This window comes from Rivihabitans pingtungensis (genome assembly GCF_003201855.1).
GTDB classification, from domain to species: domain Bacteria; phylum Pseudomonadota; class Gammaproteobacteria; order Burkholderiales; family Aquaspirillaceae; genus Rivihabitans; species Rivihabitans pingtungensis.
In genome coordinates, this window is sequence record NZ_QJKI01000001.1 from 1 (window position 1) to 112,448 (window position 112,448).

Here is a 112,448-nt window from a genome sequence, read left to right on the forward strand (position 1 = left end):
GCCCATTCTTCGTCGCTGACATCGGATGGGTAAGGTTTGCGGTTTTCCATGGGGCTTGGATTTTACCGCTATGGGATAGTTCAGAACAGGCTCTAGGATACAACTGTTTGAACAAGTGTGCAGCGCCGATGCCGCGCTTGCCATTAGACAAAAGTGCTGAAACCCAAATAGATACAATATGTCATGACCAGGCCAGCGCCAGCATATGGCCAGTCAACTGGCTGCGGTCGTGCCATATGGTCAACGCCGCGCGCTGGCGTGCGCTGTCGGCGCAGTATTCCGCCAACGCCAGCCCCAGGCATTTATTGCCGGCTTCCAGTGCCGCCCAGGCGGCGGCGAAGGCTGCGCCTTGCTCAGGGGCGGGCAGGGCGGCCAGTTGCGCGCAGTGCGCCGGGCTGAAATACGTCGCTGCCACCGCCGGCCAGTCTACTGGCGGCGTCAGTGGGGTGAGATCGACGCCGATCGCACCCGCGCGCAGCGCCAGCACCGCCACGCCCTGGCCATAACTCAAACTCAGCCGCAAGGCCGGGTTGTGCGGCTGCGGCCCGCGTGGGCTGTCGCGCCAGCCGGTGGCCAGACAGGGCAGCGCGTCCAGTTGCGCGCGCAGCCATTGCCGCGCCAAGGCCGGCGCCAGGCCGGCGGTGCGCACCGGCAGCAGCAGCGTTTCGCCAGCGGCCAGCTGCGCCGGGGCGTGCTCAGCGCAGCGCAGCCAGCGCGGCGCGCTCAGGCCGGCGGCGTCCATGGCTTACAGGGCGAGCCGTTCCACTGAGTGCGCGGCGGGATGTGCTCGCCCTTCATCACCAGCGACAACGGCCCCAGCAGCGCGCCATCGCCCACCTGGCTGTCGTACAACACCGTGGTGCGCGCACCCACCAGCACCTGCGCGCCAATGTCCACCCGGCCGATTTTCATCACCCGGTCTTCAAACAAATGCGTCTGCGGGCCAGACCAGGCATTCAGCACGCTGCCATCGCCAATGCGCACGCAGTCGTATTCGGTCACGTCGGTGGTGTCCAGCACCACGCCACGGCCGATCTGACAGCCCAGCAGGCGCAGCACCCACGGCAAAAATGGCGTGCCGCGCAAAAAGTTGACAAAGTTCGGCACGGCGATGGATTCATACAGATTGGTCACCGCCTCACTCAGCCAGACAAACGGCGTCCACATCGGCGCGGCACGCGGGGTGTAGCGGCCGATCAGCAGCCATTTGGCCGCCAGCACCACGGCAAACGAGCCCACGCCGTAGCACAAACCGGCCAGACACAGCCGCCAGGCGGCCAGCGCCCAGTGCTCGGTTTCAGCGGCGGGCAGCACCTTGATCACCGTCAGATACCCGCTGGCGATGATCAAGGCCAACGGCAGCACAATGCGCACCGCTTCTACCGTGCCACGGCCGATGCGTCGGGCCACCGAGGGGCGGAAGGTCAGGTGTTCGGCAAAACCGCTGGTGACTTCCCGCGCTGGCAGGTGCAGCGCAGGCGAGCCCATCCAGGTGTCGCCGGCTCGCATCTGGCCATTGGCCGGCGCGCGCGATTGCACGCCAATCAACACATCGGCCGGCAACTCGGTGCCATCGGGCAGGTAGGCGCCATTGCCGACAAAGCTGCGTGCGCCGATTTCGGTGGGGCGCAGTGTCATCCAGCCGCTGTCGATTTCTTCGTCGCCCAGCATCACCGCATCGGCAATAAAGGTGTCGTCGCCCAGCGTCAGCATGTCCGGCACCACGCCCATAGCGGTGGAAATCTCGGCGCCCTTGCCAATGCGTGCGCCCAGCACCCGGTACCAAAACGGTGCAAACACCGTGGCGTACAGGCCGTGCAGCACATGCAGGCTGGATTCCTGAATCTGGTTGGTCAGCCATTTGCGGTAATACACCCGGCTGAATACCGACCAGCGCCCCGGTTGCAGGCGCGGCAGCACCAGCCAGCGGATGGCCGCCGACAGCAAAATGGTGGCCGCCACCAGCACCGCGCTGGCCGGCAAAGCCAGCAGCGCATACCAGAAAAACGCCTGCCAGGCCGGCAAGCCCAGTTGGCCCAGGTCCAGCTCGTGCACGTCCAGCCAGTCAATCAGGATAAAGCTGGGGAACACCGGCAAGAAGAACAGCGCCGCCACCGCCGCCGCGCCCAGCACATAGCCCAGCAAGGCCAGCGCCTGCATCGGCAGGCCGGGACGTGCTGGCGGGGTGGGCCGTGGGCGGATGAGCTGGGCGCTGCGCCGTGCCGGCGCACCCTCCCAGCGCTCGCCTGCCGGCACCTGCTGGCCCTGCGCCAGGCTGGACAGCCCATCCAGATAGGCGCCAGCGCCAATGCGGCTACCGCCCTCCAGCACACCATACGAGCCGACATAGGCCGCGTCGCCAATCTCAATCTGCCCCACCACCAGCGCATCCGGCTCCAGGCGCACGTTTTCCAGGTTCACCGAGGCGCCGATATTCACGCCCGCACCAATGCTGACCGCATCTGGCGCGCGCAACGAAATCGAGCCAATCAGGGTATCCCGGCCAATCCGTGCACCCATCGCCCGCCAATAAGCAGTCAGCAGCGGCGAGCCGTGCAGCAGATAGGTGGCCGGCACATCAGCCAGCCGGTCGGCCAGCCACCAGCGGAAATACGTTACGCCCCACAGCGGGTAGCGACCGGGCTTGAGCCGGCCCAGCACCAGCCATTTGCCGGCAATCGCCACGGCAAAGCTGGCCACATGTGTCAGCAAAAACACCAAGAGCGACGCCGCCACTGCCAGAGCAATGCTGTCGTCCGGGTCGCCGGTCAGAAAGTGGTAAGTAAAGAACGGCGCCAGCCACTGCAACATGCGCAGGCTGACCAGGGGCGGCAGCATGGCCGCTTGCGCCAGGCCGCACAGCGCGCGCTTGAGCGGGCTGACCGCGGCAAAGCTGGGCGCCACATTGGCCGCCGCCTGGGCGGACAATTGCTCCAGCGCGCTGGCCATCGCACCCACCGTGCGGGCGCGATAAATCTCCTGCACGGTAATGCCGGCATAGCGCGGCGTTTGCCGCAGCGCCGACACCAGCCGCGCCGCCAGCAGCGAATGGCCGCCCAGATCATTAAAAAAATCCGCCTCGCGCGCCAGCGGCTGGCCGGGAAACAAGCGGCGCAAATGGCCAAACAGCTCGCGCTCGGCGTCGGTCGTCGGCTCGGCCTGGTCTTCCACTGCCGGCAATGCATCCAGCTCACGCGCGCGCAGCGCCTTGCGGTCCACCTTGCCCGAGGTCAGCCGTGGCATGGCGTCCAGGGTGATGAACAGCGCCGGCACCATATACGGCGGCAGCCGCTCGCGCAGCCCGGCGCGCAAGGCGGCGACATTGGCCGGCTGGCCGCTGTCGGTCACCAGATAGGCAATCAGCTGGTCCACTTCGTCGATGGCTTTGACAATCACCGCCGCCGCGCCAATATCGGCCTGATCGCACAGCGCCGCTTCGATTTCGCCCAGCTCCACCCGAAACCCGCGAATCTTCACCTGGTCATCCGCCCGGCCCAGGCACTGCACCTGACCGGTTTCGTCGATCTTGGCCAGATCGCCAGTGCGGTACAGCCGGCGGTCGTAGCCGCGCTCGATAAACGGGTTATCCAGAAATTTCTCGGCGGTCAGCTCGGGACGGCCCAGATAGCCGCTGGCTACGCCGGGGCCGACAATGCACAGCTCGCCCACCTCGCCCGCCGGCAGCAAGCGCATATCGGCCGGATCGACCACCAAGAGGCCATAATTGGGCAGCGGCTGACCAATGGTCACCGGCTGGCCAGGCACCAGGCGCGCCAGGCTGGCCGACACGGTAGCCTCGGTCGGGCCGTAGGTATTGAACAAGGGCCGCGCATGGGTGGCCCAGCGCTCAACCAACGCCTGCGGGCACATCTCGCCGCCCAGGTTGATGATGCGCAAATTGGGCACGTCGCGGCCAAACAGCGCCAGCAGGCTGGGCACCGCGTGCAGCACGGTCACGCGCTGGCGAATCAGCGCCTCGGGCAGCGCGTCCGGGTCGCTGACCAGGCATTTGGGCGCAATCCACAAGGCGGCGCCAACCAGATAGCTGATCCAGATTTCCTCGAACGACATATCAAACGCCAGCGAGAAACCCTGATACACCAGGTCGTCCTCGCGCACGCCCAACACGCTGTTTTCGCTGCGCAAAAAGTGGCAGATGCTGCCATGACTGACGGCAATGCCCTTGGGCACGCCAGTCGAGCCGGAGGTGTAGATCACATAGGCCGGATGTTCCGGGCGCAGGCCCTCGCGGCGGCGCAAGGGGCCGTCCACTGCCGCTTGCAGCGCCTCGGGCGTCCAGCGCGGGAGATTCACGTCGCTCAGCCGGACGGCCATGTCCGGGTGGCACACCAGGCCCAGCGCGCCAGCATCACGCAGGCAGATTTCCACCCGCTCGGGCGGGGTGTCGGCGTCAAACGGCAGCCAGGCGGCGCCAGTCAAGGTGATGGCGGCCTGCATCACCAGCGCCTCGGCCCCGCGCGGCATCCACAGGCCAATATGCTGGCCCGGCGCGGCGCCGGCTTGCAGCAGGTGATGCGCCGCCAGGCTGGCGCGCGCCAGCAGCTCACCATAGCTCAGGCAGAGCTCACCCCAATACAGCGCCGGGCGGTCGGGCTGGCGGGCGGCGGTGGCTTCCAGCAAGTCGGGCAAGCCGGTGTCAGTCAAAAAATCCGGGCGGGAAAGTCCGTGCAAAATCATCGGGCAGGCGTATCCAGGGCTCGCGGCAGGCGACGGCCTGCCGGGTATGATCGGCAATTGCTAATATTGGCAATAACACCTTGCGGTGACTGCTTGTTTCTGGAATAACGCCCGGCTTGCCGTTTGGTTGACGCGCTGTGTAAAGCCACGTTAAGCGCCGCTCACAAAACGTGGCGCGGGGCTTATCCGGCGTGACTGCCTTCCCATGGCGCGCGCCAGGCCGGCCGGCCAGGAAACACCTGATCCAGCGCCCGCGCCGACAGCCCGAACACCGCCTGGCTGACCGCCGCCAGCAGGCTGCGCCAGTCCAGGGTGACCGGCAAATCGCGCCCTTCAAACAGGGCATTGGCTTGCAGGCCGGCAAAATCGCCCAGCATGCGTCCTTCGCGCCCCAGGCCGCCGCCGGCCACTAGCGCCAGGCCGCCATGGCCGTGGTCGGTGCCGCGTGTGCCGTTTTCGGCGGCGGTGCGGCCAAACTCGCTGAGCACCACCACGCGAGTGCGCGCCCATTCTGCCTCGCCCAGCGCCGTTTTCATCGCCAATAGGCCCTGGCCCAGCTGTGTCAGCGGCTGCGCCAGGCCGGCCGCCTGATTGACGTGGCTATCCACCCCGCTTAAATCGACAAAGGCCAGCGCCAGTTCGGGCTGCTGGCGCAGCACCTGGCCCATCTGCCGGGCTTGCGCCGCCCAGCCGGCCAGCGGTGCGGCGTTGCGGCTGGCCTGATCCGGGTCGGCTTGCGCCAGCAGCGCCTGGGTGTCGATGGCTTGTTGCAGCCAGCGCTGGCTGGGCGAGCCGGCATGCGCGCGCAATAGCGCGTCTTGCAGCGGGCCACTGGGCAAACGCAAGGTATTGCGCGCCAGGGGAATATGCTCGACTGTCCCGCCTACACCATGTAGCGCCAGCGGGGCATTCACCGCAAAATTGGCCGCCATCCGCCCATCCAGCCCGCTGGCCAGTCGCCCCATCCAGCCGGTGTTGCCGCTGCTGGCGCCCGTGCCCAGCTCTATCACGTCCTGCGCCTGAAAATGGCTGCGGCTGGTGTTGGGCGAGCCGGCCGTCGGGCAAAACCACAGCTCGCCAGCCTGATACAGCGCCAGGCAGTCGGCCAGTGCCGGGTGCAGGGCAAAGCCGCTGCCAGGCAAGGCCAGGCCGCCTTGCAGCACCGGCTGGGCCAGGGTGGGGCGCAGGCTGGGCCAACGGGGGTCGGCCACGGGCGAGCACGCATGCAGGCCATCCAGGCCGCCGCGCAGCAGCACAAACACCAAACGCCCCTCGCGTGCCGCCGTGGGGGCCGCCCAGGTGCGCCAAGCCAATGGCAACAAGGCGGCGGCGGTCAGTGCGCGCAAGGCGGTGCGGCGACCCAGACAACAAGGCAATACAGACATGGCCATCTCACGGTAAACAATACACACGCAGCCGCCAGCTTGGCACAAGCACGCCGGCAGGGCCAGCATGCGCGCCCGGAGGCATTGTCATGTGGTCTGACCACTGCGCATCGGCAGACGTATAATGGCGTTTTTGCACAAAAAAGCGGGACACAAGCATGGTAGAAACATTCTTGGTGTTGATTGGCTTGCAGCTGCTGGGCGAATGGCTGGCGCGCTGGCTGCATATTCCGGTGCCCGGCCCGGTGCTGGGCATGTTGCTGTTGTTTGTTGGCCTGTGTCTGCGCCGTGGCGTGCCCACCGCCTTGCAGCACGGCGTGCCGGCGTTTTTGCAGCATTTGTCGCTGCTGTTTGTGCCGGCTGGCGCTGGCGTGCTGTTGTATGCCCACCTGTTGAACGGCCAGACCGTCTGGCAGCTGGCCCTGGCGCTGGCGGTGGGCACCACGGTGACTTTGCTGGTCAGCGCCCTGCTGCTCGCCGGGCTGATGCGCTGGCGCGGGGAGCACGGCCATGACTGATTTTGCCAGCCTGTGGCAAGCGGCGCGCCAACAGCCGCTCACCTGGGTGTTTCTCACCATGCTGTGCTACCGATTGGCGATTGCGCTGAATCGCCAAAGCGGCGGCCACGCGCTGGCCAACCCGGTGGGGCTGGGCGCGCTGCTGCTGATTGGCGTGCTGCTGGCCACCGGCACCGATTACAAACAGTATTTTGAAGGCGGCAAATTCATCCAGATGCTGCTGGGCCCGGCCACCGTGGCGCTGGCGGTGCCGCTGTACGCCAACCTGCACCGGCTGTCCAAAGTGTTCTGGCCCTTGTTGATCAGCCTGCTGTTGGGCTCGCTGGTGGGCATTGTCTCCAGCGCGGGCGTGGCCTGGGTGCTGGGGCTGGATGACATTTTGATCAAATCGCTCTTGTCGCGCTCGGTATCCACCCCCATCTCTATGGGTATTGCCAGCGAAATCGGCGGCGCGCCGGAGCTGGCGGCGGTGTTTGTGATTGTGTCCGGCGTGTTTGGCGCCATGCTGGGCTGGCCGCTGCTCAGCCGTTTGCGTTTGGGGCAAGATGTGGTGTACGGTTTTGCCACTGGCATGGCCGCGCATGGCATTGGCACAGCCCGGGCGTTTCAGCGTTCAGACACTGCTGGGGCGTTTTCTGGTCTGGCGATGGGCCTGAATGGCCTGGTGACGGCGATTTTGATTCCGCTGCTTTTGCGCTTTTGGCATTAGCGCGCAGACGCGGCAGAACAGACGTCTTCACACGCCGGTCACACCGGGCCGGTAGGCTGCGCCGATTGCGCCGAATTGTTGTCGGCCGCGCCGAAATCATAATAAGGAGACTCAATTGGATCTGATTCTGTGGCGTCATGCCGAAGCCGAGGAAGGCAGCAACGATCTGGCCCGCGAGCTGACCCGCAAAGGCCAGCAGCAAGCCGGCCTGATGGCCGCCTGGCTGCGCCTGCGCCTGCCGCGCGATTTTCAGCTGCTGGCCAGCGAAGCCCGCCGCTCGCAACAAACCGCTGCGTTTTTGTCAAAAAACTACCGCGTGCTGCCGGAAATCAACCCGGACGCCACGGTGGAATCCGTACTTAAAGCAAGCCACTGGCCCGACGCCCGCCACCCCATCGTACTGGTGGGCCATCAGCCTTATATGGGCATGATTGCCTCGCAACTGATTGGCGGCGAAGCACAAATGTGGAATGTCAAAAAAGGCGGCGTGTGGTGGATCAGCCAGCGCGTGCGTCACGGCATTGCACAAAACAGCCTGAAGCTGGTGCTCAATCCGGGCATGCTCACCGCCAGCGACGACTGAGCGCCGCTGGCCCCGTCCACGGCCACCCGCCTGGCATGCCCTGTCCGGGCCGCACGTCGGGCCAGGGTGGGTGAGCCACTTGCACATCCACCAGGGCTTGAAGCGGCATCAACGCCACAGCGTGGCGGGGGAGGACAGCAGCAAGATGGCCTGTTGCGCCGGTGGCAAGCCTTCCGCCGCCGCCCGCGTGGCTGCCGTCCATGGCCCCAGGCTGCGCTCGGCGGCAGCGGCATCCCAGTTGCACGCCTGGGCCGCATCTGCCGGGCCGGTCAGCCGCCATTGCCGCTGTGCCAGCGCCTGGGCCAGCTGTACGCGCAAGGCCATGCCCAGCGCCGTCTGCCATTCGCCGGCATTTTGTGGATAGCCATCTGGCGTCAAGCGCAGGAATGGCGCCTGCCCCATCGCCTGCAACATATTCAGCAAAGGTTCGGCATGGGTGATGGGGGCGTCCTGACACACCGCGCGCGCGGTAGCCAGCACGTAATCCTGTGGCAGACGGAACATCCGCTGCTTGAGCAGGCTGTCGGCAAAGGCTGGGCTGGCCAGCATCACCCACAAGGCAGGCGACAGTCGCCCGCCGCTTTGCACGTAGGCCTGTGCCATGCGCTCGACCAGCGCCGCAGGCGGCGTATCGCCGACAAAGCGTTGTGCCAGCTTGCGGCTGACATGCCGTGCCGTGGCCGGGTGCAAGGCCAGCCGGTGCAAGAGCGCATCCATTGCCGCGCGACCGTCAGCCAGTGCGTATGTTTGCCCCAGCACCTGCACCGAGCCTTCGCCACGCCGGCGTGGATCCAGGGCAAAGCCACCATCGGCAAGCGCATCCGCTGTGCCCAGATCCGGCGCACTCACCCCGCTGATCAAGCGTGCCGTGGCTTCGACATCCGCCTGCTGATAGCCCCCGCCCACACCCAAGGTATGCAGCTCCAGCAGCTCGCGCGCCAGATTTTCGTTCAGCCCGGTGCGCCCGCGCCGGCCCAGCTCGCTGTCTGGGGCGGTGGAATTGATATTGTCCAGATAGCCCTGCATGGCCGTGTGGTAAAACGCGGCGCGCAAGAGAGATTCAAAACGGTCATCCGCCATGGCCGCCTCAATGCGTGAGGCATAATCATCCACCAGCCAAGGCAACTGGCCTTTGTGCAGATACACCGAAAAATGATTCAGCCAGAAGGCCAGCAACACCTCATGTGCCGGATTGTCGCTGTTGGCCATCATCAATAGCCGTCGCTGAACTGTAGCCGACTTCATGGCATTGCCCTGGCGGGCCATGGATTGCACCAGCGGAATATCCTGCGCCTTGCGTGCTTCTTGTACCCGGACCGGGCCATATTGCGCCCAGCGCTCGGCCAGGGGGGGCGCATCGGCCAGCGCATCCAGCGCGGTGCGGACAGCAGGGGCCACACCGCTGGGTGCGCGCCAGCCGCGCTGCACCATGGCCCGAGGCGTTTGCCCGGTGAGCGCCGCCACACTGGCATCGGTGGCGCCATAGCCCCAGCGCGCCAGCATGGCCCGCGCCAGTGGCGCATCCATCGGGGTGTCCAGCTTCAGTGGCCCCGCCGCCTGCGTCAGCGTGGCCAGCATGCACGCCACCCCGCCCAGCACCCGCATTGCTTGTTTCATCGTTGGCTCCGCATTTCATCACAGCACAGCATTATCCTGCCCGACGGTGATTTCGGCCATGGGAGCGCTTGCGGCCCCTTGCCTGACAATTCGGGCCGACTGCGGCACAATGCCGCTTTAGCCTGCCCTCCCTCCTGACTCTGCCATGTCTGCTGATTTTTTTCTGCGCCCGCACTGGGCGGCCCCCGCCCATGTGCATGCCCTGTCCACCACCCGCCAGGGCGGGGTCAGCCAGCCACCTTACGCCAGCTTTAACCTGGGTGCCCATGTCGGTGACGACCCGGCCGCCGTGGCCGCCAATCGCGCGCTGCTGCGCCAGCAACTGCCCGCCGAGCCGGCCTGGCTGAACCAGGTGCACGGCATCACTGTGGTGGACGCCGCCAGCGTGGCCGGCGCGCCGGTGGACGCCGACGCCAGCTTCAGCCGCACGCCGGGCGTGGTGTGCGCGGTGATGACCGCCGATTGCCTGCCGGTGTTGTTCACCAACCGTGCCGGCAGCGTGGTGGCCGCCGCCCATGCCGGCTGGCGCGGCCTGCTGGCCGGCGTGCTGGAAGCCACCCTGTCCGCCATGGCCTGCCCGGCGCACGAGGTGCTGGCCTGGTGTGGCCCGGCCATCAGCCGCGATGCCTTTGAAGTGGGCAGCGAAGTGCGCGCCGCCTTTGTGGCGCACAATCCGGCCGCAGCGGCGGCGTTTTCGCCGCTGCCAGACGGCAAATGGCTGGCCGACCTGCCCGGCCTGGCCCGCCAGCGCCTGCTGGCGGCCGGCGTGCCGGACAATCAGTGTGTGGACAGCGAGCTGTGCACGGTGATCGAGCGCGAGCAGTTTTTTTCATACCGCCGCGACGGCTGCACCGGCCGCATGGCCAGCCTGATCTGGCTGGCGCCTGCTGTGTGAAACGTTTATATTGATTGGTTGCCGATTTTGCCCGCAGGAGTGCTTCCATGATCAAAGCCATTGTCAGCGGCCACAGCCGTGGCCTGGGCGCCGCCATTGTCGAGGCTTTGCTGGCCCGTCAGTTGCCGGTGCTGGGCCTGGCGCGCAGCGCCCTGCCCGCACGCGCCGGGCTCAGCCAATGCGCCCTGGATCTGGCCGACCCGGCCGCGCTCACCGCCTGGCTGGCCGGCCCCACCCTGCATGACTGGCTGGCCGACGCCAGTGCCGTCTGGCTGGTGAACAACGCCGGCCAGGTGCAGCCCATCGCCGCACTGGGCGAACAAGACCCACAGGCCATCGTGCAGGCCATCAATCTTAACGTCACCGCCCCGCTATTGCTCAGCAATGCCGTGCTGGCCGCCAGCCCGCACTGTGTTGAGCGCCGCCTGCTGCATGTGTCCAGCGGCGCCGCCCGGCACGCCTACCCCGGCTGGAGTGTGTACTGCGCCAGCAAGGCCGCGCTGGACCACCACGCCCAGGCCGTGGCCGCCGAACGCCACACCGGCGTGCGCCTGGTCAGCCTGGCCCCTGGCGTGATCGACACCGAGATGCAGGCCGACATCCGCGCCGCCAGCCTGGCGCAGTTTCCGCTGCGCGAACGCTTTGACGCCCTGAAAGCCAACGGCCAGCTCACCAGCCCGCAAACCTGCGCCGAGCATCTGGTGGCCGCCCTGGCCCACCCGGCATTTGGCGAAGTGGTGCTCACTGACCTGCGCCACGGCTGAACACATCCAGCCTGCGGCGGGCCGTTTGGCAAACCACACCCCGCCGCATCCACGCTACAATGCCCCCGGAATGACTGTCTGATTCAACCGGAGGTTTGCCACCATGACTGCACCCACTTCTTCCGCCAGCTATGCCGTGATTGGCAGTTCGTCCAGCGCCACCACCAATGCACTGATTTCCGGCTTCAAATGGGGCAGCAGCACGGTGGGCAGCAGTGTGTCGCTAAGCTACAGCTTTCCCTGGGCCAGCGGCGGCAGCGCCACCTTTGCCGGGCTGAACGGGCAAAGCTACTCCGACCTGAGCGAACAAAACACCGGCGCGGCGCTGAACACCACCCAGCAAGCGGCGTTTCGCAGCGCGCTGCAAGCCTGGGCAAATGTCGCCAACCTCAGCTTTAGCGAAGTCAGCGACACCAGCAGCAATGTGGGCGATATCCGCGTAGCCTGGACCTCCGCCGCCTATGGCATCAGCACCGGCGAGCAAGCCTGGGGCTGGGCCGGCTATCCGGGCGCCTGGCCCAGCGCCGGCGATGTGTGGATTTCGGCGCTGGGCAGCGACACCGCCAGCCAATCCTGGGCGACCGGCTCGTATAACTTCGAAGCGCTGATGCACGAGCTGGGCCACGCCCTGGGCCTGAAGCACCCGTTTGAAGACTCGCCCACCCTGGCAAAAAGCCTGGACACCCGCCAATACACGCTGATGTCCTACACCAACCCAAGCAATAACGTCTACCCCTCGGCTGGCTATGTGGATGGCAAATACACCTGGCTAAGCTACTACGTCAACCCGGAAACCCCGATGGTGCTGGACATCGCCGCCATGCAATACCTGTACGGCGCCAACACCCAATACAACAGCGGCGACACCACCTACACCTTCGACCCGAGCAAGCCCTTTTTCAAAACCATCTGGGACGGCGGCGGCGCCGACACGATCTCGCTCAGCAACTACACGCTGAACAACACCATCGACCTCACCCCCGGCAGTTACTCCACCCTGCGCATTGCCCCGCCCAGCAATACCGGCGGCGCCACCACCACCTACGACGGCAGCAACGCCCTGGGCATTGCCTACGGCGCCATCATCGAAAACGCCATCGGCGGCAGCGGCGACGACACCCTGATTGGCAACAGCGCCAACAACCAGCTGACTGGCGGCAAGGGCAACGACACCGCCGTGTTTCACGGCAACTTTGCCGATTACACCATCAGCTATCAATCCAGCACCGCCACCCTCACCGTGGCCGATAAAATCAACGGCCGCGACGGCACCGATACCTTAAGCAGCATCGAAACCCTGAAATTTGCCGACCAAAGCAAAAGCGCCAGCCAATTGATTGCCGCCAGCAACGACCGCATCGCCCCCACCCTCAGCCAGGGCAGCCCGGCCAACCAAGCCAGCAGCGCCGCCCCGGCCGGCGATATTGTGCTCACCTTCAGCGAAACCATCACCCGTGGCAGCGGCCTGATTACCCTGAAAAACGCCGCCGGCGCCACCGTCGCCAGCTTTGACGCCGCCAGCAGCACCCAGCTCAGCCTGTCTGGCAGCCGGCTGGTGATCGACCCCAGCGCCGAGCTGGACTACGGCACGCAATACACCCTCAGCCTAGCCGCCGGCAGCGTGCTGGACACCGCCGGCAACGCCTACGCCGGCCTGAGCGACTACCGCTTTACCACCCAAAGCCGCCCCAGCCAGGGCCAGAGCCTGACTGGCACCGCCAGCGCCGACACCCTCACCGGCACCGCCGCCGCCGACAGCCTGCAAGGCCTGGCCGGCAACGACACCCTCAGCGGCCTGGGCGGCAGCGACACCCTGGACGGCGGCGACGGCCGCGACACCGTGCTGTATCAAGCCGCCAGCAGCGGCTATCAAATCACCCGTGGCCAACACACCACCGTCAGCTACAACGGCGGCGCTGACGTGCTCAGCAATGTCGAACGCATCCAGTTCAGCGACAAAACCCTGGCCCTGGACATCAGCGGCAACGCCGGCCAAGCCTACCGCGTTTACCAAGCCGCCTTCGACCGCACCCCGGACAACGGCGGCCTGAAATACTGGCTGAGCGTGCTGGACGGCGGCGCCGGCCTGGACACCGTCGCCAGCGGCTTTTTGGGCAGCCAGGAATTCAAAACCCTGTACGGCAGCGCCCCCAGCCACGCAGATTACGTCTCGCGCCTGTACAGCAATGTGCTGCACCGCACCCCAGACCAGGACGGCTACGACTACTGGGTAAACCTGCTCAACAGCGGACAAATCAGCAATGTGGTGGCGCTGGTGCAGTTCTCCGAATCCGCCGAAAACCAACTGATGGTGCTGGGCGCCATCCAGGATGGCATCTCGCTGTATGCCTGACCCCGGCGCACTGGCCGGCCCGAATCACCCACACGGTGCTAGGCAAATGGCATGGCCGGCGCTATCATAAGGGCGTTTTTTGCGGTCGCTGGGGAGACATCTCGGCGCGGACAGCGAAAAGTTGGGAACACCCCCGGCAAGCGCTTGATTTTGCGCGGGAAAAACAGGGGGTGCTCTCTAGTGGTTTCCCTGATCTTTAAGGGATTAAGACTTGTAATTGTGAAGCTCTTTCATCTTCACTGTGGCTCTAGTGGTTTCCCTGATCTTTAAGGGATTAAGACTTGATGCGGTAGGTGTTGCCGCCGATTTCGATGCTCTAGTGGTTTCCCTGATCTTTAAGGGATTAAGACATGACAGAATGTGTTATTGCTGATGGCACACACTCTAGTGGTTTCCCTGATCTTTAAGGGATTAAGACTCCAGGTAAAATGTGCTGTAAATCGACAGTGCCCTCTAGCGACTTCCCTGATCTTTATTTAAGGGATTAACACCACCCCGCCCCGCCTTCCCTTTCCCCACCGCCCCCCCAGGAGCCCGCCATGCCTCGCCTGCTGATCTCTTACCGCCGCGCCGACCCGTTCAGCGTGCAGCTGGCCGACTGCATCGACCGGCAATGGAGCGCCGAGCATGGGCCGGGTTCGGTGTTTCTTGACATACGCGCCTGTCAGCCCGGCCTGCCGTTTGACCAGGAAATCGATCAGGCGCTGAACCAGGTGGACGCCGTGCTGGCGCTGATTGGCCCCGGCTGGGCCGAAGAATTTGACCGCCGCGCCGCGCAAGCGGACGGCGAGCTGGACTGGGTGCGGCGCGAGCTGGCCCACGCGCTGGGCCGCGTGTATCTGCCCGTCGTGCCGGTGCGGCTGCCGGGGGCGGCCGAGCTGGGCAGCCACCCGCTGCCCGCCGAGCTCGCCGCGCTGACGCAGCGGCAAGGCGCACACCTGGCCAACCCAACCCAAGCCGCCCTGCACGCCGAAGTGGCCGAGCTGCTGCGCCGCCTGCATGGCGTCATCGCCAACCAGGGGCCGTATCGCTTTGTGATTCAAGGCTATAAGCCCGAGCGCCACCCGGCCGACGCCGCGCTCCCCCAGGTTTGCCTGCTGACCTCAAGCGCCGCCCCGGCCAACGCCCTGCCCGACTGGTGGCCCACCCTGCGCGACTTTATCCGCCAGACCGTGCTGCCCGCCGTGCCGCCCGGCTCGCCCCACCCGCTGCGCCTGCGGCTGGACGCCGGCTACGCCATCGGCTTTGCCGCCGGCGCCCTGCTGCACCCGCAAGCCGGCGTCGCCATCGAGCTGGAACAACGCCAGCCCAACAGCCCGGAAATCATCTGGCCCATCCAGCTCAGCCCCCAGGCCGCCGACACCCCGCGCCTGCACCTGCACCCCGAGCCGGCCCACCCCGCCGCCGCGCCCAATGCGCACTGGGCGGTGGCGCTGTCCGTCACCCACCGCATCGACGCCAGCGTGCGCCAGCACCTGGAGCAGCACCCCAGCCCGGCCATCAGCCAGCTGATCCACGCCCACCTGCCCGAACCCTCGCCCAACGCCGTGCGCGACGGCGGCCACGCCAGCGCCCTGGCCTGGCAACTGGCCAGCGAACTGCACCCACTCGCCAGCGCCGCCACCCCCCGCCCGCGCCTGCACCTTTTTATCGCCGCCCCCATCACCCTGGCCTTCTGCCTGGGCCAATACCTGCGCCGCCTGCTGCTGGACGTCACCATTTACGAATACCAAGCACACGCCACCCCAGCGCATTACCTGCCCACCCTCACCCTGAATGCCAAGGACATCGACCAGCGCAACTGAACCCAGCCGACAGAAAACCCGCGCACCGGGATTTCTGGCTAGGCAAACGGCATGAACGGCGCTATCATAAGGGCGCTTTTTGCGGGCGCTGGGGAGACATCTCGGCGCGGACGGCGAAAAGTTGGGAACGCCCCTGGCAAGTGATTGATTTTTTGCGGGAAAAACAGGGGGTGCTCTCTAGTGGTTTCCCTGATCTTTAAGGGATTAAGACCCTTGACGCTCAGCGTAGCTCTTCACTTTGTGTGCCCTCTAGTGGTTTCCCTGATCTTTAAGGGATTAAGACCCCGTGACACCCAACTCGTTGGCGATGGCTTTTGCTCTAGTGGTTTCCCTGATCTTTAAGGGATTAAGACGAACCATACGCTGAGATTTTTATCCATGGCAGCTCTAGTGGGCTCCCTGATCTTTAAGGGATTAAGACTCATCTGCTATGCTCTCGATGTGAGTCCACATCCTCTAGTGGCTTCCCTGATCTTTAAGGGATTAACTCCACCCCAAGCCAGCCTCCCCGCTGGCTTTTCTTTTCTCTACACCAAAAATCCCAATCACATAAAACGCCCACTTCCGCCCCCATCCCACCACTCCCACGCCCCACCCGCCCACTTGTCATGCCTTGCCCCCACGGGCACAATGTGTCGATGTGACGAATGAATGCACCGGCAGGATGGCCGGGCTGGGGGCGGGATGGCTGGGTGGCTGGAACAGGCGCGCACGGGCGAGGGCCTGGGGTGTTTGCCGGTGCAGTTGGCGTGCGTGTCCGACAGCTTGCAGCTGGGCGATTTTGCCGGCCCGCTGTGGCGCAGCGGCTTTGGTTTGGCGTTAAAGCGCCAGCTGCCGGCCTTGTTTGACCTGCTGTTTGCCGAGCAGGCGCGGCTGGGGCGTTTGTATGCGCTGCATACGCCCACGGCGCAGGTGCAGCCGGGGCAGCCGTTTACCCTGGGCTTTACCTTGTTTGGCCCGGCCAGCGCGCATGCCCAGCTGTGTGTGCAGGCGTTTGCCGCGCTGGGTGCGCTGGGGCTGGGCCGCGCGCGCGGCTTGTTTCGGGTGGAAAGCGCGCAAGTGGCCGGCGCGTCCGCTCCGTTCTGGCAGGCCAGCCACGGCCTGACCGCCTGGCCGCGCCCGCTGCCGGCAGCGCACTGGCTGGCGCGCACCCACCCGGCGCGCGGGCTGCGCCTGCACCTGCGCAGCCCGGTGCGCATCAAAGACCACAATCAACTCTGCCACACGCTGGACGCCCCGCAGCTGGTGCGCCGCCTGCACGGCCGGCTGGGCCAGCTGTGCGACGCCGCTGGCGAGGCGTTTCCGCTCAGCGAAGCCGAGCTGGCCGCCCAGCGCCAGGCCGCCGAAGCGCTGCGCCTTGGCCCGGCGCAACTCAATTGGCGCAATATCGCCCGCCGCTCCTCACGCAGCCAGCAACACATGGTGTTTGGCGGCCTCACCGGCCAACTGGAGCTGCACGGCGAACTCTCCCCGCTCACCGGCCTGCTGGCGCTGGGCGAAGTGCTGCAACTGGGCGGCAAAACCACTTTTGGCTTTGGGTGCATGCATGCCGAATGGCTGGATTGATGGCCCGGCCCCGCTCACCCAGCCTGCCATGTCAGAAGGGCTTTGTGAGCGGCTTGATCTGCCACTGACCCGAAATCATTCACTAACACACGCGTTCTCTTCTTAAGGTGGCCCATATGCCGCTTCGCCGTTTGCCCTCGATTTCCAGTGCTGAACCCAGCACCCCGCCGGCCGTGGGTGTGGCTTCGCTAGAAAAAGTCGAAAAAAAGAAAACATGGCTGGACAGTCAAGAGGCGCGCGACGCTGAGCCAATTCACTGGAAAAGTTACGAATGCCTGCTGGTAACGCCGCTATTTGGCGGCGGGGTAGTTGCCGGCCAGGTGGATCAGCGCATGCCCATTCGCGCCAGCGCCATTCGCGGCCAGCTGCGCTTTTGGTGGCGACTGCTGGCCAGTAAACGGCTAGGTGATGATGTAAACGCCATACGCCAGGAAGAATTCGCCCTGTGGGGCGGCCTGGGCACCCCGCCGCAGGCAAGCCGGGTGTGGGTGGAAGTGAGGCATGATAAACCACTCAAGTTCACAGCGGTAGAAAATATTAATTCCTATGCTTTAGCTGGGGCAGATAGAAAACCAGGTGATATTCTTTACTACCAATCAACTTGGCATCTATATATTGGGTTCGAGCGTAGCCATTTGACCAGTGCGCAATGTGACCAAGTAATGGAGGCAGTGCAATGGTGGGCAAATTTTGGAGGTGTTGGCGCACGTACTCGCAGAGGGTTTGGCTGTGTGCTGGTTCCTAAATGTGAATTGCTAACACCACAAGATGTTAGAGAGAAATTGGGCGGCACATTGGTTTTTTCATCCGCAAAATTCGAGACAGCATTTGTGGCTTGGGAACACGCTATTGTTGCCTTAAAATTAAAAGGGAAAAAGATAGAAAATCGCCAAGGTTATCTAGGCCCAGAACGGCAAGCCAGCCAGGTTATTTTACGTGTTCGGCCAACAAAAGATGGAAAATGGCAATCGCTTGCTCTAATGCTGCCAACCGTAAAAAATGCAAAAGAAGCTAGCGAATTTCTCAAGGCACTAAGCCATTTTAGATTAAAAGATTCAAGCATATCTGACGCACGAGAAAAATCAAAAAAAGAGACATCAAATCTGATGCAGACCTGTCACGTACTTTTTAAAAAATATCAGACAAAATCATGACCACCGTCCTCATCCTTTCTTTTGGCCCGGTGCAGGATTTCATCGCCGCCGCGCGGCGCAGCCGGGATTTATGGAGTGGCTCGTGGTTGCTGTCGGAGGTGTGCAAGGCCGCCGCGCTGGCGCTGTATCAGGAAGATGGCGTCGAGCTGGTGTTTCCGGCTGCCGACAAAACCGACCCGGCAAACCTGCTGCAACCTCGCTCAGCCTTGTCCGTCGCCAACAAACTGCAAATCACCCTCGCAGGCCAGCCCAGCGCCGCACGGATTGACAAGCTGATTCAGCAGGCGCAGGCGGCTGCGCAGGCGCGGCTGGACCAGTTGGCTGTCGAGACGATAGTGAACTTTAACGCACGGCGCCCGAATACCAGGCTGACGCTGAATGGCCCCCTGTGGCACAAGCAACTGCTTGATTATCTGGAGTGCTATGCCGGCTGGGCGACGCAAGACGAACAGCAAGACGAACAGCCAAAAATCAGCTACAGCCAGGCCGTGCGGCACGCCAATCTGGCTTTGCAGGCGCGCAAGGCCACCCGTGGTTTTGCCCAGCTGGCCAGCCATCGGAATGCAGAAGGGTTTGGCGTGCCCAAATCGTCGCTGGATGGCGCGCGGGAAACCGTACTGACGCCAGAATCCGATACTAAGCCCGACCCCATCAACGCGGTATTTCGTGAGCTGAAACTCGGGCTGAACCCAGGCGAGCAGCTGGATTGCATGGGCCTGATCAAGCGGCTGGCGGTCAACGCCGAGCAATTTACCCCAGTGTCGCGCATTGCCGCAGACAGCTGGCTGCGGCAATTGCCCGACACAGAGCAAGCCGGTTTGCTCACGGCGTATGAGGCGGTTTATCAGGCGGGAAAACAGCTGGCCGGGATGGCCGACTTATTGGGGCTGGCGTCTCGGGTAACAGGCAATAGCGGTGATTATCAGGCCCTACCGTTTGACGGCGCCTTGCTCTACCGCGCCCGGCTGGCGGTGGCGCAACGCGAGCTGAACAATCTGCAAAACAAAGACGAGCCCCTCAACGCGCTGGCGGCGGCATTAAACACGCTGGCAGACACGCTGGCCCCAATCTGGCGCGCCTACGGCGAACCCACGCCGTATATGGCCGTGCTGCAAGCCGATGGCGACCAAATGGGCGCATTGCTGGAGCACATCAGCAGCCCCGAGCACCATCAGCAAGTGTCGCAGGCGCTGGCGCGCTTTGCTGAAAACGCCGGCCAGGTGGCGCGCACTTATTACCACGGCCATGTGATTTATGCTGGCGGCGACGATGTGCTGGCTTTGGTGCCGCTGGATCAGGCGCGGGGTTGTGCGGATGCGCTGCGCCAAAGCTTTGCCCGCACCCTGGCCGAGTGCATCAAAGACATTCAGCTTGATCTTGCCCCCACCGCCTATCCCACCCTGAGCGTGGGCCTGGGCATTGGCCATATGCAAGAAACCCTGAACACCCTGCGCGATTTGGCCAAGCGCGCCGAGCAACTGGCCAAGGGCAACCTGGGCCCCCAGCCGCGCAATGCGCTGGGCATTTGCCTGCGCAGCCGCAACAACGCCGAGCTGAGCTTGCGCCGCCGCTGGGACGATCACGATGGGCAAGCCGCCTTGCAGCAATGGCAGCAAGGCTTTTTACAGCAACTGCTGCCCAGCCGGCTGGCGCACGACGCGCTGGCGCTGGCAGCGGCGGGCAAGCGGGCCGGGCATTCCGCCGCCATGCTGGAAGCCGAATTCATCCGGCTGTTTGCCCGCACCGAATTTCGCCCCAACCCTGAGCATATTCCCGAGGGCAGTGATAAACCGGAAACCCCGGCGCAGGCGCGCGCGCGCTGGCAGCGATGCCTGCAAGACCGGCTGGCCACCTTGCACAAGCAACACCCAAGCAGCACCTGTGAGTGGGCTAGCGCCGCCTGCGAGCTGGCTCACGAACTTTACGTCAGCCACTGGCTGGCCAGCAAAACCCGTCAGGACTTGGGAGAATTGGCATGAGCGACAGCGACTTGTTTCATTACCAGCTGGAAGCCCTGGCCCCGCTGGTGTTTCGCTCGGGCAAGCCGTTTGGCGTGAATGCCGGCGCCGATGGCGCGGCGTTTCCGCTGCCTTCCAGCCTGGCCGGCCTGCTGCGCAGCTTGTGGGCCGAGCAGCAGGGCCAGGCGTTCAGCCCCGAGCTGAATCAGATAACCTCCTATGGCCCGCTGCTGGCCTGGCGCGAGCAAGACAACACGCTGATTCCGCTGGCCCCCGCCCCGGCCGATGCCCAATATGTGACTGTCCAGCCAGACAAAAAAAACGGGCAAACCGATGCGCAGCAAACGCCCAAAGTCATCATCCGCCGCCGCTGCCCGCAGCCGCTGCCCAACACAATGGGCTGTGACTTAGCCGCCGGCCTGCTGCCGGTGTGGAGCAGTGAAGACCTCGAACAAAACCCCGGCAAACCCGCCCCCGGCCCACAGTATTGGCCGCTGGCCGAGCTGGCGCGCTGGAGCCAGGGCGAAAACATCTGCCTGGATGCGCTCAACGCCAACGGCCTGATCACGCTCACCGACAGCGTGCGCACCCATGTGGCCATCGCCCCCGACAGCCAAGCCGCCGCCGATGGCCAGCTGTTTCAAACCGCCGGGCTGGATTTGGCCCCACAGCGGCAAGCCGACGGCAGCTGGGCCACGCGCGAGCTGGTGTGGCTGGCCAGCACGCCCAAGCCGCTGGCCTCGCGGCTGGCCACCTTTGGCGGCGAGCGCCGGCTGTCGCGCCTGCACCCGCTGGACGCCCACGCCGCCCCGGCGCACTGGCTGCGCCCCTGTGAAGATCAAATCGCCAACATACTTGCACAAGGCGGCCTGCGCCTGACCCTGCTGACCCCGGCACTGTTTGCCAACGGCCATTTGCCCGGCTGGCTGAGCGCTAACCCAGCAGACGGCAGCCTGAGCGGCCAGCCGCCCGGCTGCTCTAACCTGCGCCTGACCCTGCGCGCGGTGGCCAGCCATGGTTGGCAAGCCGTGTCTGGCTGGGATTTGGCCGAGCAAAAACCGCGCGCCGCGCGCAAGGCGCTGAAAGCCGGCGCCGTGCTGTGGTTTGCCCTGGACAACCCCGCCCAGCTTAGCGCAGAAGCCTTGCGCCCGCTCTTGCGCCAGCTGTGGACCCAGCCCCTCAGCGACCGCTCACAAGACCAGCGCGACGGCTTTGGCCTGGCCCTGCCCGCCGCCTGGACACCCCCATCCGCCTGACCCCGAGATTGCCGAACATGGAACATCAACTGTTTTATCTGCACGCCTTGTCCGCCCTGCACGCCGGCACAGGCCAGGGGGTGGGCGCCATCGACCTGCCCATTGCCCGCGCCCGCGCCACCCAGCTGCCGCTGCTGCCGGGCTCCAGCCTGAAAGGTGTGCTGCGCGACCAGGCCAGCCAGACGTCCACGCGGGACAATCCAAACATCGCCGCGCTGTTTGGCCCGGACAACACCGCCATGGACAGCCCACACGCTGGCGCGCTGGTGGTGGGCGACGCCAATTTGCTGATTTTGCCGGTGCGCGCGTTTTGCGGCGTGGTGGCGTTTGCCACCTGCCCGTTTATCTTGCGCCGCTACGCCCGCGACCTGCCCGCCGCATGCCGGGACAAACTGCCCATCCCCACCCTCGACACCGAAGCCGCGCTGCCAGAATGCAGCGTGCTGCAATACAGCGTGCCGGACGCCGGTCAGCAATTGCTGCTGGAAGACCTTAACCTGAGCATCCAGCAAAACCACGCTGAAGCCAAAGCCTGGGCCACATACTTGGCCAATGCACTCTATCCCAACGACAACAACTGGCAGACTGAATTTACTGCCCACTTTGCCATCCTGCCGGACAATGTGTTTTCGTTTTTGGCCGACACCGCCACCGAAATCCGCGCCCGCGTGCGCATCGACCCCCACACCCGCACCGTGGCCAATGGCGCGCTGTGGTACGAAGAAAACCTGCCCGCCGAAAGCGTGCTGTGGGGCATGTTGGCGTTTAGCCCGTCGCGCAGCAGCAACAGCAGCGACAGCGCACAAGACATGCAGGCAAAATTCAAAACCTGCTTTAGCCAGCCAGAGCAACTGATGCAACTGGGCGGCAAACACACCGTCGGCCGTGGCCTGTGCCGGCTGGTGCTGAGTGCAGCACACACAGAAGGCGAGCAAAAATGAACACGCGTAGCCGCCAACACGCCGCCAACGCACACGCGTGCGTCAGCGCTGTCGCTTCACAAGCTTACGCCAGCAAATACCGCGCGCTGGCGTTAAGCTTTCCCATCATGGTGCTGCAATCCGGCCTGGCGCAAGCCACCGGGTTTTTGCGGGCAAAAAGCAGCGACAACAACGAATATCAGCGGTATCTATCTGACCTGGCTGGCGTGCTAGGGTACGACAACGGCCCAGCACTGTACGATGCCGTCATCGCCAGCGATCTGCCAACCTATCAGCAACTCACCCGCCAGGCGCTGGACGCCAGCGGCTGGCTGAAACGCTACGCCCAAGCCCTGCTGCAAGAAGATGCGCCAGCGCCAACAACAACCGAGGGCGCGCAATCATGACCGAACTGATGCGCGAAGCACTCAAAAAACAACCGGCTGCTCAGCTCCTCAAACCGGATCACGCCCACGCCGGCCTGTGGCTGCAACGCGGCTGGCCCACTTTTGTCACTGGCGACAGCAAAAACAATAAAACCGGCCACATCAATAAGCTCTGCACCATTCGGCCCAGCGCGCTTTATAAAGAAGCCTTCAGGCGCTGGGAAAAAACCGCCAAAACCCTACCCGGCGCAACCCTGTTCGCCACTGTCTCGCAACGCCTGCTGATCGGCAGCAACGCCGCCAGCGCGCTGGAAACCGGCGCCGCCATCCAGCACAGCTACGGCATGCCGATGATTCCCGGCAGCGCCGTCAAAGGCTGCGCCCGCGCCTACGCCCAGCAACTTGGGCTGGGCGCAGAATACCTGGCCATGCTGTTTGGCCTGGACGAAGGCGAACTGGCCGGCCCCGGCGGCCTGGTGTGGCACGACGCCTGGTGGCGCCCCGACGGCCAGGAGAAATTTCCCTTTGTGGCCGATGTCGTCACCGTTCACCACCCGGAGTACTACCAAGGTAAAGAGGTCATGGCCAGCGACACCGACACCCCGGTGCCCAACGCCCAGTTGGCCACCCACGGCGAGTTTTTCTTTTACATCGGCTGCGAGCACCGAGACAGCCAACCCTGGGCCGAACTGGCCATCCAACTGCTCAAAGCCGCCCTGCACGGCGCCGGCATCGGCGGCAAACGCGCAGCGGGATATGGGCGGATGGCGGCAAAGCAACAAGATTCCGATGCTTTCAATCAGTAAGCACAAAGCAAAAATTTAGCGGATTGGGAAAAACCAAGAATGAATCAAGCAGCTGCTACAGCAACTCAACCCATTATCGTAAAACCTTGCCATGACGACTGACACATCTCAACACCAAAAATGGAACCTTTCCGACCTGCTCGACACCCTGCACACCCGCATTCAAGGTGAACTGCAAGCCTGCCGCGTGCTGGCCCATCCCACCGACAAAGGCGACGCCAGCGAAGACGTCTGGCTAAAATTGATGCAAGATTATCTGCCACAACGCTACCGCGCCGAAAAAGCCCATGTGGTGGACAGCAACGGTGAATTCAGCGAGCAAATCGACATCGTGATTTTCGACCGCCAATACACCCCGCTGATTTTTGAACTGCGCGGCAGCATGATTGTGCCGGCAGAAAGCGTGTATGCGGTGTTTGAGGTGAAACAAACTGCCAATAAAGCGCATATTGAATATGCCAAGAAAAAGATCGCCAGCGTCAAAGCGCTCCACCGCACCAGCGCACCCATCCGGCACCTGACGGGTAAAAATCAAAAAGCCCTGTTTTCCATTCAAGGCGGGCTATTGGTTTTCAACAGCAATATTCAGCCTGACACGCTACAATCTTATCTTGAAAAAGACCCATTGCGACGCATCAATATCGGCTGTGTTGCCAGCAACCATGGCACAAGCAAGCCCGCCGGCTATTTCCTGGCGCCAGCCATAGAGATAGATGATCCTTCAAATATCGCTCCATGCGAATTTTATCCACACCCAAAAGCCGCCACTGCCTTTTTGTTTAAACTTATTGGCTTGCTGCAAACACTCGGCACCGTTCCCGCCATTGATATGGACAAGTACGCAGAAAAGTTGATTTAGCCGTCCAAAACCCACTAGGCAAACAGCATGCAGTGCGCTATCATCGCAAGGCGTTTCGGGGGTGTCTGGGGAGACATCTCCCCGCCCGGAGCGAAAAGTTGGGAACGCCCCTTGCAAGATGCTGATCTTGCAGGATAAAAGCAAGGGGTGCTCTCTAGTGGTTTCCCTGATCTCTAAGGGATTAAGACTTTGGAAGATTTTTTTTCTTCGATCCACTCAATCCTCTAGTGGTTTCCCTGATCTCTAAGGGATTAAGACATACAATCGTCGGGAGGCGGCACATAAGGTTTGCTCTAGTGGTTTCCCTGATCTCTAAGGGATTAAGACAAATGTCGGCGCCCTGCGTAACAGATGTGCTACCTCTAGTGGTTTCCCTGATCTCTAAGGGATTAAGACGCATTTTTACCGCTATACCTAATATAATATTTTCCTCTAGTGGTTTCCCTGATCTCTAAGGGATTAAAGTCAGTTGTATTGCCTTCACATCACATGATGACAAAGTGTTGCAAACACCCAACGCAAGCCAAATTTTTCTGTAAAAACCAGCAGCGCCCACTATCAGCCACTCAGCCATCAGGCATATGCTTTACACATCCACTGTGCGGAGAAATGGCATGGCAAGTTCTCGTCGGATGTTTCTGGTGTGCTACGACATCGCTGATCCCAAGCGCTGGCGCAAGGTGCATGAGGCGGTGCAGGCGCATGCCGTCAGTGGACAAAAATCGGTGTATGAATGCTGGCTGACTGCGGGTGAGCATCAGGCTTTGCTGGCGCGGCTGGAGGCGGTGATTGCGCCAGCAGAAGACAAAGTGCATGTGTTTGCGCTGGATGCGCGGCGCAAGGTGCTGCGCTTTGGCGTGGCGCGCGCGCCGCAGTGTGATCCTTTCCTGATTGTGTGAGGCTGTCATGAGCTGCCTGTATGTGGATCGTCGCGGGGTGGATTTGCGGGTGGACGGTGGGGCGCTGGTGTTTTATGAAAACGGCGAGCGTATTGGCGCTGTGCCCTTGGCGCCGCTGGAGCGGGTGGTGGTGCATGGCGACATGACACTGCAAGCCCGCTTGCTCGGGCAGTTGGGCGAGCGTGGGGTGGGCGTAGTGGTGTTGTCCGGGCGCAAGCACACGCCCACGCTATTGATGGCGCGCCCGCATCAGGATGCGCGCCGGCGGCTGACACAATTGCGCCTGGCGCAGGATGGCGCATTTTGCCTGAGCTATGCCCGCGAGCTGATCGAGGCCAAGCTGGCGACGCAGGCCCGCCATGTGCATCAGCTGCGTGAGCGCCGCCCAACGGCCCGCGAGCCGCTGACCCATGCGCTGGCCGCGCTGGAACGAGGACAACAAGCCACCGCTGGCTGTGCCGATCTGGCGGCGCTGCGCGGGGTTTAGCGCCGCTCACAAAACCCCCTGGCGTTGTTGTGTGACCTTGCCGTACTGCTTGTACTGTCTGCGGTCACACGCCTAGCCAGGGCCGCTTCTCTGGATTTTGTGAGCGGCGCTTAGTAAGCGGCGCTCTACACCAACACAATTCCCCTTTTTCTCTACCGATACAGCCGGCCAAAAAGCCGGCTGTATCGCTGCATGGCGCGGGGTTTTATGCCTGTTTGCCGGGTGGGCGGCTGGGTAAGCTGTCTGCATCGTGTGTTCGCCAGGAGAAAAGCATGCAATCGATTCGTCATGGGTTGGCGCAGGGGCAGCGTTTGGGGTGGCAGGGGCAGGCGGGGCAGTGTGTGGAGGTGCGTCGCGGCCGGGTGGAGGTGGAAGAAATTCTGTGGGTGGAGTCGCAGTTGCTGTGCGTGCGGCAGCGGCTGGGGCCGGGCAGTTGTTATGTGCTGCATAGCAGCGGTTGGGTGAGTGTGCAGGCGGTCAGTGCGGCGGAGTTGAGTTTGCCGGCGCCGCTGGTGGATTGCGCTGCCTGGCGGCGTTTGGGCCGTTGGCTGGCAGGGGGGTGGCGTGGGCTGTGTGCGGAGTGGATGGGCGCGGGGCGTGGCTGGCGGGCGCACGGGCGCTGAGGTTTGGGCTTGGCCGTGGTGGCGGGTGCAGAGCAAGCGCCGCTCACCAAACCCAGCTGGTGCCCGACGCAGATAGCACGGGCCAGTAGTACGGTAAGGCGGGTAGGGTGAGCCGCGTTCAGGGCGGGGCAGCGTGTGCTGTCCCGCCCTTTTTAGAGCCGCTAACAAAACCCCCTGGCGTTGTTGTGTGACCTTGTCGTACTACTTGTACTGTCTGCGGTCACACGCCTAGCCAGGACCGCTTCGCTGGGTTTTGTTAGCGGCTCTTATTGCATATCGTCACTCACCCATTCCCGGCTGCCCGCGCGAGTGGATCAGCGGCGTTCGATCTGGCTGACGTCGCGCACGGCGCCGGTGTCGGCGCTGGTGGTCATGGCGGCGTAGGCGCGCAGGGCGGCGCTGACCACGCGGTCGCGGTTCAGCGGTTTCCAGGCGTCGGCGCCGCGCGCCAGCATGGCGGCGCGGCGTTGCGCCAGTTCTTCATCGCTGACGGCCAGATGAATGGTGCGCGCCGGGATGTTGATTTCCAGGGTGTCGCCTTCGGCGGCCAGGCCGATCAGGCCGCCTTCGGCGGCTTCGGGGCTGACGTGGCCGATGGACAGGCCGGAGGTGCCGCCGGAGAAGCGGCCGTCGGTCAGCAGCGCGCAGGCTTTGCCCAGGCCCTTGGATTTCAGGTAGCTGGTGGGGTAGAGCATTTCTTGCATGCCGGGGCCGCCCTTGGGGCCTTCGTAGCGGATCAGCACCACGTCGCCGGCCACGATCTGGTCGGCCAGGATGGCTTCGACGGCGGCGTCCTGGCTTTCAAAGATGCGCACGCGGCCGGTAAAGGTGAGGATGGATTCGTCCACGCCAGCGGTTTTGACGATGCAGCCGCGCTCGGCGATATTGCCGTACAGCACGGCCAGGCCGCCGTCTTGCGAGTAGGCGTTGGCTTTGTCGCGGATGCAGCCTTCGGCGCGGTCGGCGTCCAGCTCGGGGTAGCGCATGCTCTGGCTGAAGGCGATGGTGGTGCGCACGCCGCCGGGGGCGGCGCGATACAGGGTTTTGGCGGCGTCGTCGCAGCTCGGGCGCTGGATATCCCAGCGGTCCAGCCCTTCGCCCAGGGTGGCGGCGTGTACGGTGGGAATGTCACGGTGGATCAGCCCGGCGCGGTCCAGCTCGCCCAGGATGCCAATCACGCCGCCGGCGCGGTGCACGTCTTCCATGTGGTATTTCTGGGTGGCCGGGGCCACTTTGGACAGGCAGGGCACGCGGCGGGAGACGCGGTCGATGTCCTGCATGGTGAAGTCCACGCCGGCTTCGCGGGCGGCGGCCAGCAGGTGCAGCACGGTGTTGGTGGAGCCACCCATGGCCACGTCCAGGCTCATGGCGTTTTCAAAGGCTTCGAAGGTGGCGATGCTGCGCGGCAGCACGCTGGCGTCGTCTTGTTCGTAGTAGCGCTTGGCCAGTTCGACAATAGTGCGGCCGGCTTGCAGGAACAGCTCTTTGCGGTCGGCGTGGGTGGCCACCAGCGAGCCATTGCCCGGCAGCGACAGGCCCAGCGCTTCGGTCAGGCAGTTCATCGAGTTGGCGGTGAACATGCCGGAACAGGAGCCGCAAGTGGGGCAGGCCGAGCGTTCGACGGCGGCCACTTCTTCATCGCTGACCTTGTCGTTGGCGGCTTCCACCATGGCGTCCACCAGGTCGAGCTTGCGCACGGCGTCGCCCCATTGCACCTTGCCGGCTTCCATCGGGCCGCCGGAGACAAAAATCACCGGAATGTTCAGGCGCAGCGCGGCCATCAGCATGCCGGGGGTGATTTTGTCGCAGTTGGAGATGCACACCAGCGCGTCGGCGCAGTGGGCGTTGACCATGTATTCCACGCTGTCGGCAATCAGGTCGCGGCTGGGCAGCGAATACAGCATGCCACCGTGGCCCATGGCGATGCCGTCATCGATGGCGATGGTGTTGAATTCTTTGGCGATGCCGCCGGCTTTTTCGATTTCCCGCGCCACCAGCTGGCCCAGGTTGTGCAGGTGGACATGGCCCGGCACAAATTGGGTGAAGCTGTTGGCGATGGCGATGATGGGCTTGCCAAAATCGGCATCTTCCATGCCGGTGGCGCGCCACAGCGCGCGGGCGCCGGCCATATTGCGGCCGTGGGTGGAGGTGCGGGAACGGTATGCGGGCATAGCGGGAATCCTGTAGCAGACGCGGCAAAAGGCATATTGTGCGGCGGCTTGGCGGACAGGGCAAGCCGGGCGCGCGTGCGGATGAGAAGAAGAGGGGCAAAAGTAGCCATGATGTGGCCTTCTTATTCGTAAAGACTAAGTATTTATACCATTGACAATATACGTCTTATTTTTTTAGATTCACCAGTTCTAAGCTTTTGTTCTATAAATTTTTGCCCATCCCTACCGTAGAGCGCTGGAATGAAAATATTGCTGGTCAATCCGCAAACAGATGTATTCGAGATGCGGGCCAATTATGAGGCTCATGAAAACCTGGCACTGGGCTTGCTGGCAGCTCACTTGTCTGCACATGATCATGCAACGGAGATCATTGATTTGCGCATTGATGACTTCAGTGAGCAAGAAGTGGCCAGGCATGTGCAGCAGCATGCCGTTGGTCTGGTTGGACTGAGTGTCAATTTTGTCACGTTACCATCGGCCCTGCGCCTGGCTCGCGCCATCCGTCAGGCTCGCCCTGCCACACTGATTGTCTTGGGTGGCGAGCATGCTTCTTAGAGTGGCTAACAAAACCCAGCGCAGCGATCCTGGCTAGGCGCACGACCGCAGACAGTACAAGCAGTACGGCAAGGTCGGGCAACGACGCCAGGAGGGTTTTGTTAGCCGCTCTTATCAAGATGACACTTTGCTTGCTGCATATCCTGCCTCGATTGATGCGGTGATACGCGGAGAAGGAGAGGCCAGTTTTGCCGAGTTGGCCCAGGCGCTGGATGCCGGGCGAGATTGGCGGCAGACGTCGGGGCTATCTTATCTGGATGCGCACACTCGCCGCTGTGTGCGCACAGCTTCGCGCCCGGCCATCGAACAGCTGGATGCTTTGCCGTTTGCGGACAGGGCCGTGGCCCGGCGGGCAATCGCCAAGCATCGCAAGATCGAGATCGGTATCCTAGCGCAACGCGGCTGTCCGTTTCCATGTTCGTTCTGCAATGCCAATCGCTTTTTGTCAAATGAAGCCATCACTGCCGTACGCCAGCGCAGTGCAGAGCATGTGGTTGCCGAAATGGTCCAGCTGGCCCCGTTGATTGTCGAAAACCGCAGTTTTTTGCGCTTTTATGATGCGACATTTGTCACCCAATCCCGGCGTAATCGGGCTTGGATAGACGATTTTTGCACCGCACTGGAACAACGTAAATTACGCATTCCATTTGATGTCTTTGTACGCGCCAATAGTTTTGACCTTAACAAACCTGGCGATCAGGCACTGATTACACGGTTAAAATCCGTTGGCATGATCAGTACTTATATTGGCCTGGAATCCGGCAGTGATGACACATTGGCCTTGTATAACAAACACGTCAATGCCAGTGATTCCGAAAACATGTTCGAGTATTTCCGCAGCCAGCACATTCAGGGCTCAACCAATGGCTGCATGACGTTTCAGCAAGACTCAACCCTGGCTGACATCGCCCAAACTGTGCGCTTTTTGCGCCGACTGGGCTTGTGCAGTCTGTGGAACTGTCTGTCACGGGCAGAAACTCTGCCTGGCATCAAACTGGAAATGCGTACGCATAAGCGGGAAACCTGCTGGGATGTGTACAACTACCAGTTCACTGATTCGCGTGTCGCACGTCTTTATGCCGTACTGTATAGCATTCATGCCAATCATAGCTCGATCAAGCTGGAAGATGGCTTGGTGCGCGCTTTGCGTGACCGCCTGCGCATTGAGTCGTTCTATGCGCCACACGCCATGGATTGGCTGGGGCTGGAGCATGCGCTGGAAGCGCGCATTGGTGCCATGCAGGCGGTAACCAGTGAGTTTGTGCTTGGCTTGATTGACCAACTGCCTGGCTGGAATGAAACCATGCTGGAGCATGCCATTCACCAGTATCTGGGCGCGCTGGATCAGGCGCTAGATGCTTTGCATGCCAGCTATGGCTGGCTGCTTACACTGCCGATTTCTGCTGTCACGACAAGGCCCCATCATGCAAACTGTGTACATTAAGCTGTTTTTTTCTGCTTTGTTCTGGGGGGCTTCGGCCATTGCCGGCAAATGGTTGTTTGCTGTGTTGCGCCCGGCGCAGGTGACATTTTTGCGCTTTGCTTTGGCGGCGCTGGCGCTGGGGGCGGTGGTCACATTGGCGCGGCGGCAGCCGGGGCCGGCCTCGCTGGGCGAGCATTTGCGGCTGGCGGTGCTGGGTGTGGTGGGGGTGTCGCTGTGTTATTACTTTTATTTTGAGGGCTTGTATTACAGTTCGGCGTTCAATGCCGGCCTGATTGAGGCCACCATTCCGCTGGTGACGCTGGCGCTGTCGGTCCTGCTGAAAGAAGAGCATCTGGATAGCGCGCAGACCACCGGTTTTGCCCTGGCCTATGTGGGGGTGCTGGTGATTGTCACCCGGCTGGATTGGGCGGTGATTCAGGCATTTGCTTACAACCGTGGCGATGTGCTGTTGTTGCTGGGCACGCTGTGCTTTGGTTTGTATAACGTGTTGCTGCGCAAGTTTCGTTTTTCGTTCGCTTCGCAGAATACCAAGCTGTTTTATATTTTTTTGTATGGCAGCGCGCCGCTGGCAGGCTGGGTATGGCTGGATGGCTTGGGCCAGCCCTTGCACTGGACGCTGGATATACACGGCTGGCTGGCGCTGGTGGTGTTGGCGCTGGGGGCGTCGGTGCTGGCCTATGTGTTTTTCAATCAGGGGATTCAGGCCATTGGCGCATCGCGGGCGTCCAGTTTTATCAATCTGGTGCCGGTGATCACCGCCGGACTGGCTTTCATCCTGCTGGGCGAGCGCCCGGATTTCAGCCAGTTGCTGGGCTCGGCGGTGATTTTGCTGGGGGTGTCACTGTCGCAATACGGTTGGCCCAGGTGGCTGGCCGCGCGGGTGGCGGCGGCCTCCTGAGCCACAGACGGGCGTTCAGCAGGCCTTGCGGTCCAGCCATTTGTGCGTGCTGCTGGGTTGATAGTCGCGCATGCGCGCCAGCAGGGCTTTAACCGTGTCTGCCGCCAGCAGCAGGCCGGCGTGTTGTTCGCGCATAAAGCCTTGCTGGGTGGCGGTGTCGATCAGGTTCAGCAGCGGCTGATAAAAATGCTCGACGTTCAGCAGGCCAATCGGCTTGCCGTGCATGCCCAGTTGCGCCCAACTGGCGACTTCAAACAGTTCTTCAAAAGTGCCCAGGCCGCCAGGCAGGGCGATGAAACCGTCGGCCATATCGGCCATCATCGCCTTGCGGGTGTGCATGGAGTCCACCACATGCAGCTGGGTGAGGTGGCTGTGGGCCAGTTCTTTGTCGCGCAGGAAGGTGGGAATCACGCCAATGGCTTCGCCGCCAGCCGCCAGCACGCTATTGGCCAGCGTGCCCATCAGGCCGACATTGCCGCCGCCATACACCAGGCCAATGCCTTCGGCGGCCAGGGTTTGCCCCAGGGTGACAGCGGCTTGTTCATAGGCGGGCAGCACGCCACGGTTGGAGCCGCAAAACACACAGATGCGCTTCATGATGGTTATCCAGGGTAGATTGATCAGGAGAATATGCAGACGCCGGCCAGTCTGGGCTGGCTGTGGCGTGGTTATGCCGGTGCTGATGCAATATTCATGCAAGGGCCGGCCGCGAGCTAGCGCGCCAGTCTTAATATAGGACGCCGCGCCTCGCGCGGCGTTGGTCGATCAGTTAGAGCCGCTCACCAAACCCTCCTGGCGTTGTTACCCGACCTTGCTGTACGACTTGTACTGTCCGCCACCCCGCCAGCGGGTTTGGTGAGCGGCGCTTACAGCACGGCGACCGGGTAAGAGCCCAGCACTTTCACAAAGGCGGCGTGTTCGTGCAGCGCTTCCAGCGCGGTCTGGATGCGCGGTTCGCTTTGGTGGCCGTCGATGTCGATAAAGAACACATATTCCCACAGGCCGGTGCGCGAGGGGCGCGATTCCAGCTTGGTCATTGATACGCCATTGATGGCCAGCGGGGCCAGCAGGCGGTGCACGGCGCCGGGTTTGTTTTGCGCCGACAGCACCAGCGAGGTTTTGTCATGGCCGGACGGGGTGGACGGCTGGTGGCCCAGCACCAAAAAGCGCGTGGTGTTGTTCGGCTCGTCTTCGATGTTTTCAGCGAGTTTGGTCAGGCCGTAGCGCTCGGCGGCGGCTTCGCCGGCAATCGCGGCGACGGTGGGGTCTTCGCTGGCCAGGCGGGCGGCTTCGGAATTGCTGGCCACCGACACGCGCTCGACGTCGGGCAGGTTTTTGTTCAGCCATTCGTGGCACTGCGCCAGCGCCTGGGCGTGCGAATATACTTTACGTGGTGACGGGGCGTCCGGGTCTTTGCGCAGCAGGTGATGGTGAATGCGCAGCACCACTTCGCCGCAGATGTTCAGCGGGGTGTTGATCATCAAATCCAGCGTGCGGCCCACCGCGCCTTCGGTGGAGTTTTCGACCGGGGCGACCACGTAATCCAGCGCGCGCGATTCCACCGAACGGAAAGCCTCGTCAATCGAGGCGCACGGCACGGTATTGGCGGCGTGGCCAAAATGCTTGACGGCGGCGGCCTGGGTAAAGCTGCCGGCCGGGCCCAAAAAGGCGATGGACAGTGGTTTTTCCAGCGACAGACAGGCTGACATGATTTCGCGGAACAAACGCGCGGCGGATTCGTCGGGCAGCGGGCCGGGGTTGATGTCCTTGATCCGGCGCAGCACCTGGGCTTCGCGCTCGGGACGGTAGATCACCCCGCCGCCCTTGATTTCGCCAATTTTCTGGGCATGGCGGGCGCGCTGGTTGATCAGCTCCAGAATCTGGGCGTCGATGCTGTCGATGGCGTCGCGGTGTTGTTTGAGCAGGTCGTCGGACATGGGTCAGTCTTTGAGAATGATGAATTCACCCTTCCCGATGGGAAGCAGTTCGCACAAAAAGCCCGGCGTGGCGCGCACCCGGGCGAAAAAGTCTGCACATTCAGCCGCATGAGACACGGCGTTGTCCACCACAATCAGCCCGCCCGGCGCCAGCACCGGGGTCAGCAGCGGCCAATAGCTGGCGTACAGGCTGCGGTCGGCGTCCAGAAAAATCAGCTGGGCGGATTCGGCCGCTTGCTGGCGCAGCCAGCTGCCGGCCTCGGCAGTCACCAGGGTGACGGTGTCGAGCAGGCCGGCTTCGTTGAGGTTGTTGCGTGCCAGGGTGGTCTTGGCCTGCAGTACGTCCAGGCTGGTGACGCGGCCGCCATACGCCTGGGCGGCGGCGGCCAGCCACAGGGTGGAATAGCCATTGGACGTGCCAATTTCCACCACATGGGCCGGGCGGCCAAAACGCAGCCACTGATACAGCATCATCCCGGTGTCCGGGGTGATGTTGAGCATCTTGTCGGCGCGGGTCAGGGTTTTGGCGTCGTATTTCTGACCGTGCTGGGCCAGTCGGTCCAGCTGCTGGAGCAAGGCCGGCGTCAGCATGGCGGTCTCAACCGTGACGGCGGGCAAAGTCCACCATGAAGCTGGCCAGGGTTTTCACCCCTTCCAGCGGCATGGCGTTGTAAATCGATGCGCGCATGCCGCCGACCGAACGATGGCCCTTGAGCTGCAACAGATTGCGCTGCTCGGCTTCGGCCAGGAAGGCCGCTTCCAGCTCGGGCGAGCCCAGGCGGAACGGCACATTCATGCGTGAGCGGAACGGGGTTTCCACCGGACAGTGGTAAAAACCCTGGCTGCTGTCGATGGCGTGATACAGCAGGCCGGCTTTTTCTTCGTTGCGGCTGGCCATGCCCGGCACGCCACCTTGCTGCTTGAGCCACTTGAACACCAGGCCGGCGATATAAATCGCGTAGGTCGGCGGGGTGTTGTACATCGAGTCGGCGTCGGCGTGCACGCGGTAGTCGTACATGGTGGGCATATGCGCCGGCAGCTGGCCCAGCAGGTCTTCGCGCACAATCACCAGGGTGAGGCCGGACGGGCCGATGTTCTTTTGGGCGCCGGCAAAAATCAGCCCAAAGCGCGACACGTCCACCGCGCGCGACAGAATATCCGACGACATATCGCACACCAGCGGCACAGTGCTGTCCGGGATATAGGGGAACTGCACGCCGCCGATGGTTTCGTTGGACACATAGTGCAGATAGGCCGCGTCCGGCGAGGTGCGCCAGCTGGCTGGGTCCGGCACATAGGTGTACTGGCGGTCTTCGCTGGAGGCGACGATGTTCACCTCGGCGAATTTGCGCGCTTCTTTGATGGCCAGCTTGGACCAGTGGCCGGTGTTGACCACATCGATGGATTTTTTGTCGCCCAGCAGGTTCAGCGGCACCATGGCGAACTGCGACAGCGCGCCGCCCTGCAAAAACAGCACTTTGTAATTGGCCGGAATGCCCATCAGCTGGCGCAGGTCGGTTTCTGCTTCGTGGATGATGGACATGAATTCTTTGCCGCGATGGCTCATTTCCATCACCGACATGCCGCTGCCGTGCCAATCCAGCAGCTCTTGCTGGGCTTGCAGCAACACATCGCGCGGCAGCACCGCCGGCCCTGCGGAGAAGTTATACACTTGGGTCATCAAGCCGTCCTTGTTTCGTCTATCCCGGATGTGCCGGGGTGTTTCAGCTCAGCAGAAAGTGGGCGCGCGCCACTGCCACCGGCTTGGCGCGGTCATTCTGCCAGCACTCAATCAGCATGTTCGCCACCCGCTTGCCCTGCTTGGTCAGCTGACATTGCGCGTACAGCGTTTGCGGCCGGCCCGAGCGCAGGTAGTCAAACGAGATGTCCACCACCTTGGGCGGCTCCAGCGTGGCGCGCACCCACATCAGGTGGATCAGCCCGGCGTTTTCCAGAAAACCGCCAATCAGCCCGCCGTGCAGCGCCGGCAGCAAGGTGTTGCCGATATTGCGCTCGTAGTACGGCAGGCGAAACAGCAGGCTGTCCTCGCCGCTTTCTTCAAACTCGACGCCCATCAGCCGGGCGTAGGGGATGCTGTCGATGATGCCAGCATAGTCCTTGCGCTCACGCAGCGCCAGGAAGGATTGCATGAAGGCGCTCATAACGGGGCTCCGGTGGCGTCGCCGCCCAGGATGGCGTTGGACGAGCCGCGCATAAAGGTGGCCACGCCGTGGGCAATCGGGTCGGCGGGGTCGCCGTGATGGCACACCGCGCGGGTAAAGCCGATTTGCCGCGCCAGCTTGTAGCACTCCGCCGTGCAGTAAATCGGCAGGCCCGGCGTGGCGGCCTTCAGGTAGTCGATGCGCAAATCCAGCGTGGCCATCGCCTCGGCGCTGTCCAGGTGGCTGAACACCGACAGCGCACTGGTGGTGTCCACCAGCGAGGTGATCACCCCGCCGTGAATCACGCCATTGCTGCCGTTGCCCACCAGGTCATCACGGTAGTTCACTTTGAGCGTCGGCTTGCCGTCTTCCACGCCAATGAACTCAAAGCCCAAGGTGGCGCAGTGCGGCAAGCTGACAAACCAGCGTTGCAGGGTGTCGAGCAGTTCGGTCATGCCGGGGTGTCCGTGCTGGTGTCGCCGCCTTCCGTCGGGCTGGCGGCGTCGGCGTCGAGTTCGGCGTCAGCGTCGGCGTCGTCGCTCTCGGCCACCTTGACGATGCTGACCAATCGCTCGCCGTCGTCCAGATTGATCAGGCGCACGCCCTGGGCGGCGCGGCCGGTTTCGCGCACTTCTGCCGCCTTGGTGCGGATCAGCACGCCGCCGTCGGTGATCAGCATGATGTCGTCGGTTTCTTCCACCAGGCTGGCCGCCACCAGCTTCAGGCCGGTTTTGTCGGTGAGGTCCATGGCGATCACGCCTTGCGTGCCGCGGCTGGTCTGGCGGAAATCGGCCACGCGGGTGCGCTTGCCATAGCCGCCATCGCTGGCGGTGAGCACTTGCTGGTCTTCCGAGCTGGTCACCAGCAGGGAAATCACCTGCTGGTCTTCGCCCAGCTGCATGCCGCGCACGCCGGCGGCGGTGCGGCCCATCGGGCGCACGGCGGTTTCGTCAAAGCGCACGGCCTTGCCGGCGTTGGAGAACAGCATCACCTGGTCGTGGCCCGAGGTCAGCGCCACGCCAATCAGATTGTCGCCTTCGTCCAGCTTGACGGCGATGATGCCGGCCGCGCGCGGGCGGGAGAACGCTTGCAGCGGGGTTTTTTTCACCGTGCCGCTGGCGGTGCACATGAAGATGAACGGGCCCTTGGCCTTGACGGCGGCTTCTTCGTCCTCGATGTCGTCCTTGACGTCCGCCTCGGCGTCGGTAAACGCCTTGACCGGCAGCAGGGCGTTGATTTTTTCGCCATCGGCCAGCGGCAGCACATTGACCATCGGCTTGCCACGGCTGTTGCGGCTGCCCTGCGGCAGGTCGTAGACCTTGATCCAGTACATGCGGCCCAGGCTGGAGAAGCACAGCAGATAGTCGTGGGTGTTGGCGGCAAACAGGGTTTCGATGAAATCGTCGTCCTTGGTGGCCGCCGCCTGCTTGCCGCGTCCGCCACGGCGCTGGGCGCGGTAGTCGTCCAGCGGCTGCGCCTTGATATAGCCGCCGTGCGAGATGGTCACCACCATGTCTTGCGGGGTGATCAGGTCTTCGATATTGATGTCGCCGCCAAATACCGAGATTTCCGAACGGCGCGCGTCGCCAAACTGGGCTTTCACCTGGTTCAGCTCGGCGGCGATGATGTCCGACACCCGCTCAGTGCGGGCCAGGATGTCGCTCAGGTCGATGATGGTGGCCATCACATCGCGGTATTCATCGACGATTTTGTCCTGCTCCAGCCCGGTCAGCCGTTGCAGGCGCAATTCCAGAATCGCCTGCGCCTGCACATCGGACAGACGATATGCATCGTCGTGCAGGCCGTATTCCGGCAGCAGCCCATCCGGGCGCGCCTGGCTTGGGTCCACCTTGGCCAGCATGCCGGCCACCAGCTCGGAGCGCCAGTTTTGTCCCATCAGCTCGCGCTTGGCCTCGGCCGGGGTGGGCGAGGCCTTGATCAGGGTGATGATCGGGTCCACATTGGACAAGGCCACCGCCAGACCTTCCAGCACATGGCCGCGCTCGCGCGCCTTGCGCAGCTCGTACACCGTGCGGCGGGTGACCACTTCGCGGCGATGGCGCAGGAATTCTTCCAGAATCTGCTTGATATTCAGCAGACGCGGCTGGCCATCGACCAGCGCCACCATATTGATGCCAAAGCTGTCTTGCAGCTGGGTCATCTTGAACAGATTGTTCAGCACCACGTCCGGCACTTCGCCGCGTTTGAGCTCAATCACCACGCGCATGCCGGATTTGTCCGACTCGTCGCGGATTTCGCTGATGCCTTCCAGGGTTTTTTCTCGCACCAGTTCGCCAATGCGCTCCAGCAGGCGCGCCTTGTTCACTTGGTAGGGGATTTCATCGACGATCAGCGCCTGGCGGTCGCCCTTGCCGATGTCTTCGACATGGGTGCGCGCGCGCATCACCACCCGGCCACGGCCGGTGCGGTAGCCTTCTTTCACCCCGGCGGTGCCGTAGATGATGCCGGCAGTGGGGAAGTCCGGCGCCGGAATGATGTCGATCAGCTCGTCAATCGTCATCTCGCCATTGGCCAGCAGCGCCAGGCAAGCGTCCACCACCTCGTTGAGGTTGTGCGGCGGAATATTGGTGGCCATGCCCACGGCAATGCCCGAGCTGCCGTTGATCAGCAGATTGGGGATTTTGGCCGGCAGGATCAGCGGCTCGTGCTCCGAGCCGTCGTAGTTGGGGCCAAAATCGACGGTTTCTTTTTCGATGTCGGCCAGCAGCTCGTGGGCGATGCGCGCCATGCGGATTTCGGTGTAACGCATGGCGGCGGCGTTGTCGCCATCCACCGAGCCGAAGTTGCCCTGGCCGTCCACCAGGGGGTAGCGCAGCGAAAAATCCTGCGCCATGCGCACGATGGTGTCGTACACCGCCGTGTCGCCGTGCGGGTGGTATTTACCGATCACGTCGCCGACGATACGCGCCGACTTCTTGTAAGCCCGGTTCCAGTCGTTGGACAGCTCGTGCATGGCAAACAGCACGCGGCGGTGCACAGGCTTGAGGCCGTCGCGCACATCAGGCAGCGCCCGGCCCACGATCACGCTCATCGCGTAATCCAGGTAGGAACGCCGCATCTCCTCTTCGAGGCTGACCGGAAGGGTTTCTTTGGCGAATAGATGTTCTGTCATGGATCGGGCAAGCCGTCTGGTTCTAAGCAAAAGTAAGGGCTGATTCTAGCATGTCAGGGCGATGACAGGGGATGGGACGGGCGCGAAAGCAGCCAGCAGGCAGGGATTGCCGCGCCGCAGGAGAGGGCGGCGCGGGCGAGTTCAGTTCAGAAATACAGCCGGATTTAGCCCAACACCTTATCCAAGCCCTCCGCCAAACTCTCCACCGTGCGCGCCGGGTCGTGCAGTTTGTCCAGCCCGAACAGGCCGATGCGGAAGGTGCGGAAGTCGGCGCCTTCGTCGCATTGCAGCGGCACGCCGGCGGCGGTTTGCAGGCCGACGCCGAGGAATTTCTTGCCGGTTTGAATCTCCGGGTCGCTGGTGTAGCTGACCACCACGCCAGGGGCCTGGAAGCCTTCGGCGGCGACGCTGGGGAAGCCGCGCGATTCCAGCAGGGCGCGCACGCGGCGGCCGAGTTCGTGCTGTTCGGCGCAGACTTTGTCAAAGCCGTATTGCTCGGTTTCCAGCATCACGTCGCGCAGCACGGTCAGCGCGTCGGTGGGCATGGTGGCGTGGTAGGCATGGCCGCCGGTTTCAAAGGCTTCCATGATTTGCCGCCATTTTTTCAGGTCGCAGGCAAAGCTGGTGCTGGTGGTGTCGTTCAGCCGCGCCAGCGCGCGTTCGCTCAGGCCAATCAGCGCGCCGCAGGGCGAGGCGCTCCAGCCTTTTTGCGGGGCGCTGATCAGCACGTCCACCAGATTGGCCTGCATATTCACCCACACCGTGCCAGAGGCGATACAGTCCAGCACAAACAGGCCGCCCACTTCGCGCACGGCGGCGCCAACGGCTTGCAGGTAATCATCCGGCAGCATCATGCCGGAGGCGGTTTCCACGTGCGGGGCAAACACCACGGCCGGGCGGTATTCGCGGATGGCGGCGACCACTTCGTCAATCGGGGCCGGGGCAAATGGCGCTTGCGGGCCATCGCCCAGCTGGCGGGCCTTGAGCACGCGGGTGTCGGCCGGGATGCGGCCCATGTCAAAAATCTGCGTCCAGCGGAAGCTGAACCAGCCATTGCGGATCACCAGCACTTTTTGCTCGGTGGCGAACTGGCGGGCGACGGCTTCCATGCCAAAGGTGCCGCTGCCGGGCACGATGGCGGTGGCGTCGGCGTGGTACACCACTTTGAGCAGGCGCGAGATGTCGCGCATCACCCCTTGAAAGCGCTGCGACATGTGGTTGAGTGCGCGGTCGGTGTAGACCACGGAATATTCGAGCAGGCCGTCGGGATCGGGATGGGTCAGCAGGGCAGTCACTTGGTTTCTCCTTGGTAGTCTGGCTGCGCCGCGCGGCGGCGCAAACCAAGGGCATAAGCATACCGCCAGCGGACGGGTTTGTGGCAAGTGTCGCGCGCGGCGCGCCAAGCCCAGCGCAGCGGCCCTGAGGCCGGGCGAGACGGTCGGGCAGCCACGCCAGGAGACGCTTACGGCTTCATCGCCGCGCTCAGGCTGTTGACGTTATGGCTGAACAGCTTGAGATAACTGGGCGCCGGGCCGTTGGCCGGGGACAGCGCGTCGGCATAGAGCTTGCCGCCCACTTGCACGCCGGCTTCGCGGCTGAGTTGCTCCAGCAGGCGCTTGTCGGTCATGTTTTCGACAAACACCGCGCGGATTTTTTCGGCTTTCACCTGGCGCACCAGCTTGGCCACGGTTTTGGCCGAGGCTTCGGCGTCGGTGGAGACGCCTTGCGGGGACAAAAAGCGGATTTGATAGCGCTGCGCCAGGTAGCCAAAGGCGTCGTGGCTGGTCAGCACCTTGCGCTGGCTGGCCGGGATGGCGGCAAAGCGCTGGCGGGCGTCGGCGTCCAGTGCGTCCAGCTGCTGGCTGTACTGGCTGGCGCGCTGGCTGTAGTAGTCCTTGCCGGCCGGGTCGGCCTGGGTGAGCGCGGCGCGGATATTGTTGACGTAGAGTTTGACGTTTTGCGGGTTGTGCCAGGCGTGCGGGTCGGTGTGGCCATGGTCATGGCCGTGATGATCGTGTTCTTCTTCGGCCATGTCTTGCGCTTTCACGCCCTGGCTGGCCACCACGGTCTGGCCCTTGAAGCCGGAAGACTTGCTCAGCCGGCTCAGCCAGCCCTCAAAACCCAGGCCGTTGACCACAAACACCTTGGCGGCGGCCAGTTTTTTGACATCCTGCGGCGCCGGCTGAAACACGTGGGCGTCTTGATCGGGGCCGACCAGGCTGGCCACGTCCACCCGCTCGCCGCCCACTTCGCGGGTGAGGTCGGCCAGAATGCTGAAGCTGGCGAGCACCGGCAGTTTGTCGGCCAGCGCCGGCGTGGCCAGCAGCGCCAGCAGCAGGGAGATCAGGGATTTTTTCATGCTTGCGTCCTTGGGTGACAACGGGGGAATCAGTGCGCCAGATGGCGCTGGCGGATCAAACGCGGCAACACCCCGCCAGCCGGGGCGAACAGCAGCGACAATAAATACAGGCTGCCGGCAAACAAAATAATCGCCGGGCCAGAAGGCAGGTCAAAGTGATACGAGCACAGCAGGCCGCCCAAACCCGAGCTCAGCGCCAGGGCGATGGCGGTCAGCAGCATGCCGCCCACGCTTTGCGCCCACAGCCGGGCGGTGATGGCCGGCAGCATCATCAAGCCCACCGCCATCAAGGTGCCCAGCGCCTGAAAACCGGCCACCAGATTGAGCACCACCAGCACCAGAAAAATCAGGTGATACGCCCCGCCCGAGGCGCCAACCGACTGCAAAAACGCCGGGTCGTAGCTTTCCAGCAGCAGCGGCCGGTAAATCACCGCCAGGGTGAGCAGGGTGAGCGAGGCAATCGAGGCCACCAGCAGCAGCGCGGCGTCGTCCACCGCCAGCACGGTGCCAAACAGGATATGGATCAGATCGACATTGCTGCCGTACTTGGACACCAGCAGCACGCCCACCGACAGCGCCAGTAGGTAAAACGCGGCAAAGCTGGCGTCCTCGCGCACGCTGGTGAAGCGGCTGACCAGGCCGGCAATCAGCGCCACGGAAATCCCGGCGACAAAGCCGCCCAGCCCCATGGCCGGCAGCGACAGCCCGGCAAAAATAAAGCCGATGGCCGCGCCCGGCAGCACGGCGTGGCTGAGCGCGTCGCCCATCAGGCTCATGCGCCGCATCACCAAAAACAGCCCAATCGGCCCGCAGCCCAGCGCCAGCGCCAGGCAGCCAACCAGGCCACGGCGCATAAAGCCGAATTCAATAAAGGGTTGCACCAGCAGGGTGTAAAGCTCGTTCATGGCTGGGCCTCCTGCGCGGCGGCGTCATCCACCCGGCACACCGGGGCTTGTTCATGCCAGTGGGCGACATTGGCGCTGGCGCGCTGCAAATTGGCCTCGGTCAGCACCTCGGCAGTCGGCCCCCAGGCCACCACCTCGCGCGACAGCAGCAAGGTGTGCGGAAAATACTCGCGCACCTGGGCAAAATCATGCAGCACGGCAATCACCGTGCGCTGCTCGGCCTGCCAGCGGCGCACCAGCGCCAGCAAATCATGCGTGGTGCGCGCGTCGATGGCGGTGAATGGCTCGTCCAGCAAAATCAGCGGCGCGTCCTGCACCATGATGCGGGCGAACAATACCCGCTGAAACTGCCCGGCCGACAAGGCGCTGACCGGGCGCTGGGCAAACTCGCCCAAGCCCACCGCCGCCAAGGCATCTTGCGCCGCCTGCCAATCCTGCGCCCGCGCCGCGCCAAACGCGCCCATATGCCGCCAGGCGCCGGTCAGCACGGTGTCCAGCACGCTCACCGGCAAGCTGCGGTCGATCTGCGCCGCCTGCGGCAGATAGGCGATATGCTGCCGGCTCACCCCGCCCAGCTCCACCCGCCCGGCGTCCGGGCGCAAGGCGCCGATCATGGTTTTCAGGATGGTGCTCTTGCCCGCGCCATTCGGCCCGACAATCGCCGTGGCCTGGCCGGCGGCAAACTCGCCGCTGACATGGTGCACGGCGGGGTGGCGACGGTAAGACACCGTCAAATTAGACAAGCGCACGCTCACAGCCCGCCCTCGGACAAGGCCCAGATGACCGCCGTCCACAAGCCGGCGATGGCCAGCAAGGCCATGGCCAGACGCTGACCGGCAGAAGCGGCCAGCAGGCTGAAGCGACGGGATAACCGGTTTGCTTTCATGGGTATTCCTGAAATGACGCCGCCCCAGGGTGAAGTGGGGCGGTGTGGTTGTTCTATCGTTGTGACGCCGGGTGCTGCGACTTACCCTTGTGGCGCGGTGTGCATGCTCGCCAAATGCGGCCAAAGCAGGCTTGCCCTCAGTGCGTCGTGGAGACTTGCCTGGGTCCCCGCCTGCGCGGGGACGACGCTGAGGCGGATGAAGCCGCTGTGGCGGCCAGTGTGGCGTCACGCCACGGCGGCAATCGCCCGGCCTAGTTCGGCTTCAATTTCAGCCGCCCAGTCGCCCGGTGGGGCGATGAGTTCAAAGCGGCTGTCGCGTCGCCAGGCCACTTGGGTGGCGGCCCATTCGCCGCCGGCCACCCAGTTGAACCATAACCAATCGTGCGGGCCCATGCGCAGCACCGCCTTGGCGCGCGCCAGGCCGGGCACGCGCTGCGGCAGGGTGCGCAAAAGCGCGCCCACCCGCTCCAGGTCGAACACCACTTCGCTGGCGAAGGTCCAGCCGGCGCTGCTCATGCCGCTGTCGGCCGGGGCCAGTTTCGGGCGATAGCGGGCGGCAGGGCGGGCCGGCAGGCTGAGCCAGGCGGGATCGAGCTGGCCGTGCTGCATCACTTCGATGCGCGCCTTGGGCGGAAACAGCGCTTGGGCTTGTTCCTGAAACGCGGCTAAGGTGGCGGCGTCGGCCAGGTCGGCCTTGCTGGCGGCCAGCACGTCGGCCAGTTCGATCTGGTCGCGGTAGATCGGGTGACGGCGGTAATTGGCGTCGATAAACTGACGCGGGTCCACCACGGTGATGGAGGCCTGAATGTCCAACGCCTCGCCCAGCGGCGGGCGGCGCAGTTCGTCCACCACATTGGAGGCGTGCGCCAAGCCGCTGGCTTCGATCAACACGCGGTGCGGGCGTTTTTCCCGAATCAGCTTGACCAGGGTGACTGGCAGTTGCGGGCCGGTGGCGCAGCACAGGCAGCCGCCGGCGATTTCGCGCACCTCGGCGCCGCCGCCAGACAGCACGGCGCCGTCGATGCCGATTTCGCCAAATTCGTTGACGATCACCGCCCAGACTTCATCGGCTGGCTTATGCGCCAGCAGATGCAGCAAGGCCGTGGTTTTGCCCGCGCCCAGAAAGCCGGTGAACAGATTGATGGGGGTTTTGCTCATGAGGGTTGTCTACAGCTTTGGCAAAGCCCGGTCAGCAGTACATCCTGGCGGCGCGGTTGAAAACCGGCGCGCGCGGCGGCGGCGCTGAGTTGATCCAGGCTGTCGGTGGCGTCGATTTCGGTGACGTCGTTACAGGTTTCGCACACCAGCAGCAGGCCGTGGTGCTGGCATTCCAGGTGCTGGCAGGCAATATAGCCATTCAGCGCATCCACCCGGTGCAATAGCCCTTGCTCGACCAGAAAATCCAGCGCGCGGTATACGGTGGGCGGCGCGGCCGGGCCGCGGGCAGCTTGCAGGTCGGTCAGCACCTGGTAGGCTTTGACCACGCCGCCGCGCGCCAGCACCAAGCCCAGCACTTGCTGGCGCAGCTCGGTCAGCCGCGCGCCACGGGCAGCGCAGTGCTGCTGGGCGATCAGCAGGAACTCTTCGGGGGATAGCGGCGTCACAGCCTTCGCTCTCACTTGGAATAATCGACGATTTGTTACAGTATAACATCACATCGGCCAGGCTGACCAGTCGCTGGCGCAAGTGATTGCGTGCGGTTATCATTATTTAAAAATATGAATTATTGCCAGCCACGGCGCTTACCCCGTATGCTGGCGTGGATTTCCCCCAACATCATCATTCAAAAGGATGAGTTTCATGCGTCTGCTTTCTACTCTGCTGGCCGCCGTGCTGGCCACCACTGCATTTTCTGCCCTCGCCGCCGAGGCCAAGGATCCGGTTGAAGCCCGCAAGGCGATTTTCAAGGACTACAAAAAAGTCTTCGGCCAGGGCATGGGCGCGGTGATGAAGGGCGAAAAGCCGTATAACAAGGACGAGTTTGCCAAGCTGGCCGAGCAGATGGTCGAGCTGTCCAAGCAACCGTGGCAATACTTCCCGGCCGGCAGCGACAAGGGCAAGAGCGAAGCCCGCCCGGAAGTGTGGAGCAAGCCGGCTGAGTTCAAAAAAGCCGCCGATGAGCATCAGGCGCTGATCGTCAAGCTGGCCGAAGCCGCCAAGGGTGGCGATCTGGCGCAAATCCGCCCGGCGTTTGGCGCGGCGCAAAAAACCTGTAAGGCTTGCCACGAAGTGTTCAAGAAAGACTGATTCACCCTGCACGCCCCATGCAAAACGCCCGCCTTCTGGTGGGCGTTTTGCATGGCAGAGGCTGGCGCGCTTTTTGCCCTATGGCAGTGGGCCCACACTGGGCCGTACATGCCATCAGCCATGTGCACTGAATTGTTTTTCAAGGATAAAAACGATGACGCTTTCTGCCGTGCAGGCGCAAACCCGCGCCGCCAACATCTCTGGCGCTTCGCCTGCTGATCGCCAGGCGGCAGGCTTTGCCGCCGCCCTGGCAAAATATGCCAGGCAACTCGACGAGCAAACGCACAGCCTGGCCAGTCAAATTCAACCCGCCGCCCGCCCGGCGCCGCCCACCCCGGCTACCTTGCGCAGCGATGGCGCCACTGAGATCTACGATGTCGGCACCGGCCCGATGGCGCTGGATATCGACGCGTATTTCACCCCACCGCGTCCAGGCGAGCAGGTGGATTTGAACACCCTGCCGTTGTTGATGCCCACGGAAAACAATCTGCGCGCCTTGTCCCAGCACATTGCCAAGCGCCTGCCTGATGCGCTGAAAGCCTACGGCATCCCCAGCGCACCGGCCTATGTGCGTTACGACAGCATGGGACAGCCAGTGCTGCCGGACAATTACCCGTATGCCGACAAGTTCAAGGCCATGCTTAACGAACAGCCGGCGCTGTCGCGGCAGTTGAGCGCGCTGAACGGGCTGACTTCACACCTGGTGGAGCTGCGCAAGGTCGAGCCCTTCCAGCGCGAATACGCAGCAGCCAACACCCAGGCGGAAATCGACGCCGTGCTGAAAAAGTACAGCTATTTGTTCTCCGGGCAGCGCACTTACTCCATGATTACCATCACCCTGAGCGGCAATGGCGCGGCGGTGGGGCTGAGCGCGGACGACAAGCCGGTGTTCAGCGCGTAGCGCCACTCACAAAACCCTGGGCGTTGTGGTGTGGCCTTGCCGTGTCTGTGGCCACACGCCTGGTCAGAGCCGTTTCGCAGAGTGTTGTTAGCCGCGCTACCCACCAAACCCTGCTGGCGTGCTTGATTCCTGTGCGGTGTGATGCAAGCAGCGCTTTAGCGTCACTCACAACACCCAGCGCAGCGCGCCTGGCTAGGCGAGCGGCCGCAGACAGTACAAGCAGTACGGCAAGGTCGGAACGACGCCAGGCGGGTTTGGTGAGCGACTCTTACTGTGTTGCCATGCCCGGCGGTTTGCCTTTGCTTACGCCGGGCAGGCTGTGGCGGTATGCCGCGCTCAGCGCCGCAGCTTGGCCAGCGCCGCCGCCATGGCGTTATTGGCCGGCGGAGCCGCCTCGCGCGGCTTGCCGCCGCCCTTGCGCGCCGGGGCGTCGTCACGCGGGCCGCGCGCCGTGCTGGCGCCCGGCTCGTCGTCCAGGCGCATGCTCAGGCCAATGCGCTTGCGCTTGACGTCCACCTCCATCACTTTCACCTTGACCACATCGCCGGCCTTGACCACCTTGCGCGGGTCATCGACAAACTGCTTGCTCAGGGCTGAAATATGCACCAGGCCGTCCTGATGCACGCCGATGTCGATAAAAGCGCCAAAGTTGGCGACATTGGTCACCACGCCTTCCAGAATCATGCCGGGGCGCAGGTCGGCCAGGTCTTCCACGCCGTCGGCAAAGGCGGCGGTCTTGAATTCCGGGCGCGGGTCGCGGCCGGGTTTTTCCAGCTCGCGCAGGATGTCCATCACCGTGGGCAGGCCAAAGCGCTCGTCGGTGTAATCGCTGGGCTTGAGGGTTTTCAGCGCGCTGGCGTCGCCAATCAGCGCGGTGACTGGCTTGTTGCAGCGGGCAATGATGCGCTCGACCAGTTCGTAAGCTTCCGGGTGCACGGCGGAGCGGTCCAGCGGGTTGTCGCCGTTCATGATGCGCAAAAAGCCAGCGGCCTGTTCAAAGGTTTTATCGCCCAGGCGCGGCACTTTCAGCAGGGTTTTGCGGTTGGCGAAGGCGCCGTGGCTGTCGCGGTAGCTGACGATATTGCCGGCAATGCTGCTGTTCAGCCCGGACACCCGCGCCAGCAGCGCCGCCGAGGCGGTGTTGACGTCCACGCCCACCGCGTTCACGCAGTCTTCCACCACCGCGTCCAGCGAGCGCGCCAGCTGGCTTTGGTTGACGTCGTGCTGATACTGGCCCACGCCGATGGATTTCGGGTCGATCTTCACCAGCTCGGCCAGCGGGTCTTGCAGGCGGCGGGCAATCGACACCGCGCCGCGCAGCGACACATCCAGCTCGGGAAACTCGCGCGCGGCCAGTTCCGAGGCGGAATACACCGAGGCGCCGGCTTCGGAGACCACCAGCTTGGTCAGTTTCAGTTCCGGGTGCAGACGCATCAGGTCGGCGGCCAGCTTGTCGGTTTCCCGGCTGGCGGTGCCGTTGCCGATGGCGATCAGCTCAACGCGGTGGCGGGCGCACAGCGCGGCCAGCACGGCGATGGATTTATCCCAGTCGTTGCGCGGCGCGTGCGGGTAGATGGCGCCGGCGTCCACCAGCTTGCCGGTGGCATCCACCACCGCCACCTTGACGCCGGTGCGCAGGCCGGGGTCCAGACCCAGGGTGGGGCGCGGGCCGGCCGGCGCGGCCAGCAAAAGGTCGTGCAGATTGCGGGCAAACACCTGAATCGCCTCGCCTTCGGCGGCTTCGCGCAGGCGCTGGGTGAGCTCCAGCTCCAACGACAGCACAATCTTGGCGCGCCAGGCCAGCCGCACGCCGTCCAGCAGCCATTTGTCGGCCGGGCGGCCACGGTCGGCGATGTCGAAGGCCTCGGCAATCATCAGCTCGTAGTCGCTGCGCTGGGTGGTCGGCGCATCGGCCGGCTGCCAGCTCAGCTGTACATTCAGCACGCCTTCGTTGCGGCCGCGCAGCAGCGCCAGCGCGCGGTGCGAGGGAATCGCCCGAATCGGCTCGGCGTAGGCAAAATAATCGGCAAACTTGGCGCCGGCTTCGGCCTTGCCTTCCACCAGGGTTGAGCGCATTTCGCCCTCGCGCCAGAGTTTTTCGCGCAACTCGCCCAGCAGCGCGGCGTGCTCGCCCATGCGTTCGATCAGGATGGCGCGTGCGCCGTCCAGCGCCGCCTTGGCGTCGGCCACGCCAGCCTCGGCGTTGACATAGGCCAGCGCGACGTGTTGCGGATCTTGTGTCGGGTCGGTCAGCAGGCTGTCGGCCAGCGGCTCCAGGCCGGCTTCGCGGGCAATCTGCGCCTTGGTGCGCCGCTTGGGCTTGTAGGGCAGGTAAAGGTCTTCCAGCGTGGTCTTGTCAGTGGCGGCGTACAGCGCGGCTTCGAGTTCGGCGCTGAGCTTGCCCTGTTCGCCAATGCTGGCCAGGATGGTGGCGCGGCGGTCGTCCAGCTCGCGCAGGTAGCGCAGACGCTCGTCCAGCTGGCGCAACTGGGTGTCGTCCAGGCCGCCAGTGGCTTCTTTACGGTAGCGGGCAATGAAGGGGACGGTGGCGCCGTCGTCCAGCAACTGGACAGTGGCCGCCACCTGGGATTCACGAACCGCCAGTTCGGCGGCCAGGCGGGAAGCAATCGAAGGCAACATCGGGGGCTATCTGGTCAGGCAAAGGCGTGACTTTAACGGATTTTCCGGGTGCAGGTAAGTGTTGCCGCCATGCCCACGCTCACCTGACCCAGCGCCGCGCCCCCGGCCCGGCGTGTGAGCGCAGAGCGTTGCGCAGCACACCATCAGGCCAGAGAAGGATGATAAGCGGCGCTTAGTTTGCGTTCAGCCAGGCCAGCGCATCCTCCGGGGTGTCGAAATATTCGCTGTCAGTGTGGCTGAGCAGGCCGGCAATATGCGCAGCCAGATTCAACCAGCCCTCGGGGGCGACAATGGCGATGCGGCCAAATTCTTGCTCGTGCTCACGCACAAAGCGCAATTCTTCCAGCGCCATGTCAATGGTGAAATCCAGCAGGCCGCTCAGGTTGAGCAGCACATTCACCCGGCCATCGGTTTGCGCGCGCGCCAGCACGGCGGTTTCAAAGGCGCGAAAGTCATCTACGGTAAAGGTGGCGAACAGCGCCACATCCAGGCCGTAAGACTGTTGTTGGATGGAAATCATGGTCAGGCTCCTGAAAACGCCGGCGCCCAGACGCGCCGGTCATGCTTTCAGCTTAGCGTCTGCTGGCAAAAATGCCGCTGACGATGATCAAGCCCATGGCGATATAGCCTTCCAGCGGCAGCACATCGCCCCACAGCCAGGCGCCCAGCGCGCTGGAAAACACCACGGTGAGGTAGGCCAGATTGGCCACCACAAATTTATTGCCATCGCGATAGGCGCGGGTCATCGCCAGTTGCGCCAGTGTGGAAGTGACGCCCAGGCCTGCCAGCATGCCCAGACTTTCCATCCCCAGCGGGCTGGGCGTTTGCCACAGCATCATGACCAATCCGCACAGCGTGGAAATCAGCGTGAAATAAAACACCACTTTCCATTCCGGCTCACCCAGCCGGCCCAACTCGCGCACATGCAGATAGGCCAGCCCGGCAAACAGCCCGGAACCCAGGCCCATGGCCCCGGCCAGCCAAGCATCAGCACTGAAGGTGGGCTTGAGCAGCAGCACCACGCCGGCAAAGCCCAGGCCCAGCGACATCACCACCCGTGGGCCGAGTGTTTCTTTCAGCAGCCAGGCAGACAACCCCGCCAGAAACATCGGCGAGGTATAGTTCAGCGTCACCGCCGTGGCCAGCGGCAGCTGGGTGATGGCGTAAAAGTACAAGAGCAGCGAGAAATAGCCGAACAGCCCGCGCTTGAGGTGGGCAGAAAAATGGCGGGTGGCCAGCGACTGCCCGCGCGCCAACACCACCACGCCAATGCTGAGCATGCCAAACAGCGTGCGGTAGAACACCAGCTCGATGGCGGAAAAATGCGCCGAGCCGGTTTTGACGAACACCCCCATCAGGGCAAACAGCAAAGACGCCACCACCATCCAGCCAGCCCCCAGCTGGCCGGTTTTCAGACGGGTGAGGGCTTGAGAGAAGGTCATGCGGGATTTCCTGTGATTCTGGCGTGACCACCGGCTGATGCGGCGGCGCAACAAAGCGTCACCTTAACCGTGATGCCTGGCGCTGGCAACCTTGGGTCATCTTTGGCTTGAGTGTAATATAGTCCCCTACCCTATATTTAGCGTTGCTGGCCCAATCCTGCGCAGCGTTCTGGGCGGCAGACTGCACCCCAAGCAGAAAAGGATTGGGTGAGCGACGCTCATCACCGCCAGCCCCAGGAGGGCTTCATGTCTCACACCCAACAGGATCAAGCCAAATTACTGGCGCGCGTGCGTCGGTTGACCGGGCAAATGCAGGCGCTGGAACGCGCGCTGCTGGCGCAAGCGCCATGTGCCGATGTGCTGCAACAGCTGGCTTCCATCCGTGGCGCATTGAATGGCCTGACGGCTGAGCTGATGGAGGGCCATCTGCGTGAGCATGTGCTGGCCGCCGAGAGTGAAACAGCACGCGTCCAAGCCGTGGACGAGTTATCTGCGGTGCTGCGCACCTATGTGCGTTGAACCCCGTCTTTAATGAATCTGATTCTGGAACCCTCATGAGCCCTTCCCCCCGTTACCGTCGCCCCGGCCTGCCGCCCTTGCCCGCCGGTTTTGCTGCCCGTCATGCCCATGATTTTCTGGGGGCGGATCACCAACGCAATGCCCGCCGGGTCGGCGGGGTGATGGCGCTGACCCTGGCCATGATGGTCGGTGAAATCCTGGCCGGCACCTGGTTTGGCTCGATGGCGCTGCTGGCCGATGGCTGGCATATGGCCACCCACGCCGGGGCGATGCTGATCACCGTGCTGGCTTATCGCTATGCCCAACGTGCCGCAGGCGAGGCGCGCCACAGCTTTGGCGCCGGCAAGGTGGGCGACCTGGCGGGTTTTGCCAGCGCGCTGATCCTGATTGGCGTGGCGCTGATCATGGCCTGGGAAAGCGTGGCGCGCTTGCTGGCGCCCACACCGATCGAATATGGCGAGGCCATCGCCGTGGCTGCGCTGGGGCTGGCGGTAAACCTGGTCTCGGCCTGGCTGCTGCACGATGATCACGCCCATCATCATCACGGCCACGACCATGGCCACAACCATGCCGGCCATCATCATCACGATCACCACGACCACAATTTGCGCGCGGCTTATCTGCATGTGCTGGCCGATGCCCTGACCTCGGTGCTGGCGATTGTGGCGCTCTTGCTGGGCCAGCGTTATGGCTGGAGCTGGCTGGATCCGGTCATGGGGCTGGTGGGGGCGGTGGTGATTGTGCGGTGGGGCCGTGGCTTGTTGCACAGCACGGCGGATGTGCTGCTGGATGCGGCGCCGTCCGGGATGACCGAGGCGATTACCCAGGCGCTGGGCGACGATGTCGGCGTGCTGGATTTGCACGTCTGGCAAATCGGCCCAGGCCAGCATGCCGCCATTGTGGCGCTGAGCGCGGCGCGCCCGGCCAGCCCGGCCGCCTACAAGGCCAGATTGACCGGGGTGAGCGGCTTGGCGCATGTCAATGTGGAAGTCCACGCGGCCTGAGGGTGTGCCGCCCTCCTGGTCAGGTGTGCGGCCGCAGGCAGTAAAAACACAGTACGGTCAGGCCACGTCACAAGGTCAGGAGGTTTTGTGAGCGGCGGCTAACAAGACAATGCCCGCACGCCGTTGGCGTCCACCGCCAGATAGCCGCCGCCCTCGTCGCGCCAGTCGCGGATCACCCAGCGCTGGCGGGCTTGGCCGTGGTGTGTCCATTGGTGGTGGGCCGGGCGGTGGGTGTGGCCGTGGATCAGCACACTGCCGCTGGGCGCGGCGTTGAGCAGTTCGTCCACGGCGTCTTGATTGACGTCCATGATGGCGGCGCTTTTGTGCATCTTGGCCTGGCCGGTCTCCTGGCGCACCGCACCCACCAGCCGCGCGCGCCAGGCCAGCGGCAGGGCCAGAAATAGCCATTGCCGCCAGCGCTGGCGCACCTTGCGGCGAAACCGCTGGTAGGCGACATCATCACGGCACAGCGCGTCGCCATGGCATAGCAGATACGGCCGGCCATACAGCGTCAGCGCGTGCGGCTCGCTCAGCAGCGTGGCGCCGCTGGCGCGGCAAAAGCCGGCGCCCAATAAAAAATCCCGGTTGCCGGGCAGCACATAGAGTGGCGTTTGCCGGGCAAACGCCGCCAGCCAGCTCAGACAGTCGCGGGTGAATGGCCGGTCGTCGTCGTCGCCCAGCCAGAATTCGAATAAATCGCCCAGGATATACAGCGCCTCCACCTGGCCGGCGTGCGCGCGCAAAAACGCCTGAAAACGGGCGTTAAGCGCCGGTGTGTCGGGCGAGAGGTGCAAGTCAGCAAGAAACAGGGTGGTCACAAGGCGGCAGGCGGGCAAACAGAAAAGAAAGGCCCGGCGCGCCGCCAGGGGCGCGCCGGGCGGGCGGCGTCATGCCAAGTCACGGCAGGGCGCGCGCACCGGCTTATTTAGGCAGCGTCTTCGATGATTTCCGCCTTGATGATCTGCACTTCTTCCACCGGTACGTCCTGATGCGGGCCGTGGCGGCCGGTTTTCACCGTCTTGATCTTGTCCACCACGTCCTGGCCTTCCACCACTTCGCCAAACACGCAGTAGCCCCAGCCTTGCAGGTTTTCTGCGGTGAAGTTCAGCGGGGCGTTGTCGGCCACGTTGATGAAGAACTGGGCGGTGGCCGAGTGCGGGGCCATGGTGCGCGCCATGGCGATGGTGTACGGCTTGTTGGACAGGCCGTTGTTGGCTTCGTTGGGGATGGCTTCGCCGGTGGGCTTTTGCACCATGCCGCTGGCAAAGCCGCCGCCCTGGATCATGAAGCCATTGATCACACGGTGAAACAGCGTGCCGTCGTAGTGGCCGTTGCGCACGTATTCTTCGAAGTTGGCCACGGTCTTGGGGGCTTTTTCCGGGTACAGTTGCAGGGTGATGTCACCCAGGGTGGTGGTCAGCTTGATCATGTAGAGTCTTCCTCGTCAAAAAACAGTCGCCGCCGGCCGAACGCCGGGGCGAAATGGTCATCGTCAGGTGGGCAAACGCCGCCCGCGCCCGGCCGTGAAGCCAGGGCGCGGCGGGATTATTCGGTTTTCAGCACCACGGCTTTTTCAATCACCACGGCGCTGACCGGCATATCCTGGTACATGCCGCGGGTGGTGGTCGGCGTCTTGGCGATGCGCTCGACCACGTCCATGCCCTGGGTCACCCGACCAAACACCGCATAGCCCCAGCCTTGCATGCTCTGGCCGCGATGGTTGAGAAATTCATTATTGGCCACGTTGATGAAAAATTGCGCGGTGGCCGAATGCGGGGCCATGGTGCGCGCCATGGCCAGTGTGCCCGGCTCGTTTTTCAGGCCGTTATTGGCCTCGTTGGCGATCGGCGCGCGGGTGGGGCGCTCGACCATGGTTTTGTCAAAGCCGCCGCCCTGCACCATAAAGCCGGCAATCACCCGGTGAAACACCGTGCCATTGTATTGGCCATCGTTGACATAGCGCAGAAAGTTTTCCACCGACTTGGGGGCTTTTTCTGGGTAGAGCTCCAGCTCGATCTTGCCCAGATTGGTGGTCAGCTCCACTTTCGGGTTGGCCGCCCAGACCAGCGCGGGCAGCAGGGTGAACAGCACGAGGGTAAGCAGCTTGCGCATCAGCAATATCCTGTCAGTACAGCGGTGAGTTTGGGTATCATGGCGGCGCTCGCCGCCCCGTCGCGGCGCATTCTACCACTTCTGCCCAGACTGTTTCTGCTGCCATGCCTGTTCTCTATTCTGTTGCCCTCTTGATCTGCTCCAATGTGTTCATGACCTTTGCCTGGTACGCCCACCTGAAAAACCACGCCGCCAGCCCGTGGTGGATGGCGGCGCTGGCCAGCTGGGGCATCGCCCTGTTTGAATACCTGCTGCAAGTGCCGGCCAACCGCATCGGCTACGGCGTGCTGAACCTGTCGCAGCTGAAGATCATCCAGGAGGTGATTTCGCTCAGCGTGTTCATCCCGTTTGCCGTGTTGTATATGGATCAGCCGTTCAAGTGGGATTATGTCTGGGCGGCGCTGTGCATTCTGGGGGCGGTGTATTTTATGTTTCGGGGGTAACAGAGCGTCGCCCCCTGGCGTTGTTGTACCGTCTTGCCGTACTTGTTGCACTGTCTGCGCGCGCCTGGCCAGGCGCGCTGTGCTGCGTTTTATGCGCGTGCTTATTCCTCCGCGCCCTCATCGCTGAGTTTGAAGCGAATGGGGATTTCCACTTTTGACTCCACTGGCGTTTGCCCCTGGCGGGCCGGCACAAAGCGCCAGCGCCGCACGGCGGCCAGCGCCGCCTGATCCAGCGCCGACACGCCGCTGCTGCGCAACACGCTGGCCTGCGCGCATTCGCCCGCAGCAGACACTTCCACACTCAACCACACCACACCCTGCTGGCCGCGCTGGCGCGCCTGCCAGGGATAGTCGGGCGGCGGGTTGTGCAGGTAGGCGGCCTGCCAACGGGCGGGGGTGCGCGCTTCGCCGCCGCCCGCGCCTGCCGCTGGGCCTGTGCTGGCGGCGGCTGAGTTGGCGCTGTTGTTGCTGGACGATGCCGCCGCCGCTGGTGCGCTGGCTGGCGCAGCCGCCGCCGGGGTGGCGCTTGGGCTGGGCGTGCTCAGCGGGCGGGTGGACGCCGGCCGTGGCTCGGGCTTGCGGGCAGGCGGCGTCGGGCGCGGCTCGGGGGGGGTCGTGTGTTTAGGCGCAGGTGGCATGGGCGCGGCGGGCAAGGGGCTGGCTGGCGCACTGGCGGCCGGGCCGACGGGCAGCAGGCGCACCGCCAACGGCTCGCCCGCGGTGGGCGGCGTGGGGGCGTGGCGCGGCCACAGCGTGAGTGCGCTCACATGCAACAGCAATGAAATCACCAACCCCAGCGCCCAGCGCCTATCCCATTCAGCGGACGCCCGCCATGTCAAAGACATCGTAATTAACCCTTGATTTTTGACATCCTCCCCAGCCTTCAGGCCGGAGATTCCTACGGCGTTCAGGCGCGGCATTGCGCCACCCCTGAATCGCTTCGGTGAGTTCCTGCTGCTGGCGGCATGACTGCACCGCTCACTTCACAGGCTAACCGGGCGTGTCCCGCCCTTAATACGTTAATCGCGCCGACGACATCGGCGTTTTCTTCAAAGCCGCATTCGACGCATTCAAACTTGGCTTGTGTCTGTCGATTGTCTTTCGACACATGGCCGCAACTCGGACAGGTGCGGCTCGTGTTCTGCGGCGGCACGGCGATGAGATGTCCGCCGTTCCACGCCAGCTTGTAGTCCAACTGGCGGCGGAACTCGGCCCAGCCTTGGTCGAGGATGGCCTTGTTCAGGCCGGACTTGGCCCGAACCTTTCTGCCCGGACTTTCGGTTGTGCCTGCCGCCGATTTGGACATGTTCCGCACCTGCAAGTCCTCGATACACACCATCGCGTGGTTTTGGCTGATCGTGGTGGAGGTCTTGTGCAGGTAGTCGCGGCGGGCATTGCCGATGCGGGCGTGGATGCGTTGCACTCTGGCTTTCGCCTTCTTCCAGTTGCTGCTGAATTTCACTTTGCGGCTCATCGTCTGCTGCGCTTTCCGCAGAGCCGTTTCATGCCGCTTGAAACTGTTGAGCGGCGCGTAGAACACGCCGTCCGAGAGCGTGGCGAACCGGGCAATGCCCATGTCGATGCCGACCGCGCCGCCGTTGGGGATGGGCTGTTCGACCTCACGTTCGGTCTGGATGCTCACGAACCATTTTCCGCAAGACTGGCTCACGGTGATGTTCCTCACCGCGCCCAGCACCTCGCGGCTGTTGCGGTAGCGCAGCCAGCCGAGCTTGGGCAGGAAGATGCGGCAGTTGGACTGATCGAGCTTGACCTGTTTCGGGTCGGGGTAGCGGAAGCTGTCGGACTGGTTTTTTTTCTTGAAGCGCGGGAAGTCGGCTCGCTTGGCAAAGAAGTTGCTGTAGGCCCGTTCCAGGTCTTTAAGCGTCTGTTGCTGCGTGTGTGCCGGCCCCTCGGACAGCCATGGCGCAGTGCGTCCCGATGGCAGCGGTGCGCCGTTGCGCCATGCCGTGAGTTCCTTGCACAGTCCAGCGTAGCCGAGCTTCTTCTCCCCTTGCTCGTAGCGCGTTTTCTGCAAGTTCAGCGCCTCGTTGAACACGACACGGCACAAGCCGGCGAAGCGGCGCATCTGGCGCTGCTGTTCGCCGTTCGGCATCAGTTCGTATTTGAAGGCTTGAAGTCGTTGCATGGCTCAATCATATCCCAAAGGACGGCTGCGCCGTCCGCGCTATCCTTCCCCGGCCTGAAGGCTGAGGCTTGTCGCGCACTGGGTCAGGCACATAAAGTGCTAAGATTACCGGCGCTAAGAGCGGCTAACAAAACCCTCCTGGCGTTGTTGCCCGACCTTGCCGGACTACCCGCACTGTCTGCGCACGCCTAGCCAGGATCGCTTCGATCGCTTCGCTGAGTTTTGTGAGCCGCTCCAAGAAGGCCATGCGAGCCTTCCGCATCGTCCCGGCCCCCGCCCCAGGGCGGCAAGACGCCAGCACGCCAGCCACACCCTGCGCCAGACGCGGCCATGCAGAAGCCGCCCGGCGCCATGTTCAGGGTGCGCCGTGGCCAAGAGCGCCGGCCGGATCAGGAGAGAGACTATCCCGGCGCCTGCCGGCACAAGGAAGCCCCAATTCATGTCTGCTGCCGCCTCACCCACAGCACGCTGGTTTCGCCCGCGCCTGCTGGACACCCTGCGTGGGTATTCATTTGCTACGTTTCGTGACGATCTGGCCGCCGGCGTGGTGGTTGGCATCGTCGCCCTGCCCTTGGCGATGGCGTTTGCCATGGCCAGCGGCGTCAGCCCGCAAGCCGGCATTTTCACCGCGGTGATTGCCGGCTGTTTGATTTCCGCGCTGGGCGGCACCCGCCTGTGCATTGGCGGGCCCACCGGAGCGTATATTGTCATCCTGTATGGCATCGCCGTGAAGTACGGCGTAGCCAATTTATTGCTGTGCACGTTTTTGGCCGGCTTGATGCTGATCGCCATGGGCCTGCTGCGCATGGGGCAGATCATCAAGTTTTTCCCCATGCCGCTGGTGACGGGCTTCACCAATGGCATTGCCGTGCTGATCTTTCTGACTCAGCTGAAAGACTTTTTTGGCCTGCCGGTGGCGCAGATGCCCTCAGGGTTTTTTGCCACCCTGCAAACGCTGAACCAGACGCTGGCGCAGTTTCACCCGGCCACCCTGGCGCTGTCGGCCGGCTGCCTGGCGCTGATTGTGTTCTGGCCGAAAAAGCTCAACAAACTGCTGCCCGCGCCGTTTGTGGCGCTGGTGCTGGCCAGTGTGCTGACTGCCGCGCTGGCGCTGCCGGTGGCTACCATCGGCAGCAAGTTTGGCGGCATCCCGCAGGGGCTGCCGGAATTTCGCATGCTGACGCTGGATCTGAACCACCTGTCCGACCTTTTGGCCCCGGCCTTCACCATTGCCCTGCTGGGGGCGATTGAATCCTTGCTGTGCGCGGTGGTGGCAGATTCAATGACCGGCGACAAGCACGATGCCAATCAAGAGCTGATTGCCCAAGGCATCGCCAATGTGGTGGTGCCGTTTTTTGGTGGCATCGCCGCCACCGGCGCCATTGCCCGCACCGCCACCAATATCAATAACGGCGGCAAAACGCCAATGGCCGGCATCATCCACGCCCTCTTGCTGCTGCTGATCATCCTGGTTGCCGCGCCGCTGGCGCGCTATATCCCCCTGGCGGCGCTGGCGGCGATCTTGATTTCGGTGGCGCTGAAAATGGGCGACTGGGACATCCGCAAGGCGCTGCATTTTCCCAAGCGCGACACCTTGATTGTGGCGGTGACTTTTGCCCTGACCGTGGCGTTTGACCTTACCGTGGCGGTGCAAATCGGCCTGTTGCTGGCTGCGGTGTTTTTTATCCAGCGCATGGCCAGCAGCACCACGGTGCAAAAGCTGCAACCCGAGCACGCGTATCTGTTTGAGCGCCACTCGATTGCCGGCAAAACCCTGCCCGACGGCTGCGCGGCGTTTCGGGTGGAAGGCGCGCTGTTTTTTGGCGCCGCCGACACCCTGGACACCGTGCTGGCCGGCAGCGCCGGCTGCAAGGTGGTGATTTTGCAAATGCACCGGTTAGTCTTGCTGGACACCACCGGCTTATTGGCGCTGGACGAGCTCAACGACAAGCTGCGCCAGGGCGGCCGCGCACTGGTGCTGTGCGGGGCCGGCGGCGACACCGCCAAGATGCTGGTGGATTCGCAACTGGCCGAGCATGTTGGCGAGCGCAATGTGCAGCCAGACCTGGCCGCCGCGCTGACCCGCGCGCAGGAGTTGCTGCGTACGGATAGTGTGTGACGTTTGCCTACGCCTGAAAACATCAAGCCGGCAGATGGATAGCCGGCTTGATGTTTTTATCGGCGTATGACATGTCGGCATGAATCGGCCGCCAGACTTTGCGCCAGTTGCTGCCACTGCCTTTCCCCGCCCGGCAACCCAAAGCGCAGCGCGCCGGGCAATACGCGTGTCCATACCCGTTGCGCCGCCAGCGCCTGGTGCAGGGCCTCGGCGTGCGGGTGTGGGCAGGTGCGAAACAGCGCCGTGCCCACCGAGGCCAGGCCGTGCTCGGCCAGCAGCGCCGCCAGGCGGGCGCTGTCTTGCGGCAGGCGTTGGCGGGCGGCGGCGATCCAGTCGGCGTCGGTCAGCGCGGCGTGGGCGATGTGTTGGGCGGCGGCGCTGATCGTCCATGGCCCTAACGCGGCGTCCAGCGCGGCCAGGATGGTCGGGTGGGCGGCCACCATGCCCAGGCGCAGCCCGGCCAGGCCAAAGAATTTGCCCAGCGAGCGCAGCACAATCAGATTGGGGTGGGCGTGCACCTGGCTGATCACGCTGGCCTCGGGGGTGGCGTCAATAAAGGCTTCGTCCACCAGCAGCCAGCCGCCGCGCTCGGCCAGCCGCCGTGCGCAGGCCAGCAGCACTTCCGGCTCGATGCATTCGCCGCCGGGGTTATTGGGCTGGCACAGCACCAGCACCTCGCTGTGGCCGGCGGCGTGCAGCAGTGCTTCGGTCCGGTGCGGGCAGTCGCTGAGCGCATGACCGGCGGCTTGCCAGCCCCAGCGGTGTTCGGCGTACATCGGCGCCGCCAGCGTCACCTGGCTGGCGCGGCGCAGGCGCGGCAGGGTGTGGATGGCGGCCTGGCTGCCGGCGCTGGCCAAGAGCGCATCGGCGCGGTAGTAGCTGCGCGCGGCGTCCAGCAGCGCGCTGGGCGGCGGCGGCAGCGCCTGCCACACACCATCTGGCAGCGGCGGCGGTGAATAGGGCTGCGGGTTCAGCGCGGCGGACAAATCCAGCCAATCGGCCGGCGCGCCGCCAAAGCGGGCGATGGCGGCGTGCAAATTGCCGCCGTGCGGCGGGCGCGGCGGCGGGGTGAGCAGGGCAGTCAGCGGCATGCCCACTCCCAGCCGGCGGCGGCCAGCACGGCCAGCGCCAGCCATAACAGGCAGCTGCCACGCACCAGCCGCCAGGCGCGTTCGATGTCGGCGGGCGCGGCGGGCCGGCCTTCGCCCAGCGGCGGGCGGATTTCGTCGATGCCGTCGTAGCGCGCCGCGCCGCCCAGGCTGAGGCCCAGCGCGCCAGCGCCAGCGGCCATCACCGGGCCGGCGTTGGGCGAGGGCCAGGCTGGCGCTTGGCTGCGCCAGCTGCGCCAGGCGCGTTGGCGCTCGCCCAGCAGCGCGTAGCTGAGCGCGGTCAGCCGCGCCGGCAGGTAGTTGAACACATCGTCCAGCCGGGCGGCGCAGCGGCCAAATAAATTAAAACGCGGCGAGCGGTAGCCCCACATGGCGTCCAGGGTGTTGGCCAGCCGGAAGGCCAGCACGCCGGGGCCGCCGGCCAGCATAAAGCAGAACAGCGCGCCAAACACCGCGTCGTTGCCGTTTTCCAGCAGGGATTCAACGGTGGCCTTGGCCAGTTCGTCCGGGCTGGCGTGGGCGGTGTCGCGGCTGACAATCCAGCCGGTGCGCTGGCGCGCTTCGTCCAGCCGGCCGGCGGCCAGCGCGCGGGCAATCGGCCGGGTGTGTTCGGCCAGGCTGCGCAGGCCCAGCGCGGCGTACAGCGCCAGCGCGTGCAGGCCGGCGGCCAGCGCCCAGCCGCTTGGGCTGTCGGGCAAGGCGGCCAGGAGCGCCGCCAGCGCCAGCGGCGCCGGGGCCACCAGCAGCGCCCAGGCCAGCGCGCCGCGCCACAGCCGCGCGCCGCCCCGGTTGAGCCGCGCTTCCAGCCGCTGCGCCAGCCAGCCAAAGCCCACCAGCGGATGCCAGCGGCGCGGCTCGCCCCACCAGGCGTCCAGGGCCACGCCGGCCAGCAGGCACAGCGCCAGCAACCAGGCCGGCAAGCCGCTCAGCATGGGCGGTCTTCCGCAGGCAAGAACAAGGCTGCCGCCTGCTCGGGGGCGGACGGAAAGTAGGCATGAAAATAACTGGCCTGCAAACTGCCCACCCGATAAATCGCCTCGCCGCGTCCGCCGCCGCGCTGGCTGACGGTGTGCGCCTGCGGCTCGGGCGGCAGCTCCAGCCGCGAATAATGAAACGTATGCCCGCGCAGCGCGCCCCAGGCTTGCCCACCCAGGCCGGCCAGCCGGTCTTGCATATGCGCCACGCCCGGCAGCAGGCCGGCCATGCCCCAGCTGTGGCCGTCCATGGTTTCGATGGCGTCGGCCAGCGCCATCATGCCGCCGCACTCGGCCCAGATCGGCAGGCCGGCGGCGTGGGCGGCGCGCACGCTGGCTTGCCAGGCGCGGGCGCGGCTGAGTGTTTCGGCGTGCAGCTCGGGGTAGCCGCCGGGCAGATACAGCGCGTCCACCCCGGCCGGGAGGGGCTGGTCGGCCAGTGGTGAGAATTCCACCAGCTCAGCGCCCAGCGCGCGCAGGCAGGCCAGATTGGCCGGGTAGACAAAGGCAAACGCGGCGTCGCGCGCCAGCGCCAGCCGGCGGCCGGCCAGCAGCGGCGGCAGCGCCGGGGCCGGCTCGGGCGGCAGGGTCAGGCGGGGCAGCGCCTGCCAGGCGGCGTCGTCCAGCACCAGGCTGTCGGCCAGCGCGTCCAGCCGGGCGTCAAAGTCGGCCAGCTCGTCGGGCAGGCCCAGGCCCAGATGGCGCTCGGGCAGTGACTGCGCCTGGCGCGGCAAATGGCCCAATAGCGGAATATCGCGCAGCGATTCGGCCACCATGGCGGCGTGGCTGTCGCCGGCCACCCGGTTGGCCAGCACGCCGGCCAGTTGCACCGGGCCGTAGTCGCGCAGGCCCAGCGCCAGCGCGCCAGCCGTTTGCGCCATGGCGCGCGCATCCAGCACCGCCAGCACCGGCAGGCCAAAGCGATTGGCCAGGTCGGCGGACGAGGGCGCGCCGTCGTACAAGCCCATCACGGCTTCCACCAGAATCCAGTCGGCGTCTTGCGCGGCGGCGGCCAGGCGTTGGCGGCAACCGGCTTCGCCCACCATCCATAAATCCAGAGTGTCCACCTCGGCGCCGCTGGCGCGCGCCAGGGTCAGCGGATCAAGAAAATCCGGCCCGGTTTTGAACGCCCGCACCCGTGCGCCGTCACGGCGCAGCCGGCGCGCCAGCGCGGCGGTGACCGTGGTTTTGCCCTGGCCCGAGGCGGCGGCGGCCACCAGGATGGCGCGCGCGCTCACCACTCGATCCCCGGCTGGGCGGCAATGCCGCTGGCAAAGGCGTGCTTGAGCAGCTGCATATCGGTGGCGGTGTCGGCCAGCTCGATCAGCGCGGGCGGCGCGCCACGGCCGGTGACCACCACATGCTGCATCGGCGGGCGGGCGGCCAGGTCATCGAGGACTTTTTCCAGGTCGAGGTATTGGTATTTGAGGGCGATGTTCAGCTCGTCCAGCACCACCAGGCCAATGGCCGGGTCGCGCAGCAGCTCGCATGCCTTGTCCCAGGCGCGTTCGGCGCTGGCGATGTCGCGGGCGCGGTCCTGGGTGTTCCAGGTGTAGCCCTCGCCCATCACATGAAACTGCACTTCGTCGGGAAAACGGCGAAAAAACTGCTCTTCGCCAGTGGCGATGGCGCCCTTGATGAACTGGACAATGCCCACTTTCATGCCATGGCCCAGTGCGCGCGCCACCATGCCAAAGGCGCTGGAGCTTTTGCCCTTGCCATTGCCGCATGTCACCAGCAGCACGCCGGCCTGGCCTTGCGCCTGGGCGATGCGGTCATCAATCAGCGCCTTTTTGCGCGCCATGCGGGCGCGGTGGCGTTCGGCGCGGGCGGGGTCTTCCGAAGGGGTTGCAGCTGCGGTCATGGGGGGCGTCCTTGGCGAAAAAGCAGGGCGATGATGCCTGAAAAACGTGGCAATTTTGATGCGTTATTTGGCCGTATGCTACGGCCCGGCGGCCGGCAGCCAGTAACGGCGGCCATCGCGCTGGATCTCCAGCAGCGGATGGCCCAGGCAGGCGCTGAGCAGCTCGTCGCTGAGTTCGGCCACCGGCAAGGCCCGCCAGCGGCCGTCGTCCAGCAACAGCAGCGCGTGGCTGGCGTGTTGCAGGGTGAGGTTCAGCTCATGGCTGACCAGCATCACCGCGTGGCCGGGGCGTTGGCAGCGCGCGGCCAGCAGCGCCAGCAATTGCGCCTGGTGGCCGATGTCCAGCGCGGCGGCGGGTTCGTCCAGCAGCAAGAGCGGCGCATCCTGGGTCAGCAGCGCGGCCACCGCCACCCGCTGGCGCTCGCCGCCGGACAGGGTGCGGATGTCGCGCGCGGCCAGGTGGCCGATGTCCAGCGCCGCCAGCGCGGCGCGCGCGCTGGCGATGTCTTCGGCGCTGTCCCAATACGCCTGACGATGCGGGTGGCGGGCAATCAGCAGCGCGTCCAGCACCTGGCAGGCAAAGGCGTCGCGCCAGCTTTGCGGCAAATAGCCCAGTTGGCGCGCGCGCCCGGCCAGCGGCCAGTCGGCCAGCGCCCGCCCGGCCAGCTGGATGCGCCCGCCTTCGGCGGTGCGCAGGCCGGCCAGGGTGCGCAGCAGGGTGGATTTGCCGGCGCCGTTGCGGCCAATCACCGCCCAGCATTGGCCGGCCTCCAGCCGCCAGTCCAGCGCATTGAGCAGGGTGCGGCCGTCGGCGCGCAACGTCAGCGCCTGGCTGTCCAGCAAGGCGCTCATGCCCGGCCTCCCTGGCGCACCTGGCGCAATTGCCACAAAAACGCCGGCACGCCAATCAAGGCGGTGATCACGCCCACCGGCAGCTGCATCGGCGCGACCACGGTGCGCGCGGCCACATCGGCCAGCAGCAATAACAAGCCGCCGGCCAGGGTGGCGGCCGGCAGCAGCACGCGGTGGTCGCTGCCCAGGGCAAAGCGGCAGGCGTGAGGAATCATCAGACCAATAAAACCAATGCTCCCGGCATTGGCCACCGCGCCAGCGGTCAGGGCGGCGGCGGTGAGAAACAACACCCGGCGCAGCCGGGCGGCGGGCACACCCAGGGTGTGGGCGTCGTCGCCATAAAAAGCCAGCACATTGATGGCGCGCGCCTGGCGCAGGCACAGCGCCAGCGCCGCCAGCAGCAGCACGCTCAAGGTCGGCTGCCAGCGGCTGGCCGACACATCGCCAATCAGCCAGAACACCATCGGCCGCAGCCGGCTGTCCGGCGCCAGCGACAGCAGCAGGCTGATCAGCGCCGAGCAGGCGGTGGACAGCATCACCCCGGTCAGCAGCAGCAAGGTGGCGCCCAGCGGGCCGCCTTGCCAGTCGCGCCGGGCCAGGCCCAGCAGCAGCGCCGACACCGCCGCCGCGCCCAAGAGCGCGCCGGCATCCACCCACCACAGCGCCAGGCCCAGCAGCAGGGCCAGCAAGGCGCCCACCGCCGCCCCGCCAGACACGCCCAGAATATACGGGTCGGCCAGCGGGTTGCGCAGCAGCGCCTGCATCAGCACGCCAGACAGCGCCAGCGCCGCGCCGGTGTGCCAGGCCACCACGGCGCGCTCCAGCCGCAGCGCCAGCAAGGCGCTGGCCAGCGAATCCGCCGCTGCCCGCCCGCTGAGCGCCGCCCAGGCTTCGTCCAGGCGCAGCTGCGCCGAGCCCAGGCCGGCGGCCAGGGCAAAGCCCAGCACGGTGGCCAGGCTCAGCGCCAGCAACAGCCAGAGGGCGCGCCAGGGCGGGCGGGCGGCCAAGGTCACGGCTGATACACCAGATTGACAAACAGCGTGCTGCCGCTCACGCCGTAGTCCTTGGCTTGTTCATAGTGCTTGTTGCCGACATTGTTCCAGCGCGCCTGCACTTGCCAATCGCGGCTGAGCGCGCGGCTGGCGGTGAGGTTGACCAGGCCATAGCCGCCCAGCGGGTTGGTGTTGGCGACATTGTCGTAACGGCGGTTGCTCAGCTGCCATTCCGCGCCCAGGTCCCAGCCAGCCCAATCCTGATTGACGCTGAACTTGGCCAGCCGGCTGGCGCGGCGCGCCAGGCGTTTGCCGGTGTCGGCGTCGTGCGGGTTTTGCCAATCCAGGTCGGCGCGCACGCGGGTGCTGTCCCAGCTGTGGCCCAGGCTCAGGCTGACGCCTTCCAGCACGGCGCGGTTGACGTTATTGGCGCAGGACAAATAGCCCTTCACGCTGCACGGGCGCTGGGTGACGATCAGATCATGCACGCGGTTGCGGTACACGGTCAGCCCGGCCTGGCTGCCGCCATCCTGATAACGCAGGCTGGCTTCCAGATTGCGCGAGGTTTCCGGGCGGATTTGCGTCTGGCCGTAGCCGGGGTAGTACAGCTCGTTGAAGGTGGGCGCGCGAAACCCGGTGCTGCCGCTGACCGTGGCGCGCCACTGGCGGCTGAGGTCGTAGCCATAGCTCAGGCCACCAGTGGTTTTGTCGCCGTAGGCCGAGTTGTCGTCCTGGCGCAGATTGGCCTGCACATGGTGGTCGCCAAACTGGCCGGCGTACACCAGGGTGGCCGAGTTGGTGTTGCGCCCTGCCGGGGCCTTGCCGGCAAAGCCCGAGCTGCTGACGCGTTCTTCCAGCCGCTCCAGCGCCAGGCTCAGGCGCTGGCTGGCGGCCAGGGTGAAGTCGTTTTGCCAGCTGTATTGGCGCTGGCGGGTGCGGATTTGCGAGGGGTATTGCGAATAGGTGGTGCTGTCGTCCAGGGTTTCGCCCAGGCGCAGGCGGCTGTGCCACCAGCTGGTCAGCTGGTTGTTGCTGGCCAGGCTCAGCGCCGAAACAATCTGGCGGGTGCGGTCGTAGCCGGTTTTGCTGCCGTCGTATTCGCTGTTCACCCGGCTGTACAGATAGCGCGCGTCCAGGCTGTGGCCCGGCTGCCACTGGCGGCTGAGCTGGGCAGACACATTGCGCTCGGCGTAGCCGTCGCGGTCGGGGTTGTACTGGCTGCTGCCGGTGTTGGCGATGGCGCTAAAGCCGGCGCTCTGGCCATAGCCGCCGCTGACGGCATAGCGCCAGCCGTCGCTGCCGCCGCTGACTGCCGCTTGCGTGCGCACGGTTTCATCGCTGCCGGCGCCAATGCTGGCGCGCAGCTTGGCCGGGCCGTCCTCACCTTGGCGGGTGATGATATTGATCACCCCGCCAATGGCGTCGGCGCCGTACAGGCTGCTGGACGGGCCGCGCAGGATTTCCACCCGCTCGATGGCGGCCAGCGGCACGGCGTCCAGCGCGGCGCCGCCGGTGGTGGCCGAGCCCAAGCGTTGGCCGTCCACCAGCACCAGGGTCTGGTTGCTGTTGGCGCCGCGAATAAACACGCTGGTGCTGTTGTGGATGCCGCCATTGCTGGCGACTTCCACGCCGCGCTCGCGCGCCAGCAGTTGCGGCAGCGCATCCTGGCCGGCGCGATCCAGCTCGGCGCGGTCGATGATGGTGACATCGGCCAGCGCGGCTTGGCGCGGCTGCGCCTGACGCGCGGCGGTGACGGTGATTTCAGACAGGGCGTCGGCGGCCAAAGACGGCATGGCCCACGCCAGACAAGCCAGCGCGCCAAGATGGCGCACCCGGCCGGGGAAGAAGACATTCATGAGGTAAAACCTGCAATGCTGGGACATGCGACCCCGCATGTCCGGTCAGACGGACAAGGCGCCGCACAGGCGCGCCCTGGCCACGCCTGACCCGAACGAGCCATGCGCACCCAGCGCGCCGCCCGCCGCAGCGCCTCACAAGACGGCGAACATCGCCGCCCTTGCCGTCCGGTATCCGGGCTGGCGTCCTTCCTCGGACGAGCCTTCCCACATCAGGCGATGCAGTGGCGTTTCGTCCGGCTAGTCTTGCCCCATCAGGGCAAAACGGGCGCTAACCGTTGCGGGGGCAGCACAGGCAGCCGCGCAAAAGCGCGACAGTGTTTCCCGGTCAGTCGTATCGTGGTGACGACTGGCCCCGCCTTCGGAGGTATATCCGGCAGGCTGGGGCGCCAGCAAGGCGGGGGAGTGTAGCACAGCGGGGCGATGGCTGGCGCGGGTTTTGCGGTGCAGCAAAGCAGCGGGTCGCGGATTACAGCACGCGGCCGGCCAGCAGGAACAAATACATCACGCAGCCGATGCCCAATAGCCAGGCCAGCGAGCGCGGCCGAGCCAGGTCGGCAATGTAAAACAGCCCGTGCGCCAGGCGCGCCAGCACAAACAGCAGCGCGGCATTGTCGATCTTGCCGGCGTCGGCGTGTTGCAGGCTGGCCACCAGCACCGCCGCGATAAACAGCGGCAGCGATTCAAAAGCATTGGCCTGCGCCCAGTTGGCGCGCTTGCGGTGGCCTTGCGCGTGCGCCAGCACCTCGCGCGGGCGGTGGTTGTCGTAGGGAGCGCCCAGTTTGGCGACCAGCGCCCACGCATAGGGCAATAGGCCAGCAATCAGCAGGCACCAGTAGGCAAGCGGCATGGGCGATCTCCTGGAGGGCGGCGCATGATGGGCCGCGCTGGCTGACTATAACACCACGTCGCCAGCCAGTGCTTTATCCTGCACGCCGCTGGGTGCTGCCACTGTGAGCATCAGCCCTGTGCGCACCAGTCCCGCCACATGCCGCGCAGTGCGTCAGCAAAATGGCCGGCAAAGCGCTCGGCGTCCATCAGCGGGCTGGCCTCCATGCGCGGGCGCATCTCCTGGCGGATGGCGTTCAGCGCCGTCACCTCTGCAGCCAGGCCGAGCGCAATATCCACATAGGCATCGGCATCGGCGGCAATCCATTCGGCGTGGCCCACGGCGTTCAGCAGGCTGACCCCCAGGCGCGAGGCAAAACGCTCGCCGGCCAGCGTCACCAGCGGGACGCCCATCCACAGCAGATCACAGCTGGAAGTACCGCCGGTGGCCGGGAAAGGGTCCAGACAAATATCAATCTGGTGATAGCGCTTGTATTGCCAGGCCGGGTGGCGGTCTTCCAGTTGCAGACGGCCGGCGTCGATGCCATGGACGGCAAAGCGCGCCAGCAATTCGTCGCGCGAGGCTTCATGACTGATGCCGGCCAGTTCCAGCAGCAGTCGCGCCTGCGGTGCGGCGTGTAACAGCCGCGCCCACAAGGCAATCACTTCATTGGTGATTTTGGAATAATTATTGCAGCAGCCAAAAGTGATATGGCCATTGGCCAGCGCCGGGGTGGGTTGCACGGCGTAATCCGGGCTGTCGCGCAGTTCGGGCATGCGCACCATCGGCTGGTAGCAGCAAAACACCTCGGGCAATCGCCACAATCGTTCGGTGTAGCGCGCCTCAGCGCCGTCCGGGTCGCCATAGGGGTCGCTCAAGCGCCAGTCGATGCGGCTCAGCCCGGTGGTGTCGGCATAGCCCAGCCAGGCGGCTTGCACTGGCGCCGGCTTGCGGGCAAAGGTTGGCAGGCGGTGGCCGCCGGTGTGGCCAGACAAATCAATCAGGATGTCGATGCGGTCGTGGGCAATTTGCCGGGCCAGTTCCTCGTGGGTCAGTCCGCGCACCCGCCGCCAGTGGTCAACGTGTGCTTGCAGGCGCTCGGTGACGCTGTCGGCAGTCAGGCTGGTGTCGTAAGCAAACGATTCAAACTGAACACGGTCCAGCGCCGACCACAGCGGCAGAACAAAGTAGGCCACCGGATGGGCGTTGAAGTCGCCGGACACCCAACCCACGCGCAGCCGGCGCTCGGGCTGGCGGCTGTGCGGAAAGTGGCGCGGCAAGGGCAGCGGCGCTTCGTAACGCTCGCCAAAGCCGCGATGCCAGGCAAATACCTGCTCGGGGGTGTAGCCCGGGCTGTATTGCAGGGCCAGCAACAGGTTGCTGTAGGTGTCGGCGTCGCCCGGCTCGATATCCAGCGCACGCTGATATGCCGCCAGCGCTTCGGCGTGGCGGCCCAGCATGCGCAGGGCCGTGCCCAGTCGGCGCGGATGGTGGGCCACCTGCGGCTCGCGCTCGCCCAGCGTGCGCAGCAGGGCAATGGCCGGCTCGAAGTGATGCTGAAAGCGCCAGGCGTCGGCCTGCGCCGACAAGGCGCCGCTATGCTGCGGCGCCAGCGCCAGCGCCTGATCGAGATAGGTTTGCGCCTGGGCGTAGTCATGCCGGCGGATTTCCAGGCTGGCCAGATTCACCAGCGTGTGCACATCGTCCGGCTGGCGGGCCAGCACGCGGGCGTGCATGTCGATGGCGGCAGCCAGCTCGCCGCATTGCGCCAGGGCATTGGCCAGGTTGATCTGGATATGCAGGTCGTCCGGATACTGGGCCAGGGCGTTTTCCAGTACGCTGCGCGCCTGGGCGTATTGCTTGCGGTTCAGCAGGCTCAGGCCCAGATTGCTGGCCGCCTGGGCCTGGGTGGGGTCGATTTCCAGCGAGCGGGCCAGATAGCTGGCCGCTTCGGCATCACGCTGGTGCAACATCAGCAGGGTGCCCAGCCGGGTCAGGCCGGGGGCATCCTGCGGGGCGAGCAGGGCGGCCTGATAGGCCAGACGCAGCGCTTGCGGGTTGTCCATCTCCGGGGCAGGCGGCGGCGTCTCGCCGGCCTGCTGGCGTGCCAGCAGGCGTTCGGCTTCATCCAGCCAGCCGCGCACCACGGTACTGTCCTGCCAGTTCAGCGATTCAGCCCAGCATTCACGGCTGTCGGCCAGCGCCAGATGGTGCCAGTGCGCCCGCCCGGCCTGTGCCAGGCAAGCGGCCAGCCGTGGCGCATCCGGTGGATCGTCCTGGCGCAGCTGCTCAATGGCCTGCTGGCAGCAATGCAGGGCTGCTGGCCAATTGCCGGCGCGCAGCAGGCCCAGGGCCTGGCGGTACAAGGTATCGGGAGAGGCAGGCAAGACAGTGTCAGTCATGAGCGGTATCGGTGCGGCAAACAATGTTGCCATGCAGTATACCTGCCGATGCCGTCTGACTGGCAATTCAGCAAATATCAGTCATACTCAGGCCATAACATGCCATAGTAATGAAATAGCCGCCCTCAACCTGAATATGTCAGCAAGGATCTGCTCACCATGAATGATTTTGCGCATGTCCCGCTGGGCCGTTGCAGTGCCACCCTGTACCACGCTTTGTCTACCTCCGGCTGGGATGACGGGCGGGTGAAGCTGGCGGCCTGTTTGCTCAAGCTGGTACACGACCCAGACAGTGACGCCGATCTCATCCTGCACGAGGTAGGGGAGCTGACCCCGGAATGGGCTGCCCACCTGCAAATTCACCAGGACGATCCGCACGCCTCGGCGGTGGACAGCCATGCCCTGGCCGCCATGCTGGACGATCACGCTCACCGCCATGGCAGCGATGCCTGGCGCAGCGCTGGCCTGCTGGAGGCACTGCTGACCCATCCGGCCTTGCGTGCCGAGGGCCGTGCGCTGCTGCCGGTGCTGAGCGCCACCCCGCCCGGCCACCGCCACCATGTGTTTGCGCTGGCCATGGCCCGCTCGGACGAAAACACCCCGCCCAGCCGCTTTGAACTGGACGATCCGGCCTATCAGCGCGCCTACCGGCTATCCGCCCCGCTGGAGGTGCGCGCCCTGCTGGCTGAGGCTGTCCGGCAGCAGGCGTTGGTGCGTTTGTATCCCGATGGTGAGGACGCTGCGCTGAATGCCTGCTGGCAGGCGCTGGATGAAGACCATCTCAGCCTGCAATTGCGGGATCATCCCACAAGCCTGGCAGCCCTGCTGGCGGCGCCACGGGTGGTGGCGGACAGCACGGTCAGCAAAATCAAGGTGCAGTTTGCCCTGTTGGCCCCCACGATTCATCACCATGGTGAGCAGCTGTGGCTACAGGCGCCCTTGCCCGACAGCGTGCTGCGCCTGCAACGGCGCGACCACTATCGGCTCAAGCTGGGGCGGGCCGGCAGCCTGCATTGCCAACTGGCACTGTGGCTGAGCGATATGCGCGGCCACCGCCACCGTGTACAGGTGCAAGTGCAGGATCTTAGCAGCGGTGGTGTCGGCTTTGTCATGGATGCCAGCCAGCCCGAGCTGGCGCCCGGCACCCGACTGGACGATTGTCAGTTGACGCTGGACGACGGCTGTCATCGGGTGGATCTGCTGGTGTGCAATCGTGCCCACCGGCCGCCGCCGCGCCCAGCCTGGCACTATGGCTGTGAATTCCTGAATCCGCCGCCGCCGCTGGTGGCGCAACTGGATCACGAAATCATGCGCCAGACCGCCTTGCTGCGCTGATCCGCCCTGAGCGGTGTACACTGCGGGTTTTGCTTTCTGCCGCCCTGCCCGATGCCCTTTGACATTACCAGCCCCACCCGCCCGGCCCAGCCGGGCGATGTCTGTGTGATCTGGCGCGACCAGCGCCTGTGCCTGCCCGCGCATGGCGGCCTGCCGCGCGTGGGCGAGGCGGCGCTGACCAGCTTGCGTCATCTGGGAGAGCTGAACGGCGCGCCGTGTTATGTCGGCGAGCTGGTGGGTGCGCCACCGGCCGACTGGCGCGAAACCAGCCTGCGCGCCGCGCTGGCCGGGCAAACCCCACCAGACTGGGCACCGCTGTTGGCGCGCGCCAGCATGCTGCGCCAGTTTGACCGCAGCCATCGCTACTGCTCGGCCTGCGCCACCCCCTTGCACAACCACGGCCACGATCATGGCAAGGCCTGCCCCAGCTGCGGCCTGCTGGCCTACCCGAAACTCTCCCCGGCGATGATGGCGCTGGTGGTGCGCGGCCGCCAGCTGCTGCTGGCGCGCTCGCCGCACTTTCCGCCGGGGGTGTATAGCGCGCTGGCCGGTTTTGTTGAGCCGGGCGAAACGCTGGAAGCCTGCGTGCACCGCGAAGTGCAGGAAGAAGTCGGCGTGCGCATCGACAATCTGCGCTATGTCGGCTCGCAGGGCTGGCCGTTTCCGCATTCGCTGATGCTGGCCTTTATTGCCGACTACGTGGACGGCGACATCACCCCGCAGCCCGGCGAAATCGAATCTGCCTGCTGGTTTGACCTGGACGCGCTGCCCGAGCTGCCCAGCCAGGCCAGCATTGCCCACTGGCTGATCCACCGTGCGGTGGACATCCTGCGCTGAGCCCGGCCATGTCTTCGCCCTCCGCCGCCCCATTGGCTGACTGGCTGGCCCGCCATCGCGGTGGTGTCTCGCTCAGCCTGGCCGCCGGCAGCCTGCTGGCGCTGGAAACGGTGCACGCCGCCGGCTGGCTGACGCACCCGGCCTGGCAAATTGCCCGCCACGCGGCCGAAGGCGCCACCGTCGGCGGCCTGGCCGACTGGTTTGCCGTGTCGGCGCTGTTTCACCGCATCCCCATTCCCTGGCTGTCGCGGCACACCAATATCGTGGTCAACAGCCGCGCGCGCATCACCGCCGGCATTGTCGAGATGGTGCAAACCCAATGGCTGTCGCCAGCAGCCATTCGTGAACGGCTGGCCTCGGTGCAGCTGGCCGACGCGCTGCTGGCCCTGCTGAATCAACCGCGCCACCGCCAACGCGCGCTGCGCATTGCCCGCCGGCTGGCGCTGCGGCTGACCGAACAGCTGGATTCGCCCGCCCTGGCCGGCTTTATCGACACCCAATTGCGCGCCCGCCTGGCCGACGCGGACTGGGCACAGCCGCTGGGCCGGCTGTTGGCGCACGCACTGGAGCACGACGGCCGCGCCGCCGTGTGGGAAACCCTGGTGCGGCTGCTGGATCAGGCGCTGGCCTCGCAAAGCGTCAGGGAATCCACCGCCCGGCTGGCGCTGGAAGCACTGCGCGACTACGAAGAAGACAACTGGTGGCGCAAGGCCAAGACCTGGCTGGGCAAAACCCAGTTGCAAGGCGATAACGACGAAGAAAAACTCGACCTGCTCACCGCCCGCATCGTCGGCTGGCTGCGCGAAGAACTCACCCGGCTGCGCGCCGAGCCCGAGCACCCGCTGCGCCAGCGGCTGGAGCAACTGCTCACCCGGCTGGCCGAGCGCCTGCGCGCCGGCGACCCAGCGCTGACCGCCGCCCTAGCCGCCAGTCAGCGCCAATGGCTGCACAGCCTGGACACCACGCCGCTGGTGGCCAGCCTGCTGTTTAGCGTGCGCAGCGGCGTGCAACGCCAATGGCGCGCCCGCCATTCAGAACTCAACACCCTGTTGGCCAATCTGATTGACGACGCGCTGGTCAGCCTGGCCGCCGACGCCGCCCTGCGCGACAAGCTGGACGGCTGGTGCAAGCAGGTGATTCACCATTTTGTCGAACAAAATCACGCGCTGATTGGCGACACCGTGCGGCTGAGCCTGTCGCCCGAACGCCTGCCCGACGCCCAATTGGTGGCGCAGATCGAATCGCGTGTGGGCGAAGAGCTGCAATGGATCCGCGTGAATGGCGCGCTGGTGGGCGGCGTCGCCGCCGGCCTGATTGCCGCGCTGCGCCTGCTGCTGAGCTGATTATTTTTGATTTTTGTCTGGAACCGACCCCAACCATGAACAAGCTGCTGTCCCTGATCCTCTCCGTAGCCGCCCTGGCCGCCCCCGCCCTCAGCCACGCTGCCGACCCGGCCGCCACCGCCGAAGCCCGCGTCGCCGCCTTCAAGAAAATGCTGCGCACCTTCGAGCCGATGGGCACCGTGGTGCGCGAGCGCGAGCCCTATCGCAAGGACGCCTTTGCCGAGCAGGCCAAAACCCTGCAAATGCTGGCGCGCGAACCCTGGCCGCTGTTTGTGCCCGGCACCGCCGTGGGCAAAAGCCGCGCCAAACCGGAAATCTGGAGCCAGCCCGACGCCTTCAAGAAAGAACAGCAAGGCATGATCGTCGCCGTGGACGCGCTGGCCGCCAGCGCCCAGGCCGGCGACATCAAGGACATCCGCGCCAAATACGCCACCCTGGCCAACACCTGTAAGAGCTGCCACGACAGCTTCCGCGCCCCGCAACGCTAGGGCGTGTCATCAATCAATACCCGAAGGGGTTGAAGGACACAGGTCAGGCACCAATGTAAAGCGCCATGAGTAAAAGATATGCCCTCAGCGATGCGCAGTGGGAGCGCATCAAGGATTTGCTGCCCGGCCAGGCAGGTCAGCCTGGAGCCACAGCCAAGAACAACCGTCTTTTCGTCGATGCCGTGCTGTACCGCTACCGCGCAGCCATCCCCTGGCGCGACCTGCCAGCGCGATTCGGCGACTTTCGCGTCGTGCATACCCGGCACTCACGCTGGAGCAGGACGGGTGTATGGCAGCGGGTGTTCGAGGCCCTGGCGCAGGATGCGGACAACGAGTACGCCATGATCGATTCGACCATTGTGCGCGCCCACCAGCACAGCGCTGGTGCAAAAGGGGGGATCCAGACAAGCAAGCCCTCGGACGCAGCCGAGGCGGCCTGAGCACGAAAATTCACGCCACTGTCGATGCTTTGGGCAACCCGACAGGTTTTTTGCTCACGCCCGGACAGGCCCATGATCTCCTGGGTGCTGATGCCCTGCTCAAGGACTCTCCGGCGCAGGCTGTCATCGCCGACAAGGCCTATGACGCGCATGCCCGGCTGATCAAGCCGCTGCTGGACAAAGGCAAGATCGTAGTGATTCCCTCACGGGTGACAAACAGGCAGCCACGCGAGCATGACCGGGATCTGTACAAGGCACGGCATCTGATTGAAAACTTCTTTGCACGTCTCAAGCAGTACCGTGCGATTGCAACGCGATACGACAAGACTGCGCGCAACTTCCTTGGTGCGGTGCATCTTGCTGCTGCCATGGTCTGGCTCGCATGAGCGGCTAAAACCTGCTCATCACGTCGGGGTTGATTGGTGACACGCCCTAATATGTGATTTTTCTGCCTGCGGTTTACCCGCAGGCAGAATAGCCAATGCCACGCAGCGCCCGGGACTTGCTGAACTTGCTGAAAGCGACTCCCCCCTCAGCTTGTCGTCACAGATACCCGACGCCAGTTTGCACCCATGCCCCCTCTCTCTGACCACTGGTGCATCAAGCAGAGTGAAACCTGACCCCCTGATCCGATAAGGGCCGCTCACAAAACCCCCTGGCGTTGTGGTGTGACCTTTGCCGTACTGCTTGTACTGTCTGCGGTCACACGCCTGGCCAGGACCGCTGCGCTGGGTTTTGTGAGCCGCTTAACGGCGGCCCCGTGCGAGTATGGCGGAGAGATAGGGGATTCGAACTCAGCCGCAGCCCAAGAGCGGCGCGACCGGCGGCGAAAAACAGCATATCGTGGGCGTCGTGGGGTTCAGCTACTCCTGCGGGCGCAGCTCATACAGCAGCAACAAGCATGCCACACACGCCGCCAGCGCGCCCAGCGCCAGCAAGAGCAGGCCGCCTGCAGCCATGTGTGTATCCAGCGCGCCATTGCCTTGCTGGACAAATTCCAGCGCGGTCAGCGCAATCCACAAGGTGGCGGCCAGGGCGCCGGCCATCAGCGCGGCCAGCCAGTACAGATGGGGACGGGTGATGCGCAGTTGCCGGCCAGGCAACGCCGGGCTGTTCCAGATCAGTGCGGCTTTCATGATGCGTCCTCCCAATGTGGTGACGCAGCATGATCAGCATAAGCCGTGCCAGGCTGATGACAGAATGATTTTAAAAATAAAACATTTGTAAAACAAATGCTTGGTTAATTCGGCGCGGCCGTGCAATGGCTGGCATGAGCCGGGGGCGGGCGAAAAATATTGCAATGCACAAAGTTGGGCAGGGCGCGAGGTCTGCATCACTCACTGGACGCTGGCGCCACGCCCGCCATGTTTTGCATACGCAGCCTTAAATTGCACAGGGCAATCGTCGCCGTGAATCAGCTCGCCAAGCCCAGGGCCAGCCGGCGCAGCAACAGCCAGGGGTCGTCGCTGGCGGCGCCCTTGATGGCCTGATCCACCTCGGCGCAGGCGGCCAGCGCGTCGGCCAGCCGGCGCAGTGACAGGCGGCGCAAGGCGTGTTCGATATGGCGCTGGCGCTCGCCCCACACCCGGTTGTCGCGCAGCAGCTGCGCCATCGGCCGGCCTTCGCGCAGGCCCTGGCGGATGCGCACTAGGCCGCGCAGCTCGTCGGCCAGCCGCCACACCACCAGCACCGGGGTTTCGCCCTCGGCCTGCAAGCCATCCAACATGCGCGCGGTGCGCGGCGCGTCGCCAGACAGCCAGGCCTCGGACAGCTGAAACACATCGTAGCGGGCGACATTGGCCACCGCGCTTTGCAGGTCGGCCAGGGTCAGCGTGGCGCCGGCAGGAAACAGCAAGGCCAGCTTGTCCACTTCTTGCCGGGCGGCCAGCAGATTGCCTTCCACCCGCTCGACAAAAAACTGCATGGCCTCGTCGTTCAGCTGCTGTTGCTGGCGCGCCAGCCGGCCAGCCACCCAGTTGGGCAGGTGCTGGCGATCCACCGGCTGCGCCGCCAGGGTGACGCCAGCGGCGGACAGCGCTTCAAACCATTTGCTGTTGAGCTGGGTTTTGTCCAGCTTGGGCAACAAAATCAGCGTCACCGTGTCGGCAGGCAGCCGCGCGGCGTAGTGAATCAGCGCCTCGCTGCCAGCAGCACCTGGCTTGCCGCCGGGCAGGCGGATTTCCAGCAGCTTGCGACTGGCGAACAAAGACACGCTGAGCGAGGCTTCCACCAGCTGCGACCAATCAAAATGCTGGCTTTCTACAGTCAGCACTTCGCGGTCGTCGTAGCCCTGCGCGCGGGCGGCGGCGCGGATGCTGTCGGCGGCTTCCAGCGCCAGCAGCATTTCTTCACCGTGGATCACATACAGCGGGCCCAGGCCGGCGGCCAGCTCGCGCGGCAGTTGCTCAAGGCTTTTTGCCGGCATCGGGCAGCTCGACCACAGGTTTCAGCGCCGCCAGACGGCGCACAATCTGGGTGGCGGCGTCTTCGCGCATGTCGCGGAACAGCAGTTGTTCTTCCTGTTCCTTACCCAGCACCTGGCTATCGGTGTAGCTGAACTCACGGCGGGTCATCACCGTGATCGGCTCGCCGTAGCCAACGCCATTCTTGGTGACGCGCACGGTGACGCGATAAGTCAGCTCGTATTCGTTGACCTTGCCGCCACGGTTGATGGTGAGGATATCTTTGGCCGTGCGCTCGTCGGTGACGGTGAGGATGGCTTCAGCAGCCTGCGGCTGCGATACCATCTGCACATCCGGGCGGAAGCGCAGTTGGCGCTCCAGATGCGGGTGCAGCTGGGTGGCGCCAGTGGCCAGCCAGACGCTGGAGAACGGCAGCGGGCGCACTTCGCCGCCCACGCCGCGCAGGTGGAAACCACACGCGGACAACAGCAGCGCAGCAGCGGCAGCGCCAAGCCAGGTGCGTCGATTCATCGGGCGTACTCCGGATAAAAAAGTCGGTGTCCAATAGACAAGGCGCGGGCGAGGCCCGCGCCAATTAAGAGCCGCTAAGCGCCGCTCACAAAACTCTCCTGGCGTTGTTACGCGGCCTTGTCGTACTTGTTGTACTGCCTGCGGCCGCGTGCCTAGCCAGGAACGCTACGCTGAGTTTTGTGAGCGGCGCTAAACAAAACCCGCCTGGCGTTGTTACGCGGCCTTGTCGTACTTGTTGTACTGCCTGCGGCCGCGTGCCTAGCCAGGAACGCTGCGCTGAGTTTTGTGAGCGGCGCTAAAAACCCACCCGCCCCGGCCAACGCCGGGGCAAGGCGTCAAACCACGATATTGACCAGACGACCCGGCACCACCACCACTTTTTTGGGCGGCTGGCCTTCGGTGAACTTTTGCACGTTCTCGTTGGCCAGCGCGGCGGCCTCGATCACTGCGCGGTTGGCGTCCTTGGCCACGGTGATGCTGCCGCGCAGCTTGCCGTTAACCTGCACCATCAGCTCGATTTCGTCCTGCACCAGCGCGCTGGCGTCCACCGCCGGCCAGCGCTGGGCTTCCAGCGTGGTGCCCGGGCGCAGTTCGCCCCACAGCGCGTCGGTGACGTGCGGCACAATCGGCGCCAGCAGCAGCACGGCGGATTCCAGGGTTTCCTGCGCTACGGCGCGGCCTTGCTCGGCGGACAACGCGGTTTTGTCCAGGGTGTTGAGCAGCTCCATCACCGCCGCGATGGCGGTATTGAACTGCTGGCGCACGCCGTAATCGTCGCTGACTTTCTGGATGGTGCTGTGCAGCTTGAAGCGCAGGGCTTTTTCCGCCGCCGTGAGCTCACCGCCCTGATAGGCGCTGGCCACGCCAGCGGCCACGTGCTCATGCACGGTCTTCCACAGCCGCTTGAGGAAGCGGAACGCGCCTTCCACGCCGGCGTCCGACCATTCCAGGCTCTGGCTGGGCGGGGCGGCAAACATCATGAACAGGCGGGCGGTGTCGGCGCCGTATTGCTCGATCAGCGCTTGCGGGTCCACGCCGTTGTTCTTGGACTTGGACATTTTTTCCGTGCCGCCAATCACCACCGGCTGGCCATCGGCGCGCAACACGGCCTGGATGATCTTGCCCTTGCCGTCGCGTTGCATATCGACATCGGCCGGGTTGATCCAGTCTTTTTTGCCGTCCGGCAGATCGCGGTAGAAGGTGTCGGCAATCACCATGCCCTGGGTCAGCAGGCGCTGGAACGGCTCGGTGTTGTTCAGCAGGCCTTCGTCGCGCATCAGCTTGTTGAAGAAGCGCGCGTACAACAAGTGCAGAATGGCGTGTTCGATGCCGCCGACGTATTGATCGACGTTCATCCAGTAATTGGCGCGCTCGTCCACCATGCCAGTGGTGCAATCCGGGCTGGCGTAGCGGGCAAAGTACCAGCTGGACTCGACAAAGGTATCCATGGTGTCGGTTTCGCGGCGCGCCGGCTTGCCGCAGCACGGGCAAGTGGTTTGGTAAAACTCGGGCATTTTGGCCAGCGGCGAACCCATGCCGTCCGGCACCACGTCTTCCGGCAGCACCACCGGCAGCTGATCGTCCGGCACCGGCACGTCGCCACAGCTGTCGCAATGGATGATGGGAATCGGGCAGCCCCAGTAGCGCTGGCGGCTGATGCCCCAGTCGCGCAGGCGGTATTGGGTTTTCTTTTCGCCGGCTTGCTTGGCGGCCAGGTCGGCGACAATGGCGTCAAAGGCGGCGCTGACGCTCAGGCCGTCGTACTTGCCGCAGTTCACCGTCACCGTGGCGCCGTCTTCTTTCATGGCGTACCAGTCGTGCCATACGGTGGCGTCGAACTCGGGCAGGCCGTCGGCGGTGGGCTTGAGCACCTGCACCATCGGCAGCTGGTATTTGTTGGCAAAGGCATAGTCGCGCTCGTCGTGCGCCGGCACCGCCATCACCGCGCCTTCGCCGTAGCCCATCAGCACATAGTTGGCCACCCACACCGGCAGTTTTTCGCCGGTCAGCGGATGGACGACGAACAGGCCGGTGTTCATGCCTTTCTTTTCCATGGTGGCCATGTCGGCTTCCGCCACCGAACCGGATTTGCACTCGGCGATAAACGCCGCCAGCTCGGCATTGCCCTGCGCGGCCTGGGTGGCCAGCGGGTGTTCCGCCGCCACGGCCACGTAGGTGGCGCCCATCAGCGTATCCGGACGGGTGGTGTACACCTTCAGCTGGCCGGCGTGGCCGATGCTGGCTTCGTCGTAGGCAAAGGTGATGTCGGCGCCAAAGCTCTTGCCGATCCAGTTTTTCTGCATGGTCACCACTTGCGGCGGCCAGTCCAGCGTGTCCAGGTCGGCCAGCAGCTCGTCGGCGTAGGCGGTGATGCGGAAGTAATACATCGGGATGTCGCGCTTTTCCACCAGCGCGCCCGAGCGCCAGCCGCGCCCGTCGATCACCTGCTCGTTGGCCAGCACGGTTTGATCCACCGGATCCCAGTTGACCACGCCGTTTTTCTTGTAGATCAAGCCCTTCTGGAACAGGCGGGTGAACAGCCATTGCTCCCAGCGGTAGTAATCCGGCTTGCAGGTGGTGACTTCACGGTCCCAATCAATGGCAAAGCCCAGGCTCTTGAGCTGTTGCTTCATGTAGGCGATGTTTTCGTAAGTCCACGCCGCCGGAGCGACGTTGTGCTTCATCGCGGCGTTTTCCGCCGGCATGCCAAAGGCGTCCCAACCCATCGGTTGCAGCACGTTAAAGCCGTTCAGCGCCTTGTAGCGGCTGAGCACGTCGCCAATGGTGTAGTTGCGCACATGGCCCATGTGCAACTTGCCCGACGGGTAGGGAAACATCGACAGGCAGTAGAACTTGGGCCGGCTGGTGTCTTCCACGGCTTTGAAAATCTGGTTTTTTTCCCAGCGCGCCTGCACGGCGGGCTCGATATCACGAGGAGAGTAATGTTCTTGCATGATGGGCAATGTGTCGGCAATCGGTTACGGCGGCGCACGCGCCGCCAAAGGCGGAATCGGGCGATTATACCCGATGTCGCGCGCCGCCATGCGCCGGGCAAGCGGTGCATGGCGGCGCGCGGGGGGGGCTTGATGAAAATGGCTGGGGGAGCGGCCAGAATAGGGATGAGCTAAGGTTGGGCGCTCAGTGCGGCGGCGCGCCGAGCACCTCGCTCAAGGCGGCGGCGTCCAGCACGGCTTCGCTCCAGGCTTCCAGCTGCGCGGCGTCGGCGTGCGCCAGGCGCGCCAGCGCCCAATCTGGCAAAGGGCCAAAGCGCCGGTCGAGCAAGCGCTGCAAAAGCTGACGCTCACCCTGGGCGAGCCCTTGCTGGCGCCCCTGCTCAATGCCGCTGGCCATGCCTTGCTGGATGCCCTGCTGCATGCCCAGCAACATCCCTTGCTCGCGGCCCTCGGCCAGCGCCTGTTCTTTCCAGCGGTCGATATTGGTTTCCAGCATGTCCATGCTCTCGTTCAAGATTCGGTCCAGCACGACCGCCAGGCCGGCGGGCGGGCGATTTGTCAAACCAGACAATATCCATCTGCCGCCCGCCAAGCCAGGTCGCTTACGCCATCCCCAGCAGCAACCCCACTCCCGCCACCGCCAGCAGTGCGCCGATGGCGCGGCTGATGCGGTGCAGCGGCACATACAGCGCCAGGCCGGCCAGGTGCAGCGCGGCGGAGGCGGCCATGAAGCCGGCACCGTAGGCCAGCAGGCTGGCGCTGGCCGGCATTTCTGCGCCGTGGGCCAGGCCGTGCAGCAGGGCAAAGCCGCCGGTCAGGCCCAGGCCGGCCCAGCGCGGCAGGCGCGCGCGGGCGGCCAGCAGCAGGCCCAGCGCCAGCACCGAGGCGGCGATGCCGGCTTCTACGCCGGGCAGCCACAGCCCGGCCGCGCCCAGCGCGCCGCCCACCGCCAGCAGGGCGACAAAGGCCAGCGGCGCTTGCCAGCGCGCGGCGCCGCCTTGCTGGCCGGCCCACAGGCCCACCGCCAGCATGGCCAGCAGGTGGTCGGCGCCGCCCAGCGGGTGGCTCAGGCCGGCCAGCATGGCCGAGTCATGGCCGGCGTGGCCGCTGTGCGCCAGGGCGGCGCTGCTGGCCAGGGCCAGCGGCAGGATAAGCAGGGATTTACGCATGAGACGCCTCCGGGTCAAGATTGAGCATGCCTTTTTCTTCGATCAAGGCAATGATGTCGGCCAGGCCCTGGCCGGTTTTCAGGTTGGAAAACAAAAACGGCCGCTCGCCGCGCATGGTCTTGGCGTCGCGCGCCATCACCTCCAGCGAGGCGCCCACCAGCGGGGCCAGGTCAATTTTGTTGATCACCAGCAGGTCAGACTTGCAAATGCCCGGCCCGCCCTTGCGCGGAATCTTGTCGCCGGCGGAGACATCAATCACGTAGATGGTCAGGTCGGACAATTCCGGGCTGAAGGTGGCGGCCAGGTTGTCGCCGCCGGATTCGACAAAAATCACGTCCAGGCCAGGATGGCGGGCGTTCAGCCGGGCGACGGCTTCGAGGTTGATCGAGGCGTCTTCGCGGATGGCGGTGTGCGGGCAGCCGCCGGTTTCCACGCCGATGATGCGATCCGGCGACAGCGCCTCGTTGCGCACCAGAAACTGGGCGTCTTCCTGGGTGTAGATGTCGTTGGTGACCACGGCGATGTTGTAACGCTCGCGCAACGCGGCGCACAAAGCCCAGGTGAGATGGGTCTTGCCCGAGCCCACCGGGCCGCCGATGCCCACGCGCAAAGGGGTGGCTGACATGAAACGCTCCTTACAGTAAAACCCGTCCGCCGCAGACAGCGGGCCGGGGGTCTATCGTCAGATAAAAAAATCCATTTGCCCATCCCCTATCTCCTCACCGACGCGATTTGGTGCGGGTGAGCATCAGGGAGGGGTGAAACTCAGCAAAAAAGGCCAGGGCAAGTTCACCGTCAGTACGCCGTGGCCCCTGGCCTGGGTCCCCGCCTGCGCGGGGACGACGCAGAGGCGGGTCACACCACCTGAGTGGCGCACGATGCGCCACCTCGTCATCTCCTCCAGCCACACGTTGCGCCCCACTTCGTCATTCCAGCGCAGGCGGGAATCCAGCAGCGCGCCACAGCGTGGCGAGGGGGCGAAAACTCAGCCGGCCAAAGCCACCGCGCCTTGCACACCGCCAACCGCCCCGATCACGAGCGGAACAGCCGGCTGTACTGGGTTTCGTGGCGCAGGGCCATCCAGCTTTGCATTGGGGCGAAGGCGCTCAGCCGGGCGTCGGGCAGGGTCAGCGCCTGTTCGCTGGCGGCGGCCAGCGCCGGCAGCAGGGCGGACATCAGTTGCTGGCCGGCGGTCTGGCCCATGGGCAACGCCTTCATCAGCACCATCACCTGGTTTTCCAGCCAGCCCCACAGATAGGCTTGCACCACGGTGGCTTCGTCCAGCCCCAGCCGGCAGCCGGCCCAGCCATAGGCCAGCAAAAAGGCCAGTTCGCCGTCTTGCAGGGCGGCGGGCAGCGGCTGGCTGGCGGTTTCCGGCAGGGCGGCCAGCAGCTGGCGCAGCGAATAGCCCATCTGCACGCTTTCCTGACGCTGTTCGCGGCTGTCGCGGCTGGCCAGCAGGGTCTGGTTCAGCGCCACTAGCGCTGGCGCGTCGTTGGCGGCGCTGGCGCGATGGGCGCGCGCCAGCATCGGCGCGTCGTAGCGGCTGACCGGGCCGGCCAGCAGGCCGCGCAGCCAGTGCTCGGCGCTGGCGCGGTCGTGGATCTGGCCCAGATCAATGGCGGTTTCCAGCCCTTGCGAGTAGCTGTAGGCGCCAATCGGCAGGCCGGGGCTGGCCAGACGCAGGCATTGCAGGGCGGCCAGCGGGGTCATGCGCTGTCGTCCGGGCTGCCGTCGCGGCGAAACTGGTGCAGGCGCGGCGCGTACTGAAACACGCTGTCCTTGCCGTGCGAGTGGTGATGGCCGCCGCCGTAGGCGCCGGATTCCGGCTGGAACGGTGCGTTGAGCGCCTGCACGCTGACGCCCAGTTGATCGAGCATGGCGTGCAGCACGCTGTCTTCGGCCAGGCGCAGCCAGCCCTCGCCCACTTGCACCGGCACATGGCGGTTGCCCAGGTGGTAGGCGGCGCGGGTGAGTTCGCGCGCGTCGGCGGCGGTGACGTGCAGCAACGGCTCGGGCAGGGCGCGCACGCGCGCCACCCGGCCGTCGTTGGCCAGCAGGCGGTCGCCGTCGGCCAGCGGCGGGCTGCCGGCGGCCAGAAACAGCGCCACGTCCTCGCCGTCGGCGCTGCGGGTGCGCAGCCGGGTTTTGCAGCGCAGCTCGTGGGTCATGGCCAGTTCGGCGTCCCAGTGTTCGCCGGGCTCGGCGTGTCGGGTCAGGGTGAGCATGGGCGGCCTCAGAACAGAAAATACCGCTGCGCCATCGGCAGCACCTCGGCCGGCTCGCACCACAGCAGCTCGCCGTTGGCGCGCACCTGATAGGTTTGCGGATCGACGCTGATGTCCGGCAGCCAGTTGTTGTGGATCAGGTCGGTTTTTTGCACGCTGCGGCAGCCCTGCACCGCCACCAGGCGCTTGGCCAGGCCAAGTTGCTGGCCGATATTGGCGTCCAGCGCGGCTTGCGAGACAAAGGTCACCGAGGTGGCGGTCATCGCCGCGCCAAAAGCGCCGAACATCGGCCGGTAGTGCACCGGCTGCGGGGTGGGGATGCTGGCGTTGGCGTCGCCCATGGCGGCGGCGGCGATCATGCCGCCCTTGAGGATCAGGCTGGGCTTGACGCCAAAAAACGCCGGCTTCCACAGCACCAGGTCAGCCAGCTTGCCGACTTCGACGCTGCCCACCTCGTGCGCCACGCCGTGGGTGAGCGCCGGGTTGATGGTGTATTTGGCGATGTAGCGCTTGGCGCGGAAGTTGTCATTGCCCGGGCCGTCGTCCGGCAGCGCGCCGCGCTGGCGCTTCATTTTGTCGGCGGTTTGCCAGCAGCGTAAAATCACCTCGCCCACCCGGCCCATGGCCTGGCTGTCGGACGAAATCATCGAAAACGCCCCCAGATCGTGCAGGATGTCTTCGGCGGCGATGGTTTCCCGGCGGATGCGGCTTTCGGCAAAAGCCACGTCTTCGGCAATGCTCGGGTCGAGGTGGTGGCACACCATCAGCATGTCCAGATGCTCGTCGATGGTGTTCACCGTGTACGGCCGGGTGGGGTTGGTCGAGCTGGGCAGCACATTGGGCTGGCCGCAGGCCTTGATGATGTCCGGGGCATGGCCGCCGCCTGCGCCTTCGGTGTGGTAGGTGTGAATCACCCGACCCTTGAAGGCGGCAAAGGTGGCTTCGACAAAGCCGGATTCGTTCAGCGTGTCGGTGTGGATGGCCACCTGCACGTCCATTTCGTCGGCCACCGACAGGCAGTTGTCGATGGCGGCCGGGGTGGTGCCCCAGTCTTCATGCAGCTTCAGGCCGATGGCGCCGGCGCGCACCTGCTCGCGCAGCGGCTCGGGCAGGCTGGCGTTGCCCTTGCCGGTAAAGCCCAGGTTCATCGGGAAGCTGTCCGCCGCCTTGAGCATCTGCGCCAGATGCCACGGCCCCGAGGTGCAGGTGGTGGCGTTGGTGCCGGTGGCCGGGCCGGTGCCGCCGCCAATCATGGTGGTGACGCCGCTCATCAGCGCTTCTTCGATTTGCTGCGGGCAGATGAAGTGAATATGGGTGTCGATGCCGCCCGCAGTGATGATGCAGCCTTCGCCGGCAATAATCTCGGTGGACGCGCCAATCAGCAGCGTCACGCCGGGTTGAATATCCGGGTTGCCGGCCTTGCCGATGCCGGCAATGCGCCCGGCCTTCAGGCCGATGTCGGCCTTGACGATGCCCCAGTGGTCCAGAATCAGCGCATTGGTGATCACCGTGTCCATCACCTCGGCGGCCAGCGCCTGACCCTGGCCCATGCCGTCGCGAATCACCTTGCCGCCGCCGAATTTGACTTCTTCGCCGTACACGGTGAAATCCTGCTCGACTTCGATCCACAGCTCGGTGTCGGCCAGCCGCACCTTGTCGCCCACGGTCGGGCCGAACATCTCGGCGTAGGCTTGTCTGCTCAGTTTCATAGCGCCCCCATCACCTTGCCCTGAAATCCATACACCCGGCGCGCGCCGGCCAGCTCGACCAGCTCGACGGTGCGGGTTTGCCCCGGCTCAAAGCGCACGGCGGCGCCGGATGGAATGTTCAGCCGAAAGCCGCGCGCGGCGGCGCGGTCAAATTGCAGGGCGTCGTTGGTTTCAAAAAAATGGTAGTGCGAGCCCACCTGAATGGGCCGGTCGCCGCTATTGGCCACCACCAGGGTGATGCAGGCGCGGCCGGCGTTCAGTTCGATCTCGCCGTCAGCGGCGCGGATTTCTCCGGGAATCATGGCGTGTGTCCTTTGCGGGTTCAGACGATGGGCTGGTGAACGGTGACCAGCTTGGTGCCGTCGGGAAAGGTGGCTTCCACCTGGATGTCGCTGATCATCTCGGCCACGCCGTCCATCACGTCGGCGCGGGTGAGCAGGGTGGTGCCTTCGTGCATCAGCTCGGCCACCGTGCGGCCATCGCGCGCGCCTTCCATGATCGCCGCCGACAGATAGGCCACGGCTTCCGGGTAGTTCAGCTTCAGGCCGCGCGCCTTGCGCCGCTCGGCCAGCAAGGCGGCAGTGAACAGCAAGAGCTTGTCTTTTTCGCGGGGCGTCAGTTCCATGCGGGTTCCTTCATTGTGATCGGTGCATTGATCGGATTTGCGTTGTTCAATCTGGCCCGGCGCGCCGGGCAGTGGGCAAGGCAACTGCCACGTTATCAAGTGCGCCAGATGCGCGGCGCGTGCGCCGGGCGTTGCAGCCAATGGGGGCGCAGCGCTGTCCACAGTGCGCGTTGCCAGGCCAGCGCCGCTTCGGCGGAGTCACCCAGCCAGCGCGCCAGCCAGACGCCGGGCAGTTGCGTGCAGGCGGCGTGGCCGTGTTCGGCGCAGCAGGCGCGCGCCAGCGCCATGGCGGGTTCGTCCAGTTCGGGGCCGGCCCACAGCAGGGTGGCGGCCACACCGTGGCCGGCCAGGCCGGCGGCGGCGTCCAGCAGGGGGTCGTCGCCGTCCAGCCATAGCTGTTCGTGCCAGATTAATTGGCCATTGCGCCACAGTTCGCTGTGCTGTGCCCAGTGGCCGCAAGCAAAACGTTCGCCAGCGGCGGGCCGGCCCAGGCACACCACGTCGCCCCACAGCAGGCGGGCGTCGCCGGCCAGTTCGATATGGGCGCTGAGTTCGGCGCGCGCGCCAGAAAACAGGATGGTTTCTTGCGGCAGCCATTCCAGCACCGCGCCAGCGGCCAGGCGGGCGCTGAGGGTTTGTTGCGCCGGGGTGTGCTGGCAGCGATACCATTTGGCGGCGCCGGGGCTGGTGAGCAGGGCGTGGCTGTCGGGGCCGAGGTCGAGGTCCAGGCGCAGGTGGTCGCCGCCGGCGATGCCGCCGGGCGGGTGGACGATGATGTGGTGGCAGACGTCCGGGCCTTCGGGGTGGAAGTGTTTTTGCACCCGCAGCGGGCCGCGATGCCAGCGCCGGCTGGGCAGGCTGGCGCCGTCGCGGCGCTGGTAGGCCAGTTCCAGTTCGGCTTGCCAGCCGGTGTGCCAGGGGGGCGTGGCGTGGGCGTTCATGGGGGTCTCTGGTAAATAGGGGGATTGTCCCGGATTTGTTGGGCTTGGCAAGCGGGGAGGGCGCATGTGGGGTATTGGGGTGGGTGAATAGTGAAAAGGGAGCCGCGCTGTCGCGCGGGGACTGATTTTGGGCGGGAGTGCGTCCCGCAGCCGCCCTACTTTCTTTGCTTCGCCAAAGAAAGTAGGCAAAGAAAGGCGACCCCAGGACGCCCGCCCGTCCGCCGCCTGCGGCGTCGGTGGTCCCTTGCGCTTCTCGCCAGCCCGGGCCGTCCCGGAATGGCGCGCCGCCTGCGGCGTCGCTTAGCCGGGCCGGACTGCCCCCGGGCTGGCTGCGATGCTCAGCGGGCTTTATGGGGCCCAAACCCGGTTAAGCGCAGCGGGCTGCGCGTTGTAACTTGGTTTGGCGCGGGTTTAGCATCGCTCACAAAACACAACGAGCTGGCCCCATTGCTTCACCTCTGTCCCCACGATTTCCCTCATCCTTGTTTCCACTTACATAGCGTCGCTCACAAAACCCAGCGAAGCGGTCCTGGCTAGGCGCGCGACCGCAGACAGTACGGGTAGTACGGCAAGGTCGGGCAACAACGCCAGGAGGGTTTTGTGAGCGGCGCTAAATCGCCAGCAGTTCCCGCACGCCCTCCTTGGCCATATCTTCGCCGCGCCCCTGGCGGATGATTTCGCCGCGTGACATCACCAGGTATTGGTCGGCGAGTTGTTCGGCGAAGTCGTAATACTGTTCCACCAGCAGGATGGCCATGTCGCCGCGTTGGGCGAGTTGGCGGATGACTTCGCCGATTTGTTTGATGATGGATGGTTGGATGCCTTCGGTGGGTTCGTCCAGGATCAGCAGTTTGGGTTGGCTGACCAGGGCGCGGCCGATGGCGAGTTGTTGTTGCTGGCCGCCGGATAAATCTCCGCCACGGCGGTGTTTCATGTCGGCCAGCACCGGGAACATCTGGTAAACAAAGTCGGGGATGTCGCGCCCGGTTTTGCCCGAGAAGCGCGCCAGGCCCATTTTCAGGTTTTCTTCGACGGTGAGGCGGGCGAAGACTTCCCGGCCTTGCGGCACGTAGGCGACGGCTTGGGCCACGCGCTGGTGCGGGGCAGTATTATTCAGGCGTTTGCCTTGCCAGACGATTTCGCCGCTGCGCGCCGGGATTTGCCCCATCAGGCATTTGAGCAGGGTGCTTTTGCCCACGCCGTTGCGGCCCAGCAGGCAGGTGGTTTGGCCGATGGGCGCGGTGAAGCTGATGTCGCGCAGGATGTGGCTGCCGCCATAGTATTGGTTGAGAGCGTCCACTTTCAGCATGGTTATGCGCTTTCTTTCAGCGGGCCGCGTCAGCGGCCCAGGTAGACTTCAATCACCCGCTCGTCGGCTTGCACCTGGGCCAGGCTGCCTTCGGCCAGCACGCTGCCTTCGGCCAGCACGGTGACTTTTTCGGCGATGGCGCCGACAAAGGCCATGTCGTGCTCGACCACCATCAGCGAGTGCTTGCCCTTGAGGGTGAGCAGGAGTTCGGCGGTTTTTTCGGTTTCGGCGTCGGTCATGCCGGCTACGGGTTCGTCCAGCAGCAAGAGCTTGGGCTCTTGCGCCAGCAGCATGCCGATTTCCAGCCATTGCTTTTGCCCGTGCGAGAGCAGGCCGGCTTCGCGCTGGCGTTGCTCGCCCAGGCGGATCAGCCCCAGCAGCTCGTCGATGCGGTCGCGCTGTTGGCCGGAGAGCCGGGCGCGCAGGCTGGCCCAGACTGATTTATCGGTTTTCAGGGCGATTTCCAGGTTTTCCGCCACGGTCATCGCCTCGAACACCGTCGGCTTCTGGAATTTGCGGCCAATGCCAATCTGGGCGATGGTCGGTTCGTTCAGCCGGGTGAGGTCGATGGTCTGGCCAAAAAATGCCGTGCCGGCGTCCGGGCGGGTTTTGCCGGTGATGACGTCCATCATGGTGGTCTTGCCGGCGCCATTGGGGCCGATGATGCAGCGCAGCTCGCCCACGGCGATGTCCAGGGTGAGTTTGTTCAGCGCCCGAAAGCCGTCAAAACTCACCGTGATATCGTCCAGATACAAAATATCGCCGTGGCGGGTGTCCAGTTGGCTGGCGTCCACCGGACGGGCCAGGCCGGTGGCCTCGCCTTCCCAGCCAAAGTCTTCGCCAGTGGCGGCGTCGGTGCGCGGGCTCATGTGGAAGCTCCTTTGCGGGTGAGCAGGCCCATCACCCCACGCGGCAGGAACAGCGTGACGGCGATGAACAAAAAGCCCAGAAAAAACAGCCAGTATTCGGGAAACGCCACGGTGAACCAGCTCTTGGCCAGGTTGATCAGCCCGGCGCCCAGCAGCGGGCCAATCAGCGTGCCGCGCCCGCCCACCGCCACCCAGATGGCGATTTCAATCGAGTTGCCCGGCGACATTTCCGAGGGGTTGATAATGCCCACCTGCGGCACGTACAGCGCGCCGGCTACGCCGCAAATCACCGCCGACAACACCCAGATGAACAGCTTGTAGCCCAGCGGGTTGTAGCCGCAGAACATCAGCCGCGATTCGGCGTCGCGCACGGCGGTGAGGATGCGGCCGAATTTGGAGCGGGTGAGCTTCCAGCCGCCGTACAGCGCCAGCACCAGCAGCAGCACGGTGAGCAAAAACAGCACGGCGCGGGTGGCCGGGGCCGCCACCGGAAAGCCCAGAATGCGCTTGAAGTCGGTAAAGCCGTTATTGCCGCCAAAGCCGGTTTCGTTACGAAAAAACAGCAACATGGCGGCAAAGGTCAGCGCCTGGGTCATGATCGAGAAATACACCCCCTTGATGCGCGAGCGAAACGCCAGCCAGCCAAAGCCCAGCGCCAACAGGCCAGGAACCAGCACCACCAGCAGCATGGACCAGACAAAGCTGTCGGTGCCTTGCCAGTACCACGGCAGGGTTTTCCAGTCGAGAAACACCATGAAGTCCGGCAGGTCGCTTTGGTAATTGCCGTCGCGGCCAATCTGGCGCATCAGATACATGCCCATGCCATAGCCGCCCAGGGCAAAAAACAGCCCATGGCCCAGGCTGAGCAGGCCGGTGTAGCCCCACACCAGATCCATGGCCAGCGCGACAATCGCGTAGCACAGAATCTTGCCGGCCAGGGTCAGCGTGTAGGCCGACACATGCAGGGCGTGGCTCTCTGGCAACAGGTGCATGATGGGCAGGGCGACCAGGCTGGCCAGCGCCAGCCCGCCCAGCAGGCGCGCCTGCGCCGGGCCGAGTGCGCCAATCAGGCGTTGTGAATACGGTTGATGCATGCTCTGGCTCCTAGTCGATCACCCGGCCCTTGAGGGCAAACAGGCCTTGCGGACGTTTCTGGATGAACAGGATGATGAAGGCGAGGATGGCGATTTTGCCCAGCACGGCGCCCACTTGCGGCTCGAGGATTTTATTGACCATGCCCAGGCCCATCGCCCCCACCACGGTGCCGGCCAGTTGGCCGACGCCACCCAGCACCACCACCATGAAGCTGTCAACGATATAACCCTGGCCCAGGTCGGGGCCGACGTTGCCAATCTGGCTTAGCGCCACCCCGCCCAGCCCGGCAATGCCCGAGCCCAGGCCAAAGGCCAGCATGTCCACCCGGCCGGTGGGCACGCCCACGCAGTCGGCCATGCGGCGGTTTTGCGTCACCGCGCGGACAAACAGCCCCAGCCGGGTTTTGTTCAGCAGCAGCCAGGTCAGCAGCAGCACCGCCAGCACAAAGCCGATAATGGCGATGCGGTTATACGGCAGGGTCAGCGCGGCGTTGAGCTGCCAGCCGCCAGACAGCCAGTCCGGGTTGGCCACTTCTACGTTTTGCGCGCCAAACAGCACGCGCACGCTTTGCATCAGCATCAGGCTGATGCCCCAGGTGGCCAGCAGGGTTTCCAGCGGGCGGCCATACAGATGGCGAATCACCAGCCGTTCCAGCGCCATGCCAATCAGCGCAGTCACCACAAACGCCACCGGCAGCGCGGCAATCAGGTAGGCGCCAAACTGCTCGGGCCAGTATTGGCGAAACAGCATTTGCACCACATAAGTGGAATACGCGCCCAGCATCAGCATCTCGCCGTGCGCCATATTGATCACCCCCAGCAGGCCATAGGTGATGGCCAGGCCCAGCGCCGCCAGCAGCAGCACCGAGCCCAGGCTGACGCCGCTGAAGGCGTGGCCGAGCAGCTCGAACATGAACAGGCGGCTGTCCATGGCCTTGACGCTGCTGGCGGCGGCGGCGCGCACGCTGGCGTCGGGCTCGTTGGCCGGCTCGGTCAGCGCTTGCAAGCGGGTGCGCACCGCCGGGTCGGCGCTGTCGGCCAGCGCAATCACCGCTTGTTTGCGTTGCGCGGCGTCGGCATGGCTCAGGCGCAGATTGGCGCTGACCTGGCCGATGGCGGTGCGCACCGCCGGGTCGGTTTCTTGTTTCAGTTGCGCATCCAGCAGCGGCAGCAGCGCGCTGGAGCTGGCGTCGGCCAGGGTGCGCAGCGCCGCCAGCCGGGCGCTGGCTTCTGGCGCGCTCAAGGCGCGCGCGGCGTGGGCGATGTCCAGCGCGGCGCGCACCCGGTTATTCAACGGGATGGCTTCCAGCGTGCTTTCGTCCACCTTCACCGCCTGGCCGCTGTCGGCGTCGGCAAAACCGGCGTCGGTTTGCACATAGGCCTTGCCGTCGGCGTTTTGGTACAGCCGGCCTTCGGCCAGCGCCTGCATCAAGGCCGCCTGCGCCGGCTGGCCTTCGGCCGCCCAGCGTTCGATCAATTCGGCGCGCGCGCCGGCATCGGCTTGCACCAGCGCCTGCGCCGGGCTATCCGCCCAGGCCGGCCAGCACATCAGCAGCGCCAGCCACGGCAAAATGGCGTGCAATAAGCGTGAACGCATGCCCAAATCCTTGGAAAAATTGGAAAAAAACGGGGCGGCCAGCGCCCCGCACAAACACAACCGTGCAGCGGGATGCACGGCGGGCCAGCCTCGGCGGGTATCTACCGCACCAGCCCATCCCTGTGGCCAGGGATAACCAGCGCGCGCCAGTGGCTTCAGGGGAAACCAGCGCACGCCCGGCTAAGAGTCGCTAACAAAACCCAGCGAAGCGGCCCTGGCTAGGCGTGTGACCGCAGACAGTACAAAAGCAGTACGGCAAGGTCACACAACAACGCCAGGGGGTTTTGTTAGCAGCTCTAAGCGTTGCTCACAAAACCCTCCTGGCCTTGTTGTGCCAAGCGACCAGGATGGCTGCCTTGGGTTTTGTGAACCACTCGAAACCGGGGCCGCCGCAGCATGCGGCGGCAAAGAGCATCGCGGCGCGGCGCAGACCATGCTGCACCGCGACGCCAACACAGCGTTCAACCCAATTGGGTGGGGCTGAGCCGCTCTTACTTGCTCTTCACCGGGGTGTCCGGCTTGCCTTCATTGCCGGGGATGAACGGGCTCCACGGCTGGGCGCGCACCGGGGCGGACGTTTTCCACACCACCGAGAACTGGCCATTCGGCTGCACTTCACCAATCATCACCGGCTTGTGCAGATGGTGATTCTTTTCGTCCATCTTCAGGGTGAAGCCAGACGGCGCCTTGAAGCTGATGCCGGCCATCGCCTTGCTCACCGCCGCCACATCGGTGCTGCCGGCCTTCTTGACCGCTTCGGCCCACATATTGATGCCCACATAGGTGGCTTCCATCGGGTCGTTGGTCACCAGCTTGTCGGCGCCGGCCATGCCCTTCTTCTTGGCCCAGGCTTTGTAATCGGCAATCCATTTGCTGTTGACCGGGTTCTTCACGCTCATGAAGTAGTTCCAGGCGGCCAGATGGCCCACCAGCGGCTTGGTGTCGATGCCCTTGAGCTCTTCCTCACCCACCGAGAACGCCACCACCGGCACATCGGTGGCTTTCAGGCCCTGGTTGCCCAGCTCTTTGTAGAACGGCACATTGGAATCGCCGTTGATGGTGGAAATCACCGCCGTCTTGCCGCCAGCGGCAAATTTCTTGATGTTGGCGACAATGGTCTGGTAATCGCTGTGGCCAAACGGGGTGTACACCTCTTGGATGTCGCTATCCTTCACGCCCTTGGATTTCAGGAAGGCGCGCAGAATCTTGTTGGTGGTGCGCGGGTAGACATAGTCGGTGCCCAGCAGGAAGAAGCGCTTGGCCCCGCCGCCGTCCTTGCTCATCAGGTATTCCACCGCCGGAATCGCCTGCTGGTTCGGCGCGGCGCCGGTGTAGAACACATTGGGCGACAGCTCTTCGCCTTCATACTGCACCGGGTAGAACAGCAGACCGTTCAGCTCTTCGTACACCGGCAGCACCGACTTGCGCGACACCGACGTCCAACAGCCAAACGTGACGGCCACTTTGTCCTTGGTCAGCAACTGACGAGCCTTCTCGGCAAACAACGGCCAGTTGGACGCCGGATCCACCACCACCGGCTCCAGCTTCTTGCCCAGCACGCCACCCTTGGCGTTGATCTCGTCAATGGCGAACAAGGCCATGTCTTTCAGCGAGGTTTCGGAAATCGCCATGGTGCCGGACAGCGAATGCAGCACACCCACCTTGATGGTGTCAGCGGCAAAAGCAGTCGGGGCCATCGCCAGGGCGACAGAAAGGGCAGTGGCTTTCAGAATGAAACGACGGGTCAGCATGGGGGGCGCTCCTGTGTTGGATGTCACGGTGTCTGGGGTGCTGCAACATGGGAGGCAATGTACGGCGGGAGTGCTGCACTGCGGAATACGTCATCTTGCGTATGGGGGTGGGTGACAGCATCCCATTACACACATCTCTTCTGTATTCACGTCAGGAAAGCAAAACGGCCCTCAAGATGGTAAAAAAATAGCCATCTTTTACCATTTTTTGGCTGTTTTGCTGCGCTCGGCTCACTTCCGGGGGCAGGGCACAGCACCCTAAACTTGCACCTTATCCATAAAGAACAATTCAAGTATTTGATTTTAAATGGAAAAATTTCACACTAGAGCAGGGCAGCAGGATGGCAGAAGTGGTAGCAATTTTTTGAGTGGTGAGGCATGATTAAGAGTGTTCACACAGTCAAGCTGAGAGAGTACTGACTAAGAGCGGCTAACAAAACCCAGCGAAGCGATCCTGGCTAGGCGCACGACCGTAGACAGTACAGGTAGTACGGCAAGGTCGTGCAACAACGCCAGGAGGGTTTTGTTAGCCGCTCTAAGGTGATGATCTTCTAAACTTTAAAAATAAAATTGCATCAACCTTCTAAAGGTGCTTAAAGTAAAAAACGCTAGTAAAATTAAGCGCATGAACCAATCCATTCACTACTTTTTGGTATTTTTTGAGAACAGACAACCTTTAAAACAAGACAAATGAAAAATTTAGATATTTATCATGGCACAAGCAAAGAAAACGCTCAAAATATTATTAGCGTGGGGTTTAAGAAAAGTTTAAATGGAGATGAGTACCTAGGCTCCGGCGTATATTTTTTCATTGAGGGTGTTTGTTGCCCCATTACAGCAGGAAAGCGCTGGGCAGGGTCAAAATACAAAAACTCAGCTATAGCAGTAATCAAAGCAAAAATAAATAAAGAGGACTGTGAAATATTGGATCTAAGAGTTGATGAAAATATTAAAAAATTTAATGCGTACAAAGAATATTTTTATGAAAAACTAAAAGAGGAAAATATTGCGCTTGAAATTTTTCCCGAGCGCAGAAGTAACTGGGGTGATAAATACAAGATCGCTAACTTTATAATAGATCACGCTGAGATAGATGTCTTGATAAAAAACGAACACTTCCCAGAGGTTGGTTGCCAACTAGAACAGGAGCAAAAAATCCGAGCTAAAGTCGAAAACTGCACTATTGCAAATGTAACCAATCAATCCAAAATTTTATATACATCTGTTCTGATGCTTTAGTTACGGGGAAAATCATGAGTCACTCACTGGATATAGCACTCAAGAAACTCAAGGAAATGTCAAGGGACGAACTCTTGTTAAGATTAAAAAAACATGAAATTGCGTTTATTGACAATAGCAAACCAAATGGCTTGAATAAATCCAATAACTTTAAAGAAGCAGGAGTTGTTTTGATTTCTTTTTCCACCCCATTAGTCAGAGACTTTCATCAGGAATTTTACGTTAATAACCAATGGCCTCAATTTGCAGAAGCGGCATAAATTATGCAGATAACACTCTTAAAAACTTACGCAGAAGAATTTTCACTAAGCCCTTTTACAGAGGAGGACATTAATGAAGATGAAGTTGATTTCACTATATTTACAGCAATACAAGAAGGAGAGACAGATAAGTTCTTAATCGGCTTTGATTTACTCATTAGAGTTCAACGTAACAATCAATTTTGCACGAGGTATTTGGCTGAATTTAAGAGCAGCGAAAAAATAACGCCAGAACTTTTAGACACCAATTCTTTTTTTCATGTAAACGCACCAGCAATTGCCTATCCATTTATGCGCGCTTTTATAGCAACAGTACTGCTTAATGCAGGATATGAGCCGCCGATGTTACCAGCCGTAAACTTTCAGGAGCTGTATAATATAAAGAGAAGCTCAAATTAACTATACAATTGAGGCACAAGCCCCTCGGTTTCACCAAGAATTTTTGCGGGCAACTAATGTGCCTTTACAAAAACCATATTTATTCTTTGCATTCTAATAAAAATATAATCCAATATATACAAGTTGCCAATGACATAGAGACACATGGTGGTTTATTCACGCACAAATTCAACATATGATGTATGGATAAATCATCAAAATTTTAACATATAACCCAATACTTTACCCTTGTCATGTAAATCACCTTGACTATTCTCACCTCCCTCACCCTAAACAACTTCCGCTGTTTCACGCACCTGGAAGTGGATTTTCACCCCGAGTTCACCGTGTTGATCGCGCCCAATGGCAGCGGCAAGACCACGGTGCTGGATGCTGCCCGTGTGGCGCTGTGGTCTTATGTCAAAGGGTTTGATCTGGCGGGCAAGGGCGCCATGCTGGAGATTGCCGATGTGCGGTTGGCGCCTCGCCCTGATGGGGGAATGGAGCCGCAGTTGCCCGCATGCATCAGTGCGCAAGGAAGTTGGGGCGATGGCGTGGGTGAGCGGGTGTGGACGCAAAGCCGCGAGCGGGTGAAGCCCCGCTCGAATGCGCAGGAAAACCCCGCCGCCAAGCAGTTAAAAGCATTTGCCAGCCAATTGGAGCGGCAGGTGCGCGCGGGTGAGGCGGTGATTTTGCCGCTGGTCAGCTATCTGGGCACGTCGCGCTTGTGGTTTGAGGGGCGTTTTACTTCGGCGGCGAAAGAAGTGACGCTGGAAAACAGCGAGTATTCGCGCACGTCCGGTTATCGGGATTGCCTGACGTATGTGTCCAGTTTCAAGGCATTCTGCGCGTGGTATGGCTGGGTGTTTCGCAGTTATCGTGAAGAGCAGATTTTGGCGCTGGAGCGCAATCAAGCGCTGAGCGATGCCGGTCGGCGTTTTGCCGAGGTGATTGCCGTGGTGACAGCGGCGGTGGATGCGCTGGTGGCAACCGCCACAGGCTGGCATGGGCTCGAATATCGCGCCAGCCAAAATCAGCAGTTGGTGATGCACCATCCTCAGTTTGGCAGCATGCCGGTGGAAATGCTCAGCGACGGCATCCGCAACGCCATTGCCATGGTGGCGGATTTGGCGTTTCGCGCCTATAAGCTTAATCCGCATCTGGGCGCAGAAGCCGCCCGTCAGACGCCGGGCATTGCCTTGATTGATGAAGTGGACATGTTTTTGCACCCAGCGTGGCAGCAAACCATTGTGGCGTCTTTGCGGAGCGCTTTTCCCAGCATCCAGTTTATTGTCACCACGCACAGCCCGCAGGTGCTCAGCACTTTGCCGCGCGAAAATATTCGCGTGATTGAGCACAGCGAGGCTGGCAGCGTGGCGCGCATGCCGGATTTTAGCCCGCTGGCGCACGAATCAGGCGCGGCGCTGGCTAAGGTGATGGGGGTGCATCAAGAGCCGCCGCTGGCGATTCAGGATGACATCCGCCAATTTGAGCAATGCGTGCGCGCCAATCAGGAACATAGCGACTCAGCCCGCGCATTGCGCGCCAAGCTGGATGCGGCAGGCTATCAATTTCATGACAGCGATTTGGCCACTTGGCGATTTTTGGCTGGCCACCGGGCAGCAGGAGGCAAACCCGCATGATTGAACTGCAACACCGGGCCGTGCCCACCGCTGCGCTCAGCCAGTTTGTGGCGGCCCACCCAGGGCTGAGCCCAGCGGATTTTTCCAGCCATGCGTTTCAACCGGTCAAGCTGCAAGTCAAGGCCGACCTGAATGCCGATCAGGGCGGCTTGTGCGCCTATTGTGAAAAACCCTTGGCGCCAAGCGAAGGCCAAATAGACCACATCAAGCCCAAGGAGGGCCCGGAGGGCCATCCGCATTTGTGCTTTAGCTACAGCAATTACGCCCACAGCTGCATCAACCCAAAAACCTGTGGACAGCATAAAAAATCAGGCCTGTTGCCCATTGAGCCACAGCCAGGCTGCAATGCGGAGTGGGTGCTGTCCACCGATGGAACCATCATGCCGATAGCCGGGCTGAGCAGGCAGCGTCGCCATGCTGTGGTGCAAACACGCGATATGCTGGGCTTGAACAAAGACGCCAATCTGGTGGACGAGCGCAAACGGTGGTTGGCCAGTGTGCTGGCCGTCGGGCAAGCACAGCCGCAGGATATGCATTTGTTTTTGCAGGCAGCGCCCTATCGCCACATTCTGGCCACGGCGTTGCTGTAGACCGCGCGCGGGTTTCGGATTGGGGCGACGCCCAGAATGGCGGTCAGGCGGGCCGCCTCACCCGGTGCGCATGGTTCAAAAAACGCCGCCATGAAGAGGCCGTGCAATGGGGGATCAGGCGTTGTGCGGTCGGCTATCTGGTTTGACCGGCTGATTGTCTTTGTTGCACCCACGTTGGTACTGGGCCCAGCGCGGGCGCGGTTTCTACTTCAAAAATCAGCTCCAGCAAGCCGGTGATATCGGCATCGACTTGCTCTTGCGGCATGGCCAGTCGCGACTTCATATAAATGGGCGTATTTTGTTCAAAGTCGCCGACAGAAATCACGATGTACTTACTGTTCTGCTCGCCCTGCACCAGCATATCCCCTTGAATCAGCATGGTTTCCCAGCCCACTCCGGCTTTGCGCATATCGGCTTTTTCTGCGTAATGACGGTCACACACCAGCAACACGCGTTGCGCCTTGATCAATTCGTTGGTCATCCATTGCGGCACATCCATGCCCGGTTTCAAATGAAAATGATCCAGGCGTGCATCCACGCCGTTCTGACGCAATTGGCGAGCCAGCGCCACCACCCAGGTTTTGACTTTGGGGTCTTTGTGTGAATAAGACAAAAATACGCGCGGGTGTTCTGGCTCGGCGCTGACCGTGGCGGCGGCTGTCAAGTAGTGCGACTGAAGCATCTCGGCCAGTCGCAGATCGGGTACGTATACGGTATAGCGGCCAGGATCACCGGCAAATTGGGTTTGATAGAGCGCCAACACATCCACAGCCTGCAAGCCGCCAGCGCCAATGCCCAGCAAGGGCAGGTTGACTTGAGACAAATCATGGGCATGACGAAAATGGCTAATACGTTGGGTAATGTGGGTTATCACTTCTGCTGTTGAGCCGCCCTGTACCGCGTTCACCGAAGCGGCATAGCCCACGCAGTCTGCTTTTGCGTAGCTGTTCTGGATTGATGAAAAAAATACCTCGCCAAATGGAATGTGCTGCTTGGGGAATGGCAAGTCATGCTGATGTATTTCATAGCCTACCCAGCCTGTCACGCCGCCTTTGTTATTACAAGGCAAGATGAGCAAATCACATTTATCGTCAAATACACTACCGGGTTTGATAGTTAGCATAGTAATTTCCTGAAGGTCATAATGTGTGTGATTTTCGTGTCTCCTCTCACTCCACCATCTGCGCCACCACCGCCTGCGCCACGCGGCGGAAGTGTTCGACAATCGGCGAGCGGGCTGGGTCTGGCGTCAGCAGGCACAGATCAAGTTGCGGGGCGTCCAGGGTGGGGCGGCAAGCAACGCCGGGGCGGGGTTGGCGGCTGGCGGAGCGGGGGATGAACAAGAGGCCCAGGCCGGCGGCCACCAGGGCAAAGCCGGTGTGCAGGTCGCGCACATGCTGGACAATGCGCGGCTGAAAATCAGCGCGGCGGTACAGCTCCAGCATATGGCCGCCGTCGGCGGCGTCGATGGTGATGAACGGCGCGCCAGAGAGTTCGGCCAGGCTGAGCGCTTCGCGCCGGGTGAAGGGATGGCGGCTGGGCAGCGCCAGCCAGGTGGGTTCGTCCAGCAGCACATCGCAGCACAGCCCGGCTTGCGGGCTGGCCGGACGCACCAGGCCGGCGTCCAGCTGGCCGCTGCGCAGGCCGGCCAGTTGCGCGTCGGGCGGGGCTTCTTGCAGTTGCAGCTCCACCTCGGGAAAGTCGGCGTGAAAGCGGGCAACGATGGCCGGCAGCACCGAAAACACCGCCGAGCCGACATAGGCCACCCGCAACAGCCCGCGCTCGCCGCGCGCCGCCGCTTGGGCGGCGCCGATGGCGGCGTGCAGGTCGGCCAGCAGCTGACGGGCCGGGGCCAGCAGCGCCTGGCCAGCCGGGGTCAGCGCCACTTTGCGGCTGTGGCGCTCGAACACCGCCACGCCCAGCGCGTCTTCCAGTTGCTGAATGGCCTGCGACAGCGGCGGCTGTGACATGCACAGCCGCTCGGCGGCGCGGCCAAAGTGCAGGGTGTCGGCCACCGCCAGAAAATAGCGCAGGTGACGAAGTTCAATGCGGGACAGGGCGGTCATGGCGGCGCGGACGCGTGGCGGGAGCGCCATGATAGCAAGCGCCGCGCGGGCGCAGCAGCCCTGGCCGTTGGCTTGCCTATTCAGGAGGAAGCTCGCCAACTGCTCAGGTTGGTGATGCGCCGGCTGGCCCAACCTTCCTGATCTTGTGGTGTGGCCTTGCTGTCGTACCAAGACGAGTGCCGCGCGCACGCTAAGAGTCGCTAACAAAACCCAGCGCAGCGTTCCTGGCTAGGCGTGTGACCGCAGACAGTACAAGTAGTACGACAAGGTCACACAACAACGCCAGGAGGGTTTTGTTAGCGGCTCTAAATAGGCCCGGCTTGGTGGCCTATGGTGAAGGTGCAGTTGTTTCTGTGCGCCGCGCCGATTTCCTTTACAATTTTTTTCCTGACTTTTGCTGACACCTGAATACAACACCATGACCACTCCTCGCGCCTATCATTTGGTGAATGTATTTGCCGAAACCCGCTTTGGTGGCAACCCGCTGGCGGTGTTCGAAGATGGCTCCGGGCTGACGGATGCCGAGATGCAGGCGATTGCCGCGCAGATGAATCTGTCCGAAACGGTGTTTCTGTTTCCGCCACGTCTGCCGGGCTGTGATGCCCATGTGCGCATTTTTACCCCCGGCTATGAGCTGCCGTTTGCCGGCCATCCCACCTTGGGCAGTGCGGCCATGGTGCGCCGGCTGGGGCGTGGTGGCGATCATGTGCAGCTGGGGATGGCCGCCGGGGTGTTTCCGGTTCGTGCCGAAGGCGAGCGCTGGCAACTGGCCGCCAAGTCGCCAGTGGCGCAGCCCTGGGTGACCCACACCCACCATCTGGCGGGTGCGCTGGGCCTGTCGCCCAACGAAGTGCGTGCCGCCCGGCTGATTGACTGCGGCACCGAGCAATTGCTGGTAGAAGTCTGTTGCCGTGAGGCCGTATTGAACTGTCGCCCGGACGCCCGCCTGCTGGAAGCGTATTGTCGCAATCGTCAGGGCGTGGCCATGGCCTACGTCTGGCATATCGAGCAGGGCGTGGCCACCGTACGCTTGTTTTTTACCCACCATGGCCAAGTGGTGGAAGACCCTGGCACTGGCTCGGCCTGCGCCAATCTGGGCGGCTGGCTGCAACTGGCCGGCAAGCACCCGCTGACTTTGCGGGTGGAGCAGGGCCACGCGCTGAAGCGGCCGAACGTGCTGCATCTGGCGGTGGATGCCGCCGGGGAAATCACCGTGGCCGGCGAGGTGATCTGGCTGGGGCAGGGGGTGTTGCATGTGTGAGCGCGCATGGGCGGCGCCACGCGGCTGATAACACACCTGGTGCAGGCGCACGCCACAGAAGGGTGGCAAGGTGATGTCGCGCTGCTACCCAGCGCAACGCGCCTGGTCAGGTGCGCGACCGCGGACAGGACGAGAGTGCCACAACGCCAGGCGCTTAGAGTCGCTAACAAAACCCAGCGAAGCGGTCCTGGCTAGGCGTGTGACCGCAGACAGTACAAGTAGTACGACAAGGTCACACAACAACGCCAGGGGGTTTTGTTAGCGGCTCTTAAGCGGACAAGGTGCCCAGCACCTGCACCATTTCGGCCACGCCAGTTTCGATCTGCGCCGGGTTGAGTGCGGCAAAGCCCAGCAGCAGGCCGGGCGGCGGCTGGCGGGCTATTCGGTAAAACGACAAGGGCCGCGCTTCGATGCCAGCCGCTGCCAGTTGGCGGGAAACCGCCCGGTCGTCCCAGTGGGCCGGCAGCCAGGCGGCGGCATCCAGCCCGGTGTTGATGGGCGGCAGATCCAGCACGCCGGCCAGCTCGCGCCGGCATGCCTGTTGCAGGCAGTCGGCGCGCTCGGCGTACAACAGGCGCATGCGGCGCCAGTGCCTGCGCGGCCGCCACGTCCAGGCCATGCGCATCCACCGGCGCGGCCATCACTTGCGCGCCAGTGGCGGCAAACACATCACGTGCGCCGGGGTGGCCAGGGTCTTCCATCCATACTGCGTCGCCAGGGTCCAGCAACAGCCGCGCGCAGATATCCAACCCTTGTTGGGCGCTGGCGACAATCAGGATCTGTTCCGGCTGGCAGACGATTTTTTGTGCGTAGCGCAGATGCTCGGCAATCGCCTGACGCAAGGCCAGCTCGCCCATCGGGTCGGCGTAGCCCAGGCTGCTCGGGCGCAGGGCTTGTTCGCGGCGGGCGACAATGCCATTCCATACCGCCAGCGGAAAGGCGTTCAGGTCGGGGTGGTTGGCGCGAAAGGCGCGCAAGGGCGCGCCGGCTTCGCGCGGAAATGGCGAGTCGGCCAGGCGCTGGCCCGCGTGCGACAAGCGCAGCGCCGTGCTGGCTGGCACGCGCGGGGTGGGCTGCGGCGCCGGCAGGCGGGTGGCCACTGTGGTGCCACGCCCTACCGCGCCATGCAGATAGCCTTCGGCGCTCAGTTGCTCGTACACCGCCAGCACCGTGCTGCGCGACACGCCTTGCTGGCGCGCCAGTTCGCGGCTGGGTGGCAGTCGTGCGCCAGCGGGCAGGCGGCCGCTGAGCAAGGCCGCGCGCAGCTCTTGATACAACCAGTGTTGCAGGGTCTGGCCAGCCGGGCGCGGGCCCAGGGCAAGTTCGAGTTCGGCGGCGCGGCGCATTGGTGGGGCTCACAGGCAAATTGGCCTGATGATTTTGCCGCTAAATGGCTATGTTTGTCAGGCCAATTTGCCGCTAAGCTGGCCGGTGTGTTGATCCCATCCCCCGATCAGGAGAATGACCATGCAAGCCCGTTTTGATGTTGGCGCGGTGGCGCCGGAAGGTTTTCAGGCGATGTACGGCGTGCACCAGTATGTGGACCACAGCGGCCTGCCGCTGCGGCTGCTGGAGCTGTTGCGCCTGCGCGTGTCGCAGCTGAATGGCTGCGCCTTTTGCCTGGCTATGCACACGCCGCTGGCGCGCCGCCACGGCGTGACTGAGGCTGAACTCACCCTGTTGCCGGCCTGGCGCGAAGCCCTGACACTGTCTGCTGCCGAGCGCGCCACGCTGGCCTGGGCCGAGGCGTTGACCCAGCTCACCCCGCTGGGCGTGGACGACGCGCTGTATGCCGAGATGCAGGTGCATTTCGACAGCAAGCAGATTGCCGACCTCAGCTTTGCCGTGGCGGAAATCAACGCCTGGAACCGGCTGATGGTGGCCTCGCGTACGCCGCCGCAGTAAGCGCCGCTCACCAAACCCTCCTGGCGTTGTGACCGATATGGTCTGCGGTCACATGCCTGGCCATCATCGCTGCACGGGGTTTTGTGCGCGGCGCTTGGCCAGGGGATAAGGTGACATGATGTGAAGGCCCGCAGCCCATTCCCTCACCGCGAAACCTGACATGTAATTGTCCCGGAAAACCTTGCACATCAATGCTATAATCGCCCGCTTTTTTCTGCGGAGCCTGCGATGCGTGCGAATGCCTGTGGCGTTGACTTTGGCACTTCCAATTCCACCGTGGGCTGGTTGCGCCCGGACGCCGACGTCTTGCTGGCGCTGGAGGACGGCAAGGCCACGCTGCCCTCGGTGGTGTTTTTCAACGCCGAAGAAGACCACACCGTGTTTGGCCGCCAGGCGCTGGCCGAGTATCTGGATGGCTACGAAGGCCGGCTGATGCGCTCGCTGAAAAGCATTCTGGGCACCGGCCTGGTCAATGGCCAGACCGAAGTCAATGGCCAGGCGCTGCGCTTTATCGACCTGCTCTCTTTATTTATCCGCACCCTGAAAGCCCGCGCCGAAACCAGCGCCGGGCGCGAGTTCAGCCAGGTGGTGTTTGGCCGACCGGTGTTTTTTGTCGATGACGACGCCCAGGCCGACCAACTGGCACAGGACACCCTGGCTGACATCGCCCGTCGCGCCGGGTTTAGCGAGATTGAATTCCAGTTTGAGCCGATTGCCGCCGCGTTTGACTACGAAAGCCAGATCGAGCGCGAGGCGCTGGTGCTGATTGTCGATATCGGCGGCGGCACCTCGGACTTTTCGCTGCTGCGCCTCTCGCCCGAGCGACGCGGCCAGCTGGATCGCGCCAGTGATATTCTGGCCAGCGGCGGCGTGCACATCGGCGGCACGGACTTTGACCGCCAGCTCAGCCTGCAATCGGTGATGCCGCTGCTGGGCTATCGCTCGCTGCTGCAAAACGGCGTGGAAGTGCCGTCCAGCTATTATTTCAACCTGGCTACCTGGCACACCATCAACTTTGCCTACACCCGACAAGTGCAGGCCGAATTGCAGGCGGTGCGCCGCGAGGCCGGCGAGCGCCACAAGCTGGACCGGCTGCTGGCCTTGATTGACCAGCGCGCCGGCCACTGGCTGGCCATTCAAGTGGAAGCCGCCAAGATCGCCCTGTCCAGCAGCGAGCAGCACACCATGGACCTGGCTCAGCTGGAAGCCAGGCTGAGCTGCCTGGTGGCGCGTGAGGAATTCGACCAGGCCATCGACAGCTTGCTGGCACGCATCGAAACCACCCTGAGCCGCCTGCTGGCCGATGCGCAACTGCGTGCTGCCCAGGTAGACACGGTGTTTTTTACCGGCGGCGCCAGCGGCGTGCCCTTGCTGCGCCAGCGCGTGGCGGCGATGTTCCCCGCCGCGCGTGTGGTGGAAGGCGACCGCGACGGCAGCATTGGCCGTGGCCTGGCGCGCGACGCCGCCTGCCGCTTTGCTTAGCACCGCGCCGTCAACACTGTAAAGATCGTCACACCCTGCGTGGCCAGGAAGCTAGCGTGTGGATTTTGCCGTGTTTGGCGGTGTATCACACTGGCCGATTGAGCCTCAGACCGCCCGCGCCAAAAGCGGGCTGCCGCCTTGTGATACACTGAACGCCGTTTTTAACCCTCCCGCCTGCACGAGCCCACCATGTCTGGAAATACCTTCGGCCTGTTGTTCACCGTCACCTCCTTTGGCGAAAGCCACGGCCCGGCTATTGGCTGCGTGGTGGATGGCTGCCCGCCGGGCATGGCGCTGGACGCCGCGTGGATTCAGGCCGAACTGGACCGCCGCAAGCCTGGCACCAGCCGTCACGTCACCCAGCGCCGCGAGCCGGACGAGGTGGAGATTCTGTCGGGTGTGTTTGAGGGCAAAACCACCGGCACGCCGATTGCGCTGTTGATCCGCAACACCGACCAGCGCAGCAAGGACTATGGCAATATCGCCGACACCTTCCGCCCCGGCCATGCCGATTACACCTACTGGCACAAATACGGCATCCGCGACCCGCGCGGCGGCGGGCGCTCGTCAGCGCGGGAAACCGCCGTGCGCGTGGCGGCCGGGGCGATTGCCAAAAAATGGCTGGCCGAGCAATTCGGCATTGTCATCCGTGGCCACATGACCCAGATCGGCGAAAAAATCATTCCGTTTGCCAGCTGGGACGAAGTGAACAGCAACCCGTTTTTTGCCGCCGACGCCAGCGTGGTGCCCGAGCTGGAAGCCTATATGGACAGCATTCGCAAAAGCCTGGATTCAATTGGCGCGCGGCTGCGTGTGGTGGCCGAGAATGTGCCGGTGGGTTGGGGCGAGCCGGTGTTTGACCGCCTGGACGCCGACATTGCCCACGCCATGATGAGCATCAACGCAGTCAAGGGTGTGGAAATCGGCGCCGGTTTTGGCTGTGTCACGCAAAAAGGCAGCGAGCACGGCGACGAGCTCACCCCGCAAGGTTTTGCCAGCAACCACGCCGGGGGCATTTTGGGCGGGATTTCCACCGGCCAGGACATCGAAGTCTCGATCGCCATCAAGCCCACTTCGTCCATCGCCCAGCCGCGCCGCTCGATCAACAAGGCCGGCGAAGCCATCGAAATGGAAACCCACGGCCGCCATGACCCCTGCGTGGGCATCCGCGCCACGCCGATTGCCGAAGCCATGCTGGCGCTGACGCTGATCGACCACGCGCTGCGCCACCGCGCCCAGTGCGGCGATGTGCGGGTGGATACGCCCAATATTGCCCGACGCGGCTGAGTGCGGCGGTTTGCCCGCAGTCAATAAAAAACCCGGCCTTGGCCGGGTTTTTTTTACGTACACCGTCAATGCAGTCCAGCCCGCATCAAGCCACCACCACGCAGGCAAAATCCGACCATTGCACATTCACCAGGCCCGTCAGGGTGATGCCGGTATCGGTATCGCCAAATACATCGCTTGCCGGGTGGGTGTCCAGCACCACATAGGTGTTGCCATCAAGCTGAAAAGACACCAGCGCTGCCCGACTGCCGCTGGCCTGGTTGCCCGCCCGGTCCAGCAGGTCGGCCAAGGTTTCGCCTGGGACTGTCACCAGCTTGATCAGTGCGTTGGGGGCGGCGACGCCCAGGCTCTGGGCGATGTCAAAACGGATTCTGTCCTGGCCGCTGACAAAATCGGTGATGGTGACATTGGACATATTCAGATTGGGATTGCTGACCAGGTAGCGCCCCATGTAAAACACATCATTGCCGCTCCCCCCGCTCAGGCTGGTGATGCCCAGCCCGCCATCCACCGTGGTGGCCACATACAGATAGTCGTTGCCGTCGCCTCCCTGTAGTGTGTCATTGCCGCCATAGCCATTGATGATGTCGTTACCGCCCCGACCATCAATCAGGTTATTGCCAGCGCCACCCAGAAGCATATTGTTCAGCCCATTACCCAGTCCGTCGATGTTGTCATTGCTGATCATCACCAGGCTTTCGACTTCGCCGGAAATCAGCGGGACGGAATAAGGATTCACCATTTCTCCGGGTTGCAAGGACATAGTGACGGTGGTGCGGATGGTGTCAATGCCTTCGCCGGCAAATTCTTCTATCTGGCTCAGAGCATTGGTGATGATATAAGTGTCGTTGCCCGTGCCGCCTCGGGCATAGGTGGGATGAGCGCCATAACTCAGATAAATCGTATCGTTACCGGCATCACCGTACACATAGGATGTGACATTCCCTCCCACATATAATGATGTCGTTGCCATTGCCACCATGCACGGTATCGTCACCGCCCACCGTGGAGTTGGTGGCAAAGGTGTAAATGGTGTCATTGCCATCGCCGCCATTGAGTGCATCCGCTCCGTTTGAGCCACGCATGAAATTGGCCATGGCATTCCCGGTCAAGCTCAGACCAGATTGGGCTGCATACAGCCGCTCGATATTGTCGCCCAGCACCAGGGATATCTTGCTGGTAATGCTGTCCACCCCCTCGTTGGCCAGCTCAACCACCACATCGCCAGCATCATCCACCACATAACTGTCATCACCGGCGCCGCCAGCCATCCAGTCGGCGCCCAGGCCGCCATCCAGCGAGTCATTGCCGTCACCGCCCAGCAAGGTGTCAGCACCTGCTGCGCCGAGCAGGGTATCGTTACCCAGATTGCCGGTGAGCTGGTTGTTCAGGGCGTTGCCCGCAATGATGAAGCCAGTGGAGCTGGCCAGCGAGTAATCGGTTTCGTTTGCTGCCAGGGTGATTGTATTGCCTGTGGTGCTTGCCATGGTAGAGCCCTCCGCAATCAATAGGTCATGAGCGATACAAAAAAATGCTTAAACTTGCATTTTTATTCTATGAATCTGTTTGATTTTATTTCAATCAGTGTAAATACTGCTTTTGGCGGCAATATTTATCCAAGATCAAGTGAAATGTTGTCTGTGTAGGGTCTACTTGGTGTCGCCTTGCTTCCATGCGTGCGTCTGGACGTGCATGCTGATTGGTGATTGAAACACTTTTGGCATGAGTCTCACCTGAGGGAGTGTTCCTGCGCAGGCGGGAATCACACCTCAGGTGACGCACGGCGAGTGCTGCGTCGTGGCGCATGAGCCCTTGTTTTTCAACGTGGCTGGCTACTAGGCGCTGCCCATCAACACCCTGAGGTGTCCTGTTTGCTGTCCATGCAATCCATGCGATGCCGTGTTTTTGGCGGCTGTAAAAAAACCCAGCCCCCCTGATAGGCTGGGGCTGGGTTTTCGGTGCACCCGGTCGGGTCGATTATTCATGAGGGACTTTCGCACGGCTGCCCGTGCCCCATAGCGCCTGCCACCAGGCCATATACAGTTGCCACGGGCCACGCCAGCCAAATTCCCAGGCGTGCGCTGGCTGCGCCAGCGCCAAGCCCTGCTGGCCGGTGATTTCACCCAGCGCGGCGGCGGCGTGTTCGTGCGCCGGAGCCACTGCCGCATCGCGGGCGCTGTAGACGCGCGCCAGCACGTCTTCCAGCGGGTGGGTGGCATTCACTTGTTCGTATAGTTTCAGGTATTCCTGGCGGGCGGCGGCGCGGCCGGCGGCGGCGTTCAGCGGCCACAGCAGCACGCGGCCCACCACGCCATGCGCCAGGCCCAGTTCCCACGGCATCCAGCGCGATTCGGTCGAGCGCGCCGAAAACACAAACAGCAATAAACGGCTGCGACTGAGGATGTTTTTCAGCCGCTCGGCCAGCTCGCGGCCATGCAGGCGCGACAAGGCTTCGTCGTCCACGTCCAGATACACGCTCAAGCCAGCGGTGCGCAGCTGTTCGGCCAGTTGCTCGGCTTGCTCGCGGTCGGCGCGGGTGTGCGAGAGAAACACATCATGCCATTCCGGGGAATAGGCCTGTTTCATTTGCTGTCTCCTTTTTGTGAGCGACTCTTACGGTGTTTTATTGGGGTGGGGTCGTGCAAATCGGGTTCACGCCTGGCGCGCAGCCATCGCCCCAGGCCGCCAGCGCTTGGGCCACCCGCTGAATCGGCGTGGCCCAGTCGCCGCGCGTGGGTTGGCGAAACAGGCGCAGGCAGCCGGGATACCACGGGCTGTCTTCGCGCTCGGCCAGCCAGCGCCAGTCGGTTTGGTAGGCGGGCAGCAGCACCCAGCACGGCACGGCCAGCGCGCCGGCCAGGTGGGCGACGGCGGTGTCCACGCTGATCACCAGGTCCAGCTGGCGCAGCACGGCGGCGGTGTCGGCCAGGTCGGCAAAGTCTTCGCCCAGCGGCCACAGCGGCAGGGGCGCATCGGCCGCGCGCGCCTCGGCTTGGCCGGCGCCTTTTTGCAGGCTGATCCACTGCACGCCGGGCAGGGCCGCCAGCGGCGCCAGCGCAGCCAGGCTGGGCAGCGAGCGCTCGGCGTCGTTTTCAAACTTCGGGTTGCCCTTCCACACCAGGCCCACCCGCCAGCCGGCCTCGCGCGGCGGCAGGCGCAGCGCCCAGGCGGCCATGCGCGCCGGCTCGGCGTGCAGATAGGGCAGCGCCGCCGGAATGCTGTCCAGCCGGGTGTGGCAGTGGTGGGGCAGGCTGAGCGGCGGCGACCAGACATCCCAGTCTTCGTCGATTTCACTGCCCAGCGCATACACCGCGTCCACGCCTTCCAGCCGGGCAAACAGAGCCGCCAGCGGCGGATGACACAGCACGCCCACCCGCCGCGCGCCCAAGGCTTTCAGCTGGGCGGCGTAGCGGCAAAACTGAATCATGTCGCCCAGTCCGGCCTCCAGGCCAATCAATAGCGCCCGCCCGGCCAGCGCTTCGCCTTGCCAGCGCGGCCACGGCAGTTGGCGCGCCAGCGCGGCGTACCAATCGCGCGCCTCCAGCGCCGCCCAGCCACGGGCGTAATCGCCCCGGCGCAAATACACATAGGCCTGATTAAACTGCGCGCTGGCGTGGCTGGGCTCCAGCGCCAACGCCTGCTGATAGCAGGCCAGTGCGGCGTCGTCCTCGCCCAGGCTGGCGCGCAGCACGCCCAGATTGGACCACAGCGCCGCATTGGCCACGCCGGCGGCCAGCGCCGCCTGATACACCGCCAGGGCGTCGTCCAGCCGGCGCTGGCGGGTAAGCAGGCCGCCCAGATTCACATACGGCTCGGCCAGCGCCGGCGCATGGCGCACCGCCGCGCGCGCGCTGGCTTCGGCGCCGGTCCAATCGCCCAGCGCCTCCAGCGCCAACGCCAGATTGGCGTGCAGCGCGGCGGCGTCGGGCGCCTGGCGCAGGCCCTGGCGAAACGCACGCGCGGCGGCGTCGGGCTGGCGCGCTTGCAAGGCGGCCAGGCCGGTGTGCAGACAGGCTTGGGCGTCGGCGCGCGGCATGGCGTTCAGGCCGGTTCGAATTCGCAGCTGAGCGCGGGCGCGCCTTGTTCGGCAATCGCCAGCAGGCGGTCGATATTGGGATGTGCGCCGGGGCGGGCGCGGGCGTCGGCGGTGTGCTCAGCGTACAGCGCCAGGCCATGGCGGGCGGCGTCGGCGTGGATGCCGCCAAATTGCTGGTGCAGGGCGTGATACACCGCCAGCGAACCGGCCTGGCCGGGCTTGTTCTCCAGCCTGGCCACACTGGCGCCGCTGGCGTCGCGCAGGGTCAGCGCGGCCAGGTGGGCCACCGAGGGCAGGGTGGCGAGCACGTCACGGAATTGAGCAGGCAGGGCGGTCATCGGGGTAGTCCTTGTCAAATAAAAGAAACAAGGCCGTATTGTAACCGCCGCGCGGCCGCTGGCGAGCAGGCCGCGCAATCAGAGCCGCCCACCAAACCCTCCTGGCCTTGTTGCCCGGCCTTGCCGTACCCGTCCCGCCTGCGGTCACACGCCTGGCCAGGGCTGCTGCGCTGAGTTTTGTGAGCGGCGCGAGGTGAAGGGCGTTCAGCCCTTTTTCGGCACCAGATACTGCTGGGAGATCTGGCGGAACTGCGGGTGGCCGGAGCTGCGCAGCATTTCAAACAACACCATCTCGCGGCTGACCAGCCACACCCCGGCCTGCTGATAGCGCAGCAAGGCGGTGTCGAGGTCCGATTGCGCGCGGCTGCTGATGCAGTCCGTCACCACAAACACCTCTTTGCCGGCGGCTTTCAGCTCCAGCGCGGTTTGCAGCACGCACACATGCGCCTCCATGCCAATCAGAATCACCTGACGGCGCGCCAGCAGGCTGTCCGGCAGGCAGTGCTCGGCCACGCAGGAAAAATGCTTTTTCTCGACGGTGGGCGCATCCGGGCACAGCTGGCGCAGCGCCTCGACGGTGTGGCCCAGGCCGCTGGGGTATTGCTCGGACAGCACCACCGGCAAGCCCAAGTCATTGGCTGCGCGCATCAGCCAGCCGGCGCGCTCGACCAAGCCTTGCGGGTCCAGCACGGCGGGCAGCAGTTTGTCCTGAATATCGACCACCAGCAGGGTGGCGTCGTCGCGTTGCATCAGCATGGGTGAGATTCTCCTGATTCAGACTCGAAAGATGGCGGTTCTGCGACCGCCTGGGGAAATACGGATATATACAGCTGAGGCGGCCGCTGACAAAACGCACCGCTCTGGTAGCCTGGCCTTGCCGGGGGTGGTGCATTGTCTGCTGCCACATGCCTGGCCAGGGCCGTTGCGCCGAGTGTGCTGCGCGGCACTGGCCCCATACTCAGGCCGGGCGGGCGTAGGGCTCGGCAGCGGCAATGATTTCACCCTCAGCCAGCGCCGCCTCGCGCCATTCGACCATGGCCGGTAGTGCCAGCACGGCGGCAGCATACTCGGCAGCGGCGCCATCCAGCGCCACGCCATAGGTGGCCAGGCGGGTCACCACCGGGGCAAACATGGCGTCAGCATAGCAGAACGGGCCAAACAGAAAATCCCCATGCGCCGCATGCTGGGCGCGCAGGCTGGCCCAGATCTCGGTGATGCGGGCAATATCGGCCAGCACCTCGGGGGTGTGGCCGCAGCCGGGCAGGCTGGCGCGCAGATTCATCGGCATCTGGCTGCGCAGTGCGGTAAAGCCCGAATGCATCTCGGCGCTCACCGCCCGCGCCAGCGCGCGCTGACGGGCATTGCCCGGCCACAGGCCAAACTCGGGGTAACGCTCGGCCAGGTATTCGCCAATCGCCAGCGAATCCCACACCACCAGCTCACCATCACGCAGCACTGGCACCTTGCCGCTGGGCGACACCGCCCGCAGCTTGCTGGCGCTGTCTGCCTGATACAGCGCCACCCGCGATTCGCGGAACGGAATATCAAAATGGCGCATGGCCAGCCAAGGCCGCAGCGACCACGACGAGTAATTCTTGTTGCCGATGTACAGCGTGAACATGACACAAGCTCCTGACAAATCCCGGCTGCGGGCGATTCCCGCCATTGCCACAAGCATGCAGACTACACGCAGGGGGTGGGGTGGAACAAGTTGGAGCATGGGCTTTAACTAAACGGCGCACCAAATTCGCTTGGTGTTGTCATGCGGCCTGGCCGTGTCTGTGGCCATGTATCTCACCGAGGCCGCTTTGTGAGCGATTCTGGAAACAACGGCAATTATCTTATATGTAAGATAATTGCTTGGGGGAAATATGGCCTGGTCACACAGTGCTGACATGACATTTGGCTTGTGCTGACATAGCATGTCCTCATGTCACATCGCATAAGGGCTACTTGACATGAATGCTTCCACTCTCGAGCACTGTTCTGGTGTGCTGACGTTTGACGATTTGCCTGGTGCGTGCCGCACCTTGTGGGCCAAAAGCGGCGAGCCGCAAGGGCACAGCTTGCTGTGCCATATGCTGGATGTCTCTGCGGTTGCCTTGGCCTTGTTGGAGCACTGCCAGGTAGACGACGCCCAACTGGCGCGCTGGTTTGGCTTGCCGGCTGAGCATGTGCGTCTTTGGCTGGCGCTGTTGGTGGGCCTGCATGATTTTGGCAAGGCCACGCCCGGTTTTCAGGTCAAATGGCCCGCTGGCCAGGCGGCTGATGAGGCGCTGGGTTTGTCGTTTGCTGTACCCGATGCCTTGCGCGCCAGCCGGCATGATCTGGCCACGGCGGCCTTGCTGCCCAAGGCGCTACAGGCGCGTGGGGCGCCTTGTCCATGGGCGCTTGCCGTGGTGCAGGCCATCAGCGCGCACCATGGTTTCAATTTTGTGCCAGGTGACAGCAAGGCTGGCAAACCCTTGCGCGAGCCAGCCGCGTGGGGGCAGGCGCGTGATGCCTTGCTGGATGCGTACTGGCACACGCTGGCGCCGCAAGGGATACCGGAAGAAATCGACATCTGCCTGGACGCCGTGGCCTGGCTGGCCGGTTTGACCAGTGTCTGCGACTGGATTGGCTCCAATAGCGAATGGTTTGCCCCCGGCGAGCGCCAGCCTACCCTGCTGGGCCATTGGACGCATGCCCGCCAGCTGGCCGTAGCGGCATTAGCCGAGCCAGAACGCCTGGGCTGGCCGATCACCCAACCGTTGCTGAATGGGCTGCCGCAGGATTGCCACGCGCTGATTGCCCGGATTTTGCAGACCGATGCACCGGTGCGCGCCCGCCCACTGCAACAGGTGGCGGATGCCTTGCTGGCACAAGGCCAGGGCCCGGCCTTGCTGGTGGTGGAAGCGCCCATGGGCGAAGGCAAAACCGAGCTGGCGTTTCTGGCCAGCCTGCGCTTGCAGGCGCGTCAGGGGCATCGCGGCCTGTATGTGGCTCTGCCCACCCAAGCTACTGGCAATGCCATGTTTGAGCGCACCCTGACCTTTTTGCGCGCCTTTGCTGATGGCCGTGCGCTGGATATTCAACTGGCGCATGGCGGGGCTTTGCTGAACGACAGCGTGGCGCGCCTGCGCAATGTCTGGGGCGAAGACGGCAAGCGCGAGGCGGTGCGTTCGGCAGCCTGATTTGCCCAGCGCCGGCGTGGTTTGCT

Annotated in this window: 106 protein-coding genes, 2 pseudogenes, 2 CRISPR repeat arrays and 1 riboswitch (1 of these 111 running past the window's edge); of the genes and pseudogenes, 43 read left to right on the forward strand and 65 right to left on the reverse strand. The window is 63.9% G+C overall.

Features of this window, described 5'->3' with window-relative positions; all coding sequences use genetic code 11:
• Positions 1-181 precede the first annotated feature (181 nt).
• The 3 genes from DFR34_RS00005 to DFR34_RS00015 all read right to left on the reverse strand — a co-directional run bounded on the left by DFR34_RS00005 (position 182) and on the right by DFR34_RS00015 (position 6,083).
• Entirely contained in the window at positions 182-742 is a 561-nt protein-coding gene (locus DFR34_RS00005) for a 4'-phosphopantetheinyl transferase superfamily protein (protein ID WP_110389111.1), read from the reverse strand.
• The gene (locus DFR34_RS00010; protein ID WP_110389112.1) at positions 724-4,698 is read right to left on the reverse strand and encodes a Pls/PosA family non-ribosomal peptide synthetase; all 3,975 of its coding nucleotides are present in this window, start codon (positions 4,696-4,698) and stop codon (positions 724-726) included. Before DFR34_RS00010 ends, DFR34_RS00005 begins: the two co-directional genes overlap by 19 nt.
• 182 nt (positions 4,699-4,880) lie before the next feature.
• Positions 4,881-6,083 (reverse strand): DUF1501 domain-containing protein, encoded by a 1,203-nt coding sequence (locus tag DFR34_RS00015; protein ID WP_158281694.1) that lies wholly within the window; start codon positions 6,081-6,083, stop codon positions 4,881-4,883.
• 158 nt (positions 6,084-6,241) lie between these two features.
• On the opposite strand from DFR34_RS00015, the gene DFR34_RS00020 reads away from it, so the two are divergent.
• From DFR34_RS00020 to DFR34_RS00030, 3 genes are all read left to right on the forward strand, one after another.
• Positions 6,242-6,601 (forward strand): CidA/LrgA family protein, encoded by a 360-nt coding sequence (locus DFR34_RS00020; protein WP_110389114.1) that lies wholly within the window; start codon positions 6,242-6,244, stop codon positions 6,599-6,601.
• Entirely contained in the window at positions 6,594-7,310 is a 717-nt protein-coding gene (locus DFR34_RS00025; protein WP_110389115.1) for an LrgB family protein, read from the forward strand. The genes DFR34_RS00020 and DFR34_RS00025 overlap by 8 nt, the downstream gene beginning before the upstream one ends.
• Positions 7,311-7,425: 115 nt before the next feature.
• Positions 7,426-7,893 carry a SixA phosphatase family protein gene (locus tag DFR34_RS00030; protein WP_110389116.1) on the forward strand — a complete coding sequence of 156 codons (468 nt, stop codon included), beginning with the start codon at positions 7,426-7,428 and terminating at the stop codon, positions 7,891-7,893.
• Between the two features lie 108 nt (positions 7,894-8,001).
• On the opposite strand, the gene DFR34_RS00035 is transcribed toward DFR34_RS00030, so the two are convergent.
• Positions 8,002-9,510, reverse strand: a complete 1,509-nt coding sequence (locus tag DFR34_RS00035; protein ID WP_110389117.1) for a DUF1800 domain-containing protein — start codon at positions 9,508-9,510, stop codon at positions 8,002-8,004.
• A 145-nt stretch (positions 9,511-9,655) separates the two neighbouring features.
• On the opposite strand from DFR34_RS00035, the gene pgeF reads away from it, so the two are divergent.
• From pgeF to DFR34_RS00110, 15 genes are all read left to right on the forward strand, one after another.
• Positions 9,656-10,405, forward strand: coding sequence for a peptidoglycan editing factor PgeF (gene pgeF, locus DFR34_RS00040; RefSeq protein ID WP_110389118.1), 750 nt, complete (start codon positions 9,656-9,658; stop codon positions 10,403-10,405).
• 47 nt (positions 10,406-10,452) lie between these two features.
• Positions 10,453-11,169 (forward strand): SDR family oxidoreductase, encoded by a 717-nt coding sequence (locus tag DFR34_RS00045; RefSeq protein ID WP_110389119.1) that lies wholly within the window; start codon positions 10,453-10,455, stop codon positions 11,167-11,169.
• A gap of 103 nt (positions 11,170-11,272) precedes the next feature.
• A complete protein-coding gene (locus DFR34_RS00050) occupies positions 11,273-13,522 on the forward strand; it encodes a DUF4214 domain-containing protein (RefSeq protein WP_110389120.1) in 2,250 nt (749 codons plus the stop codon).
• Between the two features lie 539 nt (positions 13,523-14,061).
• Positions 14,062-15,327 (forward strand): SAVED domain-containing protein, encoded by a 1,266-nt coding sequence (locus DFR34_RS00055; RefSeq protein WP_110389121.1) that lies wholly within the window; start codon positions 14,062-14,064, stop codon positions 15,325-15,327.
• Positions 15,328-15,502: 175 nt separating this feature from the next.
• Positions 15,503-15,817: a CRISPR direct-repeat array (repeat unit 36 nt; unit sequence CTCTAGTGGTTTCCCTGATCTTTAAGGGATTAAGAC).
• A gap of 194 nt (positions 15,818-16,011) precedes the next feature.
• A complete protein-coding gene (gene cas6 / locus DFR34_RS00060) occupies positions 16,012-16,893 on the forward strand; it encodes a CRISPR system precrRNA processing endoribonuclease RAMP protein Cas6 (RefSeq protein WP_158281695.1) in 882 nt (293 codons plus the stop codon).
• Positions 16,894-17,009: 116 nt separating this feature from the next.
• Positions 17,010-18,047: a type III-B CRISPR module RAMP protein Cmr1 gene (gene cmr1, locus DFR34_RS00065; RefSeq protein WP_110389123.1), complete on the forward strand. Its 1,038-nt coding sequence runs from the start codon at positions 17,010-17,012 to the stop codon at positions 18,045-18,047.
• The gene (gene cas10 / locus DFR34_RS00070; protein WP_110389124.1) at positions 18,044-20,026 is read left to right on the forward strand and encodes a type III-B CRISPR-associated protein Cas10/Cmr2; all 1,983 of its coding nucleotides are present in this window, start codon (positions 18,044-18,046) and stop codon (positions 20,024-20,026) included. The genes cmr1 and cas10 overlap by 4 nt, the downstream gene beginning before the upstream one ends.
• Positions 20,023-21,261 (forward strand): type III-B CRISPR module-associated Cmr3 family protein, encoded by a 1,239-nt coding sequence (locus DFR34_RS00075; protein ID WP_110389125.1) that lies wholly within the window; start codon positions 20,023-20,025, stop codon positions 21,259-21,261. The genes cas10 and DFR34_RS00075 overlap by 4 nt, the downstream gene beginning before the upstream one ends.
• Positions 21,262-21,278: 17 nt before the next feature.
• Entirely contained in the window at positions 21,279-22,202 is a 924-nt protein-coding gene (gene cmr4 / locus DFR34_RS00080; protein WP_110389126.1) for a type III-B CRISPR module RAMP protein Cmr4, read from the forward strand.
• The gene (locus tag DFR34_RS00085) at positions 22,199-22,588 is read left to right on the forward strand and encodes a type III-B CRISPR module-associated protein Cmr5 (RefSeq protein ID WP_110389127.1); all 390 of its coding nucleotides are present in this window, start codon (positions 22,199-22,201) and stop codon (positions 22,586-22,588) included. The genes cmr4 and DFR34_RS00085 overlap by 4 nt, the downstream gene beginning before the upstream one ends.
• Positions 22,585-23,373 carry a type III-B CRISPR module RAMP protein Cmr6 gene (gene cmr6, locus DFR34_RS00090; RefSeq protein ID WP_110389128.1) on the forward strand — a complete coding sequence of 263 codons (789 nt, stop codon included), beginning with the start codon at positions 22,585-22,587 and terminating at the stop codon, positions 23,371-23,373. The genes DFR34_RS00085 and cmr6 overlap by 4 nt, the downstream gene beginning before the upstream one ends.
• 91 nt (positions 23,374-23,464) lie before the next feature.
• Positions 23,465-24,232 carry a DUF6602 domain-containing protein gene (locus DFR34_RS00095; RefSeq protein ID WP_110389129.1) on the forward strand — a complete coding sequence of 256 codons (768 nt, stop codon included), beginning with the start codon at positions 23,465-23,467 and terminating at the stop codon, positions 24,230-24,232.
• A 152-nt stretch (positions 24,233-24,384) separates the two neighbouring features.
• A CRISPR array of direct repeats spans positions 24,385-24,698; the repeat unit is 36 nt; unit sequence CTCTAGTGGTTTCCCTGATCTCTAAGGGATTAAGAC.
• 148 nt (positions 24,699-24,846) lie between these two features.
• Complete coding sequence (gene cas2, locus DFR34_RS00100; protein WP_158281696.1) at positions 24,847-25,131, forward strand: CRISPR-associated endonuclease Cas2; 285 nt, start codon at positions 24,847-24,849, stop codon at positions 25,129-25,131.
• 7 nt (positions 25,132-25,138) lie between these two features.
• Complete coding sequence (locus DFR34_RS00105; RefSeq protein WP_110389131.1) at positions 25,139-25,618, forward strand: CRISPR-associated endonuclease Cas1; 480 nt, start codon at positions 25,139-25,141, stop codon at positions 25,616-25,618.
• Positions 25,619-25,890: 272 nt separating this feature from the next.
• Positions 25,891-26,241 carry a hypothetical protein gene (locus DFR34_RS00110; RefSeq protein ID WP_110389132.1) on the forward strand — a complete coding sequence of 117 codons (351 nt, stop codon included), beginning with the start codon at positions 25,891-25,893 and terminating at the stop codon, positions 26,239-26,241.
• A gap of 314 nt (positions 26,242-26,555) precedes the next feature.
• Here the strand turns inward: DFR34_RS00110 and ilvD are convergent, their stop codons facing one another.
• Positions 26,556-28,412 (reverse strand): dihydroxy-acid dehydratase, encoded by a 1,857-nt coding sequence (gene ilvD, locus DFR34_RS00115; RefSeq protein WP_110389133.1) that lies wholly within the window; start codon positions 28,410-28,412, stop codon positions 26,556-26,558.
• A 240-nt stretch (positions 28,413-28,652) separates the two neighbouring features.
• On the opposite strand from ilvD, the gene DFR34_RS00120 reads away from it, so the two are divergent.
• The 3 genes from DFR34_RS00120 (at position 28,653) to DFR34_RS00130 (ending at position 31,309) form a co-directional block, all read left to right on the forward strand.
• On the forward strand, positions 28,653-28,967 hold the full coding sequence (locus DFR34_RS00120; RefSeq protein ID WP_110389134.1) for a cobalamin-dependent protein: 315 nt from the start codon (positions 28,653-28,655) through the stop codon (positions 28,965-28,967).
• Between the two features lie 127 nt (positions 28,968-29,094).
• Positions 29,095-30,411: a B12-binding domain-containing radical SAM protein gene (locus DFR34_RS00125; protein WP_146215011.1), complete on the forward strand. Its 1,317-nt coding sequence runs from the start codon at positions 29,095-29,097 to the stop codon at positions 30,409-30,411.
• Positions 30,392-31,309, forward strand: coding sequence for a DMT family transporter (locus tag DFR34_RS00130; protein WP_158281697.1), 918 nt, complete (start codon positions 30,392-30,394; stop codon positions 31,307-31,309). Before DFR34_RS00125 ends, DFR34_RS00130 begins: the two co-directional genes overlap by 20 nt.
• A gap of 15 nt (positions 31,310-31,324) precedes the next feature.
• On the opposite strand, the gene DFR34_RS00135 is transcribed toward DFR34_RS00130, so the two are convergent.
• From DFR34_RS00135 to DFR34_RS00195, 14 genes are all read right to left on the reverse strand, one after another.
• Positions 31,325-31,906 carry an LOG family protein gene (locus DFR34_RS00135; protein ID WP_110389137.1) on the reverse strand — a complete coding sequence of 194 codons (582 nt, stop codon included), beginning with the start codon at positions 31,904-31,906 and terminating at the stop codon, positions 31,325-31,327.
• A gap of 269 nt (positions 31,907-32,175) precedes the next feature.
• The gene (gene pheA / locus DFR34_RS00140; protein WP_110389138.1) at positions 32,176-33,246 is read right to left on the reverse strand and encodes a prephenate dehydratase; all 1,071 of its coding nucleotides are present in this window, start codon (positions 33,244-33,246) and stop codon (positions 32,176-32,178) included.
• A gap of 3 nt (positions 33,247-33,249) precedes the next feature.
• Positions 33,250-33,837 carry an O-methyltransferase gene (locus DFR34_RS00145; protein WP_110389139.1) on the reverse strand — a complete coding sequence of 196 codons (588 nt, stop codon included), beginning with the start codon at positions 33,835-33,837 and terminating at the stop codon, positions 33,250-33,252.
• A 7-nt stretch (positions 33,838-33,844) separates the two neighbouring features.
• A complete protein-coding gene (serC, locus tag DFR34_RS00150; RefSeq protein ID WP_110389140.1) occupies positions 33,845-34,927 on the reverse strand; it encodes a 3-phosphoserine/phosphohydroxythreonine transaminase in 1,083 nt (360 codons plus the stop codon).
• Between the two features lie 43 nt (positions 34,928-34,970).
• Positions 34,971-35,408, reverse strand: a complete 438-nt coding sequence (locus tag DFR34_RS00155) for a PaaI family thioesterase (protein ID WP_110389141.1) — start codon at positions 35,406-35,408, stop codon at positions 34,971-34,973.
• The gene (locus DFR34_RS00160) at positions 35,405-35,863 is read right to left on the reverse strand and encodes a PaaI family thioesterase (RefSeq protein WP_110389142.1); all 459 of its coding nucleotides are present in this window, start codon (positions 35,861-35,863) and stop codon (positions 35,405-35,407) included. Before DFR34_RS00160 ends, DFR34_RS00155 begins: the two co-directional genes overlap by 4 nt.
• Positions 35,860-38,541 (reverse strand): DNA gyrase subunit A, encoded by a 2,682-nt coding sequence (gene gyrA / locus DFR34_RS00165; protein WP_110389143.1) that lies wholly within the window; start codon positions 38,539-38,541, stop codon positions 35,860-35,862. The genes DFR34_RS00160 and gyrA overlap by 4 nt, the downstream gene beginning before the upstream one ends.
• A 164-nt stretch (positions 38,542-38,705) precedes the next feature.
• Complete coding sequence (locus tag DFR34_RS00170; protein WP_110389144.1) at positions 38,706-39,836, reverse strand: pyridoxal-phosphate-dependent aminotransferase family protein; 1,131 nt, start codon at positions 39,834-39,836, stop codon at positions 38,706-38,708.
• 167 nt (positions 39,837-40,003) lie between these two features.
• Positions 40,004-40,900 (reverse strand): metal ABC transporter substrate-binding protein, encoded by an 897-nt coding sequence (locus DFR34_RS00175; protein ID WP_110389145.1) that lies wholly within the window; start codon positions 40,898-40,900, stop codon positions 40,004-40,006.
• 29 nt (positions 40,901-40,929) lie between these two features.
• Positions 40,930-41,805 (reverse strand): metal ABC transporter permease, encoded by an 876-nt coding sequence (locus DFR34_RS00180; protein ID WP_110389146.1) that lies wholly within the window; start codon positions 41,803-41,805, stop codon positions 40,930-40,932.
• Positions 41,802-42,560, reverse strand: a complete 759-nt coding sequence (locus DFR34_RS00185; protein WP_110389147.1) for a metal ABC transporter ATP-binding protein — start codon at positions 42,558-42,560, stop codon at positions 41,802-41,804. Before DFR34_RS00185 ends, DFR34_RS00180 begins: the two co-directional genes overlap by 4 nt.
• Complete coding sequence (locus tag DFR34_RS17710) at positions 42,557-42,691, reverse strand: hypothetical protein (RefSeq protein ID WP_273479472.1); 135 nt, start codon at positions 42,689-42,691, stop codon at positions 42,557-42,559. The genes DFR34_RS00185 and DFR34_RS17710 overlap by 4 nt, the downstream gene beginning before the upstream one ends.
• A gap of 225 nt (positions 42,692-42,916) precedes the next feature.
• Entirely contained in the window at positions 42,917-43,849 is a 933-nt protein-coding gene (locus DFR34_RS00190; protein ID WP_110389148.1) for a CobW family GTP-binding protein, read from the reverse strand.
• Positions 43,846-44,295, reverse strand: a complete 450-nt coding sequence (locus tag DFR34_RS00195; protein WP_110389149.1) for a transcriptional repressor — start codon at positions 44,293-44,295, stop codon at positions 43,846-43,848. The genes DFR34_RS00190 and DFR34_RS00195 overlap by 4 nt, the downstream gene beginning before the upstream one ends.
• A gap of 196 nt (positions 44,296-44,491) precedes the next feature.
• Between DFR34_RS00195 and DFR34_RS00200 the strand changes: the two genes are divergently transcribed.
• A complete protein-coding gene (locus DFR34_RS00200; protein ID WP_110389444.1) occupies positions 44,492-44,938 on the forward strand; it encodes a c-type cytochrome in 447 nt (148 codons plus the stop codon).
• 154 nt (positions 44,939-45,092) lie between these two features.
• Entirely contained in the window at positions 45,093-45,839 is a 747-nt protein-coding gene (locus DFR34_RS00205; RefSeq protein WP_110389150.1) for a hypothetical protein, read from the forward strand.
• A gap of 336 nt (positions 45,840-46,175) precedes the next feature.
• Here DFR34_RS00205 and DFR34_RS00210 read toward each other — a convergent pair whose 3' ends face one another.
• The 3 genes from DFR34_RS00210 to DFR34_RS00220 all read right to left on the reverse strand — a co-directional run bounded on the left by DFR34_RS00210 (position 46,176) and on the right by DFR34_RS00220 (position 49,921).
• The gene (locus DFR34_RS00210; protein WP_211309240.1) at positions 46,176-48,479 is read right to left on the reverse strand and encodes a Tex family protein; all 2,304 of its coding nucleotides are present in this window, start codon (positions 48,477-48,479) and stop codon (positions 46,176-46,178) included.
• Positions 48,480-48,651: 172 nt separating this feature from the next.
• Positions 48,652-48,999 (reverse strand): SpoIIAA family protein, encoded by a 348-nt coding sequence (locus DFR34_RS00215; protein WP_110389151.1) that lies wholly within the window; start codon positions 48,997-48,999, stop codon positions 48,652-48,654.
• 52 nt (positions 49,000-49,051) lie between these two features.
• Positions 49,052-49,921, reverse strand: coding sequence for a DMT family transporter (locus DFR34_RS00220; protein WP_245906767.1), 870 nt, complete (start codon positions 49,919-49,921; stop codon positions 49,052-49,054).
• A gap of 246 nt (positions 49,922-50,167) precedes the next feature.
• Between DFR34_RS00220 and DFR34_RS00225 the strand changes: the two genes are divergently transcribed.
• Positions 50,168-50,440: a metal/formaldehyde-sensitive transcriptional repressor gene (locus DFR34_RS00225; protein ID WP_110389447.1), complete on the forward strand. Its 273-nt coding sequence runs from the start codon at positions 50,168-50,170 to the stop codon at positions 50,438-50,440.
• Between the two features lie 35 nt (positions 50,441-50,475).
• Positions 50,476-51,444 (forward strand): CDF family Co(II)/Ni(II) efflux transporter DmeF, encoded by a 969-nt coding sequence (gene dmeF / locus DFR34_RS00230; protein WP_110389152.1) that lies wholly within the window; start codon positions 50,476-50,478, stop codon positions 51,442-51,444.
• Positions 51,445-51,542: 98 nt separating this feature from the next.
• On the opposite strand, the gene DFR34_RS00235 is transcribed toward dmeF, so the two are convergent.
• From DFR34_RS00235 to DFR34_RS00245, 3 genes are all read right to left on the reverse strand, one after another.
• Positions 51,543-52,262, reverse strand: coding sequence for a UDP-2,3-diacylglucosamine diphosphatase (locus DFR34_RS00235; RefSeq protein WP_110389153.1), 720 nt, complete (start codon positions 52,260-52,262; stop codon positions 51,543-51,545).
• A gap of 107 nt (positions 52,263-52,369) precedes the next feature.
• Positions 52,370-52,873, reverse strand: coding sequence for a peptidylprolyl isomerase (locus DFR34_RS00240; RefSeq protein WP_110389154.1), 504 nt, complete (start codon positions 52,871-52,873; stop codon positions 52,370-52,372).
• Between the two features lie 116 nt (positions 52,874-52,989).
• Positions 52,990-53,556, reverse strand: coding sequence for a peptidylprolyl isomerase (locus DFR34_RS00245; protein WP_110389155.1), 567 nt, complete (start codon positions 53,554-53,556; stop codon positions 52,990-52,992).
• A 104-nt stretch (positions 53,557-53,660) separates the two neighbouring features.
• Here DFR34_RS00245 and DFR34_RS00250 point away from each other — a divergent pair, with 104 nt between their 5' ends.
• Positions 53,661-53,999, forward strand: a complete 339-nt coding sequence (locus DFR34_RS00250; protein WP_110389156.1) for a DMT family protein — start codon at positions 53,661-53,663, stop codon at positions 53,997-53,999.
• Positions 54,000-54,100: 101 nt separating this feature from the next.
• Here the strand turns inward: DFR34_RS00250 and DFR34_RS00255 are convergent, their stop codons facing one another.
• Together DFR34_RS00255 and DFR34_RS00260 are read right to left on the reverse strand one after the other, a co-directional pair.
• The gene (locus DFR34_RS00255; protein ID WP_158281698.1) at positions 54,101-54,766 is read right to left on the reverse strand and encodes an energy transducer TonB; all 666 of its coding nucleotides are present in this window, start codon (positions 54,764-54,766) and stop codon (positions 54,101-54,103) included.
• 140 nt (positions 54,767-54,906) lie between these two features.
• The gene (locus tag DFR34_RS00260; protein WP_110389158.1) at positions 54,907-56,145 is read right to left on the reverse strand and encodes an RNA-guided endonuclease InsQ/TnpB family protein; all 1,239 of its coding nucleotides are present in this window, start codon (positions 56,143-56,145) and stop codon (positions 54,907-54,909) included.
• A 439-nt stretch (positions 56,146-56,584) separates the two neighbouring features.
• Between DFR34_RS00260 and DFR34_RS00265 the strand changes: the two genes are divergently transcribed.
• Positions 56,585-58,264 carry a SulP family inorganic anion transporter gene (locus tag DFR34_RS00265; RefSeq protein ID WP_110389159.1) on the forward strand — a complete coding sequence of 560 codons (1,680 nt, stop codon included), beginning with the start codon at positions 56,585-56,587 and terminating at the stop codon, positions 58,262-58,264.
• 56 nt (positions 58,265-58,320) lie between these two features.
• On the opposite strand, the gene cobD is transcribed toward DFR34_RS00265, so the two are convergent.
• The 9 genes from cobD to DFR34_RS00310 all read right to left on the reverse strand — a co-directional run bounded on the left by cobD (position 58,321) and on the right by DFR34_RS00310 (position 69,142).
• The gene (gene cobD / locus DFR34_RS00270; RefSeq protein ID WP_110389448.1) at positions 58,321-59,355 is read right to left on the reverse strand and encodes a threonine-phosphate decarboxylase CobD; all 1,035 of its coding nucleotides are present in this window, start codon (positions 59,353-59,355) and stop codon (positions 58,321-58,323) included.
• Positions 59,346-60,305 carry an adenosylcobinamide-phosphate synthase CbiB gene (gene cbiB, locus DFR34_RS00275; RefSeq protein WP_110389160.1) on the reverse strand — a complete coding sequence of 320 codons (960 nt, stop codon included), beginning with the start codon at positions 60,303-60,305 and terminating at the stop codon, positions 59,346-59,348. The genes cobD and cbiB overlap by 10 nt, the downstream gene beginning before the upstream one ends.
• Positions 60,299-61,585: a cobyrinic acid a,c-diamide synthase CobB gene (locus DFR34_RS00280; RefSeq protein WP_245906768.1), complete on the reverse strand. Its 1,287-nt coding sequence runs from the start codon at positions 61,583-61,585 to the stop codon at positions 60,299-60,301. Before DFR34_RS00280 ends, cbiB begins: the two co-directional genes overlap by 7 nt.
• Positions 61,582-62,211: a cob(I)yrinic acid a,c-diamide adenosyltransferase gene (cobO, locus tag DFR34_RS00285; RefSeq protein ID WP_110389162.1), complete on the reverse strand. Its 630-nt coding sequence runs from the start codon at positions 62,209-62,211 to the stop codon at positions 61,582-61,584. The genes DFR34_RS00280 and cobO overlap by 4 nt, the downstream gene beginning before the upstream one ends.
• A gap of 78 nt (positions 62,212-62,289) precedes the next feature.
• On the reverse strand, positions 62,290-63,063 hold the full coding sequence (locus tag DFR34_RS00290) for an ABC transporter ATP-binding protein (protein ID WP_110389163.1): 774 nt from the start codon (positions 63,061-63,063) through the stop codon (positions 62,290-62,292).
• Positions 63,060-64,076: a FecCD family ABC transporter permease gene (locus DFR34_RS00295; RefSeq protein ID WP_211309241.1), complete on the reverse strand. Its 1,017-nt coding sequence runs from the start codon at positions 64,074-64,076 to the stop codon at positions 63,060-63,062. The genes DFR34_RS00290 and DFR34_RS00295 overlap by 4 nt, the downstream gene beginning before the upstream one ends.
• Positions 64,073-65,911: a TonB-dependent receptor domain-containing protein gene (locus tag DFR34_RS00300; protein ID WP_158281699.1), complete on the reverse strand. Its 1,839-nt coding sequence runs from the start codon at positions 65,909-65,911 to the stop codon at positions 64,073-64,075. The genes DFR34_RS00295 and DFR34_RS00300 overlap by 4 nt, the downstream gene beginning before the upstream one ends.
• 149 nt (positions 65,912-66,060) lie before the next feature.
• A riboswitch (cobalamin riboswitch) is annotated at positions 66,061-66,280 on the reverse strand.
• 100 nt (positions 66,281-66,380) lie between these two features.
• The gene (locus tag DFR34_RS00305) at positions 66,381-66,761 is read right to left on the reverse strand and encodes an MAPEG family protein (RefSeq protein ID WP_110389165.1); all 381 of its coding nucleotides are present in this window, start codon (positions 66,759-66,761) and stop codon (positions 66,381-66,383) included.
• Between the two features lie 110 nt (positions 66,762-66,871).
• Positions 66,872-69,142, reverse strand: coding sequence for a tetratricopeptide repeat protein (locus DFR34_RS00310; RefSeq protein WP_158281700.1), 2,271 nt, complete (start codon positions 69,140-69,142; stop codon positions 66,872-66,874).
• Between the two features lie 159 nt (positions 69,143-69,301).
• Here DFR34_RS00310 and DFR34_RS00315 point away from each other — a divergent pair, with 159 nt between their 5' ends.
• The 5 genes and pseudogenes from DFR34_RS00315 (at position 69,302) to DFR34_RS00335 (ending at position 73,971) form a co-directional block, all read left to right on the forward strand.
• Positions 69,302-70,477 carry a flagellar brake protein gene (locus DFR34_RS00315; protein WP_110389167.1) on the forward strand — a complete coding sequence of 392 codons (1,176 nt, stop codon included), beginning with the start codon at positions 69,302-69,304 and terminating at the stop codon, positions 70,475-70,477.
• 51 nt (positions 70,478-70,528) lie between these two features.
• Positions 70,529-71,314 carry an NAD(+) diphosphatase gene (nudC, locus tag DFR34_RS00320; RefSeq protein WP_110389168.1) on the forward strand — a complete coding sequence of 262 codons (786 nt, stop codon included), beginning with the start codon at positions 70,529-70,531 and terminating at the stop codon, positions 71,312-71,314.
• An 8-nt stretch (positions 71,315-71,322) separates the two neighbouring features.
• Positions 71,323-72,657, forward strand: a complete 1,335-nt coding sequence (locus DFR34_RS00325) for a DUF445 domain-containing protein (protein ID WP_110389169.1) — start codon at positions 71,323-71,325, stop codon at positions 72,655-72,657.
• Positions 72,658-72,692: 35 nt separating this feature from the next.
• Entirely contained in the window at positions 72,693-73,145 is a 453-nt protein-coding gene (locus DFR34_RS00330; protein ID WP_110389170.1) for a c-type cytochrome, read from the forward strand.
• Between the two features lie 65 nt (positions 73,146-73,210).
• A pseudogene (locus DFR34_RS00335) lies at positions 73,211-73,971 on the forward strand (IS5 family transposase).
• A 477-nt stretch (positions 73,972-74,448) separates the two neighbouring features.
• Here the strand turns inward: DFR34_RS00335 and DFR34_RS00340 are convergent.
• The 18 genes from DFR34_RS00340 to urtA form a co-directional block, all read right to left on the reverse strand.
• Positions 74,449-74,721, reverse strand: a complete 273-nt coding sequence (locus DFR34_RS00340) for a hypothetical protein (RefSeq protein WP_110389172.1) — start codon at positions 74,719-74,721, stop codon at positions 74,449-74,451.
• 278 nt (positions 74,722-74,999) lie between these two features.
• Positions 75,000-76,010 (reverse strand): DNA polymerase III subunit delta, encoded by a 1,011-nt coding sequence (gene holA / locus DFR34_RS00345; protein ID WP_110389173.1) that lies wholly within the window; start codon positions 76,008-76,010, stop codon positions 75,000-75,002.
• Entirely contained in the window at positions 75,991-76,518 is a 528-nt protein-coding gene (locus DFR34_RS00350) for an LPS-assembly lipoprotein LptE (RefSeq protein WP_110389174.1), read from the reverse strand. Before DFR34_RS00350 ends, holA begins: the two co-directional genes overlap by 20 nt.
• Before the next feature lie 335 nt (positions 76,519-76,853).
• Positions 76,854-79,472: a leucine--tRNA ligase gene (gene leuS / locus DFR34_RS00355; protein WP_110389175.1), complete on the reverse strand. Its 2,619-nt coding sequence runs from the start codon at positions 79,470-79,472 to the stop codon at positions 76,854-76,856.
• 184 nt (positions 79,473-79,656) lie between these two features.
• A complete protein-coding gene (locus DFR34_RS00360; RefSeq protein WP_158281701.1) occupies positions 79,657-79,986 on the reverse strand; it encodes a DUF4351 domain-containing protein in 330 nt (109 codons plus the stop codon).
• 88 nt (positions 79,987-80,074) lie between these two features.
• Complete coding sequence (locus DFR34_RS00365; RefSeq protein WP_110389177.1) at positions 80,075-80,641, reverse strand: HupE/UreJ family protein; 567 nt, start codon at positions 80,639-80,641, stop codon at positions 80,075-80,077.
• On the reverse strand, positions 80,634-81,266 hold the full coding sequence (gene ureG / locus DFR34_RS00370; protein WP_110389178.1) for an urease accessory protein UreG: 633 nt from the start codon (positions 81,264-81,266) through the stop codon (positions 80,634-80,636). The genes DFR34_RS00365 and ureG overlap by 8 nt, the downstream gene beginning before the upstream one ends.
• Before the next feature lie 407 nt (positions 81,267-81,673).
• Positions 81,674-82,354, reverse strand: coding sequence for an urease accessory protein UreF (locus tag DFR34_RS00375; protein WP_110389179.1), 681 nt, complete (start codon positions 82,352-82,354; stop codon positions 81,674-81,676).
• Entirely contained in the window at positions 82,351-82,869 is a 519-nt protein-coding gene (gene ureE, locus DFR34_RS00380) for an urease accessory protein UreE (RefSeq protein ID WP_110389180.1), read from the reverse strand. Before ureE ends, DFR34_RS00375 begins: the two co-directional genes overlap by 4 nt.
• 8 nt (positions 82,870-82,877) lie before the next feature.
• Positions 82,878-84,578 (reverse strand): urease subunit alpha, encoded by a 1,701-nt coding sequence (gene ureC / locus DFR34_RS00385; protein WP_110389181.1) that lies wholly within the window; start codon positions 84,576-84,578, stop codon positions 82,878-82,880.
• Positions 84,575-84,880: an urease subunit beta gene (locus tag DFR34_RS00390; protein WP_110389182.1), complete on the reverse strand. Its 306-nt coding sequence runs from the start codon at positions 84,878-84,880 to the stop codon at positions 84,575-84,577. Before DFR34_RS00390 ends, ureC begins: the two co-directional genes overlap by 4 nt.
• A 20-nt stretch (positions 84,881-84,900) precedes the next feature.
• Positions 84,901-85,203, reverse strand: coding sequence for an urease subunit gamma (gene ureA, locus DFR34_RS00395; RefSeq protein WP_110389450.1), 303 nt, complete (start codon positions 85,201-85,203; stop codon positions 84,901-84,903).
• A gap of 95 nt (positions 85,204-85,298) precedes the next feature.
• On the reverse strand, positions 85,299-86,144 hold the full coding sequence (locus DFR34_RS00400) for an urease accessory protein UreD (protein WP_110389183.1): 846 nt from the start codon (positions 86,142-86,144) through the stop codon (positions 85,299-85,301).
• 610 nt (positions 86,145-86,754) lie between these two features.
• Positions 86,755-87,453 carry an urea ABC transporter ATP-binding subunit UrtE gene (urtE, locus tag DFR34_RS00405; RefSeq protein ID WP_110389184.1) on the reverse strand — a complete coding sequence of 233 codons (699 nt, stop codon included), beginning with the start codon at positions 87,451-87,453 and terminating at the stop codon, positions 86,755-86,757.
• Between the two features lie 29 nt (positions 87,454-87,482).
• On the reverse strand, positions 87,483-88,322 hold the full coding sequence (urtD, locus tag DFR34_RS00410) for an urea ABC transporter ATP-binding protein UrtD (RefSeq protein WP_110389185.1): 840 nt from the start codon (positions 88,320-88,322) through the stop codon (positions 87,483-87,485).
• Positions 88,319-89,416, reverse strand: a complete 1,098-nt coding sequence (gene urtC / locus DFR34_RS00415; protein WP_110389186.1) for an urea ABC transporter permease subunit UrtC — start codon at positions 89,414-89,416, stop codon at positions 88,319-88,321. Before urtC ends, urtD begins: the two co-directional genes overlap by 4 nt.
• 10 nt (positions 89,417-89,426) lie before the next feature.
• Positions 89,427-91,013: an urea ABC transporter permease subunit UrtB gene (gene urtB / locus DFR34_RS00420; protein WP_110389451.1), complete on the reverse strand. Its 1,587-nt coding sequence runs from the start codon at positions 91,011-91,013 to the stop codon at positions 89,427-89,429.
• Between the two features lie 491 nt (positions 91,014-91,504).
• Positions 91,505-92,764 carry an urea ABC transporter substrate-binding protein gene (urtA, locus tag DFR34_RS00425; RefSeq protein WP_211309242.1) on the reverse strand — a complete coding sequence of 420 codons (1,260 nt, stop codon included), beginning with the start codon at positions 92,762-92,764 and terminating at the stop codon, positions 91,505-91,507.
• Between the two features lie 690 nt (positions 92,765-93,454).
• Here urtA and DFR34_RS16685 point away from each other — a divergent pair.
• From DFR34_RS16685 to DFR34_RS00440, 5 genes are all read left to right on the forward strand, one after another.
• Positions 93,455-94,003 (forward strand): hypothetical protein, encoded by a 549-nt coding sequence (locus tag DFR34_RS16685; protein WP_146215012.1) that lies wholly within the window; start codon positions 93,455-93,457, stop codon positions 94,001-94,003.
• 14 nt (positions 94,004-94,017) lie between these two features.
• On the forward strand, positions 94,018-94,263 hold the full coding sequence (locus DFR34_RS16690; RefSeq protein ID WP_146215013.1) for a hypothetical protein: 246 nt from the start codon (positions 94,018-94,020) through the stop codon (positions 94,261-94,263).
• 3 nt (positions 94,264-94,266) lie between these two features.
• Positions 94,267-94,662 (forward strand): protein-export chaperone SecB, encoded by a 396-nt coding sequence (locus tag DFR34_RS00430; RefSeq protein WP_110389187.1) that lies wholly within the window; start codon positions 94,267-94,269, stop codon positions 94,660-94,662.
• A gap of 245 nt (positions 94,663-94,907) precedes the next feature.
• On the forward strand, positions 94,908-96,284 hold the full coding sequence (locus DFR34_RS00435; protein WP_211309243.1) for an AAA family ATPase: 1,377 nt from the start codon (positions 94,908-94,910) through the stop codon (positions 96,282-96,284).
• Positions 96,281-96,874 (forward strand): retron system putative HNH endonuclease, encoded by a 594-nt coding sequence (locus tag DFR34_RS00440; RefSeq protein WP_110389188.1) that lies wholly within the window; start codon positions 96,281-96,283, stop codon positions 96,872-96,874. The genes DFR34_RS00435 and DFR34_RS00440 overlap by 4 nt, the downstream gene beginning before the upstream one ends.
• 133 nt (positions 96,875-97,007) lie before the next feature.
• On the opposite strand, the gene DFR34_RS00445 is transcribed toward DFR34_RS00440, so the two are convergent.
• Entirely contained in the window at positions 97,008-97,997 is a 990-nt protein-coding gene (locus tag DFR34_RS00445; protein ID WP_110389189.1) for a toll/interleukin-1 receptor domain-containing protein, read from the reverse strand.
• A gap of 46 nt (positions 97,998-98,043) precedes the next feature.
• Positions 98,044-98,940, reverse strand: coding sequence for a LysR substrate-binding domain-containing protein (locus DFR34_RS00450; RefSeq protein WP_158281702.1), 897 nt, complete (start codon positions 98,938-98,940; stop codon positions 98,044-98,046).
• A 418-nt stretch (positions 98,941-99,358) separates the two neighbouring features.
• Between DFR34_RS00450 and DFR34_RS00455 the strand changes: the two genes are divergently transcribed.
• Positions 99,359-100,201: a PhzF family phenazine biosynthesis protein gene (locus DFR34_RS00455; protein WP_110389191.1), complete on the forward strand. Its 843-nt coding sequence runs from the start codon at positions 99,359-99,361 to the stop codon at positions 100,199-100,201.
• Between the two features lie 268 nt (positions 100,202-100,469).
• Here the strand turns inward: DFR34_RS00455 and DFR34_RS17455 are convergent, their stop codons facing one another.
• On the reverse strand, positions 100,470-100,781 hold the full coding sequence (locus DFR34_RS17455; RefSeq protein WP_245906769.1) for an aminotransferase-like domain-containing protein: 312 nt from the start codon (positions 100,779-100,781) through the stop codon (positions 100,470-100,472).
• 70 nt (positions 100,782-100,851) lie between these two features.
• A pseudogene (locus DFR34_RS17830) lies at positions 100,852-101,547 on the reverse strand (aminotransferase-like domain-containing protein); the annotation flags it as partial.
• A gap of 121 nt (positions 101,548-101,668) precedes the next feature.
• Here DFR34_RS17830 and DFR34_RS00465 point away from each other — a divergent pair.
• From DFR34_RS00465 to aroC, 3 genes are all read left to right on the forward strand, one after another.
• A complete protein-coding gene (locus DFR34_RS00465) occupies positions 101,669-102,106 on the forward strand; it encodes a carboxymuconolactone decarboxylase family protein (RefSeq protein ID WP_110389454.1) in 438 nt (145 codons plus the stop codon).
• A gap of 228 nt (positions 102,107-102,334) precedes the next feature.
• Positions 102,335-103,588, forward strand: a complete 1,254-nt coding sequence (locus tag DFR34_RS00470) for an Hsp70 family protein (protein ID WP_110389192.1) — start codon at positions 102,335-102,337, stop codon at positions 103,586-103,588.
• Positions 103,589-103,777: 189 nt separating this feature from the next.
• Positions 103,778-104,875, forward strand: coding sequence for a chorismate synthase (aroC, locus tag DFR34_RS00475; protein WP_110389193.1), 1,098 nt, complete (start codon positions 103,778-103,780; stop codon positions 104,873-104,875).
• 85 nt (positions 104,876-104,960) lie between these two features.
• Here the strand turns inward: aroC and DFR34_RS00480 are convergent, their stop codons facing one another.
• The 7 genes from DFR34_RS00480 to DFR34_RS00510 form a co-directional block, all read right to left on the reverse strand.
• The gene (locus DFR34_RS00480; RefSeq protein WP_158281703.1) at positions 104,961-105,827 is read right to left on the reverse strand and encodes a calcium-binding protein; all 867 of its coding nucleotides are present in this window, start codon (positions 105,825-105,827) and stop codon (positions 104,961-104,963) included.
• Positions 105,793-106,362, reverse strand: coding sequence for a calcium-binding protein (locus tag DFR34_RS00485; RefSeq protein WP_110389195.1), 570 nt, complete (start codon positions 106,360-106,362; stop codon positions 105,793-105,795). The genes DFR34_RS00480 and DFR34_RS00485 overlap by 35 nt, the downstream gene beginning before the upstream one ends.
• A 490-nt stretch (positions 106,363-106,852) precedes the next feature.
• On the reverse strand, positions 106,853-107,461 hold the full coding sequence (locus DFR34_RS00490; protein WP_110389196.1) for a toll/interleukin-1 receptor domain-containing protein: 609 nt from the start codon (positions 107,459-107,461) through the stop codon (positions 106,853-106,855).
• A gap of 37 nt (positions 107,462-107,498) precedes the next feature.
• A complete protein-coding gene (locus DFR34_RS00495) occupies positions 107,499-108,911 on the reverse strand; it encodes a tetratricopeptide repeat-containing glycosyltransferase family protein (protein WP_110389197.1) in 1,413 nt (470 codons plus the stop codon).
• Positions 108,912-108,916: 5 nt separating this feature from the next.
• The gene (locus tag DFR34_RS00500) at positions 108,917-109,249 is read right to left on the reverse strand and encodes a DUF2322 family protein (protein WP_110389198.1); all 333 of its coding nucleotides are present in this window, start codon (positions 109,247-109,249) and stop codon (positions 108,917-108,919) included.
• Positions 109,250-109,453: 204 nt separating this feature from the next.
• Positions 109,454-110,005 carry a hydrolase gene (locus tag DFR34_RS00505; protein ID WP_110389199.1) on the reverse strand — a complete coding sequence of 184 codons (552 nt, stop codon included), beginning with the start codon at positions 110,003-110,005 and terminating at the stop codon, positions 109,454-109,456.
• 202 nt (positions 110,006-110,207) lie between these two features.
• The gene (locus DFR34_RS00510; protein WP_110389200.1) at positions 110,208-110,870 is read right to left on the reverse strand and encodes a glutathione S-transferase family protein; all 663 of its coding nucleotides are present in this window, start codon (positions 110,868-110,870) and stop codon (positions 110,208-110,210) included.
• A gap of 337 nt (positions 110,871-111,207) precedes the next feature.
• Between DFR34_RS00510 and DFR34_RS17285 the strand changes: the two genes are divergently transcribed.
• Together DFR34_RS17285 and cas3 are read left to right on the forward strand one after the other, a co-directional pair.
• The gene (locus DFR34_RS17285; RefSeq protein WP_211309245.1) at positions 111,208-112,422 is read left to right on the forward strand and encodes a CRISPR-associated endonuclease Cas3''; all 1,215 of its coding nucleotides are present in this window, start codon (positions 111,208-111,210) and stop codon (positions 112,420-112,422) included.
• A 21-nt stretch (positions 112,423-112,443) separates the two neighbouring features.
• Positions 112,444-112,448 carry the start of a CRISPR-associated helicase Cas3' gene (gene cas3 / locus DFR34_RS17290; RefSeq protein WP_211309246.1) on the forward strand. 1,483 nt of this gene lie beyond the right edge of the window, so 5 of the gene's 1,488 nt are visible here — the first part of the coding sequence; it begins with the start codon at positions 112,444-112,446; the stop codon falls past the right edge of the window.

Bases quoted from the DNA above. Each gene is read 5' to 3' on its own strand.
- DFR34_RS16685 (WP_146215012.1), top strand. From the start codon at position 93,455: ATGAAAAATTTAGATATTTATCATGGCACAAGCAAAGAAAACGCTCAA.
- ilvD (WP_110389133.1), bottom strand. From the start codon at position 28,412: ATGCCCGCATACCGTTCCCGCACCTCCACCCACGGCCGCAATATGGCC.
- holA (WP_110389173.1), bottom strand. From the start codon at position 76,010: ATGCCGGCAAAAAGCCTTGAGCAACTGCCGCGCGAGCTGGCCGCCGGC.
- DFR34_RS00315 (WP_110389167.1), top strand. From the start codon at position 69,302: ATGAATGATTTTGCGCATGTCCCGCTGGGCCGTTGCAGTGCCACCCTG.
- DFR34_RS00245 (WP_110389155.1), bottom strand. From the start codon at position 53,556: ATGCGCAAGCTGCTTACCCTCGTGCTGTTCACCCTGCTGCCCGCGCTG.
- DFR34_RS00045 (WP_110389119.1), top strand. From the start codon at position 10,453: ATGATCAAAGCCATTGTCAGCGGCCACAGCCGTGGCCTGGGCGCCGCC.
- DFR34_RS00180 (WP_110389146.1), bottom strand. From the start codon at position 41,805: ATGAACGAGCTTTACACCCTGCTGGTGCAACCCTTTATTGAATTCGGC.
- urtE (WP_110389184.1), bottom strand. From the start codon at position 87,453: ATGCTGAAAGTGGACGCTCTCAACCAATACTATGGCGGCAGCCACATC.
- DFR34_RS00240 (WP_110389154.1), bottom strand. From the start codon at position 52,873: ATGATCAAGCTGACCACCACCCTGGGTGACATCACCCTGCAACTGTAC.
- DFR34_RS00500 (WP_110389198.1), bottom strand. From the start codon at position 109,249: ATGACCGCCCTGCCTGCTCAATTCCGTGACGTGCTCGCCACCCTGCCC.
- DFR34_RS00210 (WP_211309240.1), bottom strand. From the start codon at position 48,479: ATGTTGCCTTCGATTGCTTCCCGCCTGGCCGCCGAACTGGCGGTTCGT.
- DFR34_RS00220 (WP_245906767.1), bottom strand. From the start codon at position 49,921: ATGACCTTCTCTCAAGCCCTCACCCGTCTGAAAACCGGCCAGCTGGGG.
- gyrA (WP_110389143.1), bottom strand. From the start codon at position 38,541: ATGACAGAACATCTATTCGCCAAAGAAACCCTTCCGGTCAGCCTCGAA.
- DFR34_RS00340 (WP_110389172.1), bottom strand. From the start codon at position 74,721: ATGAAAGCCGCACTGATCTGGAACAGCCCGGCGTTGCCTGGCCGGCAA.
- DFR34_RS00505 (WP_110389199.1), bottom strand. From the start codon at position 110,005: ATGCTGATGCAACGCGACGACGCCACCCTGCTGGTGGTCGATATTCAG.
- cas10 (WP_110389124.1), top strand. From the start codon at position 18,044: ATGACCACCGTCCTCATCCTTTCTTTTGGCCCGGTGCAGGATTTCATC.
- DFR34_RS00105 (WP_110389131.1), top strand. From the start codon at position 25,139: ATGAGCTGCCTGTATGTGGATCGTCGCGGGGTGGATTTGCGGGTGGAC.
- DFR34_RS00310 (WP_158281700.1), bottom strand. From the start codon at position 69,142: ATGACTGACACTGTCTTGCCTGCCTCTCCCGATACCTTGTACCGCCAG.
- DFR34_RS17455 (WP_245906769.1), bottom strand. From the start codon at position 100,781: ATGCGCCTGTTGTACGCCGAGCGCGCCGACTGCCTGCAACAGGCATGC.
- DFR34_RS00025 (WP_110389115.1), top strand. From the start codon at position 6,594: ATGACTGATTTTGCCAGCCTGTGGCAAGCGGCGCGCCAACAGCCGCTC.
- urtC (WP_110389186.1), bottom strand. From the start codon at position 89,416: ATGCATCAACCGTATTCACAACGCCTGATTGGCGCACTCGGCCCGGCG.
- DFR34_RS00055 (WP_110389121.1), top strand. From the start codon at position 14,062: ATGCCTCGCCTGCTGATCTCTTACCGCCGCGCCGACCCGTTCAGCGTG.
- DFR34_RS00465 (WP_110389454.1), top strand. From the start codon at position 101,669: ATGCAAGCCCGTTTTGATGTTGGCGCGGTGGCGCCGGAAGGTTTTCAG.
- DFR34_RS00305 (WP_110389165.1), bottom strand. From the start codon at position 66,761: ATGCCGCTTGCCTACTGGTGCCTGCTGATTGCTGGCCTATTGCCCTAT.
- cmr6 (WP_110389128.1), top strand. From the start codon at position 22,585: ATGACCGAACTGATGCGCGAAGCACTCAAAAAACAACCGGCTGCTCAG.
- DFR34_RS00450 (WP_158281702.1), bottom strand. From the start codon at position 98,940: ATGACCGCCCTGTCCCGCATTGAACTTCGTCACCTGCGCTATTTTCTG.
- DFR34_RS00200 (WP_110389444.1), top strand. From the start codon at position 44,492: ATGCGTCTGCTTTCTACTCTGCTGGCCGCCGTGCTGGCCACCACTGCA.
- DFR34_RS17710 (WP_273479472.1), bottom strand. From the start codon at position 42,691: ATGAAAGCAAACCGGTTATCCCGTCGCTTCAGCCTGCTGGCCGCTTCT.
- DFR34_RS00250 (WP_110389156.1), top strand. From the start codon at position 53,661: ATGCCTGTTCTCTATTCTGTTGCCCTCTTGATCTGCTCCAATGTGTTC.
- DFR34_RS00175 (WP_110389145.1), bottom strand. From the start codon at position 40,900: ATGAAAAAATCCCTGATCTCCCTGCTGCTGGCGCTGCTGGCCACGCCG.
- DFR34_RS00050 (WP_110389120.1), top strand. From the start codon at position 11,273: ATGACTGCACCCACTTCTTCCGCCAGCTATGCCGTGATTGGCAGTTCG.
- ureE (WP_110389180.1), bottom strand. From the start codon at position 82,869: ATGCTCACCCTGACCCGACACGCCGAGCCCGGCGAACACTGGGACGCC.
- DFR34_RS00020 (WP_110389114.1), top strand. From the start codon at position 6,242: ATGGTAGAAACATTCTTGGTGTTGATTGGCTTGCAGCTGCTGGGCGAA.
- aroC (WP_110389193.1), top strand. From the start codon at position 103,778: ATGTCTGGAAATACCTTCGGCCTGTTGTTCACCGTCACCTCCTTTGGC.
- dmeF (WP_110389152.1), top strand. From the start codon at position 50,476: ATGAGCCCTTCCCCCCGTTACCGTCGCCCCGGCCTGCCGCCCTTGCCC.
- cas6 (WP_158281695.1), top strand. From the start codon at position 16,012: ATGGCTGGGTGGCTGGAACAGGCGCGCACGGGCGAGGGCCTGGGGTGT.
- cmr1 (WP_110389123.1), top strand. From the start codon at position 17,010: ATGCCGCTTCGCCGTTTGCCCTCGATTTCCAGTGCTGAACCCAGCACC.
- DFR34_RS00260 (WP_110389158.1), bottom strand. From the start codon at position 56,145: ATGCAACGACTTCAAGCCTTCAAATACGAACTGATGCCGAACGGCGAA.
- DFR34_RS00485 (WP_110389195.1), bottom strand. From the start codon at position 106,362: ATGGCAAGCACCACAGGCAATACAATCACCCTGGCAGCAAACGAAACC.
- nudC (WP_110389168.1), top strand. From the start codon at position 70,529: ATGCCCTTTGACATTACCAGCCCCACCCGCCCGGCCCAGCCGGGCGAT.
- DFR34_RS00225 (WP_110389447.1), top strand. From the start codon at position 50,168: ATGTCTCACACCCAACAGGATCAAGCCAAATTACTGGCGCGCGTGCGT.
- ureC (WP_110389181.1), bottom strand. From the start codon at position 84,578: ATGAAACTGAGCAGACAAGCCTACGCCGAGATGTTCGGCCCGACCGTG.
- DFR34_RS00350 (WP_110389174.1), bottom strand. From the start codon at position 76,518: ATGAATCGACGCACCTGGCTTGGCGCTGCCGCTGCTGCGCTGCTGTTG.
- ureA (WP_110389450.1), bottom strand. From the start codon at position 85,203: ATGGAACTGACGCCCCGCGAAAAAGACAAGCTCTTGCTGTTCACTGCC.
- DFR34_RS00205 (WP_110389150.1), top strand. From the start codon at position 45,093: ATGACGCTTTCTGCCGTGCAGGCGCAAACCCGCGCCGCCAACATCTCT.
- DFR34_RS00510 (WP_110389200.1), bottom strand. From the start codon at position 110,870: ATGTTCACGCTGTACATCGGCAACAAGAATTACTCGTCGTGGTCGCTG.
- DFR34_RS00160 (WP_110389142.1), bottom strand. From the start codon at position 35,863: ATGACCGAACTGCTCGACACCCTGCAACGCTGGTTTGTCAGCTTGCCG.
- DFR34_RS00440 (WP_110389188.1), top strand. From the start codon at position 96,281: ATGATTGAACTGCAACACCGGGCCGTGCCCACCGCTGCGCTCAGCCAG.
- DFR34_RS00145 (WP_110389139.1), bottom strand. From the start codon at position 33,837: ATGCTGACGCCGGCCTTGCTCCAGCAGCTGGACCGACTGGCCCAGCAC.
- leuS (WP_110389175.1), bottom strand. From the start codon at position 79,472: ATGCAAGAACATTACTCTCCTCGTGATATCGAGCCCGCCGTGCAGGCG.
- DFR34_RS00365 (WP_110389177.1), bottom strand. From the start codon at position 80,641: ATGCGTAAATCCCTGCTTATCCTGCCGCTGGCCCTGGCCAGCAGCGCC.
- cobD (WP_110389448.1), bottom strand. From the start codon at position 59,355: ATGCCGCTGACTGCCCTGCTCACCCCGCCGCCGCGCCCGCCGCACGGC.
- pgeF (WP_110389118.1), top strand. From the start codon at position 9,656: ATGTCTGCTGATTTTTTTCTGCGCCCGCACTGGGCGGCCCCCGCCCAT.
- DFR34_RS00290 (WP_110389163.1), bottom strand. From the start codon at position 63,063: ATGAGCGCCTTGCTGGACAGCCAGGCGCTGACGTTGCGCGCCGACGGC.
- cas2 (WP_158281696.1), top strand. From the start codon at position 24,847: ATGGCAAGTTCTCGTCGGATGTTTCTGGTGTGCTACGACATCGCTGAT.
- DFR34_RS00300 (WP_158281699.1), bottom strand. From the start codon at position 65,911: ATGAATGTCTTCTTCCCCGGCCGGGTGCGCCATCTTGGCGCGCTGGCT.
- DFR34_RS16690 (WP_146215013.1), top strand. From the start codon at position 94,018: ATGAGTCACTCACTGGATATAGCACTCAAGAAACTCAAGGAAATGTCA.
- DFR34_RS00325 (WP_110389169.1), top strand. From the start codon at position 71,323: ATGTCTTCGCCCTCCGCCGCCCCATTGGCTGACTGGCTGGCCCGCCAT.
- DFR34_RS00455 (WP_110389191.1), top strand. From the start codon at position 99,359: ATGACCACTCCTCGCGCCTATCATTTGGTGAATGTATTTGCCGAAACC.
- DFR34_RS00095 (WP_110389129.1), top strand. From the start codon at position 23,465: ATGACGACTGACACATCTCAACACCAAAAATGGAACCTTTCCGACCTG.
- DFR34_RS00445 (WP_110389189.1), bottom strand. From the start codon at position 97,997: ATGCTAACTATCAAACCCGGTAGTGTATTTGACGATAAATGTGATTTG.
- DFR34_RS00110 (WP_110389132.1), top strand. From the start codon at position 25,891: ATGCAATCGATTCGTCATGGGTTGGCGCAGGGGCAGCGTTTGGGGTGG.
- DFR34_RS00400 (WP_110389183.1), bottom strand. From the start codon at position 86,144: ATGAACGCCCACGCCACGCCCCCCTGGCACACCGGCTGGCAAGCCGAA.
- DFR34_RS00075 (WP_110389125.1), top strand. From the start codon at position 20,023: ATGAGCGACAGCGACTTGTTTCATTACCAGCTGGAAGCCCTGGCCCCG.
- DFR34_RS00490 (WP_110389196.1), bottom strand. From the start codon at position 107,461: ATGAAACAGGCCTATTCCCCGGAATGGCATGATGTGTTTCTCTCGCAC.
- DFR34_RS00495 (WP_110389197.1), bottom strand. From the start codon at position 108,911: ATGCCGCGCGCCGACGCCCAAGCCTGTCTGCACACCGGCCTGGCCGCC.
- DFR34_RS00375 (WP_110389179.1), bottom strand. From the start codon at position 82,354: ATGACCCCGCTGGCCGCCCTGCAATGCCTGCGTCTGGCCAGCCCCGGC.
- DFR34_RS00390 (WP_110389182.1), bottom strand. From the start codon at position 84,880: ATGATTCCCGGAGAAATCCGCGCCGCTGACGGCGAGATCGAACTGAAC.
- DFR34_RS00130 (WP_158281697.1), top strand. From the start codon at position 30,392: ATGCAAACTGTGTACATTAAGCTGTTTTTTTCTGCTTTGTTCTGGGGG.
- DFR34_RS00190 (WP_110389148.1), bottom strand. From the start codon at position 43,849: ATGAGCAAAACCCCCATCAATCTGTTCACCGGCTTTCTGGGCGCGGGC.
- DFR34_RS00035 (WP_110389117.1), bottom strand. From the start codon at position 9,510: ATGAAACAAGCAATGCGGGTGCTGGGCGGGGTGGCGTGCATGCTGGCC.
- DFR34_RS00430 (WP_110389187.1), top strand. From the start codon at position 94,267: ATGCAGATAACACTCTTAAAAACTTACGCAGAAGAATTTTCACTAAGC.
- DFR34_RS00265 (WP_110389159.1), top strand. From the start codon at position 56,585: ATGTCTGCTGCCGCCTCACCCACAGCACGCTGGTTTCGCCCGCGCCTG.
- cobO (WP_110389162.1), bottom strand. From the start codon at position 62,211: ATGACCGCAGCTGCAACCCCTTCGGAAGACCCCGCCCGCGCCGAACGC.
- urtD (WP_110389185.1), bottom strand. From the start codon at position 88,322: ATGAGCCCGCGCACCGACGCCGCCACTGGCGAAGACTTTGGCTGGGAA.
- urtB (WP_110389451.1), bottom strand. From the start codon at position 91,013: ATGCGTTCACGCTTATTGCACGCCATTTTGCCGTGGCTGGCGCTGCTG.
- DFR34_RS00330 (WP_110389170.1), top strand. From the start codon at position 72,693: ATGAACAAGCTGCTGTCCCTGATCCTCTCCGTAGCCGCCCTGGCCGCC.
- DFR34_RS00085 (WP_110389127.1), top strand. From the start codon at position 22,199: ATGAACACGCGTAGCCGCCAACACGCCGCCAACGCACACGCGTGCGTC.
- DFR34_RS00135 (WP_110389137.1), bottom strand. From the start codon at position 31,906: ATGAAGCGCATCTGTGTGTTTTGCGGCTCCAACCGTGGCGTGCTGCCC.
- pheA (WP_110389138.1), bottom strand. From the start codon at position 33,246: ATGTCCGACGACCTGCTCAAACAACACCGCGACGCCATCGACAGCATC.
- DFR34_RS00215 (WP_110389151.1), bottom strand. From the start codon at position 48,999: ATGATTTCCATCCAACAACAGTCTTACGGCCTGGATGTGGCGCTGTTC.
- urtA (WP_211309242.1), bottom strand. From the start codon at position 92,764: ATGCTGACCCGTCGTTTCATTCTGAAAGCCACTGCCCTTTCTGTCGCC.
- DFR34_RS00005 (WP_110389111.1), bottom strand. From the start codon at position 742: ATGGACGCCGCCGGCCTGAGCGCGCCGCGCTGGCTGCGCTGCGCTGAG.
- DFR34_RS00155 (WP_110389141.1), bottom strand. From the start codon at position 35,408: ATGAGCGCCTTCATGCAATCCTTCCTGGCGCTGCGTGAGCGCAAGGAC.
- DFR34_RS00015 (WP_158281694.1), bottom strand. From the start codon at position 6,083: ATGTCTGTATTGCCTTGTTGTCTGGGTCGCCGCACCGCCTTGCGCGCA.
- ureG (WP_110389178.1), bottom strand. From the start codon at position 81,266: ATGTCAGCCACCCCTTTGCGCGTGGGCATCGGCGGCCCGGTGGGCTCG.
- DFR34_RS17285 (WP_211309245.1), top strand. From the start codon at position 111,208: ATGAATGCTTCCACTCTCGAGCACTGTTCTGGTGTGCTGACGTTTGAC.
- cmr4 (WP_110389126.1), top strand. From the start codon at position 21,279: ATGGAACATCAACTGTTTTATCTGCACGCCTTGTCCGCCCTGCACGCC.
- DFR34_RS00010 (WP_110389112.1), bottom strand. From the start codon at position 4,698: ATGATTTTGCACGGACTTTCCCGCCCGGATTTTTTGACTGACACCGGC.
- serC (WP_110389140.1), bottom strand. From the start codon at position 34,927: ATGACCCAAGTGTATAACTTCTCCGCAGGGCCGGCGGTGCTGCCGCGC.
- DFR34_RS00470 (WP_110389192.1), top strand. From the start codon at position 102,335: ATGCGTGCGAATGCCTGTGGCGTTGACTTTGGCACTTCCAATTCCACC.
- cbiB (WP_110389160.1), bottom strand. From the start codon at position 60,305: ATGCTGAGCGGCTTGCCGGCCTGGTTGCTGGCGCTGTGCCTGCTGGCC.
- DFR34_RS00120 (WP_110389134.1), top strand. From the start codon at position 28,653: ATGAAAATATTGCTGGTCAATCCGCAAACAGATGTATTCGAGATGCGG.